The sequence below is a fragment of the Pseudomonas sp. RG1 genome (genome assembly GCF_025910115.1).
GTDB classification, from domain to species: Bacteria; Pseudomonadota; Gammaproteobacteria; order Pseudomonadales; family Pseudomonadaceae; genus Aquipseudomonas; species Aquipseudomonas atacamensis.
This window is the reverse complement of sequence record NZ_JAPCIK010000050.1, coordinates 1-93,808: the sequence shown is the minus strand read 5'-3', so window position 1 is coordinate 93,808 and position 93,808 is coordinate 1. Positions and strand designations below refer to the sequence as shown.

The following is a 93,808-nucleotide window of genomic DNA, read 5'->3' as shown; positions in this document are numbered from 1 at the left end:
CAGCAATGCATGGTCAGGAAGGTTTCTTCTCGATCCGCAACGCCTTGGCCTTGGCTTCCACCACCAGATACATCACCACCGTAATCAACAGCGGCAGCAGAAAATAGATCGCCCGATACGCCAGCAATCCCGCGACCAGACTGCCGCGCGATGCCTCGTGCTGTAGCAGGGCCACAAACACAGCTTCCAGCACACCCAGCCCCGCCGGAATGTGCGTGATGACCCCGGCAATCGCGCTGATCAACAGCACGCCGAGCACCAGCGGATAATCCAGTTTGCTTGGCAGCAGAGTGAAGATCACCGCCGCCATCAGCGACCAGTTCAACGCGCCCAAAAGCAACTGCAGCACCGCCATGCGCAGCGACGGCAAATTGATTTCCACGCCGCGTATCGACCACTCGCGGCGCTTGGAAAACTGACACGCCGCCAGATAGCCGGCACTGACCAGCAGCAATAACACCCCGACCAGTTGCAAGGCCGAACTGCTGAGTTTCCACCCCGGCGGCATACTCACCAGACCGCTGCTGAACACTACGCCAGCGATGGTCATGTAGCCGAACCAGTTGGTCGCCAGGCTCAGGCCAAGAATCTTGGCGATGTTGCCTTTGCTTACGCCCAGCCGCGAATACAGGCGATAGCGCATGGCGATGCCGCCGACCCAGGCGCTGAGATTGAGGTTGAAGGCGTAGCTGATGATGCCCACCGGCAGGATCTGCTTCCAGGTCAGATCCTGACGAATGTAAGTGCGGCCAATCAGGTCGAAACTGGCGTACACCAGAAAGCTCAGCAACGTCAGGCTGGCGGCGATGATCAGCGTGCGCACCTTGAAATCGGCGAGGGTCTCCAGCACCTCGGCCCATTCGATGCGGGTGGCGAACATCGTCAGCAGGACGATCAGCGCGAGGAAAAACAGGATGGTCAGCGGACGTTTCCAGCGGCTCCATTTCGACGGCGCCGCTTGTGCCGAATGGGTATCAGAATGGACTTCGGAATGACTCATGGACGCGCACCTCGGAAAGGCTTCAGACGCGGTTTATGCGCCGGCAGCCAACCGGCCATGGCCGGGAAGTGCCGCAGGAAGTGGAACACCAGAAAGCCCACGGTCATGTGCCAGATGCGCCCACGCGGCAACAGCTTGGCGTCCATGGCTTTGCAGTGGTTCTGGCTGAGGTCTTCGAGGCGCTCGTACAGGTGCTGATTGAACGCGCGGTCGCGGATCAGCACGTTGGCTTCCAGATTCAGCGACAGGCTCAGCGGGTCGAGATTGCTCGAGCCGACGGTGCTCCAGTCTTCGTCGACCAGCGCGACCTTGCCGTGCAGCGGGCGCTGGCAGTATTCGTGAATCTGCACGCCGGCGCGCAGCAGATAATCGTAGGTCATGCGCGCTGCCAGTTTGGCTACGAGCATGTCCGGCTGGCCTTGCAGAATCAGCCGCACATCGACGCCGCGGCGGGCGGCGTTGCGGATTTCACGCAGCAACCGGTAACCGGGGAAGAAGTAGGCGTTGGCGATGATTACCCGGCGCTTGGCCTTGCGCAGCACCTGCAAATACACGTCTTCGATATCGGTGTTGTGTTGATCGTTATCGCGGAACACCAGGCGCACCTGGCCGTCGTGGTCGGTGAAGGCCATTTCCTCCAGACGCTGGCGCCGGCGCTGCCACCAGAACCGCGCGCGTCCGGGACGACCGCTTTGCAACAGGGCGAAGTGATGGATATCGGCGACCACCGGGCCCTGGATCTCCACCGAGTAATCCTGCTTGGCTTCAGGGCCGAAATCGGCCAGGTGATCGCCGGAAAAATTGATCCCGCCAATGAACGCGATCAAACCATCGACCACCACGATCTTGCGGTGCAAGCGGCGGAACCAGTTGGTGCGAATGCCGAGGTGCTTGGGCGCCGGATCGAAGATTTGCAAGTGCACGCCGGCATCGCTCAAGGCCGACAGATAGCCGGTGCTCAGCTCGCCACAGCCGAAGCCGTCGAGGCTGACCGTGGTGCGCACGCCACGCTGGGCGGCTTCGATGAGGATTTGCTGCAACTCGGCACCGACCTTGTCTTCGAAAACGATGAAGGTCTCCAGCAGGATTTCGCTCTTGGCTGCGCGCATCGCTTCGAACACGCGGGGGAAATATTCCTCGCCGTTCTCCAGCAGCTCTACGCGGTTGTTGCTGTGCCATTGATACTCGACGTCAACGTGGCCGGGCTCGCGCACGGGCGGGTTCAGCGGGACCGGGTCGACGGCAGATTTTTCCAGTGGCGCACTGTTCATAGTTCAATCTCCACCGATAACGGTGCGTGGTCGGAAAGGTGTGACCAGGGCCGGTTGGTCAATACTTTTGGCCGGCTGGCCTTGAGGTTGCGTACGTAGATGCGGTCGAGTCGTAGCGCTGGCAACCGCGCGGGAAAACTGCGCGCGGGCTTGCCGTACTGCTCGGCGAACACTTCGCGCAGGCCACAGGGCTTGAGCTGCGCATCGGCACGCTGGCGCCAGTCGTTGAAATCGCCAGCGACGATCACTGGGGCATCGGCGGGCAATTCGGCGAGACGTTGCATCAGCAGATCCAGTTGCGCATTGCGGTGGCTCTCGCGCAGGCCCAGATGCACGCAGATCGCGTGCACTTCGGTGCCGTCGCCAGGCAGGCGCAGCACGCAATGCAACAGGCCGCGGTTCTCATGGCCGCTGATCGACACGTCGAGGTTGTCGTGGCGGATGATCTGGAATTTCGACAACAGCGCATTGCCGTGATCGCCCGCCGGGTACACGGCGTTGCGCCCGTAGGCGAACTGCGGCCAGAGGCTGTCGGCGAGAAACTCGTATTGCGGCATCGTCGGCCAGTTGTCGTAGCGTTTCGGATGCTGCTCGTGCGTGCCGTGGACTTCCTGCAGAAACACCACGTCGGCGGCGACACTGCGCACCGCTTCACGCAGCTCCGGCAGAATGAAACGCCGGTTCAGCGCGGTGAAGCCCTTGTGGGTGTTGACCGTCAGTACGGTGAAGGTGCGCACCGAGGGCGCAACCACGGAGCCTTCGTCGGTGAAACCGACCGGTTCGGGAATACTCATGACAGAACTCCTTCTGCGGCAACTTGCCCGGGAGTCGTGGCGAGGTCTTTATCGAGGTCGAAGTGCTGCAAGAGGTTGCGTGCGTCGTAGGGCGCGCGGACTTTGATGTCGTTGTCAAAGTAGCAGAATACTTCGCGGGATTTGCGGGCGCGGGGTTTCAGGCGTGGCGCTATCAGGTGGGCGTCCTCTGGCTGTTTACCGTGATGCCAGGCGTCGATGCGCTCGGCCCAGCGCTTGAGCGCTTGTTCGGAATAGCCGCTGGCGTAGAGCTCTTCGGCGCCATGCAAACGCAGGTAGACAAAGTCGCTGGTGAGGTCTTCGCGGTACGGCCATTTGCCGGCGGTGTCGGCGACCACCAGAGCCACGTTATGGCGCTTGAGCAGGCGTACGAACTCCGGGTCGATGAAACTTTCATGGCGGATTTCCACGGCATGGCGCAGTGGCTTCTTGCGCCAGGCTTTGACGCTGGCGTGGCCGGGCAGATGCGAATCGTGCTGGCGGGCGAGGGCGGCTGCGGCTTGGGTGTCGTGGGGCAGCTGCGCGAGAAACTGGTCGAAACGCTCGGCGTCGAATTTGAAGTTTGGCGGAAACTGCCAGAGGATCGGCCCGAGTTTTTCCTTCAGCTCCAGCACGCCCGAGGCAAAGAAATTCGCCAGCGGTTTTTCGATTTCGCGCAAGCGGCGCACGTGGGTGATGAAGCGCGGCGCCTTGACGCTGAACACGAAGTCATCAGGGGTTTCGGCGTACCACTGGGCGTAACGTTCAGGGCGTTGCAGGGCGTAGAACGATCCATTGATTTCGATGCTGTTGACCGCGCGGGAGGCGAACTGCAATTCGCGCTTCTGCGCCAGTCCCTTCGGGTAGAAATCCCCGCGCCACGGGGCGTAGCGCCAGCCTGAAATACCGATGTGAATCGTCGCCATCCCATCCTCCCGTAGAAAGTCCTCGTGTTGCCGATGTTCTGTGATGACTGCGGCGGGGGCGGGAAAGTTTCGGTGGTGTTACGGACGGTCGCGGGTGAAGCGAAGATCAAGAGCTTACCCCCTCACCCCAACCCTCTCCCCCAAGGGGGCGAGGGGGAAGGGAGCAGATCTTCATGCCTCCTGAAATCGCGTACGACTGTGAAGGGAGCAGATCTGCATGGTGTTCAGGACTTGAGTTCGACTCAAGACGTGCAGGTGGTGATTTTGGTCAGGCAACTCGGTCGGCTCCCTCTCCTGGGGGAGAGGGCTGGGGTGAGGGGGCTCTTGAACTTGCCGCGCAATTACCGATCAGTTCCTTACCAGGGTCAGCCACGGGAGATCGAAGCTTTGCGCAATTTCAGGATCGCCATTCTGCTGGGAGCGCTGCTGTGCTTCGGCGTCAACGCATCGCAAGCCGCCGCGCTACCGGGCGTTCCGGCTGCCGCCGATACGGCGGAAAAACCTGCCGAACCGGAACCGCTGGTGCAGGGCGGTCTGCTTGGGGCGATCAGTACGAGCATCGACGATGTGCAGGAAAAACTCGACCTCAACGAACACCTGGTCGATGCCTGGCGGCTGCGCGCCGACCGCGCGGCGGATGAGGTCGATCGGCTGGTCAAGCAACCGTCAAACCGCTCGGGCTGGAGCGTGGCCGGGGATTTCCTCACGTTGTCGGGAGTCTGGCTGGGCAGTTTCGCCCTGCTCACCGTGCTCGGCAGTCTGTTGGCCAAGCGTCTGCGTGAGGGCCGCTGGTTGCGCACCCGCCAGCGCAGTCAGGATCTGCTCGGCTACGTGCTGCCTTACACCGTGCCGGCGCTGATCTGCCTGCCGCTGACACTGTATGTCAGCCATTTTCTGCAAGCTTCGGTGGGCCGCGCGCTGGCGCTGTGTCTGGCCTATGCCACCAGCAGCGGCATTTTTTCCACGTCGATGTTGTTGTGCGTGGTGGTGATGTTCAACGTCGGCCACAAGCGCGCCGCCGCGCGAATCATCCGTGAATACTGCCCGCGCCCGCTGTTCCTGATCGGCTTTCTCGCCGCCCTCAGCGATGCCCTGACCAGCCCGCAGATCGCCCGACAATTGGGCGGCAATATCACCAGCAGCATCGCCGTGTTCACCGGGCTGATCGCCTCGGTCATCTTCGGTTTGCTGGTGATTCGCCTGCGCCGGCCCGTGGCGCATCTGATCCGCAATCGCCCGCTCACTCAGCGTTTGAAACAACCGTCGCTGCAGGAGTCGCTGCGGATATTTTCCGGGCTGTGGTACTGGCCGATCGTGCTGATGGTGCTGGTCTCGGCAGTCAGCCTGATCGGCATCGGCGAGGACAATCAGAAAGCCCTGCGCTGCGCCTTGTTCACTACCGTGCTGCTGATCGCCACGGTGTTTCTCAGCACGGTGTTGCAGCACCTGTTCAAATCACGCAAGGCCGAGGCGATCCAGCGCAGCAGTGCCTACAAGGAACGTTTTCTCAGCCTGTTGCATGCGTTGCTGCGGATCGTCATGGCGATTGTGTTCATCGATATTCTCGGGCGGATCTGGGGCGTGTCGCTGCTCGATTTCGCCCAGAGCAGCACGGTCGGCCGGGCGATCAGCAATGCCTTGAGCAGCATCGGTCTGATCTTCCTGGTGACGTGGCTGCTGTGGGTGGTGCTCGACACGGCGATTCAGGAAGCGCTGAAACCGCCGCTGAGCAAACGCGCGGCACGCCAGCCGAGCACGCGGGTAAAAACCATCCTGCCGCTGCTGCGCAACGCGATCAAAATCATCCTCGTGGTGATCTGCGCGATTACCACCATGGCCAACCTCGGCATCAACGTCGCGCCGCTACTGGCCGGTGCGGGCGTGGTCGGTCTGGCGATCGGTTTCGGTTCGCAGCAATTGGTGCAGGACGTCATCACCGGGCTGTTCATCATCATCGAAGACACCCTGTCGATCGGCGACTGGGTGGTGCTTGATTCCGGCCACGCCGGCACCGTGGAAGGTTTGACCATCCGCACCCTGCGCCTGCGTGATGGCAAAGGCTTTGTGCACTCGGTGCCGTTCGGCCAGATCAAGGCTGTGACCAACCAATCGCGCCAGTTCGCCTTCGCATTTTTCTCGGTGCAGTTCACTTACGACACCGATGTCGACAGAGCCATCGAGCTGATCCGCGAGGCCGGCGATTCGATCCGCGAAGATCCGTTCCTCAAGTACAACCTGCAAGGGCCGCTGGATGTGTTTGGCGTGGACAAAATGGATCTCAACGGCGTGGTGTTGACGGCGCAATTCCGCACGGTGTCCGGTGGGCAATATGCGGTGAGCCGCGCGTTCAACCAGCGCTTGAAGAAGCTTGTGGATAACACACCGAATGTGCATTTTGCGCAGACTTATCCACAGCAGGTTCTGTTGCCGAAGCGGCAGGAGGAGGGGGCGGTGGTTGCGGGTGAGGTGCCGCAGGAGTCGCGGACCTGAAGCATAATTTTGGGGTGGAGGGCCGGCCATTCGCGAGCAGGCTCGCTCCCACAGGGGAAACGGGATTGAACTGTGGGAGCGAGCCTGCTCGCGAAGACGCCGGTGCGAACACTCTCAATGCCGGATCAGCTTGGCATGCAGTTGTCCCATGGCTATCGGATCCAGCTCTACCCAAACCTGCTGCTTGCCGGCAATCACCGCCGCCACCGCCACCCCATCGCGATACACCAGCCGATTGCTCACCAGCGCCGGCACTTTCACCCCGGGCAACAACGTCCCGGCCAGATTCAGCGGATCAACCCCACACACCGCCACCAGGCTGCCGTCCTGCGGGCGTCGGCGTACTTCGCGCAGCAAGGGAATGGCTTCGGGCAAGGCAAACTGCTCGCCAGCCAGACCACTGACAAACCGCCCGCCACGAATCTCGCCCCGCGCCTCCAGACGATGAAAGGTGCGCAGCAATTCCCGCCAGCTCGGCAACCAGTCCGCTTCGCGTTCCAGCAGACGCCAGAACACCACGCCGTAGCGGCGCAGCAGGGTCATGGCGACGTGTTCGAGTGTCTCGGCGGCATCGGCTGACGAACCCCGGCGCAGTAATGCCCAGCGCCCGGCATCGTCCATGCCGCCGATAAACGCCCCGCGTCCGCGTCGACTGCTGCGCTGCTGGCGCTTGCTTGCAGGAGTGATTAGCGCACGCAAGCCGGCGAAGCTGTCGGCGTTCACCAAACCTGCGGCGACCAGTTCCTGCAGGGCGATTTCCAGTTCGCTGCGCAGCAGGCGCGCTTCATGAATCAACTCATCGAAAAACAGCGCGCCATGCTGACTCAGCGCCTCAAAGACTTTCTGTGTTTTCGGCGATAACTCGCTCACTGGCGTTCGTTCCGCCAATGCACTCCACAAACCCACCTGGCTACGCGGCAGCAGCACAATCGGTGTACTGCGCAATGCCGAGCCGCTGACCTTCTGCCGCGCATTGATGCGCGTCCACACCAGTTTGCCGTTGCGGCACAGTTCGTCCAGCCAGCTCGGCGAATAGTCCTTGAGGCGCGCCGGCAGGATGTCGCTGTCCCACGCCGAAGCTGCCGCCGGGTAGCCTTCGAACTGGCCGACAATCGCCGGCAGCACCGCACTGCCCTGACCTTGGGTGGCCGGCGTCAGATGCTGCCAGTCGAACAGAAAACGCATGAAGTCCTGCAATGCCACCGGTTCGATTTCCCGGCGCAGGCGCTTGACTGTGTAGCGATGGATGCGCGCCAGCAGATGGCGTTCGCACCATTCTTCAATCCCGCTGTTCGGCGTGAACTGGCCGCGCAACACATAGCCTTCGCGTTCCAGTTGCGCGAGGGCCTGATTGACTTGCGCAACTGGCAGGGCGAGCGGCTCGGCAATGGCGGGCAACGGGATTGGCCCAAAGGCGCCGAGGCGGGCGCGGATCACTTCGACCAGCGCCTCATCGAATGCCCACGTATCGTCGAATCCGGGCAGCGCGACTGCTGCGCTTGCCAACGTCGCCTGTGGATAAAGTGCTTGTAGGCAACTCAAGCGTTCGCGGGCCAGCCATAACTGATGCTCGGCATCGATCTGCAACAGGCAGGCGCGGCCGCTGGCCATCAGCGTTTGCAGCCAGTCCGGCCAACCCGCGTTGGCGCGGGCTTCGGCGTCGCTGATGCAGGCGAGGCTCATCAGCGCTTCGTGCATTTCGTCCATGGAATTGGGCGACGGCCAGGCTTCTTCGCGCACTGCGGTGATCGCATCGGCGTCCAGCGCGCCGAGATCATCGGTCGACTGCGGATCGCTCCAGCGTCGATTGATCACCGCTTGCGTGCGGCGTTCCTCCAGCGGCGCGTCGTCGAGAAACGTGTACGGCCGGGCGCTGAGGATTTCTGCCGCCAGTGGTGACGGAGCAGGCAGATCACGGGCGATCAGGCGCACCTCGCCACGCTCCATGCGCCGCAGCAGGGTCAGCCAGCCTTCGCTGTCCATCGCTTCGTGCAGGCAATCGTCGAGGGTCTGTTCCACCAGCGGATGTTCGGGGACTTCGCGCTCGCCGGCGAGGTTTTCCAGGCAGGCGATCTGGTCGGGGAAGACGCTGGCGATGAGGTCTTCGCTCTTCATCCGTTGCAGTTGCGGAGCGACTTTGCGCCCGCCGGTGAAGCGCGGCAACGCCAGCGCCACCCCGGCATTCCAGCGCCAGCGCACGCCGAACAACGGAGCATCAAGCACGGCTTGAATGAGCGTGTGTTCAGCGCTGTTGCTGTGCAGGTAACGCCAGACTTCGTCGAGCTCGAAGCTGTGACTGGTGGACAGCGACAGCACGATCGCGTCTTCGCTGGCGGCGGCCTGCAATTCGAAGTTGAAGGTGCGACAGAAACGCTTGCGCAGGGCCAGGCCCCAGGCGCGGTTGATGCGGCTGCCGAACGGCGTGTGAATGATCAGTTGGGTGCCGCCGGACTCGTCGAAAAACCGCTCCATCAACAGCGTGTCCTGCGAGGGCAGGGCGCCGAGGGTTTGCCGTGCGCGCGCCAGATATTCGACCAGTTGCTCGGCGCTGGCGAGGTTGAGGCCGAGTGTGGTGGTCAGCCAGTCGAGCGCCGGTTGCAGATTGCCGGGGCTGGCGCTGAGCAGCTCATCCAGCTGCGCTTGCAGGCGCGCGACTGCCGCCGACAGTTCATCACTGCGCCCCGGCGCTTCGCCGAGCCAGAACGGAATGGTCGGCGGCATGCCCTGCGCATCCTCGACCCGCACTTTGCCGCTTTCTACCCGCAGGATGCGATACGAGGTATTGCCGAGCTGGAACACGTCGCCGGCGATACTTTCCACGGCGAAATCTTCGTTGACGCTGCCGATGTTCAAGCCCTGGGGTTCCAGCAGCACGCTGTAGTCGGCGTTGTCCGGGATGGTGCCGCCACTGGTCACGGCGGTCAGTTGCGCGCCACGCCGGCCACGCAAGGTGCGACTGACGGCATCGCGGTGCAGGTAGGCGCTGCGGATGCCTTGGCGGCCGTTGTAACCCTCGGCGAGCATGCTCAGCAGGGCCTGATAGTGTTTTTCATCGAGGTCGCGATACGGCCAGGCTCGGCGGAACATCGCCAGCAACGCGTCCTCCGACCATTCCTGGCTACTGACCTCGGCAATGATCTGCTGCGCCAGCACGTCCAGCGGCTTTTCCGGAATCTGCAGCGTATCGAGCTCGCCCCGGCGCACGCAGTCGAGCAGGGCGGCGCACTCGATCAGGTCGTCGCGGGTGGTGGCGAACAAACGCCCCTTGGGCGTGCCGCCGACCTGATGTCCGGAACGGCCAACCCTTTGCAGAAACGCAGCAATCGAACGCGGCGAACTGATCTGGCAGACCAGGTCGACTTCACCGATATCGATGCCCAGTTCAAGTGATGCCGTGGCGATCAGCACCTGCAGCTCGCCGCGCTTGAGCCGTTGTTCGGCGTCGAGGCGAAACTCCTTGGCCAGGCTGCCATGGTGCGCCGCCACGGCCTGCTTGCCGAGGCGTTCGCTCAGATGCCGGCTGAGGCGCTCGGCAAGGCGTCGGGTGTTGACGAAAATCAGCGTGGTGCGGTGCTCGCGGGCGAGTTTGGCGAGGCGCTCGTACACCAGTTCCCAGACATCGTTGGCCATTACTGCCGACAGCGGCACCGGCGGCACTTCGATGCCGAGGTCTCGTGGACGGGCGTGGCCTATGTCGACGATTTCGCAGGGGCGATCGTGACCGACCAGGAATTGCGCCACGGCTTCTACCGGCTTCTGCGTGGCGGACAGGCCGATGCGGGTCAGCGGTTCGGCGCAGAGTGCTTGCAAACGCTCGAGGCTCAAGGACAGATGACTGCCGCGCTTGCCGGCGGCCATGGCGTGGATTTCGTCAATGATCACCGTGCGCGTGGTGCCGAGCATCCTGCGCCCGGATTCTGAGCCGAGCAGCACGTACAGCGATTCCGGGGTGGTGACCAGAATGTGCGGCGCGGTCTTGCGCATGGCGGCGCGGTCTTTCTGCGGCGTGTCGCCAGTGCGTACGGCGGTGGTGATGGTCAGCTCCGGCAGGCCCATTTCGCGCAATTGCGCGGTAATGCCAGCGAGCGGATTCTGCAGGTTGATCTGAATGTCGTTGGACAGTGCCTTCAACGGCGAGACATAGACCACCAGGGTTTCGGCGGGCAAACCGTCAGGATGCTCAAGACCTCGGTGCACAAGCTCATCGAGCACAGCGAGGAACGCGGTCAGAGTCTTGCCCGAGCCGGTGGGCGCGGCGATCAGCGTCGACCGGCGCTGGCGGATCAACGGCCACGCACGGGCCTGAGCGGCGGTGACCGCCGGGAAAGTCTTGTTGAACCAGGCGCTGACGGCGGGGTGAAAGCCGGCCAGCGCACTGGTGGCGGGGAGGGGCAGATTCATGACTGAAGTTATGCGGGCGGGGGCGGGAAGATGCAAGTACCGTTCGGACGCCTTCGCGAGCAGGCTCGCTCCCACCTTGGAACCCGGTCCCCTGTGGGAGCGAGCCTGCTCGCGATAGCGCCAGTGAGGGCGATACAAATCCCCGCATCTACACTTTACGGATGACGGTTGCGCACTAAACCCGCAAAATGCAACGATTCCGGCAATTATCGACGACGGTTCCACGAGAACCGTCGCCAAAGCCATCGTTCCAATCAGACTGGGCCTGCTGACTCTATGCGAATGCGCCTTATGTTACTGGGCGGCGGAAATGCCCTTGGGCAGGCGCTGATTCGCCTCGGTGCGGAAGAAGACATCGGTTTCCTCGCCCCCCGCCCGCCCGAAAACGGCTGGGATGCCGCGAGCCTCACCCAACTGCTCGACGACACCCGTCCCGATGCGTTGATCAACCTCGCCTACTATTTCGACTGGTTCCAGGCCGAGAGCGTCAGCGAAAGCCGCATGAGCGGTCAGGAACGCGCCATCGAGCGGCTGGCCGAACTGTGCCAGCACCACAACATTGTCCTCGTGCAGCCGTCGAGCTATCGCGTGTTCGACGGCTCGCGGGCCACGGCCTACAGCGAAAAAGACGAACCGGTGCCGCTGGGCCTGCGCGGTCAGGCCTTATGGCGCATCGAGCAAAGCGTGCGCGCGACCTGCCCGCAACATGTGCTGCTGCGTTTCGGTTGGCTGCTCGACGACAGTCCGGACGGCACCCTCGGGCGCTTCCTCGCCCGTGCGGAACAACCCGAAGAGTTGCTGCTGGCCGATGATCGTCGCGGTAATCCGACTCCGGTCGATGACGCCGCGCGAGTGATCATCTCCGTGCTCAAGCAACTCGACTGCGCCGCGCCGCTGTGGGGCACTTACCATTACGCCGGCCACGAAGCGACCACACCGCTGGCGCTGGGCCAGGCGATTCTCACCGAAGCACGCAGCCTGCATCCGCTGGCGATCGAAGCACCGACCGCGCAGGCCCACGCCGCGCGCCCGGACGCCGCCGAAGAACCGCAACACGCGGTGCTGGCTTGCAAGAAAATTCTCCACACTTTCGGGATCAAGCCGCGCGCCTGGCGTGCCGCGCTCCCGGGTCTACTGGACAGGTTCTATCGACATGGCTGAAGGAACGGTTCTAATCACTGGCGGCGCCGGATTCATCGGCTCGCACCTGACCGATGCCTTGCTCGCCAAGGGCTATGCGGTACGCGTGCTTGACGATCTGTCGACCGGCAAGCGCAGCAACCTGCCGCTGGACAATCCCAAGGTTGAACTGGTGGTCGGCGATGTCGCTGATGCCGCTTTGGTCGCCCGCACCATGCAAGGCTGCAACGCTGTCGCGCATCTCGCGGCCGTGGCCTCGGTGCAGGCCTCGGTGGACGATCCGGTGAAAACCCACCAGAGCAATTTCATTGGCACCCTGAATGTCTGCGAAGCCATGCGCCTGGCCGGGGTCAAACGTGTGGTGTACGCCTCCAGCGCGGCGGTGTACGGCAACAATGGCGAGGGCGAGTCGATTGATGAAGACACGCCAAAAGCGCCGCTGACACCCTATGCCTCGGACAAACTGGCCGGTGAGCAGTACTTCGATTTCTACCGTCGCCAGCATGGCCTGGAACCGGCAATTTTTCGCTTCTTCAACATCTTCGGCCCACGCCAGGATCCGTCCTCGCCGTATTCCGGGGTGATCAGCATTTTCAGCGAGCGCGCCTCGAAGGGTTTGCCGATCACCGTGTTTGGCGATGGCGAGCAGACTCGCGATTTCCTCTATGTCGGTGATCTGGTCGATTTGCTGGTGCAGGCGCTGGAAAAGCCTGATGTACAGGAAGGCGCGGTCAATGTTGGCTGGAATCAGGCGATGAGCCTGAAGCAGATGCTCGAAGCATTGAAATCAGTGGTCGGTGAACTGCCGCCCGTGAGTTACGGGCCGGCGCGTTCGGGTGATATCCGCCATTCGCGAGCCGATAACCGACGCTTGCTGCAGCGCTTCGAAATGCCGCCGCAGACGCCGATGAGTGTGGGCTTGGCGCGCTTGCTCGGGCGCTCCTGAGAAGCCCCTCACCCTAGCCCTCTCCCAGGGGAGAGGGAACTGACTGAGGTGTTTGTGAGAAGTACGCCGACTTGCGATACCCAGTCGAACTCAGGTTTTGAACAACACACAAATCGGCTCCCTCTCCCCCGGGAGAGGGCTGGGGTGAGGGGCCCGGGCCTCCAACGCCCCACATGACTCAGCACCAAATGAAAAAGGCGCCTTTCAACAGGCGCCTTTTTCACGGCCGGAATATCGCTACTCCTGTGGCGAGGGAACATTGTCCCCCGATCGACTGCGTACGGTCTTCGTCAGGTCTGTGCCTGCCCGCCACCAAGCCTCATTCACCACCACGTGAACGTTCAGTAAAAAATCGGCTTAGAACTTATAGCCCAGACCGACCATGTAGATGAACGGATCGACATCCACATTCACCCGTGCGCGGGTGCCGGGGGCGACGGCGTTGTTCTCGACGGTCGCGCGGGTGTCGATATCGATGTAGCGCACCTGGGCGTTGAGCATGATGTTGTCGGTGATCATGTAGTCGGCGCCGACCTGCCAGGCCAGGCCCCAGGAGTTTTTCGCCTTGAAGTTGCTGAAACCGTTGGCGCTGGCTTCGCTGCCGACGTGTTCGTCGTAGATCCAGGTGTAGTTGATGCCACCACCCACATACGGCTGGAAGGCCGATTTCGAATCCAGCGGGTAGTAGACGACGCTGAGGGTCGGCGGCAGGTGTTTCAGGGTGCCGAGCTTGCCGTTGGCGGCGGGCAGGGCGGTGCCCTTGAGCTTGACGTCATGCTCGAACGGCGTGGCTGCCAGCAGTTCGATACCGATGTTGTTGGTGAGCATGTAGGCGAAGTTCAGGCCCAGTTGGGTGTCGCTGCTCATGGTCGCCTTGCCGCCCAGATTGGTGCCGCTCAGCGGACCCTGATCGACCTTGACGCTGGAGCTGTCGGCCTTCGGGTTGACGGTGATCGCACCGGCGCGCACAAGGATGTCACCGGCTTCGTGGGCGTGGGCGAGCGGGGCTGCGAGCGCGAGGGCAAACAGCGAGGCGCTGAGCAAGGACTTGTTCATGGGGGCTCCGAAAAGGACATAAAAATTCGATGTCCTAGGGTACGAAGCCGTCTGATACGGTGTTTTGACTCAGCTCAATGAAACAGTGAAGGGGCTGGGTTTCTGTGAAACCTTTGAAGGCCTATTCGCGAGCAGGCTCGCTCCCACCTTGGAATGTGATCACCTGTGGGAGCGAGCCTGCTCGCGAAGACGATAGACCAGCCAATACAAAACTACCGGGAATTACTCCGGCAGTTCATACGCATAAATCTTCTCCGCCTCCATCTGATACCCGGCATCGGCCAGCTCACTGCTCGAGGCTTTCACCTGCAACGGTCCTTCAACCCAGTACGGCTGATACAGCTCATCAAGCTTCACGCCCAGTTCGCTTTTCACATGGACGATCTGGTTCGACGGCGGTGGCGGTACGTGGATGCAGGCGCCGAAATACGGCACCAGCAAAAAGTCGGTAGTGCGCCCCTCTTCACTGACTTCCAGCGGCACGATGTAACCGGGCAGGCGAATGTTCTGTCCGTCGAGGCTCTTCACTACCGGCGCATTCGGCATGTCTTGCTTGGCCGCCGGCGCGGACTCGGCGGAGAGTGCGTCGCCCATCTTCGACAGGTCGTGCAGCGGGGTCATGTTGGGTACTTCCGGCGCGGCGTCCGGCGGGATCATTTCCGACCAGGTCAGGTCTTTCGGCGCCGCCGCCCACACGGGCAGGGCGACCAGCATCAGCAGCGCAAGCAGGGCGCGGGGCATGGTGAACATCCTCATAAACGGATCGACAGGCCATCGGCCAGGGATTGGCGATACGCGCGCCAGGCCGGCACGCTGCCCATCAGCAGCGCGGCCGCCAGAATGCCACCGAGCAGCGTCCATTCATACTCGCTCGGCCATGCCAGCGGCAGGTACAAACCGTAATTGGCCTGCACGTACCCTTGCGCAGCGGCGATGCCGATGTACAGCAGCGCCAGCCCGGCAATCACCCCGGTCAGCGCCAGGGCGAAAGCTTCCAGCACCAGCAGACTTGCGATGTGCCACGGCCGCGCGCCCACCGAACGCAGAATCGCCATCTCGCGGCGACGTTCGTTGAGGCTGGTGAGAATCGCCGTGAGCATGCCGATCAGCCCTGTCAGCACAACGAACAGCGAGACCACGAACAAGGCTTTCTCGGCCGTACTCATCAGGCTCCACAATTCCTGCAAGGCCACGCCCGGCAGGATCGCCAGCATCGGTTCGCCACGGTACTCGTTGATCTCGCGCTGCAAGGCAAAGGTGGAAATCTTGCTGTTGAGGCCGAGCATGAACGCGGTGATCGCTTGCGGGGTCAGGTCCATGTTGCGCGCCTGATCAGCGCTGATCCGCCCGTTGCCGCGCGCCGGCACACCGTTGTGCCAGTCGATGTGGATCGCCTCCATGCCGCCGAGGCTGATGTGCAACGTGCGGTCCACCGGGGTGCCGGTACGCTGGAGGATGCCGACCACGGTGAAGGGTTTGTCGTCGTGCTTGACCAGGCTGATCGCCGCCACGCCGTGGGCCAGTACCAGTTTGTCGCCGAGCTTGTAGTGCAGCGCTTCGGCGACTTCGGCACCGAGCACCACTTCGAAAGGATCGGTGGCAAACGCGCGACCGTCGGCCAATGCCAAGTGTTGCTGGCGCCCGTACTGGTAGTGCTGGAAATAGGCTTCGGTGGTGCCCATCACGCGATAGCCGCGATGGGAATCGCCCAGGGACATGGGGATTGCCCACTTCACTTTCGGGTTGTTGGCGAAGTGTTCAAAGCTGTCCCAGCGAATATTGTTGGTAGCGTTGCCGATGCGGAACACCGAATACAGCAGCAGGTTTACCGACCCCGAACGAGCACCGACGATCAGGTCAGTGCCGCTGATGGTGCTGGCGAAACTGGCCTTGGCTTCGGTGCGCACGCGCTCGACGGCGAGCAGCAGGCACACCGACAGGGCGATGGCGAAGGCGGTGAGCAATGCGGTGAAGCGGCGGTTGGCCAGGCTGGCCATGGCCAGACGAAACAGATACATCTCAGACCTCGGCGGACGTGGCGGCGCGATTGAGTTCGGCCAGAGACAGATGACGGTCGAACAGCGGCGCCAGGCTCTGGTCATGGCTGACGAACAACAGACTTGATCCGGCCTCGCGGCACTCGGCAAACAGCAGGCGAATGAAGTTCTCGCGGGCGTCGTAATCCAGTGCCGAGGTCGGTTCGTCGGCGATCACCAGTTCCGGTTGGCCGATCAATGCGCGGGCGGCAGCGACCCGTTGTTGCTGGCCGATCGACAAGGAGTCGGCGCGGCGGCTGAGGATGCTTTCGTCTTTCAGACCCAAGTGCGCGAGCAGGGTGGCGGCGGCCTGATCGACGCTGCCGTGGCGCTGTTTCGCCCGTTGCGCACGCAGTTTCGAGAAGTGACACGGCAACTCAACGTTCTCGCGCACCGAGAGAAACGGCAGCAGGTTGAATTGCTGGAAAATGTAACCGGTGTGATCGACGCGAAACGTATCGCGCTTGCCGGCAGAGAGCTCGGTCAGCTCCTGGCCGAGCAGGCGAATGCTGCCGCGACCGGGCTTCTGCACTCCGCCGAGCAGGCCGAGCAGAGTGGTCTTGCCGCTGCCGCTGGGGCCTTTGAGGAACAGGGTTTCGCCGGCTTCCAGACGAAACGCCGGGATCTCCAGCAGCGGCGGGTGACCGGGCCAGTTGAAGCCAAGGTCGGAAAGTTCGATGAGTGCTTGGGTCATGGCACCGATTTTCATGAAGTGAACACATAACCCTGTGGGAGCGAGCCTGCTCGCGAAAGCGCTGGGTCAGACACCCACATGTCAACTGACACGCCGCCTTCGCGAGCAGGCTCGCTCCCACAGGGGATTTCGGTGGATCCTAGAATTTCAGCGCAGCCGACTTGGCCGTCACTTCGGTACCTTGCTGGCCGGTCGCGCTGATCAGTTGTACCTGAATCTTCTGCGTCGCCGGGAAGGTCTTGAAGATGTTCGTCAGGTTCAGCGTGCTCAGCGCGCCCGGTGTGGCGCAGCTGAATTGGTAATGCGCATGGATTTCGCTGTGGTCGTGGTGATGCTCGTGACCGTCCTTGTCCGCTTCATCTTCGTCGTGATCATCGGCGTCCGGCTTGTCGCCGAACAGCGGGCTTTCCAATTCCTGGCTGACCACCTTGCAACCGGCCGCAGCGGGCAGACTGAACAGGGCCAATGGTTTTTCCAGCTGCGCCCGAGCGGCAGCGACTTTGGCCTTGTCGGCATCCGACGTGGCGGCGTGTTCAAAACCGACCAGATTCATCGCCGGGCTTTCCAGCTCCAGCTCCAGGGTCTGACCGTCGAGCGCGGCGTTCAGCCGACCCACGCCATGTTCGTGAGCGCCGAGGCTGCCGTGCTCATGATCGTGATCGTGCTCATCAACCGCATGGGCAGCGGCCAGCGGCAACAGGGCAAACGGCAAAGCGAGCAGCAAACGACGCATGGCGAACTCCGAGAAAAATGAAAACTTTGTTATGTAATCTTATAACGAAAGTGCGCAGAGTGTGCCCGTGCGCTTGAGATTGCGCAAGACATGGCTAAGCACCGCCCGGGATGAGTTCGCGGGCGGTGCTGGGATTGGATGTCATGCTTGCAGAATCAGAAGCCTGCGCCGGGATAGTCGAACCAATAGTGTCCCGAAAGAACATCGTTGATCAGATTTGCGTCGAGCACGCTCGGCGCATCGCGACTGAAACGCTGTCGCCAAGCCGGAAGCCACCAGTAGTTGATGGCTGTTCCGCGCGGAAATACCACCAGAGTCAGCACCTCCTTATCCATTTTGCCCTGCGTGTAGAGTTGATGACTGCGATCCATCAGGGCCATGTACTGGTCGATTGGCAGTCTGAACATAAGTGCCATGGTGAAGATTTTTTCACTCTGACTGAACGCCGGACTCTGCAGTACCCGCAATGCTTCGCAAGTGTGTGAATTCGGTTGACTCGCTATGCTCTGGCCTTCGGGGGTTGAAAGTATGTCGAAACGATCATCCATGTCTCGCCAGTCGGTCCGGTTATTGCGCTCAAAGTAATCACGAATAACAAGGGTCAGTGGACCTGCAGTTTCCCCGTCAGCGGGACAAGCCGAAAGATCGGCAGGCAACCAGATGCGCCATGCCACGATGAGCAAAAACGGAATTATGAGGAGGAGCGAATAAGGGCGTTTCATTGTGGCGTGCTGTGTTTATAGCGTCGGAAAATAGTGAAGTCATGGTCGCTGGGATTTGCATTACCGGTCGCATGGCGAAAACCTGCGTCGTTAACTTCAACTTTTTCCCACCCTGCAGAAATGCATACGCCCTTCGTTAGAACGAAGCCGACATGGCCGCTGGCGTCGGAATAATTCATTGCGTAAGCGCCGACGTCCCCGGGCAACGGCGTGCGCTCGACTTTCCAGCTATTGAGCAATCGTTGTCCATTCGCCCATTCACCCGCAAGCGGAGGACTAACCTTGGAGAAATATGGCAGGTATTTCGATTTGCCATGTTCAATCAACGCCACGTTGACCCCAATTGCGGTCAGCACGTCGTAGACGAACAGATTGCATTTATTTGTGTTTGGTGGAAATTCCACGCTCTGCCTGAGAGTAGGGTGTGGCAGCGACTTTTTGCTTTTATTCCCTGCCCACTGTGTTGATCCCCGGTGTGACAGCGCCTCCATCAGTATCCTGCGCGGCATGTCCTGAATGACGACTTTCACCGTTCGGGTTTCATTTGTACGTTTCACACCATATTCGACTTCGTAGAACGCGTCGTTCGAGACAGCGCCGCTGGTCGTTAGCGGGACTTTTACCCACGGTGATATCGCTACGATCGAAAGAGACTTCCCTGGATTCAACGTAGCAGTGTGCATACCTTTTTTTGTACCGGAGTTCCCCACAATCTGAACCGTCACTTCGTGGGTGTCTCGGGTATTGATCGACGGTAGTTCCTTGCCCGCGAGCGTTATAGCGATCTGGCCGTTTTTGGATATCAATGAATAAATGCGAGGCCTGTCATCGTTTTGAACGATGTTGTCATCTACGACCTGACCGTCGATAAGCAGCTGAAATTTTACGCCTGGCGGTGGCTGCATCAGAAAGTCTTTAAAGATGAGTTTGATTTCCGATTTCATGACAAATCCTGTGTCAGGGGCTCTTCATAGGCATAGAAAGTCCATTCGGAATCTTCCCCTACCAACAGGGTGTCGTAATCCGAAGCGTTTTTTACCGGGTGTTCGCAGCCTTCGCCTGTGAGGTTGCAAGTGCTGTCTTGTAAAACGGCAACCTTCGCCTTGTCCTTGATTTTGTAAGCCCAACCTGGCTTTTCCGTGTCATCAAGGCGTTCGATGATGACCTGCAAGTAGCGATAAGAGGTCAGGGCAGCAATCGGTGGCCCCATGTCAATTGGAGCGGGCCGGCCAATTCCTGCGAAACCACTGTGTTGCTGAGTGAGCAGCTTATTGGTCATAGGCGGACAACCGCAGGCGACGTAGTCACCCTCTAGCGCAGCTGGTCCGGCAGGTAAAATCAGCGTTCTTTCACCCACTGCTACGATGGGGCCTTTGCCAGGCCCACAGACCGGACAACTGGCGAGTTGTCCAATGGAAGCGATTATTCTTCCTTCGATATTGAGGTTCTCATTTCCTTCAAGTATCACGCCACCTGTAGAGGTCGGGCCTCCTTTAGAGGCCAGTTTTCGTCCTGAAGACATTGGGAATCCTTCCCGCAAAAAGAGATTAATTTAGCCGATTAACCGGGAATTACCAGATGTGTTTGGCGCCCTTTACTTGGCGTTGCACAAGTCCCGTGGGAGCATGCAGGTCAGAAAAATGCAGGAGCGAACTTGATGTTGCGGATACGCGGAACGGTCGGCGAGGTGCCGGTGGATTTGACGGTGGAGCTGGATGACAGCGATTGGGCGAGGCTCGGTTCGGCGCTAAGCGGGCAGGCGCCGATTGCGCAGTCTGAGGCAGTGGCGTCGGCCCCGGCGGCGAAGCCGGTGAATCAGGATGATGCGCTGTGGCAGGTGGCCAAAGACGTGTTGCGCAACGCCGGGCAACTTAGCGGGCCGGATCTGCTCGATCAGTTGGAGGCGCTCACCGGCAGTGCGGCAGCGGGCAAGCGTTTGCTCGTGCGTTTGCGCCACAGTGCCGATGTGAAAGTGGCGAGCGGCGGGGATACGCCGCTCTATAGCTGGATCGGGTGAGGCCTTAATACAGCGCCGCAAACACTTTGCGACGGTAAGCCGTCACCAACGGATGATCATTGCCCAGCAGCTCGAACACCTGCAGCAAGGTCTTGTGCGGCAAGCCTTCGCCGTAGCTGCGGTTGCGGATGAACAATTTGAGCAAGGCGTCCAGCGCCGCTTCGTATTGCTGGCGCGCCAGTTGCTGGATCGCCAGTTGGTACACCGCTTCATCGTCCTGTGGATTTTGCGCCAGGCGGCTTTTCAGGTCGGCGGCGTCCGGCAGGTCGCGGGCGAGGCCGAGGAACTGGATCTGCGCCTTGGCCCCGGCGAGTGCGGCTTTGTGCTCATCGCTCTTGACCGCGTCGAGCACGGTTTGCGCTTCGCCCAGCTCACCGCGCTCGGTCAGGCAGCGTGCGTAAAGGATCAGCGCTTTGGCGTTGGTATTGTCTTCATTGAGAATGGTCACCAGCACCGCTTCCGCCTCGGCGAAGTGGCCTTCGTCGAACATCGCCTGAGCCTGTTCGAACGGGTCGGCAGCGGCCGGTGGCGGCATCTGCACATGCGGTTCCAGCAGCGCGCGCACGGCGGATTCCGGTTGTGCCCCGGCAAAGCCGTCGACCGGCTGACCGTCCTTGAACAGCACCACGGTCGGCAGGCTGCGAATGCCAAAGCGGGCGACGATGTCCTGCTCGATGTCGCAGTTGACCTTGGCCAGCAGCAACTCGCCCTGATAGCTCTCGGCAATGCCCTGCAGCATCGGCATCAACGCCTTGCACGGCGCACACCATTCGGCCCAGAAATCCACCAGCACCGGTTTGTTGAAGGAGGCTTCGATCACCGACTGGTCGAAATCGGCAGTCGTGGCGTCGAAGATGTACGGCGTTTGCTGACTCATGGGGGATCTCGTCAAAGCGTGGATGGGCTCACTATAAAGCTTCGCGAGGGGCTGCTGAAAGCTGTAACACTGATCGTTCCCATGCTCCGCGTGGGAATGCCTCCGGTGACGCTCTGCGTTACGCCGTACGAAGGGACGCGGAGCGTCCCGGGCTGCATTCCCACGCAGAGCGTGGGAACGATCATGCGCGGGTGGCGTGGTAAAGGCTCACATGCCGAAACTCTTCCGGCTCGGCCAGATCCGGCAAGGTCATCGCCTCGAGCATTTCAATTCGCTCATACAACGGATGACGAAAATCCCGCACCCGTGAATCCGCCACCAGCGCTTCGCGTCCGCGAGTGAGAAACGCGTCGAGCAGCGGCAGGTTGGCCCGGTCATACAACACGTCCGCCACCAGAATCAGATCGAAGCGATCGGCCTCGGCAAAGAAATCCGTCGAGTAGCTCATCTGCACATCGTTGAGCTCGGCGTTCGCCTTGCACGCGGCGATCGCCAACGGATCGAGATCGCAGGCCACCACTTCCAGCGCCCCGGCCTTGACCGCTGCGATGCCGGCGATCCCGGAACCGGCGCCGAAATCCAGCACGCGCTTGCCGCGCACCCAGTCGGGAAACTGTGCCAGATAACGCGCCACGGCCAAGCCGCTGGCCCAGCAAAAGCTCCAATAGGGCGGTTCATGCAGGATGCGCTGGGTTTCTTCCTGGCTGAATTCGCGGGCCATGTTGTCGCCATCGATCAGCCACAGCTGCAAATCGGTGCCCGGCAACGCACAGGCTTTCAGTCTGGCGTCGCCGAGCAATTCCCCCAAGGCCTGTTGCAGGTCGAGCGGTGCTGTCATGGCGCTTTGACGAATTGCAGCTGGCCCAAAGCCTGAGTGGTCGGTTGAGTGATGGTCTGCGACGGCAGGTGCAGAATCAGTTGCCCGGACTGGCTGGCGCGACCGCGCAGCTCAACCCGTGCGCCGGCCGGAAATGCCTCGGGGTTGAAGCGCAGATGAAACGGCAGGATCTGGTTGTTGCCGATCAGGCTGGAACTGGCGAGCAATTGTTGCGGGCGGTCCTTTTCATCAATCACCAGCAGCGCCAATTCGACTTCGGCGCCGGTTGGCACGCCTTGCAGGGTGCCGCTCAATTCGCGCTGATGGGCTGGCAGCGGGCCGAGTTCGGCGGCCTCTTTGGCTTTTTTCTGCGCCTGTTGCGGCGCGGGGCCCGGCGTCGGCGGTTGCGGCTTGGGTGCGTCGCTGCCACAGGCCACCAGCAGGCTGAAAAGACTGAGCAGAACAAGCGGACGTAACGGCATTGGAGGCTCCGGCAGAATGAATTCCATGGATCAGACGATCATGCCGTTCTGTATACCGCAAAGCCTATGGCTTGTCTTGCCACGGGGATGCGCTACCATGGCCCTCCCATTTTTTGTTGCCAGCCACCATGCACTGTCCCTTCTGCGGTGCCAACGACACCAAGGTCATCGACTCGCGTCTGGTCGCCGAGGGCGAACAGGTGCGCCGCCGGCGTGAATGCCTGGCCTGCGGCGAACGTTTCACGACGTTCGAGACGGCCGAACTGGTGTTGCCGCGCCTGATCAAAACCGACGGCAGCCGCCAACCGTTCGACGAAGAAAAACTCCGCGCCGGCATGCAACGCGCGCTGGAGAAACGTCCGGTCAGCGTCGAGCGCCTCGAATCCTCTCTGGTCCATATCAAGCACAAGCTGCGCGCCACCGGCGAACGCGAGGTCAAATCCCTCGTGGTCGGCGAGCTGGTGATGGCCGAGCTGCAAAAGCTTGATGAAGTCGCCTATATCCGTTTTGCCTCGGTGTACAAGCGCTTCCAGGACCTCAATGAATTCCGCGAAGAGATCGACCGCCTCGCCCGCGAACCGGTGAAAGAATGACCACCGCCGCCGAGCAGGCGATCCTCGACGCGCATTTCATGGCCCGCGCGCTGGAACTGGCGCGCAAAGGCCACTACACCACCCATCCCAATCCGCGAGTCGGTTGCGTGGTGGTGCGTGACGGCCAGATTGTCGGCGAAGGCTGGCATGAGCGCGCCGGCGAACCCCATGCCGAAGTCCACGCCCTGCGCGCCGCTGGCGAGCAGGCCCGGGGCGCAACGGCTTATGTGACCCTCGAACCTTGCAGCCACCACGGGCGCACGCCGCCGTGTGCCGATGCCTTGGTGACCGCTGGCGTTGCCCGGGTCGTGGCGGCGATGCGTGATCCCAATCCGCAAGTCGCCGGGCGCGGTTTGCAGCGCCTGGCCGAGGCCGGTATCGCCACTGAAAGTGGTGTGCTGGAGGGCGAAGCACGCAAGCTCAATCAAGGTTTTCTGAAACGCATGGAGCATGGCTTGCCATTCGTGCGGGTCAAGCTGGCCATGAGCCTCGACGGTCGCACAGCGATGGAAAGCGGCGAGAGCCAATGGATCACCGGCCCGGCGGCGCGTTCAGCGGTACAGCGTTTGCGCGCTGAGGCGGCAGTAGTGCTGACCGGCGCCGACACGGTGCTGGCCGATGGCGCACGCTTGACCGTGCGCGCGGACGAACTCGGTCTGGACAGTGAGCAAACCGCGCTGGCCATGAGTCGCCCGCCATTGCGCGTGTTGATCGACGGCCGCCTGCGGGTGCCGCTGGATGCGCCGTTCTTCAAGGCCGGGCCGGCGCTGGTCGCCACCTGTGTCGCGGTCGAGGAGCAATATGCCAATGGCCCGGAATGCCTGATCGTGCCGGGTGACGACGGCCAGGTCGATCTGCATCAATTGCTCATCGAACTGGCCAGCCGTGGCACCAACGAGGTGCTGGTCGAGGCCGGGCCGCGTCTGGCCGGCGCCTTTGCGCAACTGGGGCTGGTCGACGAATTCGTAATCTTCATTGCCGGCAAATTCCTCGGCTCCACGGCGCGTCCGCTGCTCGACTGGCCGCTGGCGCAGATGAAAGATGCGCCGGAACTGAAAATCACTGAAATCCGAGCGGTGGGCGATGACTGGCGGGTCACTTCGATCCCTGTCCCTTCAGCCCGCGTATAATTCCCGGCCATTGCGTTAGCGCTGGCCTCGTTCTCAAGGAGAACCCCATGTTCACCGGCATCATCGAATCCATCGGCAGTATCCGCGCACTGACCCCAAAGGGCGGTGATGTGCGGGTGCACGTCGCAACCGGCAAGCTCGATCTGAGTGACGTCAAACTCGGCGACAGCATCGCGGTCAACGGCGTTTGCCTGACCGCCGTCGAGTTGCCGGGCGACGGCTTTGCCGCCGACGTCAGCCGCGAAACCCTCGATTGCACCGCCATGAATGACCTGAAAAGCGGCAGCCCGGTCAATCTGGAAAAAGCCCTGACCCCGACCACTCGCCTCGGCGGGCATCTGGTCAGCGGTCATGTCGATGGTGTTGGCGAAGTGGTATCGCGTAGCGACAATGCCCGCGCCGTGGAATTTCGCATCCGCGCGCCGAAGGAACTGGCCAAGTACATCGCCCACAAAGGCTCGATCACCGTCGACGGCACCAGCCTGACCGTGAACGAAGTCGATGGCGCCGAATTCATGCTGACGATCATTCCGCACACCCTCAGCGAAACCATCATGGCTTCATACAAGCCGGGCCGCCGGGTGAATCTGGAAGTCGACCTGCTGGCGCGTTATCTGGAGCGTCTGCTGCTGGGCGACAAGGCCGCCGAGAAGACCGCCGGCAGCACCATCACCGAAAGCTTTCTGGCCCAAAACGGCTACCTCAAATAATTCAAAAGAAGGGGGTGCCTTGTGGCGCTCAATAGCATCGAAGAACTGGTTGAAGACATCCGCCAAGGCAAGATGGTCATCCTCATGGATGACGAAGACCGCGAGAACGAAGGCGACCTGATCATGGCCGCCGAATGCTGCCAGGCCGAACACATCAACTTCATGGCCAAGCACGCCCGTGGCCTGATCTGCATGCCGATGAGCCGCGAGCGCTGCGAACTGTTGAAGCTGCCCCTGATGGCGCCGCGCAACGGTTCCGGTTTCGGCACCAAGTTCACCGTTTCGATCGAAGCTGCCGAAGGCGTGACCACCGGCATCTCCTCCGCTGACCGTGCGCGCACCGTGCAAGCGGCTGCCGCCAAAGACGCCAAGGCTGAAGATATCGTCAGCCCGGGCCACATTTTCCCGCTGATGGCCCAGGCCGGCGGCACCCTCGCTCGCGCCGGCCACACCGAAGCCGCTTGCGACCTGGCGCGCATGGCCGGTTTCGAGCCGAGCGGAGTGATCTGCGAAGTGATGAACGACGACGGCACCATGTCCCGTCGCGCTGAACTCGAAGCATTCGCCGCCGAACACAACATCAAGATCGGCACCATCGCCGACCTGATCCACTACCGGATGATCCACGAACGTACCGTTCAGCGGATTGCCGAGCAGCCGCTGGACAGCGAACTGGGCCAATTCAACCTGGTGACCTATCGTGATTCGGTGGAAGGCGACGTGCACATGGCCCTGACGCTGGGCACTGTCTGCGCTGAAGAACCGACGCTGGTTCGCGTGCACAACATGGACCCGCTGCGCGATCTGCTGATGGTCAAGCAACCGGGCCGCTGGAGCCTGCGCGCCGCCATGGCTGCGGTCGCCGAGGCTGGCAGCGGTGTGGTGCTGCTGCTCGGTCACCCGCTCGATGGCGACGTGCTGCTGGCGCATATCCGTGAAACCGGTGAGCAGGCAGCGCCGAAAAAACCGACCACCTACAGCATTGTCGGTGCCGGTTCGCAGATCCTGCGTGACCTCGGCGTGCGCAAAATGCGCTTGATGTCGGCACCAATGAAATTCAATGCGATATCCGGTTTCGATCTGGAAGTTGTAGAATACGTGCCCTCCGAATAATGACCGGCTGTTTCCGGACTCCGATTCGCGGCAAATAATCACTGAGGGACGCGTAGCAGACGCGTCCCGGCTCTTTAAGAGAACTGACGAATGACCCTGAAGACCATCGAAGGTACCTTCATCGCCCCCAAAGGCCGCTACGCTCTGGTAGTGGGCCGCTTCAACAGCTTCGTGGTTGAAAGCTTGGTCAGCGGTGCCGTTGATGCCCTGGTTCGCCACGGCGTGAGCGAAAGCGACATCACCATCATCCGCGCACCGGGCGCCTTCGAAATCCCGCTGGTTGCGCAGAAAGTTGCCCAGAAAGGCGAGTTCGCAGCCATCATCGCCCTTGGCGCGGTCATTCGTGGCGGTACTCCGCACTTCGAATACGTGGCTGGCGAGTGCACCAAAGGCCTGGCCCAGGTCTCCATGGAATTCGGCGTACCGGTCGCCTTCGGCGTGCTGACCGTCGACTCCATCGAGCAAGCCATCGAACGTTCCGGCACCAAGGCCGGTAACAAAGGTGCCGAAGCTGCCCTGTCCGCTCTGGAAATGGTCAGCCTGCTGGCGCAGTTGGAGGCCAAGTGATTAGCGACGAAAGCGATCGTTTCAACCCACGCGATCCGAAACCTGCGGATGCCGGCAAGCCGTCGAAGAGCGCCAAGCGTCGCGAAGCCCGTCAGCTCGCGACCCAGGCGCTGTACCAGTGGCACATGGCTCGGCAATCGCTGAACGAGATCGAAGCGCAGTTTCGCGTTGATAACGATTTCACCGATGTCGACGGTGCCTACTTCCGTGAAATCCTTCACGGGGTTCCGCAGTTCAAGACCGAAATCGACACTGCCTTGACGCCTTGCCTGGATCTGGCGATCGAAGAGCTCGACCCGGTTGAACTGGCGGTTCTGCGCCTGTCGACCTGGGAACTGCTCAAGCGCGTCGACGTGCCATACCGCGTTGTGATCAACGAAGGTATCGAGCTGGCCAAGGTGTTCGGTTCGACCGACGGCCACAAGTTCGTCAACGGCGTGCTCGACAAGCTGGCCCCGCGCCTGCGTGAAGCTGAAGTGAAGGCGTTCAAGCGCTGATCGGCGCTTGAATACTTTTTCTCGGCCATGGGCGAGTTTGAGCTGATCCGCAATTTCTTCGCCGCCGCGCCTTGTGCGCAGGGCGGCGAAGGCGTTGCTCTGGGGATCGGCGACGACTGCGCCTTGCTGGCGGTTCCCGCTGGGGAACAGTTGGCGGTTTCTACCGATACGCTGGTGGCCGGTGTGCATTTCGCCGACCCCTGCGATCCGTTTCTGCTCGGTCAGCGCTCGCTGGCCGTCGCGGTCAGTGACCTGGCCGCCATGGGCGCCGCGCCCGTTGCCTTTACCCTTGCCCTGACCTTGCCGACGGTGACTGCCGATTGGCTGCAAGCCTATGCCCGGGGTTTGAACCGCATGGCGCAAAGCTGCGGCGTCGCGCTGGTCGGCGGCGATACCACGCGCGGACCGTTGAGCCTGACGGTCACCGTGTTCGGCCGCGTACCCGCTGGCCAGGCCTTGACCCGCAGCGGTGCGCAGGCCGGTGATCTGCTCTGCGTCGGCGGCGAACTGGGCAATGCCGCCGGCGCCTTGCCGCTGGTATTGGCCCAACGTGATGCCGAAGCGCATATCGCCCAGCCGCTGCTCGAGCATTACTGGTCGCCGCAGCCGCAACTGGCCCTCGGTCAGGCGCTGCGCGGCAAGGCTACGGCGGCGCTGGACATCTCCGATGGCCTGCTCGCCGATTGCGGGCATATCGCGCTGGCGTCGAAGGTGCGACTTGAGATTGAACGCGAGCGTGTACCGTTGTCGGATGCTTTAGTCGCGTTTCTCGGTCAGCGCGGTGCCGAGCGCGCGGCATTGAGCGGTGGTGATGATTACGTACTGGCCTTCACCTTGCCGTCCGCCGAGTTGCCGGCACTGTTGGCCGACGGCTGGCCGATCCATGTGATCGGGCGAGTGCTGCCGGGCCAGGGCGTGCTGCTGCTGGACCGCGACGGGCACGACATCACTCCGCAGATTCGCGGCTACCAACATTTTCAGGAGACACCGTGACAGATCACCCGAAACAGGTCCCTGCCGAATTCGTGCCTCCCTCGGTCTGGCGCAATCCGTGGCATTTCCTCGCGTTCGGCTTCGGCTCCGGCACCTTGCCAAAAGCGCCGGGCACGTGGGGCTCGCTGGTGGCGCTGCCGTTCATTCCGCTGTGGCAGATGCTGCCCGACTGGGGTTACTGGCTGATGCTCGGCATCACCATGCTGTTCGGCTTCTGGCTGTGCGGCAAAGTCGCTGACGATTTGCGCGTGCACGACCACGAAGGCATCGTCTGGGACGAAATGGTCGGCATGTGGATCACCCTGTGGCTGGTGCCGGAAGGCTGGTACTGGTTGCTCGCGGGTTTTCTGGTGTTCCGCTTCTTCGATATTCTCAAGCCGTGGCCGATCCGCTGGATCGACAAGCATGTGCATGGCGGCGTCGGCATCATGCTCGACGACGTGCTGGCCGGTGTGTTCGCCTGGCTGGCGATGCAAGGGCTGGTCTGGGTATTCGCCTGATTCGACTCACGTGAGGAAACACGCAATGCTGCGACGCGGGTTGGCGCTGCTGCTTCTGGCTCTGCTGGGCACGTTCGCCCATGCGCAGGCCGCCGCGCCTGTGCCTGGGGTGATCCATCTGGCCAGCGAAGACTGGGAGGATTACACCGCCGCCGATGGTCACGGTCTGGCCTGGGACGTGTTGCGCAAAGTGTTCGAGCCGGCCGGGGTCAAGCTGGATATCCGCACGGTGCCGTACACCCGTTCGATCGGGCTGGTGCAGTTGAAGGAAGTCGACGCGCTGGTCGGCTCCTACCGCGACGAAGCCGAGCACGTGCTGTACCCGCAATCGAAGTTCGATTCTGATCACATCTACGCGCTGGGCCTGGCGAGCAGCCCGCCGCCGACCCAGGCGACCTTGGGCAAATATCGTCTGGCCTGGGTGCGCGGCTATCGCTACGAGAACTACTTGCCGAACATCCAGCGTTTCAACCAGATCGAACGACGTACCGGCATTCTGCTGATGCTCAAGCAGGGCCGGGCGGATTACTACATCGATGCGCTGACCGAGATTGAAGCGGTCGTGCGCGATGCCGCGGATCCAGCGCAGTATCGCTATTCGCATCTGGCTGAGTTGCCGCTATTTCTCGGTTTCGCCGATACCCCACAGGCTCGCGCGTTGAAGGCGCTGTATGACCGGCGCATGGCGGAGCTGGTCAAGAGCGGAGAGTTGAAGCCGGTCTTCGAGAAGTGGCAGCAGCCGTATCCGTTTGATCCAAAATGATCACAGTGTCCTGTGGGAGCGCATGGCAGCTGTCATCAAACTTTTTGATGGTTATGCCCGATAATTCAGCCTAAGCGTCCACAGGAACCTGCTGTTACAATGCCCGCCTGCGAATTTTCAGTCTTCTAGATCAGGAGCACATCGGTGCCTGTCGTCTTCGTCGCCGCTTCCAAGCTGCCAACGCCTTTTGCGCAATTCACCATGCACGGCTTTCTCGATGAGAGCACCGGGCGTGAGCACGTCGTGCTGAGCCTCGGTGAAATTGCCGATGGCGCCCCGGTACTCGGTCGCCTGCATTCCGAATGCCTGACCGGCGATGCCTTGTTCAGCCAGCGTTGCGACTGCGGCTCGCAATTAGAGGCAGCTTTGCAGGCGATTGCGCGCGAAGGCCGTGGCGTGCTGCTGTATCTGCGTCAGGAAGGGCGCGGCATCGGTCTGCTGAACAAGATCCGTGCCTACGAGTTGCAGGACGGCGGCGCTGACACCGTGGAAGCCAACGAGCGTCTGGGCTTTGCTGCCGATCAGCGCGACTACGCCATGTGCCTGCCGATGCTCGAACACCTGGGCGTGAAATCCCTGCGCTTGATGACCAACAACCCGCGCAAGGTCAAGGCGCTGACGGACATGGGCATCGTCGTCGCCGAGCGCGTGCCGCTGCACACCGGGCACAATCCGCACAACAAACTCTACCTGGCGACCAAGGCCAGCAAGCTCGACCACATGATGGGCAACGAGCATCAGGGCGAGGTCGACCGCGCGTGACCCGCGGCCAGGTGCGGCGGCGGTTGGCGGTGGCCTGGTGGCAATACCTGGCGCTGGCCCTGTTGCCGCTGTTCGTGCTCAACGCGCTGTTCGGTGAAGGGCAGGGCCTGTTGCCAGTGCTGGCAATGCCTTTGTTCATCGCCGGCGTCGCCTCGATGTTTGTCAGCCTCAAGTATTTCGCCCGCTACAAACACGCGTTGATCGCCACGCAAAAAGCCCTCGATACCGCCGATGAACCCGCCGCCTGGATTGCCCTTGCGGCGCGTCGGCGTGCGGCGTTGCTGGTGGCGTCTTTGCCGGCCTGGATCGGCGCACTGGCGGTATTCGTCGGCCTCGAAGCCGTGCCGTTGATGTTGCTGGCGCTGTCCACCGCCGTGCTGTTCTATCTCTATCGTATTCCGCGTCAACTCGGCTGATGCATCGCCTGTGGCTGGCGGTTCTGCTGCTCGCCCTGAGCAGCCCGGCGCTGGCCGCACTGCGTGTGGTCAGCCTCGCCCCCTCGCTGTCTGAAATCGTCGTTGAACTGGATTCCGCTGACCTGCTGGTCGGCGTACTGGATGCGGGCGAGCGGCCGGCGGTGATAGCGGATGTTCCATCAGTGGGCCGCTACGGCCAGCTCGACATGGAGCGCTTGCTCAGCCTGAAACCGGATTTGCTGCTGCTCTGGCCCGGCAGCGTCGGCGCGGGGCAGCGTGATCAGCTCAAGCGCCTGAACATTCCAACCTTCGTCGCCGAGCCGCATACGTTGATGCAACTCGCGGCGCAGATCGAAGCCATTGCCGAACAGCTCGGGCGTCCTGAACGCGGGGCGCAACGAGCGGCCGAATTGCGTAAACAACTGGATGACCTTCGTCAGCGTTATCGTCGTGATGTGCCGCTGCGGGTGTTTTATCAAGTATGGGACAAGCCGCTTTACACCGTGGGGGGCGGGCAGATCATCAGCGATGCGCTTGAGGTGTGCGGCGCGCGCAATGTCTTCGCCGAGCTGAATCTGCCGGCACCGCAGGTGAGTATCGAGGCGGTATTGCAGCGTGATCCGGAAGTGATTGTCGCCGGTGATCAGGCGCAACTTGGCGCGTGGAAGGCCTGGCCGCAGGTGGCAGCAGTCAGGCAGGGGAGACTGTTATTGGTCACTGACAAAGGTCTGGAAAGGCCCAGTGGTCAGATGATCAGTGCGACCGCCAAACTCTGCCAATTGATCGCGCCGGATCGGTAGACCGCATCGCCTGTATTCGCGAGCAGGCTCGCTCCCACACTGGATTTGCGTTGAAAACAAACTGTGTGGCCGCACTCAGTCTACTGTGGGAGCGAGCCTGCTCGCGAAGAGGCCTGCCAACCAACACAAATCTCAGTTCAGAGTTCAGGAGTCCAGGTGACCCCAAATATCCACGCCCGACCTTCCTCGCGATAGCCATACTGCGCGCCGTCATAGCTGTAGTTCGCCCGGCTGTAGCCCTTGTCCAGCAAGTTATCCACCTTCAGATCCAGCTTGATCTCACGGTTCAGCGCCCAACTGCTGCGCAGCCCGAGCGTGCCGTAGCCACCCAGCGACTGGGTGTTGTTCAAGTCGTCGTAACTGCCGCTGACCAATTGCCAACTGGCGCCGAGTCCCAAGCGATCAAACTGCCGATCCACATCCCAACTGGCCGTGCGCCGCGCCCGTCGCGCCAGCGTATGCCCGGTATCGCGATCTCGCGGATCAATGATTGCCACGCCAAGATTGCTCTGCCAGCCAAACAGCTCCTGCTTCAACGCTGCTTCAAAACCGTTGATGCGCGCTGACGCAACGTTCTGCGGGCGGGAGTTGCTGCCGAAGATGATCGCGTCTTCCAGGTCGGTACGGTAAATCGAGGCTTCCAGCCGCGCACTGTCGCTCAACTGGCTGCGCCATTGCAGTTCGTAGCTTTTCGAAGTTTCCGGTTTCAGGTCGGGATTGCTGAAATCCGGGTAGTACAGGTCGTTGAAGGTCGGCGCGCGGAACCCTTCGCTGTAGCTCAGCAGCACGTCGTTGTCCGGGTTCAGCGGTAGGGTGAAAGTGCCGCTCCAGGTGTTCTGGCTGCCGAACTGCTGGTTGTCGTCGTGGCGCAGGCCGATCTCGGTAGAGAAGCTGTCGGCCTGGTAGCGATGCTGGATGAACGCGGCGCGATTCCAGCGGCTGTCCTCGTCAAACGCAGTGCTGCTGTTGACCCGGTCTTCGTACCAGTCACCACCGAGGATAAGGCTGTTGCGCGCGTCCAGCGTCAGGTCGTTCTGCCAGTTCACCGAGTCGCGATAGGTGTTGAACACCGTTCGCTCGTCGCTGAGCTTGTCGAAGGTCTTTTCGCGGTTTTCGCTGTGGCCGAATTCAATGCGGGTTTTCCAGGTTTCGTTGACCCGCGCATCGACATAACTGCTGAGGCTGCTGACATTGAAATCACTGTATGGCTGCTGTTGCACCGACTCGAAAGTGTCCATGTCGAAGCGGCCGAACGGGTTGTCGAATTCGCTCCTGCCACGGTTATCCAGCAGATTGGCGCCGACTTCGACGTCATCGGTCAGCGCGTGGCTGAGGCTCAGGCTCAGGGATTTGTTGCGATAGGCGTCATGGTCGCTGTCGCTTGGATACGACTCGTGGGTACGGTCGAGCCCGGCCGTTTCGTCGAGGCTGGCGCCGAGGTTGAAGCGGGTTTTCTCGTCGCCGCCGGACAAGCCGAGGCTGCGTTCCCATGTCTGCTGACTGCCAAAGCCCAGATGCAGGCGTGGTTGCAAGCCTTGCTCGGTGCCGCGCCGGGTGAAGATCTGGATCACCCCGCCAATCGCGTCGCTGCCGTAGATCACCGAACGCGAACCGCGCAGCACTTCAACGCGCTCGATCTGCTCGATGTTCAGATGCTGCAGGTTGCTGTCGCCGGAAGTCGAGTTGCCGATGCGCTGGCCATCGACCAGCACCAGGCTCTGCGCCGATTGCGTGCCGCGAATGTAGATCCCCGGCAGACTTCCGCGCCCGCCGGTCTGCGCCACTTGCACGCCGGGCACGCGCCGCAGCAGATCGGGCACGTCGCTTGGTTGCAGGCGATCGATGTCTTCGCGGGTGAACACGGTGTTGGCGGCGCTGCTGTTGTTGCGCGCCTCGACCTGACGATTGGCGCTGATCAGCGTGTCCGGCAGCTTCAGCGCCTGATCGCGTTCGAATGTATCGCCAAGGGCGCTGGCGGTTGGCAGCAGGAGGAAGGGCAGGGCGAGGCGCGAGAGGTTCATGGACAGTCCAACGGGAGTTTCAGGTGTACACAAATCAAATGTGGGAGCGAGCCTGCTCGCGAAGGCGGTGTATCAGTCAGTTCGTCTTTGACTGACAGTCCGCTTTCGCGAGCAGGCTCGCTCCCACAAGGGTATTGCGTTTATTGGGCGAGCAATGCCAGGCGCTGGCGAATCGACGCTTCGATCCCGGCCTCATCCAGCCCGCACTCGGCAAGCATCTGCGCCGGTTTCGCATGCTCGACGTAAATGTCCGGCAAGCCCAGATGCAGCATCGACTTGAGGATGTTCTCGCGGGCGAGGAATTCGCTGACCGCGCCACCGGCGCCGCCCATGATTGCGTTCTCTTCGATGGTCACCAGCAACTCGTGCCTAGCGGCGATCTCGCGTACCAGCGCTTCATCCAGCGGTTTGACGAAACGCATGTCGACCACGGTGGCATCGAGTTTCTCGGCGACTTTCAAGGCTTCGCTCAGTTGCACGCCGAACACCAGCATGGCGACCTTGCTGCCCTGACGACGGACGATGCCCTTGCCGATTTCGATCGGTTCGAGATCTTTTTCGATGATTGCATTCGGCCCGCTGCCGCGTGGGTAACGCACCGCCGCCGGGCCGTTGTAGAGGTGGCCGGTGGTGAGCATCTTGCGCAGTTCGTTTTCATCGCTCGGGGTCATGATGACCATGCCCGGGATGCAGCGCAGGTACGACAGGTCGTAGCTGCCAGCGTGGGTCGGGCCGTCTTCGCCGACCAGGCCGGCACGGTCGATGGCGAACAGCACGTCGAGGTTCTGCACCGCGACATCGTGTACCAGTTGGTCGTAACCGCGTTGCAGGAATGTCGAATAGATCGCCACCACCGGTTTCGCGCCTTCGCAGGCCATGCCGGCAGCGAAAGTGACCGCATGCTGCTCGGCAATCGCCACGTCGAAATAACGCTCGGGGAAGCGCTCGCTGAACGCCACCAGATCCGAGCCTTCCTTCATTGCCGGGGTAATTCCGACCAGACGAGCGTCAGCCGCAGCCATGTCACACAGCCACTCGCCAAACACCGCCGAATACTTCGGCCCGCTGGCGGCTTTCGGCGCAGCAGCGGGGGCGTCCAGTGGTTCGAGTTTGGTGATGGCGTGGTAACCGATCGGGTCGACTTCCGCCGGGGCGAAGCCTTTGCCTTTCTTTGTGACGATGTGCAGGAACTGCGGGCCTTTGAGATCGCGCATGTTGCGCAGCGTGGCGATCAAGGTGGGCAGATCGTGGCCGTCGATCGGGCCGATGTAGTTCCAGCCCAGCTCTTCGAACAGGGTGCCGGGGACCAGCATGCCCTTGGCATATTCTTCGGTGCGACGGGCGATTTCCCAGGCGCCGGGCAGGCGCGAAAGGACTTTCTTGCTGCCCTCGCGCATGCTCGCGTAGGTGCGGCTGGACAGGATCTTCGCCAGATAATTCGACAACCCGCCGACGTTGCGCGAGATCGACATATCGTTGTCGTTGAGGATCACCAGCATGTTGGCGTTGACTTCCGGCGCATGGTTCAGCGCCTCGAAAGCCATGCCGGCCGTCAGCGCACCGTCGCCGATCACGGCGATGGCCTTGCGATCGCTGTCCTGCAGACGGGCGGCAATGGCCATGCCCAGCGCAGCGCTGATCGAGGTGCTGGAGTGGCCGACGCCGAAGGTGTCGTACTCGCTCTCGGAGCGGCGCGGGAACGCGGCAATGCCGTCCTTCTGACGCAGGCTGGCCATGCGCTCGCGGCGACCGGTGAGGATCTTGTGCGGATACGCCTGATGCCCGACGTCCCACAGCAGACGGTCGTCCGGGGTGTCGAAGACGTAATGCAGCGCGATGGTCAGCTCGATCACGCCCAGGCCGGCACCGAAATGCCCACCGGTCTGGCCGACCGTGTAGAGCAATTCCAGGCGCAACTCATCGGCCAGGGTTTCCAGCTCGGCTTCACCTAACCGGCGCAGGCCGTCCGGCGTGTTCGCGCGGTCTAGCAGGGGCGTGGTCGGGCGCTTGCGGGGAATCTCATGAAACGTCGTGGGCATCAGGCGAATCGTTATAGGTATAAAAGATGCGGCAGTTTACCTGATGCATCGCCCCCTGCCCACGCGTTGGTCTTTTTTGGCCGATACGCCGTCAGTTGCGTCGCTCGACGATATACCGCGCCAGCTCGCGCAACGGCTCGGCGGCCGCGTCAAACGGTCGCAGCGCCTGCAGAGCCTGATCGCGCAGTTCCAGAGCGTAGGCCTTGGCGGCGTCGAGGCCGAGCAGCGCCGGGTAGGTTGGCTTGTCGCGGGCAATGTCGGCGCCCTGCCGTTTGCCGAGGGTCGCGGTATCGCTTTCCACGTCGAGGATGTCGTCCTGCACCTGAAAGGCCAGGCCGATGGCCTGTGCATAAGTCTGCAACGCCTGAAGCTGATCAGGCTGGGCGCGGCCGCTGGCCAGGGCACCAAGCTTGACGCTGACCTCAATCAGCGCGCCGGTCTTGTGCCGGTGCATCTGCTCGAGGGCCGTTTGATCGAGCTTGAGACCGACCGAACCGAGATCGATGGCTTGGCCGCCGACCATGCCCGCCGGACCGGCTGCATGGGCCAGCGCCGTGACCATCTGCAGACGGATGTCGCTGCTGCAATCGCTCAGGCGCGGATCGAGCAGGGCGCTGAAGGCCAGGCTCTGCAAGCCGTCACCGGCGAGGATCGCGCAGGCTTCGTCGAATTTCTTGTGGGTCGTCGGCTGGCCGCGACGCAGATCGTCATCGTCCATCGCCGGCAAATCGTCGTGCACCAGCGAGTAGGCGTGGATCAACTCGACCGCACACGCCGCGCCGCTGGCCTGTTCAGCCTTTGCGCCGAGGGCTTCGCACGCCGCGTAAGCCAGCAACGGGCGCACGCGCTTGCCGCCGTTCATCACGCTGTAGCGCATCGCTTCGTAGAGCCGCGCCAGTTCCGGCAGCGGCGCGTTGAACAGCGTTTCCAGCGCCGCGTTGACCCGGGCCTGACTGCTCGCCGAATACGCCGCGATCATTCTGGCTCATCCGCGTCGAAGGGTTCCTCGGCGAGCTCGCCATCGCGCTCCAGCAGCACCTGCACTTTCTGCTCGGCCTGGGCCAGCGCTGCCTGGCAGTCACGGGTCAGACCGATGCCCTGCTCGAAAGCGGTCAGCGAGTCTTCCAGCGACAATTCACCGTTCTCCAGACGCTCGACCAGTGTTTGCAGGTCGGCGAGGGATTGTTCGAAATCCAGTGCAGCTTTTTTGCGGGCCATGGCGGCAAATTCCGGTAGACGTTAAACCGGCGCGACACTAGCAGATAGGGGGGGTATGGGCAAATGAGCGGGCCGTCGCCAAGCCTCTCCATAACGGTCGGCGATTCAATCCGGATAGTTGATTTTGTAACGCGTACTGCGTCCGCCGCCCGGCAGGCGTTGCAGGCAGCCCTTGTCCAGCAACTCCGCCAGATGCCGCGTCGCGGTGGCTTTGGAAACTTTCGCAACCGCTTGATATTGCCCTGCGCTGAGGCCCTGTTCGAAACCGCGCTCACCGCCATCGAGCAAGCGATTGAGCACTTTGATCTGCTCCGCTGAAAGGTCGGATTCGCGGTGCGCCTGCCAGAAGCGAGTCTTGCCCAACACCGAATCTATCCGGGTGATGGCTTGCTGCAGGCTGCGCAGCAGTGTCTGCAAAAACCAGGTCAGCCATTCGGTGATATCGAGCGTGGCCTTTTGGCTCGACTCCAGAATCCGGTAATAACCGGCGCGATGCTCGAGAATGCTTGCGGACATCGCGTAGAAGCGGATCGCCTGCGCTTCGCCTTGAGCCAGCGCCAGATCGGTGATGGTGCGGGTCAGACGACCGTTGCCATCGTCGAAAGGGTGCAGAGTGACAAACCAGAAATGCGCGATGCCAGCGCGTAACAGCGGATCCAGCGAAACCTGATCGCGGCTGGCTTCGAACCAGCTCAAGAAACGCTCAATTTGCTGTTCCAGCCCTAGGCGCGGTGGCGCCTCAGAGTGAACCGTTGGTCGGTCGAGTCGTCCGGACACCACCTGCATCGGTTCGTCGCCGCGCAAGGTACCGACGAGTATTGGCCGCGCGCTGAACATCGCTTCCTCGGCGGGGAAAAGCCAGGTGTGCCATTCCAGCAATCGGGCCAGGGTCAGCGGCTCGTCGAAGCCATGGGTGGCATCGAGCATCAATTGCGCCAAGCCCTCGCTACGCTGGCTGACGCTATCGCGATCAACCCATTCCAGACCCAGGCGCCGGGCCAGAGAAGAGCGCACGGAGCCGACATTCAGTTGCTCACCTTCGATGGCGGAGGAGGTGACGATGTTCTGAAGCAACGCATCAAGCTCGCTCTGTGCGCTCATCGAATCGCCCACTGAGCCGGCCATTCCCAAGAGTCGGCCCTGCGTCTGCACGCACTCGCGCAGCAGCGGGGCGAGGCGCTCGGCTTGCCAGTTGAAGTCGGGCCAATCGGGTTGTTGCCAGATCCAGTGCGCGGTCATTGATCACCTGTCATAGAAGCGTGAGCCGAATAAAAACGCTATTCGGCTCATTTGGTGAGCCGAATATGCCGGCTATTCGGCTCATCGTCTACCCGGATGGCGCGATTCCTACAGCAATCACACATGTATCCGATTGTTAAAAAACTGCCGAATCGCTACTCTTCGCCGCTTCTACGGCCCCGACAGTTGCGGGGCATTCAGACGAAACGCAGTTCACCGCTGTGAAGTACCGAGGATCGGGTGCAAGGTTTCGTTCAAGGCATGGCAGGAGGCGTCACATGCGTTCATTTCTTTTGCTGCTGATCGGCCTCGCCTGCGCGCCTGCGCTGTGGGCCGCGCCGACTGCGCAGTTGTCCGAGCCGGTCGGCGGCTGGCGTTATCACGGCCTGCTCGATCGTTCGGAAAATCCGCAGGTCGCCTACCCGACACCGCCGATCGATCGCGGCATTCAGCGCAATCGCACGATGATCCAGGGCCAGCTCAAAGCCCTCGGCCACATGCGTCCGCCGCACAGCCTCGCCGTCAACGGCAATCCATTGAATCTGTACACCGATGATCAGGGACGTTTTGCCCGGCCCTACGCATTTGGCGCCGGTTCCAACAGCGTCGAAGTGATCAGCGCCGAGGGCCAGTCGCTCAAGCGCGTGCAATTTTATGAAGCAAATAATCTGCGCACGCCGGCGAAGATTCGTCTTGTCTTGGGATGGGACGACCCGAAAGCCGAGCTGGATCTGCATATTGTCACCCCCGACGGTCAGCATGCCTTTTGGGCACGGCCGGCGCTGAGCAATGGCGGCGGCCTCGACCCGGATGGTGTCGACGGCCCCGGCCCGGAAATGTTCACCATGACCGCGCCGCTGCACGGCACGTATCTGGTCTACGTCAACTATTGGGGCAACTACGGCGATGGTGGCTATAACTTCGAGGAAACCAGTAATCAGAACGAGGTGATCACCTCGCAGATCACCCTGGTGCTCAACGAAAACACCGTCGACGAAAAACGCGAAACCTTCATCGTGCCCCTGCGGGCGATCGGTGATTTGTTGCTGGTCAAGACTTTCAACTATTAAGCATCCCGCCACGGATGAACTCGGATGTTGTGAACATGAGCGATAACACTGTGACTCCAGCTGCCGCGACACCGGCGGCCAAACCTTCGCGGCGCTGGCCGCTGGTATTGCTCGGCCTGTGCCTGGTGGCCGGTGTGGCGGGCGGTTTCGGCTGGCTGCTGCTCAAGCCCAAAGCGCCGCCGGCGACACTTGCCAGTGACAAGCTCGGCCTCGGCCGTCCGGATGCCTTGCTCGAAACCCGTTCACTGAGCCAGTTGCCCAAGGACCTGCTGACGGTGCCGTTTCTCAAGGCCACGCTCACCGAGGATTTCGTCTTCTATTACGAAACTCACGCCGACCGCCTCGGCCTGATCGGCAGCCTGCGGCGGATCATCTACGAGCATGACCTCAAATTGCAGGACAGCCTGATCGAGCAGCTTTTTGATCAACCGGCCGATGTCGCGCTGTGGCGTGGCGCCGATGGTCGTTTGAAGGATTTTCTCTTGGTGATGGATCGCGGCGGCTTGGCCAAGCTGCTCGAGCCGTTGGCGAAAGTGGCGCTGGATGACACTCAGCTCAGCATCTTCGGCACCCTCAAAGTCGGCGGCGATGACGTGCCGCTGTATCAACTCAGCTACAACGCCAGCAAATCACTGCTGTTCGCGTCGCGCGGCGACAAACTGGTGGTGTTGTCCAATCCAGCCAAGTACTACGACCCCGAGAGCGGCGTCTCGGAAGAGTCGGGCCGCGTTTCCGCGCAAGCGCTGGCGGCGTTGCTCAACGGTGAAAAACTCTTCCCCGAAGCGTTCGGCTTGCCAGCGAAAAGTCCGGAAACCAAGCAGCGTCTGTCGGTCAATTCCAGCGTGCTCGCCATGGGCTATCAGCGCTTCATCCCGAATTTCGCCGGCCTGCGTTTCGACATGGACGACAAGGGCTGGCACAGCTATCTGGCCATGGATGAACTGGAAAACCAGCCGGACTTCGATTTCAAACCGGTCTGGCAGGCGATGCCGTTGGGGGCGAGCGCTTGCGTGACCCTGCCGGTGGCGGCCGAGCCGCAGAAACCGATATTGATCAAACTCGGTGCCGATGAAGCTGTTGCGCAAACGCTGACCGAACACGTCGCTGGCGCGGCCGGCTTGTGCTGGTACGCCGATTCGCGGTTGTACACACCGCTGCTGGTCGCCAGCCTCAAAGACGAGGACAGCAGCAAGCTTGACGGTGATCTGGGCAAACTGTTCGGCTCGATGGTCGGCGCGTTCGAAGCCAATGTCGCCGAAAGCGTATTCCCGGTGATCGACAAGCAGGAAAGCCAGAGCCACGTCTGGCAGCGTCAGGTCAGTTCCAGTTTCGGTCCGTACGCGGCGAAGACCGCTGAAAACCCGGAGGCGATTTCCGGCAAGGCGTTCATGAAAGTCAGCCTCGCCCGTCACGGCTCGACGCTGCTGTTCTCCCTCGACGACAAACTCGTCGACAAAGCCCTCGGCACCCTCGACAAGCGCTTCCCGCCGATGGCCGACGTTTTGCCAAAAGATGTACTGATGCCGATCTACTTCGGCCCGGATGCGATGGCGCAACTGATGCAGCGCGAAACCCTCGACAGCCTGCCGCAGGACATGGAACCGGTGTTTTATAACGCTGCGCAAACCTACCTGATGCCGAAACTGCGCACCCTTGGCGGCTACGGCAAATATGCCCTGACCCTGCCTGAAGGCAGCGAGCCTGACGGCCACTGGCAATGGCTGCCGCTGGAATGGAAAGCGCTGTGAGCGCACTGATCCGCAGCCTCGGCTTGCTCGCGTTGTTGCTGAGCGCAGGCGCCCGAGCAGTTGAAGCGCCAGCGCTCGATCCGGCGCAATCCCAGGTATTCCGCGCCTGGTTTGTGCGTATTGCTCAAGAGCAATTGAGCCAAGGCCCGAGCCCGCGCTGGTATCAGCAGGACTGCGCCGGGCTGGTGCGCTTTGCCGCCAACGAAGCGCTGAAAGTCCATGACGACAAATGGCTGCGCAGCAATGGTCTGTCCAATCGCTATCTGCCGCCGGAACTGGCGCTGAGCGACGCGCAACGCAAGCTCGCGCAACAGTGGCAGCAGGGCGGCGGCAAGGTCGGGCCGTACGTCAACGCGATAAAACTGATTCAGTTCAACAGCCATCTGGTCGGCCGCGATGTGTCGCAGGCGCGGCCCGGTGACCTGATGTTTTTCGATCAGGGCGACGACCAGCACCTGATGATCTGGATGGGCCGCTACATCGCCTATCACACCGGCACCACCACCCCCACTGACAACGGCATGCGTTCGGCAAGCCTGCAGCAACTCATGACATGGAAGGACACCCGATGGATACCCGACGCAGCCAACCCCAACTTCATCGGCGTCTATCGACTGAACTTTCTCTCCCAATGACCGGTGCCCGCATGTTGCGTATCTGTTCGCGAATTTCTTTGCTGTTGGCGTTGTTGCTGCCGTTTTCCTGCGTCAACGCCGAAGACTCGGTGGAGCCGAGCAATTACACGCCGGTGGCCGGTGAGAGTTTTTTCTTGCTCGCCGATAGCAGTTTTGCCAGCGACGAGCCGGCGATGGTCCGCCTCGAAGCCCCGGGTCGTGACTACCGGCGCTTTCGCATGGAACCGTACGGCGGCGCCGACATTCGCGTGTATCGCATCGACAAGCCGCTGGATTTCCTCAAGCGCCAGAAGAACCTGCATCGCGTCGTCAGCGACGGCCAGTTCAAGGGCGAAGGTCTGTCCAACACCCTCGCCTATCTGTGGGACAACTGGTATCGCAAATCCCGGCGGGTGATGCAGCGTGCGTTCTCCTACGAGTCGCGCAAGCAGGTCACCGAAGAAGTGCCGGAGCTGAAAATGGGCGAGGCCATGGCCGCGCCGACGCCATACGACGCGCAGCCGCAATTCGCGCTGATCCCGGGTTTGCCGGTGGTCAGCCAGTTCCGTTATCCGCTGTGGCAGGCCAAGCCTATCCAGCCGCCGGCCGGGGTCAATCTAGCCGGCTCGTCCAGCGACTTCGTCAGCGTCGCGCCGGGCAACGTCTACATCCCGCTGGGTAACCTGAAGCCGGGGCTGTATCTGGTTGAAGCGCTGATCGGCAAGTACCGCGCGACCACCATGGTTTTCGTCTCCAACACCGTCGCGGTGAGCAAAATTGCCGGTGATGAACTGCTGGTCTGGGCCGCGCGCAAGCACGAAGGCAGCTCGGTGCCGAAGGTCAATGTGCTGTGGACCGATGGCCTCGGCGTGATGAGCAGCGGCGCTACCGATGCCGACGGTTTGCTGCGCCTGAAACACGTCAGTCCGGAGCGCTCGTTCGTCATCGGCGAGGACGAAGAGGGCGGCGTGTTCGTCTCGGAAAACTTCTACTACGACAGCGAAATCTACGACACCAAACTTTACGCCTTCACCGACCGGCCGCTGTATCGTCCGGGCGATTGGGTGTCGTTGAAAATCGTCGGTCGCGAGTTCAAGAATGCCCGTGATTCGGTGCTGCCGGGCGCGGCGGATGTCAGTGTCAGCGTGCTTGATGCCACGGGGACCGAACTGCAAACCCTCGATCTGAAACTGGATTCCAAGGCCGGTACCCAGGGCCGTTTCCAGTTGCCGGATAACGCCGTGGCCGGTGGTTACGAGATCCGTTTCAACTACAAGGATCAGGCCTACAGCAGTGCTTTCCGCGTTGCCGAATACATCAAGCCGCACTTCGAGATCTCGCTGAATCTGGCCAAGCAGGATTACCGCACCGGTGAGCCGGTGAAAGGCAGCCTGGTGCTGCTCTACCCCGACGGCAAACCGGTGGCCAATGCCAAATTGAGCCTGAGCCTGCGTGCCCAGCAACTGTCCATGGTCGACAACGAGCTGCAATACCTCGGGCAATTTCCGGTGGAACTGACCAGCACCGAACTGACTACCGACAGTAAAGGCAACGCGACACTGGATCTGCCAGCGGCGGAAAAACCGAGCCGCTACATGCTCACCGTGTTCGCCAGCGACGGCGCGGCGTATCGGGTCAAGACCACCAAGGAAATCCTCATCGACCGTGGCGCGGCGAGCTTCCGCTTGAGCGCGCCGCAGCGGTTCAGCGCGGTCGGCGACAAGGTTGTCTTCAGCTTCGCGAATGAGGGTGGCACCGAACAGAGCAAAGCCGTAACGCCGAGCAGCTACGCCTGGGTGCGCCTGGAAGATCAGAGCACCGGCGAAGGCAAACTCGCCGCAACGGACAAAGGCTTCAGCCTCGCCTTCGAACGTCCGGGCACCTACAACCTGACGCTGAAGGATCAACACGGTCGCGTCCTCGGCGCCACCGGCCATTCGGTCACCGGCGACGGTGTGAAAGCGGTGCCGGGTACCGTGGAAATCGTCCTCGACAAGCCCGAGTACAAGGCGGGCGAAGAAGCGCTGGCGCTGATCACCTTCCCTGAGCCGGTCAGCGATGCATTGCTGTCGCTGGAGCGCGACAAGGTCGAGGCCACTGCGCTGCTGGCCAAGGGCGCTGACTGGTTGACGCTGGAAAAACTCAGCGACACTCAGTACCGCGCGCGCATTGCGGTGAAAGACAACTTCGCGCCGAACCTGACCTTCTCCGTGCTCTACACCAAGGGCGGTCAGTACAGCTTCCAGAACGCCGGGATCAAAGTGGTCGCGCCGCAAATCGACGTGGCAATCAGCACCGACAAAGCGGTGTATCTGCCGGGCGATACGGTCACGGTCGACCTGACCACTCAGTTCGCCGGCAAAGCGGTTCCGGCGCATCTGACGGTCAGCGTGGTCGACGAAATGGTCTACGCGCTGCAACCGGAAGTCGCGCCGACCATCGACCAGTTCTTCTATCACCCACGGCGCAACAACGTGCGCACCAGTGCCAGCCTGTCGTTCATCAGCTACGACGTGGCCTTGCCGGGCAGCCCCGGCGCACCGGGCAAGGCCAATCGCAGCGAGCGCGGCGTGAAAGTGCTTGAGCGTCCGCGCCGTGAAGACGTCGACACCGCTGCATGGCAGCCGGAGTTGTTGACTGGCGCCGACGGCAAAACCCGCTTCACCTTCAAGATGCCGGACTCGCTGACCCGCTGGCGCATCACCGCGCGGGCGATTGCCGATGACGGTCAGGTCGGGCAGAAGAAGCAGTTTGTCCGTTCGGAAAAACCGCTGTACCTGAAGTGGAGCGGGCCGAGCAGATTCCGCAAGGGCGATCAGCCGCAACTGGGCGTGTTTGCGTTCAGTCAGGCGGAGAAACCGGTCAAGGCGGAACTGGTGACTCACTATGCCGGTACCGAACAACGTCTGCCGGTGACTTTGAACAGCGGCATCAATTACCTGCCACTGCCGGCGTTCGCTTTGGCCTCTGGCGAGTGGACGGCGGAGCTGGTGCAGGATGGCAAAGTCGCCGATGCCCTGGCTGTGCGCTTGAGTGCCACCGGTGAAGGCTGGCAGGTCACCCAGACCCAAAGCCTCGACGTGGTCAGCGGCGATACGCCGTTGAGTTTGCCGGCGGATGCCACGGATATCCGCCTGCGTCTGGATGACAGTCCGCAAGCGCTGTTCCGTTCCGCCCTCGATGATCTGCTGAGCTACCCGTGCGGCGGCGTCGAGCAGACGGCCAGTCGCTTGCTGCCGCTAAGCATCGCCTATCCATCGCTGGCTTCGAACCCGCAGATTCGCGATCGCTTGCGCCTGATCATGCAGAACAGTCGTCTGCGCCTGGTGCAAATGGCCGGGCCGTCGGCGAGCTTTACTTGGTGGGGCTACGACGGCGAGCCCGATGCCTTTCTCACCGCCTATGCCTATTTCGCCGACTGGAATGCCAGCCGCGTACTCGACCTGACCCTGCCGCCGGAGCACTGGCAGCGGGTGCTGGAGGTTTATGCCAAGCAAGCGCCGAATACGCCATTGCTGCAACGGGCGCTGATTCTGTCGTTCGCCAAACAGATGCAGCTGCCAGTGAACACGCTGCTCAGCGGTTTGATCGACGATCTGGCCAAGGCCGGTGAAGGCGCTGCCGAAACCTTGCTCGACGACGGCCAGGACAGTCTGGTGATGAACGACCCGGATTCGGCACTTGGTCTGGCGACGGCACGGGTACTCACTGCATCGTTGGCCTCGCAGGTGAAAGTTGCTTTGCCGGAGGCATTCAATCGTCAACTGGGCGCAGCGCAACAACGTCTGGCGGTCAGCTCGCAGCCCTTCGTCGAAGCACTGAACCTGTCGCTGCAACCGTTTGATCAGGCCCGTGCGACGGCGTTGTTGCAACGCCTGTTGCCGCAGCAATCGACGCTGGAACGTGCACTGGCGCTGACCTGGCTGCAACGCAGCATCGCTCAGGCTTCGCCGACCATCGCGCTGATGCCGGGTGAGGGCTGGAAGAAAAACTACGGCGCCAGCGGCGAGATGTACTGGACATGGCAAGGTGCGACGCCGCTGCCGAGCGTGCTGAGCGTGTCCGGCACGCAAGAGCGGCCGCTGCGTGCGGCGCTGAGCTTCCAGACTCAACAGCCGCAGGGCGATCCGATGGCCGTGACCATCACCCGGCGCCTGTCGCGGCTGGTGCCGGGCGACGAAGCGTTCACCTTCAAACTCGAGCCGGTCGGCACTAAACCGTTGTCCAGCGACAGCCTGTACCTGGACGAGGTGATCCTCACCAGCAAGGCAGCGAAACCGCTGCGCTACGGCATGCTTGAAGTGCCGCTGCCACCGGGCGCGGATGTCGAGCGCACGACGTGGGGCATCAAGTTGCAGGGCAAGGACGGCACCGAACCGACCGCGCTGGAGAAGGCGCGTTTCGAACCGGGTCAGTTGGCTTACGCGGTGCCGGTCGATGCATTGAGCGGTGAGTTGCGCCTGCGTCATCTGGTGCGCTTCTCGCAGAAGGGCCAGTTCAACCTGCCACCGGTACGCTTCAAGCAGGTGTATGCGCCGCAGCTTCAGGCCCAGGAGGCGAAAGCCGCCCTCGGTCAGGTCACGGTCAACTGACATGCGCCGGCCGCTGTTGTGGCTGCTGATGTGCGTGATGCCTGCGCTGGCGACAGCGCAGGACGAGCCGTTGCGCGTGGCCTATCAGGGCGAGTTGTTGTCGTTGAGTCAGACACAACTGATCAAGCGCGAACCGTTGCCAGCGTCGCTGGATGCGCCGCTGGGCAGTCTGTGGAAGTTGTTCGTCTACGCGTGGCTGGTGGATACCGGTGCACGGGAACCGGCTTATGAATGTCGCGGGCAGTCCAAAGAAGAAGTTTATTGCTGCTCTGCGGGCGGCAAGATCGAGCGGGATCAGGCACTGGTGAAGTCCTGCGGTCTGTATTTCGAACCGGCGCGGTTGGGCATTGCAGCTACGGATTGGCGAGCGTATTGGCAGGCGCGGCAAGCGCCGACGTGGTTGCTGGATTTGCCAGCCGTGCAACCGGCAACAAGGGTTTCGGTTGCCGAGTTATTGAGCGTTCTGGCGTTGCTGCCAGCGCAGGAACAGATGCGCCGCGTGCTGCTCGATGTCGTGCTGAACGCGGCGGACGGCAATGTTGTCGGCGAGTTGGGCGGACGCCTGCGGGTGAAGACCTGGAGCTGGCTCGGCGACCAGGATGCACAATCGCGGCAAGGTGGATTCGCCGGCTGGAGCGCCGACGGCGCACCGATCTGGGCGGGTGGGCGCGGTACCAGTCAAATGGTTCTGCGTCACTACGGTCAGGCGCTGGCCAGCGTGTTGCCGACGGCGTGGCCAGCGGACACGGGGCGTTGCGTGGAAGTCAGGCTGTTTTCGAAATATCCGGTTTCCAAGGTTTTGTCAGGTGACCGTGTCGCCACGTCCGGGCCATTGCGCGGCGACTACCGCGTCGAATTCGCCAACGGCAATGCGCTGGACATCCACAGCGATGGCGAGCTTTTTCTGCTCAACGACAAACTCGTCGCAAGACTTGATCGCGAAGAATATGTCGCTCGCGTTCTCGAACGCGAAGCCAAACCGCAACCCGCCGAAGCCGCCAAGGCGCTGGCCGTAGCGATCCGCACTTATCTGCTGCAAAACGCCACACGCAACGGCGATTGTCTGAGCATCGACGACAGCAGCAATCGCCAGCGCGTCGCCCCGCGTCCAGCCTCGGCCGAGTCACGCAACATCGCGGCGTGGACGGCGGACCTGGTACTGGCCGGCAGCACCGTCACCTATCACTCCGACCAGCCCGGCCCGGACAAACTCGCCTGGCAGCAAGCCGTCGAGCAAGCGAACGCTGGGCAGCGCTACGACGCGATTCTGCTGCACGCCTATCCACGCGCCAGCCTCAGCCGTTGGGACAACCCGGTCGCCTCCTGCGAAGCATTGCCCGCCGCGCAAGACTGGCTGCAGAAGCAGCGGCGCGGCTGGCGTCCGAGGCTTGAAAGCGAAACCGGCTACAACGAAGTCAGCACTTTCGCCGTATGCAAACTCGCCTTCGGCCGGCCCTTCGTCGACCGTGAGCGTCAGCGCATTTATGTGCGCGGCGTGCTGACCCTGCAGGATCGCCTCGACCTGACCCACGAATATCTGCACCTGGCCTTCGAAGCACACCCCAACGGCCAGGATGAAACCTACATCGAAGGGCTCGCCCGTCACCTTTTGCTGGAATAGACCATGACACTCCGTTATCCACAGGTCTTGCTGCTGCTCTGTGCCCTCAACGTACTGCCGCAAGCGTTCGCCGCCGATGGCGTCAAACTCGACACCCCAGTCGGCGGCTGGCGCAGCGGCGCACCGCAAGGCGAGGGCGAGAGCTTTCGCCAGACCGTCAACTACCCGGCCTCGTCGGTCAACACACCGCTTGGCCAGGCCAATACCGCCAGAATCAGCGGCCAGATCAAAGCCGTGCCGAAGAACAACGAACCCGGCCGCCTGATCGTCAACGGCGTCAGCATGCCGCTGAAAATCGACCCCGCCGGCGGCTTCGATCGCCCGTTCTCCTTCCCCAACGGCAGCAACAGCGTCGAAGTGCGCAGCGCCGACGGCCAGCAACGCCACCGCACGCAATTCCTCAACGCCCGCGGCGGCGCCACCCCGGCCAAACTGCGCGTCCTGCTGGCCTGGGACAGCGACGGCACCGACCTCGACCTGCACCTCGTCACCCCCGACGGCGCCCACATCTGGTACGGCAACCGCAGCGCCGCCAACGGCGCCGCCCTCGACGTCGACGTCACCACCGGCTACGGCCCGGAAATCGCCGCCATGCCCGCGCCGATCAAGGGGCAGTATCTGGTGTATGTGAATTATTACGGCGGCGGGTATCGCGGAGATGACGAAGGTGGGGATGAAGCGGTTCAGGCGCTGACCACGGCGCAGGTGACGGTGATTACTGAAGAAGGCACGCCGAGCGAGAAGATGGAGACGTTTGTAGTGCCGATGCGGACGGCGGGGGAACTGACGTTGGTGAAGTCGTTCAGTTATCCGTGAATCCGGCTAATCAGGAAAAACGCCGCAAAGCGCGTTGCCCTGATAACCATGCACAATCGGGCCCAGCATCATGAACGGCCCGCAGGCGTAGAACGGCGACGGCACCGTTTGTTTTGAATAGAGCAAAACAATTTCATTGCCGGACTCGTCACTGCCAAAGGACTGCTCGGAATACGACGTACACACGGGCAATTTCAGCGGAACAGGAATGATCAACGCCCAAACCGTGATGCCACACCATTCACGGGTAGGCGCTGATTGCGCGGTTCGGGTAATCGCTGGCGTGAGCGAACGAGCACTTAGAGCTTTGTACTCGTCAGTTCTGAGTGTGGTTTTCTCAGGCAAAGCCACGATGGCACCGACGCAGCCTGAGAGATAAAAACTCATCGCAGCGATCAGGATGACCGGTCCAAGCAGTGTGAAACGAGGGGCGAATCGCACGTTTTAACTTCCTTGTGAAGCGTTTCGGAACAGTGGTGCCCAGCTTGTTCGATTCCTTCCAAGCGAGAGGCGTAGCCTTTTTGCAGGCATTAAAAAGCCGGCTTGTGGCCGGCTTCTCGGGGACTGGCTTGGTTTATTTTTGGTAAACCGCGCCAGCCTTCAAAACGTACATCCGGATCTGCGTCCGGCTGTGGGACTTGGTCAGACGTTGGTCTGCCGCGTCGGGCGTCATCCGAGCCGCTGGACGGGTCGATGCGCGAATGTGGGGCGCAGGATACTGAGTTTTGCTTTGGATTCCCAGCCTCAAGTGCGGTTTAGAGCGACTGAAGCGGTACAAACTCGGGATTTGTACCGGTTGTCAGGGCCTCTTCGCGGGCGAGCCCGCTCCCACAGGTTCTGGCAAACAGTCATAGAAACGGCACCACCGGCCGGCGCTTGCCCAGTGTCGACCACCAGAACACCCAGCCAAGAATGTGAATCCGCTGCTCTTCGATCTGGGCCGGCCGGAAGACCTCGTCGGGGTATTCGGCGCTGTTGTGGCTGCGCATGCGCAGGCCGTTGCCGGGCATGCGGTGCAGGTATTTGATGCGCAGCATGCCGTCGTGCTCTACGGCGTAGATTTCGCCGTCGACGACCTGGGTCAGACCGCGGTCTATGGCGACGATGGAGCCGTCTTCGATGCGATCGGCCATGCTGTTGCCGATCATGTGCGCGCAGATGGCGTTGGCGTGCTGGATGTCGAGTTGATCGAGGTGGGCGCGGGGCAGGCGCAGGGACTGGTCGGGGTCGAGGATGACGTGGGTTTTGCCATCGCCGTTGGCGATCGGGGTTTCCTTGAAAAATGCCAGGTCGATGTCGCTGGGGTTGATGACGGTGTAGACGCCGCAGATGGACTGGGCATCGAACGTGTCGCCGTTGCTGGCGGGTGGGTGCAGGCGCGCGACCTCCTTGACGCCTTCCCCGGTTTTCAGCCATTCACTATTGACCGACAACAGGCGTGAGACTTCTTCCATGCGATACGCCGGGACGCCCCGGGTGTACCAGTTATGAACGTTTTGGGCTTCCGTGCCCCAGAACCTTGCGAAATCCGTGGTGCTGATGTTCGCTGCTTCCAGGAGTGCCTTGAATCGTGGACCGCTAGTGTTCTTTCTCATAAACACGGAGTCTACGGCCGGACTAGAGCGGTTTGAATAAACCGGGCGTTCAAAAAAAGCCTGTATTTTGCGACGGGATGTAAGACGTACTTGTGGGAAATTAAACAGATTAAAACTGCATGTAGGAATTTAAACGGTTTGTTTAGTCGGGCTTTTTCAAGAGCCCCTCACCCAACCCTCTCCCGGAGGGAGAGGGGGCCAACCAAGGTGTATTTCGAGTTACATCGACCAGAACAACCGAGTCGATTATGCAGACGCCAATAACAAAAAACCCCGGAAATCCGGGGTTTTTTTCAAGCGTCACGCAAGGCGCAATGGCTTAGCCCTTGTAGGCGGCAACCGACTTGGTGATCGCTTCGCGGGCGGCGTCTGCGCCGGCCCAGCCTTCGATCTTGACCCACTTGCCCTTCTCGAGATCCTTGTAGTTCGCGAAGAAGTGCTCGATCTGCTGGATCAGCAGGGGTGGCAGGTCGGTGTATTCCTTCACGTCGACGTACAGCTGCGACAGCTTGTCGTGTGGCACGGCGATGACTTTGGCATCGCCGCCGCCGTCGTCGGTCATGTTCAGGATGCCGACTGGGCGCGCGCGGATCACCGAGCCTGGCGCTACCGGGTAAGGGGTCACGACCAGTACGTCGAGGGGATCACCGTCGTCAGCCAGGGTGTTCGGGATGTAACCGTAGTTGGCCGGGTAGAACATTGGGGTGGCCATGAAACGGTCAACGAACAGGCAATCGCTGTCTTTGTCGATTTCGTATTTGATCGGCGCGTGGTTGGCCGGGATCTCGATCGCGACGTAGATGTCGTTCGGCAGGTCTTTGCCAGCCGGAATCTTGCTGTAGCTCATTGGGCGTTGCCCCCGTAGTTGACCAAAAACACTTGGCCGGATTGACCAAAAAGTGGCGGCGATTATAGGCACATTCCTACGCCGACGCCACGTACCAGAAGTCGTGCAGAGCTTAGTCGTGCGCCTGATAGACCGGGTCTGTGGCCTGAAGTTGCCGCAGTCTGCCCAACGGATCCTGCCGGTAGAAAAGCTGCAGTTGCAAGTAGACCTGTGGATAAGCCTCGTGGAGCAGATCCGGGGCGCTGAAGAAGTATTCGCTGGTGACTGCGAAGAACTCCGCCGGGTTCTCGGCGGCGTAGGGATCAATGGCGGTTTCGGCGTCGGGATCGTGGTCGAGCTGGCGGTTGAGGTCGTCGTAGGCGGCCTGCATCACTTCGGCCCAGTCGCTGACGCGCATGTCGGTGTGCAGTGGCGGCAGGCCGTTGGCGTCGCCGTTGAGCATATCGAGCTTGTGCGCCAGTTCGTGGATCACCAGGTTGTAGCCTTCCCAGCCACCGCTGGCCTGTACGCCGGGCCAGGCGAGAATCACCGGCCCCTGCTGCCAGGCCTCACCGCTGTGTTCGCCGTCCCACTCATGCTCGACGCCGCTGGCATCGCGATGACGTTGCGGGCTGAGGAAGTCATCCGGGTACAGCACGATCTCGTGGAAACCCTGATACCAGTTCAGATCACCGAGATGCAGCAACGGCAACTGCGCTTGGGCGGCGAGCAGCAGGCGTTGTTCCTGATGCAGTTCGACGCCGGGCAGGGCGGTCAGGTGTTTGTCGTCGAGAAACAGCACACACGCTTCACGCAACCACTGGTCTTCAGCAGCGCTGATGCCATCGAGGAAGGAGAGTTGATGGCGCACCCGTTGCCACAGGTCGTCGGCAATCGGGTGCCTGGCCAGGAGGCGCCGGCGTCGCCAGGCGCTCAGTGACCACATCGGATCAGTGCGATTGCACTTTGGTGCCGCCGAACCGGCTGCGCACCACGCCGATGATCATCGGCACCAGCGACAGCAGGATGATTGCCACCACCAGCAGAGAGAGGTTTTTCTTGATGAACGGCACGTTGCCGAAGAAGTAACCCAAGGTGACCAGACCGCCAACCCAGAGGATGGTGCCGAGCACGCTGAAGCCGAAGAAACGCGGGTACGGCATCCGCGCCACGCCCGCGACGAACGGCGCGAAGGTGCGGATGATCGGCAGGAAACGCGCCATGGTCACGGTCTTGCCGCCGTGCTTGTCGTAGAAGTCGTGGGTTTTTTGCAGGTAGTCGCGACGGAAGATTTTCGAGTTCGGGTTGCTGAACAGCTTCTCCCCGGCCGTGCGTCCGATCACGTAGTTGGTACTGTCGCCCATGATCGCCGCCAGCATCAGCAGGCCACCGAGCAGCACCGGATCCATGCCGCCGCCGGCCGCCACTGCGCCTGCGATGAACAGCAGCGAGTCACCCGGCAGGAACGGCATCACCACCAGACCGGTTTCACAGAAGATCACCAGAAACAGGATGGCGTAGATCCATGGCCCATAGTTGTTCACCAGCAAATCGAGATACACATCGAGATGCAGGATAAGGTCGAGCGGGTTGAAATCCATGGGGGCACCTGTATGACGGCCCGACTCGGCAGGCCTGTGCGGATGACTTCGTGTAAGCCTACAGCGGGGTGTAGTTTTTCTTACAAGCCGGAAAGATCGGGATTATACGGTCTGAGCGATGAAAAGCGCGTCGGTTTTGTAGCGGGGAGTGTCGCGAAGTGAGCAATTGTCAGGGAAGGGGTGGCCGTGGCGAGGGAGCGAACTCCCTCATCACCGAAGCCGTTGGAGTCAGAGCTCGTCGCTGATTGGCAGTACGTAGTTCTTGAACTCGGTGTCTTCCTTGAAGCCGATTGATTCGTAGGTTTTCTGCGCCACTTCGTTGTTTGCGCTGGTCGATACGCGCATGCGCACGGCCTGGGTTTCCTTGGCCATTTTCTTCGCAGTGCGGATCAGGTTGTCGGCGACCAGTTGCCGGCGCGCATCTTCGGCAACGTAGATATCGTTGAGAATCCACACGCGTTTGAGCGACAGCGACGAAAAGCTCGGATAGAGCTGGCAGAAGCCCATGAGTTTCTTGTCGTCATCGTCGGCCAGGGCCAGATAGATCACCGACTCTTTGCGGCGCAGGCGCTTCTCGAGGAACGCGCGGGAGGAATCCGGGTAAGGCAGGGAGCCGTAGAACTCGCGATATTTGACGAACAAAGGAGTCAGCAAATCCAGATGTTCGAGGGTCGCTTGAATAATCCGCATGATAGGTCTCGTCTTCAAGTGGCTGTCTTCAACTGCTCTGACGGCGATGGGAAACCCGGGCGGCCGTGCGTCGATCCTGCCTGAAAGCAGCGCAGAAAGGCAATGCGGAAACGGTTCAGGCTGGCGGTGGATCGAGCAGGAAGTTGCCTTTCATGTCGACAGCGTCGTCCGCCTCCAATGTGTGCAACTGAGCTTCATCCTTCAGGTTGACCCCCGACAGCTGGCGCCGACACGCCTCGCGCATCAGATACAGCAAGCGATGCGCCGCCATGCCGTAGCTCAAACCTTCAAGCCGAACATTGGAAATGCAGTTGCGATAGGCGTCGGTCAGGCCGACCTTTGGCGCGTAGGTGAAATACAGCCCGAGGCTGTCCGGCGAACTCAAACCCGGGCGCTCGCCGATCAGCATCACCACCATTTTCGCCCCGAGCAGCTGGCCGATCTCGTCACCGATGGCGACGCGGCCCTGTTCCACCAGCACCACCGGCGCCACGGACCAGCCGTCGCCGCTCATCTGTTCTTCCAGGCGCGTCAGGAACGGTAGGGTGTGGCGGTGCACCGCCAGCGCCGACAGGCCATCCGCGACGACAAGCACCAGATCGACGCCGCCCGGGTGTTGGCTGGCGTCGTCGCGCAAGGTCTGCGCCGCTTCATCGCTGAGCTTGCGCCCCAGGTCCGGGCGTTGCAGATAGGTGTGTCGGTCCGGCGCGGCGCTTTGCAGCGCCAGGGTTTCCCGCCCGCGCTCGCTCAGTTGTGCGCTGATTTCGCTGTGATCGAAGGCCAGGTGCACAGCATCGCGGGCCTGGGCGTGGGCAAACTGAAAATCCAGCTGCGCCCGCGTCGGCAGACTGGTGCCGGTGCGGCCCAAGGCAATGCGTGCCGGGGTCAGGCGGCGCAGTTCCAGCCACGGGTTTTGCGGATCGACCGGAGGTTTTTCCATAAGACTCATCCCAAGTGCGCCAAGGCCTGGCGGAAGGCCGGCGGCAGGTTGTTGCCGAAGCGAACCTTGCCGTCCGCCTGGGTGAAGATGCCCATGTTGGCCAGCCATTGCTCGAACTCTGGCGCCGGTTTCAGGCCCAGGGTCTGGCGGGCGTACAAAGCGTCGTGAAACGAAGTGGTCTGGTAATTGAGCATGATGTCGTCGGAGCCGGGGATGCCCATGATGAAGTTGATCCCGGCGACGCCGAGCAACGTCAGCAGGGTGTCCATGTCGTCCTGATCGGCTTCGGCGTGGTTGGTGTAGCAGATGTCGCAGCCCATCGGCACGCCGAGCAACTTGCCGCAGAAGTGGTCTTCGAGGCCGGCGCGGATGATCTGCTTGCCGTTGTAGAGGTATTCCGGGCCGATAAATCCTACGACGGTGTTCACCAGGAACGGCTTGAAATGTCGCGCCACGGCGTAGGCCCTTGTCTCGCAAGTCTGTTGATCGATGCCGTGGTGGGCGTTGGCCGACAGCGCGCTGCCCTGACCGGTTTCGAAATACATCAGGTTCTGCCCGAGGGTGCCGCGCTTGAGGCTGAGCCCGGCGTCGTAGCCTTCCTGCAATACATTGAGGTTGATACCGAAACTGGCGTTGGCCGCCTCAGTGCCGGCAATCGACTGGAACACCAGATCCAGCGGCACGCCACGGTTGATCGCCTCGATCGAAGTGGTGACGTGGGTCAGCACGCAGGCCTGGGTCGGGATGTCGTAGCGCTGGATGATCGCGTCGAGCATTTCCAGCATTGCGCAGATCGAAGCGATGCTGTCGGTGGCCGGGTTGACCCCGATCATTGCGTCACCGTTGCCGTAGAGCAGGCCGTCGAGAATGCTCGCGGCGATGCCGGACGGCTCGTCGGTCGGGTGGTTAGGTTGCAGGCGGGTCGACAGGCGCCCGGGTAAACCGAGGGTGCCGCGAAATTGGGTGACCACGCGGATTTTCTGCGCGACCAGCACCAGATCCTGCACGCGCATGATTTTCGACACGGCGGCGACCATTTCCGGGGTCAGGCCGGGAGCGAGGGCGCGCAGGCTGGTTTCGTCCGCCGCATCACTGAGCAGCCAGTCGCGAAAGCCGCCAACGGTGAGGTGGCTGACCACGGCGAAGGCTTGCTTGTCGTGGGTGTCGATGATCAGCCGAGTGACTTCATCGGCTTCGTAGGGAATCAGCGCTTCTTGCAGGAATTGGGTGAGCGGGATGTCCGCCAGGGCCATTTGCGCGGCCACCCGTTCGCCGTCGTTGAGCGCGGCGATCTCGGCGAGAAAATCCCCCGAGCGGGCGGGGCTGGCCTTGGCCATGACGTCTTTGAGGCTGTCGAAGCGGTAAGTCTGCGCGCCGACCGTGTGAGCAAAACTGGCCATTCAGCGTTCTCCGTGACGGCGCAGAATGCCTCTGCGCCGTGGTTTTCGACAATCAGTGCAAGGCTTGTTCAGCTTTTTGAATCGCCGCGAATTCTTCTTCCGGCGTGCCCGCTACCAAGTGATGCCGACTGTAGAAAGCAAAGTAAGCAATTAACACTCCATAGATGATCGCCGCGCCGATCACCACCCGTGGATCGACGAGGAAGCCCGCCACCACGGCGATGCACGCCAATACCAGCGCCACACCCGAGGTGAAAATGCCACCCGGCGTGCGGTACGGCCGGTCCATTTTGGGGCGACGGATGCGCAGGGTGATGTGCGCGGCCATCATCAGCACATAGGAAATGGTAGCGCCGAACACCGCGACCAGAATCAGCAGGTCGCCCTGGCCGGTCAGCGACAGACCAAAGCCGATGATGCCGGGAATCACCAGGGCCAGCACCGGCGCCTTGCTTTTGTTGGTCTGCGACAGTTTGCGCGGCAGGTAACCGGCCCGCGACAGCGCGAAGATCTGCCGCGAGTAGGCGTAGATGATCGAGAAGAAACTGGCGATCAGTCCCGCCAAGCCGACGAGATTGACGAAGCTGCCCATCCACGTCGAGCCACCGTAGGCCTTGCTCAGTGCTTCGACCAGCGGGTTACCCGACGTCAGCAGCGAATTCGCACCGGCGCCGCCGGGACCGACGATCAGAATCAGCAGGGCAAACATCAGCAGCACCAGCATCGCCCCGATCAGGCCACGCGGCAGGTCGCGCTTGGGGTTTTTGGTTTCTTCGGCGGCCAATGGCACGCCTTCAACGGCAAGGAAAAACCAGATCGCATAGGGAATTGCCGCCCATACGCCGACATAGCCGAACGGCAGAAACGCACTGGCGCCGACCGCAGTGGTCACCGGGATGTCGAGCAGGTTGGCGACGTCGAAGTGCGGCACCATCACCACCAGAAACACCCCCAGCGCCAGCGCGGCGACGGCGGTGATGATGAACATCAGCTTGAGCGCTTCGCCGACCCCGAAAATATGGATGGCGATGAAGATGATGTAGAACGCCAGATAAATCATCCAGCTGCCAATACCGAACAGCGACTCGCAATACGCACCGATGAACACCGCGATGGCAGCGGGGGCGATGGCGTACTCGATGAGGATCGCGGTGCCGGTGAGAAACCCGCCCCACGGTCCGAAAGCACTGCGGGCGAATCCGTAGCCGCCGCCAGCGGTGGGAATCATCGAGGACAATTCGGCCAGGGAAAAGCACATGCACAGGTACATGGTCGCCATCAGCAGCGTGGCCAGAAACATACCGCCCCAGCCACCCTGGGCGAGGCCGAAATTCCAGCCGGCGTAGTCGCCGGAAATCACATAAGCGACGCCGAGGCCCACCAGCAGCACCCAGCCGGCGGCGCCTTTTTTCAGTTCGCGTTGTTGGAAATAATCGGTGCCGACTTTTTCGAAGTCGACGGAGGAGCCGGTCGCCGGAGCGCCGGCCGGGGATTCGCTTGGCATAGGGTTCACCATTTTTATTGTTTTATTGGCCCGGCTACAGCCAGGCCATTGGGTTGAATGGCACAACGCTTTCGCGAGCAGGCTCGCTCCCACAGGGGGTTGCGTACGACCATGAATCACCTGTGGGAGCGAGCCTGCTCGCGAAGACACTCCAGAGGGCGAAGCAGGAAACACCTGCCTCACCCCGTCTGGATCAGAAGAATCCCAACGGATTGATGTCGTAGCTCACCAGCAGGTTCTTGGTCTGCTGGTAATGGTCGAGCATCATTTTGTGGGTTTCACGCCCGACGCCGGACTTCTTGTAACCGCCGAACGCGGCATGCGCCGGATAGAGGTGGTAGCAGTTGGTCCATACGCGACCGGCCTTGATCGCCCGGCCCATGCGGTAGGCGCGGTTGATGTCGCGGGTCCACAGGCCGGCGCCGAGACCGAACTCGGTGTCGTTGGCAATCGCCAGGGCTTCGGCTTCGTCCTTGAAAGTGGTGATGCTCACCACCGGGCCGAAGATTTCTTCCTGGAACACGCGCATCTTGTTGGTGCCCTTGAGCAGGGTCGGCTGGATGTAATAACCGGTGGCCAGGCTGCCCTCGAGTTTTTCCACCTTGCCGCCGGTGAGCAGTTCCGCGCCTTCGCCCTTGGCGATTTCCAGGTACGAGAGGATCTTGTCGAATTGCTGCTCCGACGCCTGAGCGCCGACCATGGTATCGGTGTCCAGCGGGTCGCCACGTTTGATCTGGCTGACTTTCTTCATCACGGCCTGCATGAATTCGTCGTAGATCGACTCCTGTACCAGTGCGCGGGAAGGGCAGGTGCACACTTCGCCCTGGTTGAAGAACGCCAGTACCAGGCCTTCGGCGGCTTTTTCGATGAAGCTCGGCTCGGCCTGCATGATGTCTTCGAAGAAGATGTTCGGCGACTTGCCGCCCAGTTCCACGGTGGATGGGATGATGTTTTCCGCCGCGCATTTCATGATGTGCGAGCCGACCGGGGTCGAGCCGGTGAAGGCAATTTTGGCGATGCGCTTGCTGGTCGCCAGCGCTTCGCCGGCTTCTTTGCCGAAGCCTTGCACGACGTTGAGCACGCCCGGCGGCAGCAGGTCGCCGATCAGTTCCATCAGCACGCAGATGCCCAGCGGGGTTTGCTCGGCAGGTTTGAGTACCACGCAGTTACCGGCGGCCAGCGCTGGCGCGAGTTTCCACGCGGCCATCAGCAGCGGGAAGTTCCACGGAATGATCTGGCCGACCACGCCCAGCGGTTCATGAATGTGGTAGGCCACGGTGTTGCCGTCGATTTCCGCAGCGCTGCCTTCCTGAGCGCGCAGGCAACCGGCGAAATAACGGAAATGGTCAGCGGCCAGGGGGATGTCGGCGTTGAGGGTTTCGCGGATGGCTTTGCCGTTGTCCCAGGTTTCGGTGATCGCCAGCAGTTCGAGGTTTTCTTCGATGCGGTCGGCGATTTTCAGCAGGATCAGCGAGCGCGCCTGCACCGAAGTGGCACCCCACGCATCGGCGGCGGCGTGGGCAGCGTCCAGCGCCTTGTCGATGTCTTCGGCGGTGGAGCGGGGGAATTCGGCAATTGGCTGGCCATTGACTGGCGAGGTATTGGTGAAGTACTGACCTTTGACCGGCGCGACGAACTCGCCGCCGATGTAGTTGCCGTACTTGCTCTTGAACGAGACTTTGGCGCCGTCAGTACCGGGGTGGGCGTAACGCATGATGATGTTCTCCTTGGCTTTGTACTTATTAGAGAAACGCGCAAGTGCGCTTGCTATAAGCGTAGAGCAAGGCTCGGGCCACTGCCGTGCAGGTCAGGCAAATCAAGGGCTTGGCCAGTTTGTCTCGGACGAATGGAGTGGCGCTGTGACGGTTTCGGTACAGCACGGGTGACAGTTTGTACCGCTTGCGGCACAGCCCGTGACCGGGCGGTCTTGCCAGCATTGCATTGCCGGAGCCGCTGGAGGATGCTGGGCGTCACCTCATGCTTTGGGCCATCGCGCCCCGGGGAGAACAATAAGAAATGCACGACAACCATTTGAGTCGCCATGCCCGCCAGGTTCTCACCGTCACCCAGGGCAAACCGCGCCTGCACGGCCCCGGCGCCGATCCATCGATCGCCCGTTCGTGGCTGCGTTGCCTTGAGGACTATCACCTCGATCCTTCTGTGACCATGGCGCCGACCGTGCTTGAGCATGGCCGGGTGCTGGAAAGTCGCGAACGTCTGCAACAAGTGCTGCAAATTGCCGGCACCGAGATGAGCAGCCTGCATCAGCAACTCTCCGGCGCCGGCCATGCGGTGCTGCTGACTGACGCGCGCGGTGTGATCCTCAATTGCGTCACCGCGCCGGCCGAACGGAAGATTTTCGAGCGCGCCGGGCTCTGGCTCGGCGCTGACTGGAGCGAAGCCTGCGAAGGCACCAACGGCATCGGTACCTGCCTGGTCGAGCGTCAGGCGCTGACCATTCACCAGGACGAACACTTCCGCGGCCGCCACACCGGGCTGACCTGTTCGGCGAGCCCGGTGTTCGATCCCCATGGTGAGTTGCTGGCGGTGCTCGATGTGTCTTCGGCGCGGCCGGACGTCTCGCGGCAGAGCCAGTTCCACACCATGGCGCTGGTCAACCTGTCGGCGAAGATGATCGAGAGCTGCTACTTCCTGCGCTGTTTCGACAATCAGTGGTTGCTGCGTTTCCATCTGCAGGCCGAGTCCGTCGGCCTGTTCAGCGAAGGGCTGCTGGCGTTTGACGGCGAAGGGCGGATCAGCGCAGTCAACCAGAGTGCGCTGAACCTGCTCGGGCATATTCGCGGTGGTTTGCTCGGTAAACCGGTGGAAGCGTTTTTCGATTGTTCGCTGGATGACCTGCTTGGTCGCGCGAGTGCCAACGCCAGCGCCAGTTGGCCGCTGCGCACCCGTGATGGCCGGCATCTGTTCGCGGTGTTGCGCGGCGAATCGCGCAAGCCGACAGCCATTGTTCCAGCGCCAATCACTGCTCCAGCGCCACGCCTGTCCGGCATCTGCCTCGGCGATGAAGCGTTGCAGGCGGAATTTCGCAAAGCCCTGCGCGTGTTCGAGCGCGACGTGCCGCTGTTGATCAACGGCGAAACCGGCTCGGGCAAGGAGGCGTTCGCCAAGGCTGTGCACCAGGCCAGCCAGCGCTGCGGCAATGCCTTCGTCGCACTCAATTGCGCGGCCATTCCGGAAAGCCTGATCGAGAGCGAACTGTTCGGCTATCGCGGCGGCAGCTTCACCGGCGCGCGCAAGGACGGCATGCGCGGCAAGCTGCAACAGGCCGATGGCGGCACCTTGTTCCTCGACGAAATCGGCGACATGCCACTGGCGTTGCAGACGCGCTTGCTGCGTGTGCTGGAAGATCGGCAAGTGGTGCCGATTGGCGGCGAGCCGCAAGCGGTAGACGTGCGCATCATCAGTGCGACGCACCGCAATTTGCTCGAACGAGTCGAGGACGGCAGTTTCCGTGAAGACCTGTATTACCGCTTGAACGGGCTGGAAGTGGCGTTGCCGGCGTTGCGCGAGCGAAGTGATAAATCGCAGTTGCTGGATTTTCTCCTGGCGGAGGAGGCGGGAGGCGAAACGATTCTGATCGACGAAGCGGCGCGGCAAGCGTTGTTGGCATTCAACTGGCCGGGCAATGTGCGGCAGTTGCGCAATGTCCTGCGCACGCTGGCGGCGTTGTGTGATGGCGGGCGGGTCGGCGTTGAGGATTTGCCGGTGATGATTCGGCAGGCGCGGCCGGCGGTGGTGGCGGCGCAGATTGTCGCGCAGCCATTGGACGACGCCGAGCGTGTCGCATTGCTCAATGCGCTTGAGCAGACGCGCTGGCATATGACCCATACCGCTGAACAGTTGGGCGTCAGCCGCAATACGCTGTACAGAAAGCTTCGCAAGCACGGCATCGCCCGCTCTGCCTGACCGACCTGATCGTTCCCACGCTCCGCGTGGTAACGCCTCCCCGGACGCTCCGCGTCCGCTTTGGGACGCAGAGCGTCCCGTGCTGCATTCCCACGCAGAGCGTGGGAACGATCAGGTCGAACAGGCCCGCCCCTCAGCTAAAGAGTGCCATTTCCCCCTCCCTACGCTAACCTGCGGCCATGTTTTACGAGGTCGACTATGCACATTCATATTCTGGGTATCTGCGGGACTTTCATGGGCTCGATGGCGGTGTTGGCCAAAGAGCTGGGCCATCACGTCACCGGCTCCGACGCCAACGTCTATCCGCCGATGAGCACGCAGCTCGAGGCCCAGGGCATTCAGCTGACGCAGGGTTATGACCCGGCACAGCTCGATCCGGCGCCGGATCTAGTGGTGATCGGTAATGCCATGTCCCGTGGCAACCCGGCGGTGGAATATGTGCTGAACAAAGGCCTGCCGTACGTCTCCGGCCCGCAGTGGCTGGCCGATCACGTGCTGCAAGGGCGCTGGGTGCTGGCCGTGGCCGGTACGCACGGCAAGACCACCACAAGCAGCATGCTCGCCTGGGTGCTGGAGCATGCCGGCATGAGCCCGGGTTTCCTCATCGGCGGCGTGCCGCAGAATTTCTCGGTGTCGGCGCGTCTGGGCGGCACGCCGTTTTTTGTGATCGAGGCTGACGAATACGACAGCGCCTTCTTCGACAAGCGCTCGAAATTCGTCCACTACCGTCCACGCACAGCCATCCTTAACAACCTTGAATTCGATCACGCCGACATCTTCCCCGATCTGCCAGCGATCGAACGTCAGTTCCACCACTTGGTGCGCACCATTCCGAGCGAAGGTCTGGTCATCCACCCGACCACCGAGCCAGCGTTGCAGCGCGTGATCGAGATGGGTTGCTGGACCCCGGTGCAAACCACCGGCGCCGGCGGTCAGTGGCAGGTCAAGCTGCTCAGCGAGGACGGCTCGGCGTTCGAAGTGATGTTCGAAGGCGTGTCCCAGGGCACCGTCGAGTGGGAATTGACCGGTCAACACAACGTCGCCAACGCCTTGGCTGCTCTGGCCGCAGCGCGTCACGTTGGCGTGGTGCCGTCGATGGGCATCGCCGGGTTGAGCGCGTTCAAGAACGTCAAACGACGCATGGAGAAAGTCGCCGAGGTGCGCGGCATCACCATTTACGACGACTTCGCTCACCACCCGACCGCCATCGCCACCACGCTTGATGGCCTGCGCAAACGCATCGGCGACGCGCCACTGATTGCGATCATCGAGCCGCGCTCCAATTCGATGAAGCTCGGCGCCCACCGTGACGGTCTGCCGGACAGCGTGGTCGATGCCGATCAGGTGATCTGGTACGCCCCGGCCAACCTCGGCTGGGACCTCGGCGCCACCGCAGCGTTATGCACCGTGCCGTCGATCGTCAGCGATTCCCTGGAAGGCATCATCGAACGCGTGAAGAGCCAGGCGCAGCCCGGTACTCACGTGGTGATCATGAGTAACGGCGGCTTCGGCGGCCTGCACGGCAAGCTCGCCGAGGCACTGCAATGAACAGTTTTTCCCAGGCCGGCGGCCCGGAACGCATCACCCTGGCGATGACCGGCGCCTCGGGCGCGCAGTACGGTTTGCGCCTGCTCGATTGCCTGGTGCGCGAGGATCGCGAAGTGCACTTCCTGATCTCCAAGGCCGCGCAACTGGTAATGGCCACCGAGACCGACGTGTCGCTGCCGAACAAACCGCAGATGATGCAGGCCTTTCTGACCGAATATACCGGCGCCGCTGCCGGGCAGATTCGCGTGTATGGCAAGGAAGACTGGATGTCGCCGGTGGCTTCGGGTTCCGGCGCGCCGGCAGCCATGGTGGTGGTGCCGTGCTCGACCGGCACGCTGTCGGCAATTGCCACCGGCGCCTGCAACAACCTGATCGAACGCGCGGCGGACGTCACCCTGAAAGAGCGCCGTCAGTTGATTCTGGTGCCGCGTGAGGCGCCGTACTCGAGCATTCATCTGGAGCACATGCTCAAGCTGTCGAATCTGGGCGTGACGATTCTGCCGGCCTCGCCGGGCTTCTATCACCAGCCGCAGACCATCGATGACCTGATCGACTTCGTTGTGGCGCGGATTCTCAACTTGCTCGGCATCCCGCAGGACATGCTGCCGCGTTGGGGCGAGCATCACCTGAGCAGCGATGAATAAGCTGCTGGTGCTCGTGCTGACGCTGCAATTGGCTGGATGCGCTACCGTGCGCACGCTGGATGCGGCCAAACCCGGCGCACCGGTGGTGTACGCCGGGACGCGCCTGGATTTGTATGCGTTGAATGGCGGCTGCTGCGCGATGGACCGGTTCGGTGCCGAGGCGCCGAGCTATCCGGGAGTGGACCTGCCGGCCAGTGCGCTGCTCGATACGCTGTTGTTGCCGTTGTCGTTGCTCACCGTGATTGGCGTGGGCTTTCAAGCGACTGGTGGATTGTAGCGACTGATCGTTCCCACGCTCTGCGTGGTAACGCATCCTGTGACGCTCCGCGTCACGCTTTTTAGGACGCAGAGCGTCCATGGCTGCATTCCCACGCAGAGCGTGGGAACGATCATCATGGGCGGATGGATTATTTGCCGAGCTTGCGCAGTTCATCCGACTCGATCACCCGCACCCCATCCTGTTCTTCCAGCGCCAGGCGCCACATCGCTCGCGCCAACTGGCACGCTTCGATGCCGTGGTATTTGCCCGGAATCAGCTTCGACAACGGCCCGGCCAGTTGCTCGACCAGACGCGGTTCGGTGCGTTCGCCAAGCAACAGCGAAGGTCGGCAAATGGTCAGCTGCGGCCAGTTCTGCGCGCGCAGCGCCTGTTCCATTTCACCCTTGACCCGGTTGTAGAACACCGAGGAATTCGGATCGGCGCCAATCGCACTGATCACGATCAGGTGCCGCGCGCCCATCTCCCGCGCGCGCTTGGCAAACGCCACGACCATGTCCAGATCCACTGCGCGAAAGGCTTCTTCGGAGCCGGCCTGTTTGATCGTGGTACCGAGGCAGCAGTAGGCGATATCGACCCGGCCACTGAGCTGCGGCAGAAACGCCTGCGGGTCACCGACCGGGTTTTCCAGATGCGGATGCTCGGCCAGCGGCCGGCGTGAAGGGGCGAGGACACGGGTAATCGTTGGCTCGTTGAGCAAACGGTCGAGCAGATGTTCACCGGTCAGTCCGGTGGCTCCGGCAAGCAATACGTGCTGAGGCGTCAAGTACATAGTGTCTCTCCCTTGATACTGTTCAGCTTAGTTGCCTTTTTTCGCTGCGTCGTTCAATGCGCTGCTGTGCAAAGCTTTGCGTGCTTGCTGTTTTCGTAGCAGTTGCCAGTGCGACAGCACGGTTTTCGGCGCCCAGATCTGCGGCTCCGAGGCTTCGAAGCCGTCGGCCAGCTCACGTTCGGCGACGGTGGCCTTGGCCAGTTTGAATGCCTGCTCAAGGTCGTCGGTCTGGTTCAGTGCCTGGGCAAACAGCGCATCGCCGAAATAAGTGAAGTTGGCTTCTTCCGAGCAACCGAACGACACCCGATCGGCGCGCGAGGCAGTCATGATCAGCGTGCGTTCGTCTTTCAGCGCCGGGATGAAGCCGCCGGAATAGCACGAAGAAATCACGATGACCTTGTCGCGATGCTTCAGCGGCGCGAGCACGGCGGCGAGCTCATCGGCGGGCAGGTCGGCCAGTTCCATGCGCGGCTGATCGAGCACCAGTTCATGCTCGGCGGTGCCATGGCTGGTCAGATAAATGAACAGCAGATCTTCCGGCCCGCTGCGTTCGGCGAGGGTTTGCGCGGCGCGGCGCAGGTTTTCCCGGGTGGCCATCGGCCGGTCGCCGAGATGATCGCGATGATTGACCAGACGAATCTGGCCGAAAGCGCCGAAGCGCGTGTTGAGCATGTTGGCGACGTAGTCGGATTCACGCAGGAACACGCTTTGCTTGCCGTCGCCGCCGAGGGTCAGTGTGTACAACTCGACTGCCGGAGTCGAAGCGGGGATCGCCGCCAGTGCCTCGTCGAGCAGACGACCCTGGGCGAGCAAACCGAGTTCGAGAGTGTCGGGCAGCAACTTGCCGTCGGCGTCGCGCACGCGTTGGCCGTTGATCCAGGTGCCGCTGAGCACGCTGCCATCGGTCAGCACCAGCGTGCCGCGTCCTGAATAGCTGTCGTTGTCGAAGCCGCCGATGTAGAAGCTGCCATCGGCCAGGTTCAAACGGCCCTGGCCGGTAAAACGCCAGTCATTGAACACACCGATGTAATGGCTGCCATCCGCGCCGATCAATTCGCCCTTGCCGGTCAGCGCGCCTTCCTTGAACTGGCCGAGCCAGACGTCGCCGTCGGCGTTCTCGTAGCGGCCCTTGCCGTGCAGTTGATTGTTCTTGAAACCGCCGACGTAGATATCGCCGTCGGCGCTGTTGTAGGTGCCGTTGCCTTCCAGTTGGCCGTTGACGAAATGCCCGCTGAACGAATTGCCGCTGGCATCGCCGCGCTGGCCTTCGCCGTTGGGTTTGCCGTGGGCGAACTGGCCTTGATAGGAGCTGCCGTCGTCCATTTCCAGACGGCCGAGGCCGGAATACTGGTCAGCCTTGAACTCGCCGCGATAGGTCATGCCGTTTTCTTTCAGCGTGCCTTCGCCATCGCGCCGGCCCTGCTTGAAGCCACCGGTGTAACTGCTGGCATTGGTGCTCAGGCTGCCCTGACCATCAAACAGCCCTTGCTGGAACTGGCCGCGATAGACCTCGCCGTTGCTGCCATGCCATTCGCCCTGCCCGTGCCACTGACCCTTGTCGAACTCTCCGGCGTACCAACTGCCGTTGGGATAGTCGACGCGGCCCTGACCTTGCAGCAAGCCGTCGACCAGTTCACCGCGATAGCGACCGCCATCGGGCAGGCGCGCATCCGGCGGCAACAGCGATTCGCCGTCGCCGCAAGCGGTGAGCATCAGGGTCAGGGCAAGGGGTGCAAGTCGAGCGATTGAGCGCATAGCGGGATCCGGGCAATTAGGCGACCGAGTATGCCGCAGCTATGCGTCGCATATATACAGACGTGACGCGAAACAGCGTGCGCTGCTTCGCATCCGGGATGATCAGACGAAGCAGAGTGACAGCGGCTCGGCGATGTAGGCCGGTTTGTCCGAGCCTTCTATCTCCAGTGTCGCGGTAGCCTTGAGCAACCACTGGCCGGGTTTTTTCTCGGTGACTTCGACCATGTCGACCTTCAGTCGGACTTTCGAGTTGACCTTGACCGGCTGGATGAAACGCACGCTGTCCAGGCCATAGTTGACGACCATCTTCACGCCTTCGGGCAGCACGAGGATGTCTTCCATCAGTTTCGGCATCAGCGACAGCGACAGGAAACCATGGGCAATCGTGCTGCCAAACGGCGTTTGCGCAGCCTTGACCGGATCGACGTGAATGAACTGAAAATCACCGGTGGCTTCGGCGAACAGGTTGATGCGCTCCTGATCGATGGTGAGCCATTCGGAACGTCCAAGTTCCTTGCCGACATAATCTTTGAGCTCTGCAACGGGAACATAGGGCATTGAGACTCTCCTTGGGTTCATCGGTTTTATAGTTTTTCAGGGGGCGGATTTGACCGGCCTGCGAACCACTGTAGATCATCATGGCGATTTGCTCAGGTCAACCGACCATGCTTTTGGCGAATGCCGGTCCATAGCGCTGGCATGCTTATAATGCCGAGCCCCTGCTGGCTGAAAATGTAAGACGGAGATGTCGGATGTTGTTACGTGGCCTGACCCTGCTGGTGCTGTTCCAATTGCTTGGCACCGCGCTCAATCACTTGCTGTTGCCGATATTGCCGGGGCCGATCATCGGGCTGCTGCTGTTGCTGGTGTTCCTGATCATTCGCGGTGAAGTCGGCGAGCCGTTGAATCAGGCAGCGGGCAGTCTGCTGCGTTATCTGCCGTTGCTGCTGGTGCCACCGGCGGTGGGCGTGATGGTGTATGCCACGGCGATTGCTGCGGATTTCTGGGCGATTGTCGGCGCGCTGGTGGTCTCGCTGATCCTGTCGATGGCCTTTGCCGGCGTGCTCATGCAGCGGCTGGTCAAACGTCACGCGCCGCCGGCGGAGGAGTCCTGATGCTGTTTGACTGGCAAGGCGCGTGGGCGTCGGTGATTCATCATCCGCTGTTCGGCATCGGCATCACCCTCGGCGCCTATCAACTGGTGCTGGCGGCGTTCGAGAAAACCCGCTGGATCTTTCTGCAACCGGTGCTGGTCTCCATGTTGTTGGTGATCGGTGTGCTGGTCGGCTGCGGCCTGACCTACGCGGAGTACCGCAAGAGCACCGAGATCCTCAGCATTCTGCTGGGGCCGGCCACGGTGGCGCTGGCGGTGCCGCTGTATTTGAATCTGCGGCGCATTCGCCAATTGTTCTGGCCGATTTTTACTACGCTGGTGATAGGCGGGGTGGTCGCAACGGGCATGGGCGTGGCGCTGGGCTGGTGGTTCGGTGCCGATCACATGATCCTGATGACCATGGCGCCGAAATCGGTGACCTCGCCGATCGCCATGCTGGTCGCCGAGCAGATCGGCGGCGTGGCGGCGCTGGCCGCGGTGTTCGTGCTGATCACCGGGGTGATTGGCGCGATCTTCGGCCCGGCGCTGCTGACCCGCCTCGGCGTGCACAGCCCCGAAGCGCGCGGCATGGCGCTGGGCATGACCGCGCATGCGGTCGGCACGGCGGTGGCGATGCAGGAAAACGATGAGTGCGGCGCGTTCGCCGCGCTGGCAATGAGTCTGATGGGCGTGGCCACGGCGGTGTTCCTGCCGTTGGCGGTGTCGATGGTGGTGTAAGGATATGTCAATGAGTCTGCCGCTTTTCCCGCTGAACACGGTGCTGTTCCCCGGCTGCAACCTCGATCTGCAGATCTTCGAGGCGCGCTACCTCGACATGATCGGCCGCTGCATGAAGCAGGGCGTCGGTTTCGGTGTGGTGTGCATCCTTGAGGGCAGCGAAGTCGGTGTGGCACCAGAAGGTTTCGCAATGGTCGGTTGCGAGGCGCGGATCACCGATTTCGAGCAACAGGACAACGGCTTGCTCGGCATTCGCGTGCAAGGCGGACGGCGCTTCACTGTGCTGCGCACCGAAGTGCAGCGCGATCAACTGATTCTGGCCGACGTCGAGTGGCTCGATGACGAGCCCGAGCAACCGTTGCAGGACGAGGACGCCGACCTGGTCGCGCTGCTCAAGGCGCTGGCCGAACACCCGATGGTCGAGGCGTTGAACATGGGCACCGAAGCCGCCGGGCAACAGGCGCTGGCCAATCAGCTTGCCTATCTGTTGCCTTTTGCCGAAGAGGACAAGATCGATCTGCTGCAACTCGACGACCCACAGCAACGGCTGGATGCGATCCAGGCATTACTCGATGAACTGCAGGGCGAACTGTTCGCCTAGTTTCACTTTGAATCAACTCAAGCTGCCTGCCAGTATTGTTTCGCTTTTGTCTTTGTCTTAATTTCAAGTTGCTCGCAGGATGCGAACAACTTGAAAACAACAAGGATAAATCATGACTTTATATGAAGATGAACGGGCATTCTGGGACGATATTGCTGGCAAGTATATCTTGAAGCATGCCGGTACTGATCATAACGTTGGCCACGTCATTGAGGCGGCAGCGATTTATGCGGATCGCATGGTAATGGCCCGGCGGAAACGAAAAACCGAAAACATTCCGGATGGCGATGTTCTGCGGATGTCGGCAACAGCCACAGTCGCTATCTGATCCTTTTCCTTTTTCAACTTTTCTGTCGCTGTCTTGAACATGACAGCAGAGTGTTTACCAATGGGTAGTTCTATGTCTTTGGCAAAAGTAAACAATGAAAGCTTCAGTGCCAATCTTTATCTGGACGGTCTTCCGGTAGTTCTTAATCAGCAACGCCTGCAACAGACCCTGCGCCACAAGCGCATAACTCAAGGCGAAAAACTCGATGCTGAAGTGGGGTTGGCCGACTCGCGGACATCCGCCCTTGTCACCCTGGCTGACAATGAGGACGATGCTCCGTTGCTGTTGAAGTTTGTTCCTGAAGGTAACTGTTACGCAATTCAAGTGATACATCCGGGCGTGTTTGACGGTGCGCGATTATTCATCGAAGACAAGACACATAATTTGCTGGTCAGCACCAGCGCTCCGGCACAACTCTATTCAATCAGTACCTACGGCGTGGCCAAGGCTTCTTTAAGCAATATCGCATCCGGCCCGGCTTATATCGAATTGAACAGCGAGCCGAAAGATAAGCCGCTGTATCGTCAGGTAAGCGATGGCATGAGCAAATTCCTCGACGCGAACCCCAACGGGACAGGGCATAACGCCTTCAATCCAAAACCCGCAAGGTTTGTGATCAGCGTGCTCAAATAGCGCAACGCCGCAATTGAAGGACAGACGCCATTCGTTATCGAATGGCGTCTGGATTTCACGGCCGATGATGTTCAGCAACGGGCCAGACTATATCGTTGGAGCATGTTTTCCTGCCCTTGGGCAACCTCACTATGGGGCCCTTGGAGGCAGCTACGCGATCGATCAACTGATCGTATGAATTGTTGTGATTGCCCCCAGCCCAAGTGTGCTCCTCGATATCCGCGGCATCGCCTCCGGCCTTCCTGTAAATATCCTCGACTCTTGCCGCCCGACTCAGGTCCGAGCGCACCAGCCATATCCGCTCGGCACTGATGCCTCGCGTGGGCATGGAAATACGTCCTTCGTGGCTGTCGCCATCAAAATCCCTGTTGTTCAGGTAAAGGTTTTCCACCCTTGGGACCACTTCGATGCCGCGGGTGTCGATGACATACAGGAAACCATGTGTCTGTTTGCGTCGCAGCAACGGGTAATCGCGCGAATTATCCATTTCAAATGAGGTGTCTGACTCTTCACCCGAACTGTGTCGATTTCCGCTGGATGAGTCACTGTCGGAAAAATGTCCCGGATAGCGATTGGCCTGGCTGTTGTAGTGCCGAGGGTTGGAGTAGTAATCAAAACCCAGGTATTGAATGCCGTTGCCCAATGAAAACGTCGAGCTGAAGGCATGCCGGGTTGTCGAGTCGGAAGGGTTGCCCCGCAACTTCACCAAACGTTTGTCCCGCGCCAGTTCGAAGGGGGTGCGCAAATCGGCGCGGAACATTGCCGGGATATCCGTACGGTAAAGATAATCATGCTTGTTGCGCATGTAGCCGGCATGTTCCAGATAGCTTTGCAGAAAGTCTGCTTCGTAACGCTGTTGGACAGGCGGCAAGTCACCCTCGATGCTTTCACCTTCTTGCCGCAGTCTGAGACTGATGGGGCCAAGCTCTTCGGCAATCTGTTCGAAGCGTTTGGCATCCTGCACATTTCGGGTCAGGCTTTTGTGCTGTTCGGCCCATGCGGGAAAGCCGTTTTCCATGTCCGGACGCAAGCGTTTTTGTTGGGCGGTGCTGAGATTGTAGGTGCGCAAAAGCTCGGCGCACTCACTGCGAGTCTTTTGCGGGTGGGACCATTTCATGGAATCCAGAAGGAATTTGTAGTGACTTTTGATATCTCTGCGTCTTGCCCAGCCCGGCGGGCCCCCGATGGCCTCGGCCTCGGTACGAAAGGCAAGAATTTCTGCGCCGCGCAGGCTGTACACATCCCATAGTTCGCCATCGGTCCAGTGCGCCAGCTTCAGCGGCAAGGCGGCATCCGCGCGTGCTTCGTTCGGGTCTGCCTTGATCAGGCGGCCGTATTTGCCCTTGAATGCGAAGCCGACATTCAGCCGAGTATTCACTTGCCCTTCATAGGGATTTTCCGCCCATTCGTGTACCGCGTAATAACCTCGTTCGTTCGGCACCGGCTCGGAACGCGGCTTGGCCAACTCATACAGGGTGTAGCGGTCGGGCGGGTACTCTTCGATGGGCTTGTTCAAACTCCACAAATCAGTGTCCGCGACTCGATAAACAGGCGGTCCCGATGGCGTCCGTTCACTGGGCAATCTGGCGCGCCAGGCTTTGATCAGATCGTGGTACGCCACCATCACCGTCTGCCCTGCGGCCGATCCGTCGTCGTTGGCGATGTCTGCGAACTTGCGCCCCTTGTATTCTTTCAGGCCGTCTGCATCCGGGCGTAGAGTCCCGTCGATGTCTTGCAGGTAAGGCTCCAGCGGCGACATGGCAGACCGCTGAGTAGGCCTCAGCGCATCAAGGATCCGGCTCACCGTTATCACGGGTTCCGGGCTGGCGTGACTGCCGTGAGGACCGCGGGCGAGAATGTCCGGCGATGTGAGCGAGCCGTCCGGCCTGACGCGGCCAGGCAAGCGTGCATCAAGATCGATGGGAAGATCCAGGCTGATCGGGCGGGAGGTCGAGGTGCCCGGCGTTTCCGGTGTCGGTAATGGGCGAAGTGTCCCGGGTTTCTGGCGCATAAAGGTCATTCCATGTAGTGAACCCGGCCAGTCATTGGCCGAGGTGATCAAGTGCCGGAATGGAGCTCAGGTCCATCCCGGCACGTTGTTGAAACCGGCAGCGCGCGGTCAGTTGATGTTGACGGGAATGAACAGGTCTTCGCGTTTGACGCGTGTCTGCCGATCAGTCAGCAGGCTCCAGTGGCTGTTTACCGAGTTGTAAACCAGCGTGCCCACTGTGTCGGGCTGGTAGCCGATGTGAGTCACGTAGACCCGCGCTGCCAACTCGTTGCGCTGCCGGTGTTGCTCGATATCGGCCAACAGCGCATCGACGCTGGCGTAGCCTTGGGCATTGATCACGTACAGCTGCAAGATCTCGAACAGCAGCGAGACTTGATAGAGATTGCCGGCGGTGGTTGCCACGCTGACCGATTCCACCGGTGTGTCATCGCCGATATCCGGCAATTGGACAGTCACGCTGGCGATGCGCAAGCGGTTGTCCTGCAATTGGATTTCGTCGCGAGTGACGGTTTCGTCCATTGTCCTGGTGTACAGATTCCAGCTTGAGGCGTTGGCCGTTTTTGCCGCAGCCCCAGGTGTGGCCAGGCGCACGATGCAGTTGCTGGCCAGGTAGATGTCGTACGTCGCGCTATGACCCTCAAGCAGATAAATGCCGGTATGCGCCCGGGATTCGATGACGATTTTGCTGGGTCGATCGGTCAGCAGCGGCTTCTCACTGATGGCGGGCCGGGTGAACGGGTATTTGCCGTTGCGCCGTTTCAGCCAGCTTCGAGTGCTGACCTGTCGTGCGCCGGGGTTGTTGGCGTCCTCTTCGTAGTCCAGGTGCGGCAGTTGCAGGCGATAGGACACTCCGTCCCGCATGACCACAACGATGTCTTGCGCCAATTGCGGCGTGGTCACTTTGAGGCTGTTGCGCCCGCTATACCCGGTGGCGGCAGCGATCGGTTGAATCACGCCCTTGAATGCCAGCACTTTTGCCGGCAACCGCAGCGACAGGCAGAAGTCTTTGTAGGTCAGGTGAGTATTGCCCGAAACACCTTTGCGCACCTGGACGGCATAGCTGAGCTCGACGTCGATGATTTCGTCGTCGCCGTAGTCCAGAAAAACGCTGCGCGGCCTGGTGGCGCTGCGTGCGATGACGAACTCGACCTCGCGCTGCGTACGGGTAACAAAATGCCGGCCCAGGCTCTGATTGTCGATCGTCACCGTTCCGCCATTGACGATCGCCGAGGCAGGTGCGGGCGGACCAATGACGGTCACGGCGACATCGATGTCCTGACTCAGCGCTGGACCTGGTTCCTGAGGGAGCTGAGCCAGCAGTTCGTAGCCATCCTGGGTGCGGAACAGCCATCGATCGTTATGCAACCGACGCTGGCCGTCGACCATTCGATAGACGTTTTCCAGGGTCAGCACGTGGTCTGGGTCGTCGCCGTCCTTGCCGCGCAAGGAATTGATCACCAGCGAGGTGCCGATGATCTGCCAGCGCTGAATCACCGCGTGCGGCCAGCCCAATTCGATCACGCTCGAATGCGCGCTGTCCTCGGTAATTGTCGTGCGTGCGTTGGTGTGAGCGATGTAATAGCGATCGACGCCGCTACCGCCGTCCACGTGACATTCAAGGCCATAGATGGCAATCGTGTCGTTGCCGGCACCGGCGCTGACGCGATCATGGCCATGGGCGGAGATCTGGTTGGCCTCGGTATTGCCGATGACGTGGCTGCTGCCTTTGCGCAGCGTCGAAACGTTCTCGAACGATGTCAGGTGCGCGACTTCAATGCCTGGGCCTTCCGGGTCCAGACCACGCAGCGTGACCTTGCCGCTCGGCAGGTCAATCCGATGGCCGATGTGTCGTGTATCAGTGGCCGGCCGCTGGCCTTCGAACGCAAAGGTATCGCTACCGTCGCCGCCATCCAGCACATTGATGTGCGGCGGTTTGGTCAGCCGATCCAGTTCTTCGTCAGCGACCTGTTGATAGAACGCATCGTTTTTGTCGCCACCGCTGAGCGCCTTGTGTCCCTGGCGGTAGGTAAACAGGTTGGGCTGCGCCTTGACGCCAGTGACACGGTCATTGCCATCGCCCAGGCGCCAGAACACGCCTTTGCCTTCGCCTGCACTGCCGTTGACAACGCCCTTGAGGTTGTCGGGTAATCCATGGCTTGCGTCGATGACATCGTCGCCGCCGACGATCACCGCCTGGCTGTCGAGTCTGAACGGCAGCTGCCCGACGCTTTCGTCCCACTGGTAACGCCATAGTTCGACAGGGCGCAATTCGGCGCGAAACGCGCCATTGACCACTTGGGCGATGGAGTCGCTGTAAGCGCCGGCAAGCATGTCTTTGGCCGACAGTTCGAGCTGTTTTTCGTAGTCACTGGAAAGCCTGGACAGCTTGAAGCGATCCATCACTTCGGCGTCCAGTTCCTTGCCGGTAAAAGCGAACCATCCCGAGCGCAGACGCTCGAGTGTTGTCAGTTCGATGTAATCATCGATCTGGTCGACGACCCTGGCGGCTTGATAGATCAGTGAACCGGAGATGAGCAGTGCGGCAGCCGCGAGGCCGAGCGGGCCGGCAACACTGCCGAAACCGGCCAGCGCGGCGACGCCCAGCACCAGGCTGATGCCAGCGCCCGCTACACTCAGGGCAGCGCTGAAATAATGGTCCTGAGCTTCTTTGCCCGATGACGCGGCGGCGGCGTTGAACGATTTGATCGCGTCGACAATGTCGAACGGCAAGGTGATCGCGCTGGCGAACATTCCCGCGCCACGGCTCATGTATTTGCCGATCGAGGTCAGCGCAAAACCCCTCAGTACATTGCTGCCCTGAGTCAGCATCGCCTGGCCTGTTCTGGCCAGACCCCGCTCGATGATCAGCGAGCCGAGTTCTGCGGCGATGGATCCGCCGTAGTAGAGCATTTCCAGTGCCTCGCCTTTTTTGATCGCATCGGTCAGGGCCATGTAGCCGCTGTAGATGCCGAAGGCTTGCATGCCGACTCCTGCGCCGCTCATCAAATAGCTTTTGGTCTTGTTGATCCAGCCGGGCGCGTGTTCAAACGCGTCCGCCCGGTGGATCTCCAGCTTTTGCGCAGCCTTGCCCAATTTGTTGAGACGATCCATGGCGCTGCCCGAAACCAGCGGCGTATCACTGACGAACAATGGGCCGGCATCGACCGAGCGCTTGCAGGCAATCTCATAGAACAGCAGTGCCGCCATGTCATTGTCGGGAAAGTCCACAGCTTGCAAGCGGGACTGTACCTTTGCGGACTCGAAATGGAGTCCGTCCAGAAAAGCCTGATCCACGCGCTTCATGTTGGCATTCGCCGGACTGACAGGTTGACCGTCGACGGTCGCCCCCAGCGCTTGCAACTCGACCCGACTGATCACGACCTCGCCGATACGCAGTGGGCCCAGGTGTTTGTCGATTGCCTTCAGAGTCTGGCGAAGGGATGGGGGGCTGTCAGGCACCTCGCCTGGCACGTCCGCTCGATCGGGCATGGGTGTGGACGGCGTATGGGCATTGGCCGAGGCGTCTATGGGGGTAACTTGAAGCGCGCGCACGTGGGCGACATGAGCCGCGGGAACGATGAGTTTCGACACGTATTAATCCTTTAATGGTGTGCATGAGGAGCCGGTTTCCCTGGCGGCTTTACTTGAGCATCTGAAGTTCGGGCCAGGCGATGTCATGGGCAAACTCGTCCTTGTTGCCTGAGAGCCTGAGTATCGGCAGGCCCGCCGCCTCCACCTGGTCGATCAACTGGTCGTATTCGAACCGGTTGGAGTGCCCGGCATGGGTGGCCGCTTCGATGCGATCAGCGTTTGCCCCAGCCTGCTCTTTGATGTCTTCGACCCTGGCGCCCTTGGTCAGGTCTGTGTTCAGTAACCAGACACGCTCGGCTGAAACTCCGCTGCGCGTGACCGAGATCAGCCCTTCGAAATCGTCGGAGGGGAACCAGGTCGGCGGGGTGTCACGCGCAGCGGAATTGAACATCATGTTTTCTTCGTGGGGGACGACCTCCAGATCGCGCGTGTCGAGCGCGTAGAGAAACATTTCCGTCTGCCGTGTGCGCGTGGACCGGTAGCCGCGATCGTGATCCCATGCCACAGGGCTGTCAGGATCCGACCAGTCTGACGAGGAGTCACTCGGTGTATCACTGGCGTCGCTTGCGCCGCTTTCCGAACCGCTGTCGCCCGTGTCGCGTCCCGGGTATTTATGGGTCTGGCTGTTGAAACGCAGGTATTCGGGATCGGGGGCGCGGGCATATCCCTGTCCTGCCTGGAGACTGAACGTCGCGCTGATCGGCTTGTGTGTGGTCGCGCCGGGTTCGTGGTGATAGCGCGGCAGCATGGTGCCGTCGTTCGCCAGCTCGAACGGCGTGCGCTCGTCACCGCGAAACAGCGCCGGAATGTCCGTGCGGTACAGGCAGTTGTTCTTGTTGCGCAGATAACCGAGCTGTTTCAACAGCGCTTCGCGCACCTCGGGGGTCAGGCTGTTTTCTGCGTCGTACCAATCGTGGCGGGCATTGCGCTTGAGGTTGAGCTGCTCGAGCGCATCGGCGGCAAACTGGTCGAAGCGTTGCGGGTTGCTGACGTCCTCCAGCAAGCGCTTGTGCGCCAATGCCCACGCCGGAAGCGTCAGATGGCTGGCCATTTCCTGCTGCAAACGCGACAGTTGCCTGGGCAGCAGATTGAACGATTGCAGAAAGGCTTCGCGCTCGGCAAAGCCCATCTGCGGGTGCAGCCAGCGCAACGAGTCGCGCAGCAGATCGGTTCGCGGATTTTCCGTGGTTGTGGGGTGTGCCCACTGTGGCGGCGTGCCGGTGGCCTGGGCTTCGACACGAAAGCGCGCGATGTCCTCGCCCTGTAGCCCATATAGCTGCCATATCTCATGATCGGTCCACTGTTTGAGGTGGAGCGGCGACGCTGCGAATCCACCCGCTGGAGGATCAACCGCTATGTAATTGCCATATGAATCCCGGAAGGCGAACAGCATGTTGTCTTTGCGTGAGCCAAATAGCGGATTCATTTCGTAATAGCCCTGAGCATCCGGCGAACGCCAGGATGGGCTGTAACGACTTTGATTGATGGGTATTGTCACGGGGGCGAGGCGCGGTCGCTTTGGCGCGGGTTGTTCGGTCAGGCGCCAGGTGGGGCTGTCTGCGTTTTTGTACAGGCGCGGTCCGGAGGGAACGCGCTCGGTGAGTAACTTGCTGCGCAATGCGCCGGTTTCATCCTCACCCACATGCGTGGTTTGCAGAGCTCCCTGATATTCGACGTCTGCGAACTTTCTGCCAACGATCCAGCGAAATCCATCATTGTCGGCAGGCTGCATTCCACGCACAAAGGTCTCCGATAACCAGTAATCGTTTATTGAAGTGGAATGTTCCGAGCGATAGGCGCTGTGTGCCGGTAACTGAAAGATTTCAACCGCAGGCAACCGCGGATTCGCATCGGCAAGGGCGCTGTCGAAGTTGGTACTGTGCAGCGCAAGATCGGGGATGCCGGCTCTTGGCGATATTTCAATGCTGCTGACATCAAACATGGGCCGATGTGGCGTTGGCACGTTTGCATCAGGTTGATGCGTGGTTGTGACTGACGTCTTGCGGGGTATTTTTGGACTCATGAAAGACTCGATAAAAAATGGATTGTTGTATGACTCGGCAGAACTTCAATGCATGGTTTGAATAGATATGGATAGCCAGCAAATGACCGAGTCGGGCCCATCAATCTAACGGTTTTTCAAAAGCGCGAAACACTGAGCAGGCATGTTTCAACTTGAATGTGTAACGCTAGTTTTGCGTCGATCGAGAATGCGGAAATGTCGGTTTTATAACCAGGAAAGTTAACCGGGAGGGAGGAATTTTGCGTAGGTTGCAAGCGCCGCTCTTGTCGGAATGTTCCGAAAGAGCGGCGTATAAGAAATGTCGCTTGTAAATTGCCTGTTTTAGTAGGCGTAACGCAACAATGTATGTGGCAAGTGGCGCATAACGAAGAATCCGAACAGCGCGACCATGGACGGCAGGATCAGCCACCAGATCTTGAAAGGCATGGCGTTGAGCGGCGCCTGCCGCTGGTTTGACCACAGCATCGCGGCGCAGACGCAACTGGCAAGCATTGCACCGGCCAATATGTCGGTTGGCCAGTGCGCGCCGAGATAGACCCGCGACAAAGCAATGGAGAATGCCGGGATGCAGGCAATCAGCAGCCAGGTCAGGCGCATGCGTGGCGGCTGCCCGCGTCCGGCCAGGACACCCAGCGTCAGGAACAGGGCGAATGCGCCAGAAGCATGGCCGCTGGGCATGCTGTAGGTGGTCAGTGGATCGCTGAGCACTTCCGGGCGTACCCGGGCGAAAAAATACTTGGTGCCGGTGTTGGCCATGGCGGTGATCAGCATGGTGGCGCCCGCGAACACTGCCTGGCGCCACTGCTTGCACAGCAACAGCAATATGACGAGCAGGGCGCTGAACAGCAGCATGTTGCGGAATTCGCCGATCAGGGTCAGCGTCACGGCGATTTCGTCCAGCGCTGGCTGGCGATGTTCCTGCACCAGAGTCATCACACCGTTGTCGAGCGCGGTGAGGTATGGATAGCCGATAAACAGCCCGATCAGGATCAACAGGCTCATGCCGCCGATCCAGATCGTCGCCCGACGATGACGACGCACGCTGCTGTTGACGCTCAGGCCGACCATCACCGCGATGCTGGCCGCGACAATTCCGGCTTCGAGCCAGAAACCTTCAGGCAATGGCAGGCGGAACGCCGCGCCCGTGGCCCAGCCCGGCAACAGATAAGCCAGGCTCCAGCCAGCAGCGGCCAGCAGGCTGACGGCGAAGAAACGCGGGAACGGCATGTCGCACATCCCGGCGACCATCGGCAGCATCGGCCGCAGCGGGCCGATGAAACGCCCGACCAGCAGGCTGGCGATGCCATAGCGCTGGAAGTACGACTCGGCGCCGGCCATCCATTCCGGGTGATGGCGTAGCCCGGGGAGGCGGCGGATGTTCTGGTGGAAATGGCGGCCGAGGAAGTAGGAAATCAGGTCGCCAAGAATGCCGCCAAGAAAGCCCAGCAGCAGCGTTTCGCTCAATGACAGCGCGCCGCTGCCGGCCAGCACCGCCACGGCAAACAGCAACACCGTGCCCGGCACGATCAGCCCGGCGATCGCCAGACATTCCACGCACGCCACGATGAACACCGCTGCGGCCAGCCACTGCGGATTGGCGCCGAGCCATCCGGTGATGCTATCGAGCCATGGGCCCATACAGAAAAACTCCATTCATTCTTTAAGTAATTGTTACGCGGTGGACTGCTGACCTGTGGGAGCGAGCCTGCTCGCGAATGCGCTGTGTCAGACGATAGAAGCGTTGGCTGGCACGACCCCTTCGCGAGCAGGCTCGCTCCCACAGGGGGAGACATCATTCATTGACGGATTCGGCGTCGGTTACGGGAAGTAAAATATAATCCCGGCCTTCGACCTGACCCCGTCGCAGCGGGTTCCGCGTGCACCATTGCGCATACGCAGCGTCAACGAAGCGATACATCAGGTGTTCGTCACGGCCCAGCGGGATGCCCAGCCGGGTGGTTTGAATAATCTGCGAGGGTGCCGGCCCCGTATCTTCGACCAGCAGCAATTCATGATCGAAACGCTTGGCGTCCCACATCGGTACTTTCAAACCCAATGCCTTGCACAACAACGTCTGCCCGGCGCAGAGCTTCTGCGTCGGCCGCGGTCGCCCCTGAGCATCGGGATTGTTCAGCAGCATCTGCGCCAGGCTCGCCGGGCCGCTGACTTCGTCGACCCACGGATAGGCGGATTTGATCAGCACGGCATTGCCCGGACCTTGCGCACTGAAGTTCAGCGAATCACCGCCGCGGGCGTAATACATATAGATGTGGCCGCCATTCAGAAACAAAGCCTTACGCTTTTCTGTGTAACCGAGCGAGGCATGACTGCCTTTTTCCGCGAAGTAATAGGCTTCGGTCTCGATGATTCGCGCACTCAGCCACAGGTCACCGACGCGATGGCGGATGACTTTGCCGAGCAGCGCCTGCGCCAGAACCTGGGCGTCGCGGTCGAAAAAACTGTCCGGCAGGCCCACGGGCAGGTGCGCGGACTCGGGGCAAAGGGGCACGTTGGTCATGATGGGCAAGGTTTATCCAGGCTCAAGAGGTCGTGATGATAACAACGCTGAGCTTAATTACGTCTGAACGACGGGCAAACGCAGCTCATTTCGACCATCCGCCCGTCACCGCTGTTAGTCCCGGGACGCGACAGCTATAATCTGCCGCTTTCCTCTTTGCCAAGACCCCAGCAGACCATGACTGAGTCCGTTCTTGACTACATGACCCGATTGGGTCGCGCCGCCCGCGCTGCCTCCCGGGTCATCGGTCGCGCCAGCACCGCGCAGAAAAACCGCGCCTTGCAGGCTGCCGCCAATGCTCTGGATGCTGCACGCGCCGAGCTGGCCGCAGCCAATGAGCTGGATCTGGCTGCCGGTCGCGCCAGCGGTCTGGAGCCGGCGCTGCTGGAACGTCTGGAACTGACCCCGGCACGCATCGACGGCATGATCGTCGGCTTGCGTCAGGTCGCTGCACTGGCGGATCCGGTCGGCGCGATCCGCGACATGAGCTTCCGTCCGTCGGGCATTCAGGTCGGCAAGATGCGCGTGCCGCTGGGCGTGATCGGGATCATCTACGAATCCCGTCCGAACGTGACCATCGATGCCGCCAGCCTGTGCCTGAAGTCCGGCAACGCGACCATCCTGCGCGGCGGCTCCGAGGCGATTCATTCCAATCGCGCGATTGCCGCGTGCATTCAGCGCGGTCTGGCCGAAGCCGAACTGCCCGCCGCCGTGGTGCAAGTGGTCGAAACCACTGACCGTGCCGCCGTCGGCGCGATGATCAGCATGCCGGAATACGTCGACGTCATCGTGCCCCGTGGCGGTCGTGGCCTGATCGAACGCATCAGCCGCGATGCCCGCGTGCCGGTGATCAAGCATCTGGACGGCATCTGCCACGTTTACGTCAGCGAACACGCCGATCTGGCCAAAGCCCAGCGCATCGCTTTCAACGCCAAGACCTATCGTTATGGCATCTGCGGCGCGATGGAAACCCTGCTGGTCGATCAGGCTGTTGCCAGGGATTTCCTGCCGTCGATGGCTGCGCAGTTCCGCGAAAAAGGCGTTGAATTGCGCGGTTGCGAGCGCACCCGGGCGATCATCGAAGCGGTCGCGGCCAGCGAAGACGACTGGCACACCGAGTACCTGGCGCCGATTCTGTCGATCCGCGTGGTCGGCGGTCTGGAGCAGGCGATCGAACACATCAACCATTACGGCTCCCATCACACCGACTCGATCGTCAGCGAAAACCTCGCCGACACCCGCCGGTTCGTGGCGGAAGTCGACTCGGCCTCGGTGATGATCAACACGCCGACCTGCTTTGCCGATGGATTTGAATACGGATTGGGTGCCGAGATCGGCATTTCTACTGATAAGCTGCACGCCCGCGGCCCGGTCGGGCTCGAGGGGCTGACCTGCGAGAAGTACATCGTGGTCGGTGATGGCCAGTTGCGCGGCCAGGCGACGGTCTGACTTGACCGACCTCGACCTGACAGCGCCGCACACCGGCAGCGAGTCGCGCCCGCAACGCATTGGCGTGCTGGGCGGTACGTTCGACCCGGTGCACATCGGCCATTTGCGTGGCGCACTGGAAGTTGTCGAAGCGCTGGCGCTGGACGAGTTGCGCCTGATGCCGAACGCGCGCCCGCCACATCGCGGGACGCCGCAGGTGTCGGCGCAGGATCGGCTGGCGATGGTCGAGTGCGCGGTGGCCGGATTGCCGCCGCTGGTGGTGGACGCCCGCGAATTGCAGCGGGACAAACCGTCCTGGACCATCGATACCCTGGAGTCGCTGCGCGCAGAGATGCCCGCCGAGACCCAGGTTTTTCTGCTTTTGGGCTGGGACGCATTTTGCGGCCTGCCCACTTGGCACCGCTGGGAAGAGTTGCTCCAGCATTGCCACATCCTGGTGCTACAGCGCCCGGACGCCGACAGCGAACCGCCGGATGCCTTGCGCAACCTGCTGGCAGCGCGTTCGGTGAGCGACCCGCTGGCCCTGAAAGGGCCGAGCGGACAGATTGCATTCGTCTGGCAGACACCGCTCGCGGTTTCCGCCACCCAGATCCGTCAACTGCTGGCCAGCGGTAAGTCGGTACGTTTCCTGGTGCCCGACGCGGTCCTGGCCTACATCGATGCGCACGGTCTGTACCGTGCGTCGAACTGAACAAGGCGCGCTTCACCGATACGGATCACCGTATCCCCAAGCCGCCGAATACATGAGCAAAACGAGTTACATATGACTGATAAAGATCTACCGAAAGTAAAGCGCAAAGGCACGTTCAAGAGCGCACCACTGCCGGAAGCCGTCAACACCAACGAGCCGCTCAAGGGCGACGAACTGGTCAAGATTGCCGTCGCTGCGCTGGAAGACGTCAAGGCCCAGGACATCCAGATCATTGATGTGCGCGACAAGCAGAGCATCACTGACTACATGATCATCGCCACCGGTACCTCCAATCGCCAGATCAACGCGATGCTGGACAAGGTCCGCGAGGAAGTGAAGAAGCAGGGCGCCAAGCCGCTGGGCGAAGAAGGCAAGGGCGACAGCGACTGGGTTCTGCTCGACCTCGATCTGGTGATCGTGCACATGATGACTGCCTCGGCGCGTCAGTTCTACGACCTGGAGCGCCTGTGGGCCGGTGCCGAGCAAAGCCGTGCGGCCGATGCCAAGCACCACAGCCCGGAAAACACCCACGAGCATTTCACCAAGCTCAACAAAGACCAGTTCTAAGGGATCGCTGTGCGACTGCGCCTGATCGCCGTCGGTTCACGCATGCCCAAGTGGGTGGAAGAAGGCTGGCATGAATATGCCAAGCGTCTTCCGTCCGAGCTGGCGCTGGAACTGGTGGAAATTCCGCTCAATACCCGTGGCAAGAATGCCGACGTGGCCCGTTTCATCCGCCAGGAAGGCGAAGCCATGCTGGCCAAGGTCGGGCACAACGAGCGGATCGTCACGCTGGAGGTTCACGGCAAGCCGTGGAGCACCGAGCAACTGGCGGTCGAACTCGATCGCTGGCGCCTGGATTCGCGCACGGTCAACTTCATGGTCGGCGGCCCGGAAGGGCTGGCACCGGAAGTCTGTGCCCGCGCTGACCAGCGCTGGTCGTTGTCGCCGCTGACCTTGCCGCACCCGCTGGTGCGGATCCTGATCGGCGAACAGTTGTACCGTGCCTGGACCGTGTTGTCCGGCCACCCTTACCACAAGTAAGCCTGCCCTCATGTCTCAGCCGATCCGCATCAAGGACCACGAAAAGGACGCCCGTCTGGTGCGCAGCCGTGTCGTGTTCGGTGCGATCGTGATTGTGGCGCTGATCTGTGTGTTGATCGCGCGTCTGTATTACCTGCAGGTGATCCAGTACGAGTACCACTCGACCCTGTCGGAAAACAACCGCGTCCACGTGCAGCCGATTCCGCCGACGCGCGGGCTGATTTTCGACCGCAACGGCGTGGTCGTGGCCGACAACCGGCCGAGCTTCAGCCTGAGCATGACCCGCGAGCGCTCCGGCGATTGGCAACAGGTGCTCGACGTCATCGTCGAGGTGCTGGAGCTGACGCCCGAGGACCGGGTGATCTTCGAGAAACGCATGCGGCAGGGGCGTCGGCCGTTCGAGCCGGTGCCGATCCTGTTCGAGCTGACCGAAGAGCAGATCGCCCGCATCGCGGTGAACCAGTTCCGCCTGCCCGGGGTGGAAGTGGTCGCGCAACTGGTCCGGCATTACCCGCAGGGCGCGCACTTTGCGCACTCGGTGGGCTACATGGGGCGGATCAACGAGAAAGAGCTGAAGTCACTGGATCCGGTCAACTACAGCGGCACCCACCACATCGGCAAGACCGGCATCGAGCGGTTCTACGAGCCGGAATTGCACGGTCAGGTCGGTTACGAGGAAGTCGAGACCAACGCCCGTGGCCGCGTGTTGCGGGTGCTCAAGCGCACCGATCCGATTCCCGGCAAGGACATCGTCCTGAGCCTCGACATCAAGTTGCAGGAAGCCGCCGAGGCCGCGCTGGGCGGGCGACGTGGCGCGGTGGTGGCGCTCGATCCGAAGACTGGTGAAGTGCTGGCGATGGTCAGTCAGCCGAGTTTCGACCCCAACCTGTTCGTCACCGGCATCAGCTTCAAGGCCTACGCCGAGTTGCGTGATTCCATCGACCGGCCGTTGTTCAACCGCGTGCTGCGCGGTCTGTACCCGCCGGGCTCGACGATCAAACCGGCGGTAGCGATTGCCGGTCTTGACGCCGGCGTGGTCACGGCTTCGAGCCGGGTGTTCGACCCGGGCTATTACATGCTGCCCAACTACGACCACAAGTATCGCAACTGGAACCGTACCGGTGACGGCTTCGTCGACCTCGACACGGCGATCATGCGGTCCAACGACACCTACTTCTATGACCTGGCGCACAAGCTCGGCATCGATCGGCTGTCGACCTATATGAACAAGTTCGGCATCGGCCAGAAGGTCTCGCTGGACATGTTCGAAGAATCCCCCGGCCTGATGCCGTCGCGCGAATGGAAACGGGCGACGCGCAAACAGGCGTGGTTCCCCGGCGAAACCCTGATTCTCGGGATCGGCCAGGGCTACATGCAGTCGACGCCACTGCAACTGGCCCAGGCCACGGCGCTGGTGGCCAACAAAGGCATCTGGAACCGTCCGCACCTGGCCAAGTCCCTCGACGGGGTGAAGCCGGTGGATGAAAACCCGATGCCGAACATCGTCCTGCGCGACCCGTCCGACTGGAACAAGGTCAACCACGGCATGCAGCAGGTGATGCACGGTGCCCGTGGCACCGCGCGCAAAGCGGCGATCGGCGCGCAATACCGCATCGCCGGCAAGTCCGGTACCGCGCAGGTGGTGGCGATCAAGCAGGGCGAGAAATACGACCGCTCCAAGGTCCAGGAACGCCACCGCGACCACGCCCTGTTCGTCGGCTTCGCCCCGGCCGATGATCCGAAAATCGTCGTGTCGGTGATGGTCGAGAACGGAGAGTCCGGTTCCGGCGTTGCCGCGCCAGTGGTGCGCCAGGTCATGGACGCCTGGTTGCTCGACCAGGACGGCCACCTGAAAGCCGAGTACGCCAGCCCTATCACTGCGGAGGCCCCGGCCCGTGATGAATAATTTCGATCGCATGCTCTCCAGCGAGGATGTGATGCGTCGCCGCGCGACGTTGCTGCAAAGATTGCATATCGATGGCCCGCTGTTGATCCTGTTGCTGATCCTCGCCGCCGGCAGCCTGTTCGTGCTGTATTCGGCCAGCGGCAAGAGCTGGGATCTGCTCGGCAAGCAGGCCACGTCGTTCGGCATCGGCCTGGTGGCAATGATCGTCATCGCCCAGTTCGAGCCGCGTTTCATGGCGCGTTGGGTGCCGCTCGGTTACGTGATCGGCGTGGTCTTGCTGATCGTCGTCGACATCATGGGTCACAACGCCATGGGCGCCACGCGCTGGATCAACATCCCCGGGGTGATCCGCTTCCAGCCCTCGGAATTCATGAAGATCCTGATGCCGGCAACCATCGCCTGGTACCTGTCCAAACGCACGCTGCCGCCGCAGCTCAAGCACGTCGGCATCAGCCTGATGCTGATCGGCGTGCCGTTCATTCTGATCGTGCGCCAGCCGGATCTCGGTACCTCGCTGCTGATTCTCGCCGGTGGCGCCTTCGTGCTGTTCATGGGCGGCCTGCGCTGGCGCTGGATTCTCAGCGTGCTGGCGGCGGCGGTGCCGGTATCGGTGGCGATGTGGTTCTTCGTCATGCACGACTATCAGAAGCAGCGGGTCCTGACTTTCCTCGACCCGGAAAGCGATCCGCTCGGTACCGGCTGGAACATCATCCAGTCCAAAGCCGCGATCGGTTCCGGTGGCGTATTCGGCAAAGGCTGGCTGCTCGGCACCCAGTCGCACCTGGACTTTCTGCCGGAAAGCCACACCGACTTCATCATCGCCGTGCTTGGTGAAGAGTTCGGTCTGGTGGGGATTTGCGCGCTGCTGCTGATCTATCTGTTGTTGATCGGTCGCGGGCTGGTGATCACCGCTCAGGCGCAAACGCTGTTCGGCAAATTGCTCGCTGGCGCGTTGACCATGACTTTTTTTGTTTACGTTTTCGTCAACATCGGTATGGTCAGTGGCCTGTTGCCGGTCGTGGGGGTGCCGTTGCCGTTCATTAGCTACGGAGGAACTTCGCTGGTGACGCTGCTGTCAGCGTTTGGGGTTTTGATGTCGATCCATACCCATCGCAAGTGGATCGCACAGGTTTGAATAAGGTGAAGAGTGCAATGCAAGTAATGCGTGGCTGGGCGACTCGATGCGCGCCGCTGGTTGGCCTGATGGGCCTGCTGGGGAGCGTGCAGGAAGCGCTGGCCGGCGACTATGAAGGCTCGCCGCAGGTGGCCGAATTCGTCGGCGAAATGACCCGCGACTACGGTTTCGCCGGTGAACAACTGATGGGTGTGTTCCGCGAGGCGCAACGCAAGCAGTCGATTCTCGACGCCATCTCCAAACCCGCCGAACGGGTCAAGCAGTGGAATGAATATCGCCCGATGTTCATCACTGACGCGCGCATCGCCCGGGGTGTCGATTTCTGGCGTCAGCACGAGGCGACCCTGGCCCGTGCCGAGCAGGAATACGGCGTGCCGGCACAAGTGATCGTGTCGATCATCGGCGTCGAGACCTTTTTCGGACGTAATACCGGTAATTTCCGCGTGATCGATGCTTTATCGACCCTCGGCTTCGACTATCCTCCCCGTGCCGAATTTTTCCGCAAGGAACTGCGTGAGTTCCTCCTGCTGGCCCGTGAAGAGCAGGTCGACCCGCTGACCCTGAAAGGCTCGTACGCCGGGGCCATGGGCCTGCCGCAGTTCATGCCGAGCAGCTTTCGCGCCTACGCGGTGGACTTCGACGGTGATGGCCACATCAATATCTGGAACAACCCGGACGATGCGATTGGCAGCGTCGCCAGCTACTTCAAGCGTCACGGCTGGGTCGCCGGCGAGCCGGTGGTCAGCCGCGCCGATGTGCGCGGCGAGCAGGCCGATGAAGGCCTGACCACCGGTATCGAACCGGTGAAGACGGTCGCAGAGTTGCGGGCGCTGGGCTGGTCAAGTCATGATGCGCTGCGCGATGATATGCCGGTTACCGCATTTCGCCTCGAAGGCGACAACGGCCCTGAATACTGGATGGGCCTGCAGAATTTCTACGCGATCACGCGTTATAACCGCAGCGTGATGTACGCCATGGCCGTACATCAACTGTCTGAACAGCTGGTACAAGCACGGGGCGTCAAGTAATGCAGGCATTGCCTAACAATAAACCCCTGAAGCTGGTGGCTTTCGCTGCGTTGGCAGTCCTGGTCGCCAGTTGCACGACCAGCCGTACACCGACGCAGAAAACCCCGTCCACCGCTGTCCGCGCCCAACCGGGCCTGGACATCAACCGCGCGCACAAAGACGGCGCGCCGTGGTGGGATGTCGATGTTTCGCGCATCCCGGATGCGACACCGACCCTGCACACCGGCCCGTACAAGGCCAACCCGTACACCGTGCTGGGCAAGACCTATTTTCCGTTGCAGGAATCCAAGACCTACGTGGCTTCGGGCACAGCGTCCTGGTACGGCACCAAGTTCCATGGCCAGAACACCGCCAACGGCGAAGTGTATGACCTGTACGGCATGAGTGCCGCGCACAAGACCTTGCCGCTGCCAAGTTACGTTCGGGTGACCAACCTGGACAACAACAAGACCGTGATCCTGCGCGTCAACGACCGTGGGCCGTTCTACTCCGATCGCATCATCGACTTGTCCTACGCAGCGGCGAAGAAGCTCGGCTATGCCGAAACCGGCACCGCGCGGGTCAAGGTCGAAGGCATCGATCCGCAGCAGTGGTGGGCGGCCAAGGGCCGTCCGGCGCCGCTGATGCTCAATGAGCCGCAAGTGGCGCAGAATAGCGCGCCAGTGATTACGGCGTCGGCCGGCACCGTCGAGCAATGGACGCCGCCGCCGCAGCAACACGCCGCGGCCGTGGTGCCAGTGCAGATCGATGCAAAAAAAAACGCTTCTGCACCAGCGTCTGGCCAGTATCTGCAGGTGGGCGCGTTCGCCAACCCGGACGCTGCCGAACTGCTGAGGTCGAAGCTCAGCGGGATGGTGAGCGCGCCGGTGTTCATCAGCTCGATCGTGCGCAATCAGCAGACCCTGCACCGGGTACGCCTGGGGCCGATCGGCTCGCCGGGTGAGATCGCCCAGGTGCAGAACAGTGTGCGGCTGGCCAATCTGGGTTCGCCCAGCGTGGTCACCGAGTAACACGTAGACCTTGATTGACGGTTCACTTGCGGTATTCGGGGGGTGAACCAGGTTGTTGGCTCGTCGAAGAACAAAAGCCCGGCAAGGGTGACTGGAGTGAGCAACTGAACACGCGATGGCCCGTTAGAAGGCTGTCTGAATAAGTTTTGCCTTCGGGCAAGTTTCCATTAGCGATTTCGAGAGACGGATGAACATCACCACCTTTGCCAAACGCCTGTGTCTGCTAGTCCCGCTGCTCCTCTCGCCAGCCGCCTTCGCGGCCGAGATGATGCCGTCGCCACCGCAACTGGCCGCCAAGGCCTATGTTCTGATGGATGCCAGCAGCGGCAACGTGCTGGTCGAAAACAACGGCGACCAGCGTCTGCCACCGGCCAGCCTGACCAAGCTGATGACCGCGTACATCGCGACCCTGGAAATCCGTCGCGGCCAGATCGGTGAAAACGATCCGGTGACCGTCAGCGAAAACGCCTGGCGCACCGGCGGTTCGCGGATGTTCATCAAGGTCGGTTCGCAGGTCACTGTCAGCGACCTGCTGCACGGCATCATCATCCAGTCCGGTAACGACGCCAGCGTCGCCCTGGCCGAGCACATCGCCGGCAGCGAAGACGCCTTCGCCGATCTGATGAACAAGACCGTCACCGAACTGGGCATGACCAATACCCACTTCATGAACCCGACCGGTCTGCCAAACCCTGAGCACTACTCGTCGGCGCACGACATGGCGATTCTGGCCCGTGCGATCATCCACGAAGACCCGGCTCACTATGCGATCTACTCGCAGAAAGAGTTCTTCTGGAACGGCATCAAACAGCCTAACCGCAACCTGCTGCTGTGGCGCGACAAGACCGTTGACGGTCTGAAAACCGGCCACACCGACGAAGCCGGCTACTGCATGGTGTCTTCGGCTGTACGTGATGGCCAGCGCCTTATCGCCGTGGTGTTCGGCACCAACAGCGAAGTGGCCCGCGCCGCTGAAACCCAGAAGCTGCTGACCTACGGTTTCCGCTTCTTCGAAACCCAGACCTTCTACCAGAAGGGCACTGAACTGGCGCAGGCGCCGGTATGGAAAGGCACCACCAGCCAGGTCAAGGCCGGCCTGGCGCAAGACCTGACCATGACTCTGCCAAAAGGCCAGCTGAAGAAGCTCGCTGCCAGCATGACCATGAACCCGCAACTGGTTGCGCCAATCGCCAAGGGCGACGTGATCGGTAAAGTCGAAGTCAAACTGGAAGACAAGGTAGTGCACAGCGCCGACCTGATCGCTCTGGACGGCGTCGAGGAGGGTGGTATCTTCCGCCGCATGTGGGATAGCATCCGTCTATTCTTCTACGGCTTGTTCAACTGATTTTGTGTTGACCTGCATGGCCCCGCCCCGATCCGGTGCGGGGCCATGTGCGTTACCACGGCTTGCACTCTAGAGGCCGTTACGCCATGACCGATACCGAAGTAAAGGCGCCAAAGATCGAATTTCCCCAGACCGATTATCCGATCAAGGTGATCAGTGATACGGGTGTTGGCAACAAGGACAAGATCATCGCGATCGTCCTGAAACACGCGACCATCAATGATGAGCGCATCGACGAGCGTCAAAGCAGCAACGGCAAATACACCACCATCCAGTTGCACATCGTCGCCACCGACCAGGATCAGCTGTACAACATCAACAGCGAACTGCGGGCTTCCGGCATCGTGCACATGGTGTTGTGATGCACGGCACGCTGGGCTTTCGCGAGCTGGGCCAGATGGCTTACGAGCCGGTCTGGCATGCCATGCAGCGCTTTACCAACGAACGCGGCAATGCTGCCGCCGACGAAATCTGGCTCGTCGAACACCCGCCGGTGTTCACCCAGGGCCAGGCCGGCAAGGCTGAACACCTGTTGCTGCCGGGAGATATTCCGGTGGTGCAGGTCGATCGTGGCGGCCAAGTGACTTATCATGGCCCCGGGCAACTGGTGGCTTATCTGTTACTGGATGTACGCAAGCTGGGTTTCGGCGTGCGTGATCTGGTCAGCCGCATGGAAGCCTGCCTGATCGAACTGCTGGCCAGCTACGGCGTCACCGCCGCCGCCAAGCCAGATGCTCCCGGCGTATACGTCGATGGAGCGAAAATCGCTTCTCTGGGTTTGCGCATTCGCCACGGTTGTTCCTTTCATGGCCTGGCCCTGAACGTGGATATGAACCTGGAACCGTTTCGACGGATTAATCCCTGCGGTTACGCCGGGCTGGCCATGACCCAGCTGAGCGATCACGCAGGATCGATTGAATTTGCCGAGGTAAGTGCCCGGCTGCGCGCGCAGCTCGTCAAACACCTCGACTATGCTGAGCAGACGACCCTCACGGGCGGAATCGACTGATATGACTACTGATGCAGTGCAAACCATGATCCCGACGCTCGACGTGACCGAGCGCCCGGCCCCGCGTCCCAAGGTTGAAGCCGGCGTCAAGCTGCGCGGCGCCGAGAAGGTTGCACGCATCCCGGTCAAGATCATTCCGACCACCGAACTGCCGAAGAAACCCGACTGGATCCGCGTGCGCATCCCGGTTTCGCCGGAAGTCGATCGCATCAAGAGCCTGCTGCGCAAGCACAAGCTGCACAGTGTCTGCGAAGAAGCGTCCTGCCCGAACCTCGGCGAATGCTTCTCCGGCGGCACCGCAACCTTCATGATCATGGGCGACATCTGCACTCGTCGCTGCCCGTTCTGCGACGTTGGCCACGGTCGTCCGAAGCCACTGGACGTCAACGAGCCGGAAAGCCTGGCCATCGCCATCGCCGACCTCAAGCTCAAATACGTGGTGATCACGTCGGTTGACCGTGACGACCTGCGTGACGGCGGTGCACAACACTTTGCCGATTGCATCCGCGAAATCCGCAAACTGTCGCCAAACGTGCAGCTCGAGACCCTGGTCCCGGACTACCGTGGGCGCATGGACATCGCCCTGGAAATCACCGCTGCCGAGCCGCCGGATGTGTTCAACCACAATCTGGAAACCGTGCCGCGCCTGTACAAGGCTGCGCGTCCGGGCTCGGATTACCAGTGGTCGCTGACCCTGCTGCAACGCTTCAAGCAGATGATGCCGCACATTCCGACCAAGTCCGGCCTGATGCTGGGTCTGGGCGAGACCGACGAGGAAGTCATCGAAGTCATGAAGCGCATGCGCGAACACGACATCGACATGCTGACCCTCGGTCAATACCTGCAACCGTCGCGCAGTCACTTGCCGGTGCAGCGTTTCGTGCACCCGGACACCTTCGCCTGGTTCGCCGAAGAAGGTTACAAGATGGGCTTCAAGAACGTCGCTTCGGGCCCGCTGGTACGTTCCTCGTACCACGCCGACGAGCAGGCGAAGCTGGTCAAGGCCGAGCTGCTGGGTTCCTGATTCACTGCTGATGTAAAAATGCCCGCCGAGGACGGTTCCTCGGCGGGCATTTTTTTGCCTGAGACAAGGGGCTTTTGTTTGTCTCTTCAGCTGACTACTGTGTGTGCATGACTTTACCGCTGGAGCCCAAGGATGACCGTTCGACCGAGCCACACCCTGATTGCCCACCGACCCGTACCGGCACTGCCCTCCGAAGGGACGATTGGCGTCATCGCGCCTGCCGGCCCCGGCGCCCTAGACACTGAAAAAGCGCTGCAATGGATGCGCGCGCGCGGCTATGGGCTGAAGGTGTTTCCGGGTGTCTATGAGAAGGACGGCTACCTGGCCGGCAGTGACGACGTACGCCTGCGCGATCTGCACGCGGCGTTCGCTGACCCCGAAGTCGACGCGATCATTTGCCTGCGCGGCGGCTACGGCACCCCGCGTCTGCTGGACCGAATCGATTACGACCTGCTCAGCCGGCATGCCAAGCCGTTTGTCGGCTATAGCGACATCACCGCGCTGCACCTGGCCATCAGTCGCTACGCCGGGTTTGTGACCTTTCACGGCCCGCTGCTCAATGCCGACCTGCTCGGCGACAAGGAGCCGCCGACCGTCACGTCATTCTTCGCCATGCTGCGCGGGCAACTGAAGTCAGGGAGTGTACTGAGCCATCCGGCGGCTTATCCGTTATCAACCGTCGAACCGGGCATCGCTCACGGGCGTTTGCTCGGCGGCAATCTGGCGATGATTGCTGCAACCCTCGGCACGCCCTACGAGATTGATGTCGAAGGCGCAGTTCTGTTCATCGAGGACATCAACGAGCCGCTGTATCGCATTGATCGCCTGCTGACCCAGATGCGTCTGGCCGGCAAGCTGGCCCGACTGCGCGGTGTGCTGGTCGGTGATATCGCCGGGGTGGAGGTCGACGCGCTGAATCGCCTGCTCAAGCAAACCTTTGAGCCGTTGCGGATTCCGGTGCTGTCGGGCTGGCGCAGTGGCCATTGCGACCCGAACCTGACGCTGCCGTTGGGCGCGCTGGTGCGCCTGGATGCAGGGAAGCAGGAGTTGCTGCTGGAGCAGGATGTGGTGATCAAAGTCTAGAAATTGGTCGCGTGATATTCAGTCATCGCGGGCAAGCCCGCTCCCACAGGCTTTGAGTCGAATACACAATTGTGTTTCAACCAGAACCCCTGTGGGAGCGGGCTTGCCCGCGAAGCTTTTATTGAGCGCGCAGGCTCTCAAGCAACTTGTGCGTCGGATAGCCATCCGCCGGCCAGCCCAGCGCCTGCTGGGCACTGCGAATGGCCTTGCGGGTATTGGCGCCGATAATCCCGTCCGCTGTGCCGGCGTCGTAATTACGCGCGCTCAATAGCGTCTGCAGTTCGATGCGCTCGGTGCGGCTCAGCGGCAGATCATCTTTCGGCCAGTCGCCATTGATCAGGCCCGCGCCTTCAAAGCGCTCGGACAACAGGCTCACCGCCAGCGCATACGACGACGAATTGTTGTACTTGAGAATCGCCCGGAAGTTGTCGAGGATCAGGAACGCCGGGCCGCGATAACCGGCCGGCAGCAGCAGGGCGGCGGACAGTTGTTCGGAACCGGCCGGCACCTGCGCGCCATTGGGCAGGTTCACGCCCAGTTGCCGCCATTCGGCGACGCTTTTGCGAATCGCGCCATCGGCCAGGGTGTAGTTGAAGCCGCTCGGCAATTGCACTTCGAAACCCCACGGCTGGCCACGCTGCCAGCCCGAGCTTTGCAGGTAATGGGCGGTCGAGGCCAGCGCATCGGCCGGGCTGCCCCAGATGTCGCGGCGACCGTCACCGTCAAAGTCCACGGCGTGGGTGTTGTAAGTGGTCGGAATGAACTGGGTCTGGCCCATCGCGCCGGCCCAGGAACCGAGCATCTTCTCCGGGGTGATATCGCCCTGTTGCAGAATCTGCAGCGCGGCAATCAATTGCGCGTGAGCAAAGCCCGGACGACGCCCCTCGTAGGCGAGGGTGGCCAGCGAGTTGATCACCGACTTGCTGCCCTGAAACTGACCGAAATTGCTTTCCATGCCCCACACCGACACCAGCGCCTGGCGATCAACGCCATAACGCTGCTCGATGCTTTGCAGAATGTCGGCGTACTGATTGATCAACGCCTGGCCCTTGCGGACGCGCAATGGCGACAGCGCACCATCGAGATATTCCCACACCGGGCGGGAAAACTCCGGCTGACTGCGATCGGCACGGATCACGCTGGCGTCGAAGCTGATGTTGGCAAATGCCTGATCGAACAGCTCGGGGCGAATCCCGGCGGCGAGGGCGTCCTTGCGGAAGCCCGCCTGCCATTCGGCAAAGGTCTGGGTCGGTTGAATATCGAGCGGGTCGGCGGACGGCACTACCGGCGGAATAATCGCTGGGGCTGTGGTGACCGGGGCGGCTTGAAGCGGTTGTGCATCGGCGGCGGTGGGTTTTTCCGCGCAGGCGACAAGCAGAATGAAGCTGGAGGCAGCGATCAATTGGCGCACGGGCCAACGACGGGAAAGACTTGGGGGCATGCACAGTTCCAGGGAAACGAATCAGGTGCAGACCTTAACATGAGCGAGGGGTAGTGCGCTTCAGGCAGCCAGAAAGTAAAAAGCCTCCCGGTTGTCAGACCGGAAGGCTTCGCGGCGGTAGCTGCCTTTGCCCTTGGCTGGTCGTTCCTGGCGGCTGCGGAACAAGGGCTGGGCGACGATGGATTTGGCCTTGTTGGGGCCATGCTTTGCTGGCTTTTTGCTCATGAGGGTTCTCTGGATTGAGTGGGTTTGGCGCGGCAAATAATCTGCCGATGTTGGGCGTCTGTCCAGTGCCTGTTGTGTAGGAATGTTCTAGCGCTTTCGCGAGCAAGCTCGCTCCCACATTTGGAATGCATTTCAATGTGGGAGCGCTGTCTCTTATACACATCTGACGCTGCCGACGATTA

The 93,808-nt window shown here is 61.4% G+C and carries 85 protein-coding genes; 44 read left to right on the top strand and 41 right to left on the bottom strand.

The window, feature by feature from the left end; genetic code table 11:
* Positions 1-13 precede the first annotated feature (13 nt).
* The 4 genes from OK411_RS24980 to OK411_RS24965 are packed head-to-tail and all read right to left on the bottom strand — an operon-like array spanning position 14 to position 3,988.
* Positions 14-1,000 (bottom strand): lysylphosphatidylglycerol synthase domain-containing protein, encoded by a 987-nt coding sequence (locus OK411_RS24980; RefSeq protein WP_264365837.1) that lies wholly within the window; start codon positions 998-1,000, stop codon positions 14-16.
* Positions 997-2,271: a cardiolipin synthase ClsB gene (gene clsB, locus OK411_RS24975; RefSeq protein WP_264365836.1), complete on the bottom strand. Its 1,275-nt coding sequence runs from the start codon at positions 2,269-2,271 to the stop codon at positions 997-999. Before clsB ends, OK411_RS24980 begins: the two co-directional genes overlap by 4 nt.
* Positions 2,268-3,065 carry an endonuclease/exonuclease/phosphatase family protein gene (locus OK411_RS24970; protein ID WP_056790768.1) on the bottom strand — a complete coding sequence of 266 codons (798 nt, stop codon included), beginning with the start codon at positions 3,063-3,065 and terminating at the stop codon, positions 2,268-2,270. The genes clsB and OK411_RS24970 overlap by 4 nt, the downstream gene beginning before the upstream one ends.
* Positions 3,062-3,988 carry a DUF72 domain-containing protein gene (locus OK411_RS24965; protein WP_110603734.1) on the bottom strand — a complete coding sequence of 309 codons (927 nt, stop codon included), beginning with the start codon at positions 3,986-3,988 and terminating at the stop codon, positions 3,062-3,064. Before OK411_RS24965 ends, OK411_RS24970 begins: the two co-directional genes overlap by 4 nt.
* Before the next feature lie 387 nt (positions 3,989-4,375).
* Between OK411_RS24965 and OK411_RS24960 the strand changes: the two genes are divergently transcribed.
* Positions 4,376-6,478, top strand: coding sequence for a mechanosensitive ion channel family protein (locus tag OK411_RS24960; protein WP_243241571.1), 2,103 nt, complete (start codon positions 4,376-4,378; stop codon positions 6,476-6,478).
* Between the two features lie 114 nt (positions 6,479-6,592).
* On the opposite strand, the gene OK411_RS24955 is transcribed toward OK411_RS24960, so the two are convergent.
* Positions 6,593-10,879 carry a DEAD/DEAH box helicase gene (locus OK411_RS24955; protein WP_264365835.1) on the bottom strand — a complete coding sequence of 1,429 codons (4,287 nt, stop codon included), beginning with the start codon at positions 10,877-10,879 and terminating at the stop codon, positions 6,593-6,595.
* 276 nt (positions 10,880-11,155) lie between these two features.
* Here OK411_RS24955 and OK411_RS24950 point away from each other — a divergent pair, with 276 nt between their 5' ends.
* Both OK411_RS24950 and OK411_RS24945 read left to right on the top strand, forming a co-directional pair.
* The gene (locus OK411_RS24950; RefSeq protein WP_038860943.1) at positions 11,156-12,040 is read left to right on the top strand and encodes a sugar nucleotide-binding protein; all 885 of its coding nucleotides are present in this window, start codon (positions 11,156-11,158) and stop codon (positions 12,038-12,040) included.
* On the top strand, positions 12,033-12,965 hold the full coding sequence (locus OK411_RS24945; protein ID WP_264365834.1) for an NAD-dependent epimerase/dehydratase family protein: 933 nt from the start codon (positions 12,033-12,035) through the stop codon (positions 12,963-12,965). The genes OK411_RS24950 and OK411_RS24945 overlap by 8 nt, the downstream gene beginning before the upstream one ends.
* A gap of 357 nt (positions 12,966-13,322) precedes the next feature.
* On the opposite strand, the gene OK411_RS24940 is transcribed toward OK411_RS24945, so the two are convergent.
* The 8 genes from OK411_RS24940 to OK411_RS24905 all read right to left on the bottom strand — a co-directional run bounded on the left by OK411_RS24940 (position 13,323) and on the right by OK411_RS24905 (position 19,728).
* Positions 13,323-14,021 carry an OmpW/AlkL family protein gene (locus tag OK411_RS24940; RefSeq protein WP_016772968.1) on the bottom strand — a complete coding sequence of 233 codons (699 nt, stop codon included), beginning with the start codon at positions 14,019-14,021 and terminating at the stop codon, positions 13,323-13,325.
* Positions 14,022-14,243: 222 nt separating this feature from the next.
* Positions 14,244-14,762 (bottom strand): DUF3299 domain-containing protein, encoded by a 519-nt coding sequence (locus tag OK411_RS24935; protein WP_024014502.1) that lies wholly within the window; start codon positions 14,760-14,762, stop codon positions 14,244-14,246.
* A gap of 11 nt (positions 14,763-14,773) precedes the next feature.
* The gene (locus tag OK411_RS24930) at positions 14,774-16,039 is read right to left on the bottom strand and encodes an ABC transporter permease (protein ID WP_122747507.1); all 1,266 of its coding nucleotides are present in this window, start codon (positions 16,037-16,039) and stop codon (positions 14,774-14,776) included.
* A 1-nt stretch (position 16,040) separates the two neighbouring features.
* Positions 16,041-16,751, bottom strand: a complete 711-nt coding sequence (locus OK411_RS24925; RefSeq protein WP_110603835.1) for an ABC transporter ATP-binding protein — start codon at positions 16,749-16,751, stop codon at positions 16,041-16,043.
* 139 nt (positions 16,752-16,890) lie between these two features.
* Positions 16,891-17,484, bottom strand: coding sequence for a DUF2796 domain-containing protein (locus tag OK411_RS24920; protein WP_056790744.1), 594 nt, complete (start codon positions 17,482-17,484; stop codon positions 16,891-16,893).
* Between the two features lie 155 nt (positions 17,485-17,639).
* The gene (locus OK411_RS24915) at positions 17,640-18,206 is read right to left on the bottom strand and encodes a hypothetical protein (protein ID WP_038860944.1); all 567 of its coding nucleotides are present in this window, start codon (positions 18,204-18,206) and stop codon (positions 17,640-17,642) included.
* Positions 18,203-19,150: a CHAP domain-containing protein gene (locus OK411_RS24910; protein WP_264365833.1), complete on the bottom strand. Its 948-nt coding sequence runs from the start codon at positions 19,148-19,150 to the stop codon at positions 18,203-18,205. The genes OK411_RS24915 and OK411_RS24910 overlap by 4 nt, the downstream gene beginning before the upstream one ends.
* Complete coding sequence (locus OK411_RS24905) at positions 19,147-19,728, bottom strand: PAAR domain-containing protein (protein ID WP_225914395.1); 582 nt, start codon at positions 19,726-19,728, stop codon at positions 19,147-19,149. The genes OK411_RS24910 and OK411_RS24905 overlap by 4 nt, the downstream gene beginning before the upstream one ends.
* A gap of 135 nt (positions 19,729-19,863) precedes the next feature.
* Here OK411_RS24905 and OK411_RS24900 point away from each other — a divergent pair, with 135 nt between their 5' ends.
* Positions 19,864-20,223, top strand: a complete 360-nt coding sequence (locus tag OK411_RS24900; RefSeq protein WP_130902600.1) for a hypothetical protein — start codon at positions 19,864-19,866, stop codon at positions 20,221-20,223.
* 4 nt (positions 20,224-20,227) lie between these two features.
* On the opposite strand, the gene trxA is transcribed toward OK411_RS24900, so the two are convergent.
* From trxA to OK411_RS24885, 3 genes are all read right to left on the bottom strand, one after another.
* Entirely contained in the window at positions 20,228-21,100 is an 873-nt protein-coding gene (gene trxA / locus OK411_RS24895; RefSeq protein ID WP_016772977.1) for a thioredoxin, read from the bottom strand.
* A gap of 181 nt (positions 21,101-21,281) precedes the next feature.
* Positions 21,282-21,938 (bottom strand): class I SAM-dependent methyltransferase, encoded by a 657-nt coding sequence (locus tag OK411_RS24890; RefSeq protein WP_024014494.1) that lies wholly within the window; start codon positions 21,936-21,938, stop codon positions 21,282-21,284.
* A complete protein-coding gene (locus tag OK411_RS24885; RefSeq protein WP_071173724.1) occupies positions 21,935-22,399 on the bottom strand; it encodes a YbaY family lipoprotein in 465 nt (154 codons plus the stop codon). The genes OK411_RS24890 and OK411_RS24885 overlap by 4 nt, the downstream gene beginning before the upstream one ends.
* 128 nt (positions 22,400-22,527) lie before the next feature.
* On the opposite strand from OK411_RS24885, the gene nrdR reads away from it, so the two are divergent.
* The 12 genes from nrdR to OK411_RS24825 all read left to right on the top strand — a co-directional run bounded on the left by nrdR (position 22,528) and on the right by OK411_RS24825 (position 31,243).
* Complete coding sequence (nrdR, locus tag OK411_RS24880) at positions 22,528-22,992, top strand: transcriptional regulator NrdR (protein ID WP_007910946.1); 465 nt, start codon at positions 22,528-22,530, stop codon at positions 22,990-22,992.
* The gene (gene ribD / locus OK411_RS24875) at positions 22,989-24,122 is read left to right on the top strand and encodes a bifunctional diaminohydroxyphosphoribosylaminopyrimidine deaminase/5-amino-6-(5-phosphoribosylamino)uracil reductase RibD (protein ID WP_264365832.1); all 1,134 of its coding nucleotides are present in this window, start codon (positions 22,989-22,991) and stop codon (positions 24,120-24,122) included. Before nrdR ends, ribD begins: the two co-directional genes overlap by 4 nt.
* Positions 24,123-24,169: 47 nt before the next feature.
* Positions 24,170-24,832 carry a riboflavin synthase gene (locus tag OK411_RS24870; protein WP_016772981.1) on the top strand — a complete coding sequence of 221 codons (663 nt, stop codon included), beginning with the start codon at positions 24,170-24,172 and terminating at the stop codon, positions 24,830-24,832.
* Positions 24,833-24,853: 21 nt separating this feature from the next.
* Positions 24,854-25,945, top strand: coding sequence for a bifunctional 3,4-dihydroxy-2-butanone-4-phosphate synthase/GTP cyclohydrolase II (gene ribBA / locus OK411_RS24865; protein WP_264365831.1), 1,092 nt, complete (start codon positions 24,854-24,856; stop codon positions 25,943-25,945).
* 90 nt (positions 25,946-26,035) lie between these two features.
* Positions 26,036-26,512: a 6,7-dimethyl-8-ribityllumazine synthase gene (gene ribE, locus OK411_RS24860; RefSeq protein ID WP_003228649.1), complete on the top strand. Its 477-nt coding sequence runs from the start codon at positions 26,036-26,038 to the stop codon at positions 26,510-26,512.
* Positions 26,509-27,009: a transcription antitermination factor NusB gene (gene nusB, locus OK411_RS24855; RefSeq protein WP_024014489.1), complete on the top strand. Its 501-nt coding sequence runs from the start codon at positions 26,509-26,511 to the stop codon at positions 27,007-27,009. Before ribE ends, nusB begins: the two co-directional genes overlap by 4 nt.
* Positions 27,010-27,036: 27 nt before the next feature.
* The gene (gene thiL / locus OK411_RS24850) at positions 27,037-28,002 is read left to right on the top strand and encodes a thiamine-phosphate kinase (protein WP_110646078.1); all 966 of its coding nucleotides are present in this window, start codon (positions 27,037-27,039) and stop codon (positions 28,000-28,002) included.
* Positions 27,999-28,502 carry a phosphatidylglycerophosphatase A gene (locus OK411_RS24845; protein ID WP_039761886.1) on the top strand — a complete coding sequence of 168 codons (504 nt, stop codon included), beginning with the start codon at positions 27,999-28,001 and terminating at the stop codon, positions 28,500-28,502. The genes thiL and OK411_RS24845 overlap by 4 nt, the downstream gene beginning before the upstream one ends.
* A 25-nt stretch (positions 28,503-28,527) precedes the next feature.
* Positions 28,528-29,265 (top strand): substrate-binding periplasmic protein, encoded by a 738-nt coding sequence (locus OK411_RS24840; protein WP_264365830.1) that lies wholly within the window; start codon positions 28,528-28,530, stop codon positions 29,263-29,265.
* Between the two features lie 144 nt (positions 29,266-29,409).
* Complete coding sequence (gene ribA / locus OK411_RS24835; protein ID WP_024014485.1) at positions 29,410-30,027, top strand: GTP cyclohydrolase II; 618 nt, start codon at positions 29,410-29,412, stop codon at positions 30,025-30,027.
* A complete protein-coding gene (locus OK411_RS24830; protein WP_125918216.1) occupies positions 30,024-30,443 on the top strand; it encodes an MFS transporter in 420 nt (139 codons plus the stop codon). Before ribA ends, OK411_RS24830 begins: the two co-directional genes overlap by 4 nt.
* Positions 30,443-31,243 carry a cobalamin-binding protein gene (locus OK411_RS24825; RefSeq protein WP_264365829.1) on the top strand — a complete coding sequence of 267 codons (801 nt, stop codon included), beginning with the start codon at positions 30,443-30,445 and terminating at the stop codon, positions 31,241-31,243. The genes OK411_RS24830 and OK411_RS24825 overlap by 1 nt, the downstream gene beginning before the upstream one ends.
* 137 nt (positions 31,244-31,380) lie before the next feature.
* On the opposite strand, the gene OK411_RS24820 is transcribed toward OK411_RS24825, so the two are convergent.
* From OK411_RS24820 to OK411_RS24800, 5 genes are all read right to left on the bottom strand, one after another.
* Complete coding sequence (locus tag OK411_RS24820; RefSeq protein ID WP_264365828.1) at positions 31,381-33,264, bottom strand: TonB-dependent receptor domain-containing protein; 1,884 nt, start codon at positions 33,262-33,264, stop codon at positions 31,381-31,383.
* Between the two features lie 140 nt (positions 33,265-33,404).
* On the bottom strand, positions 33,405-35,303 hold the full coding sequence (dxs, locus tag OK411_RS24815; protein ID WP_264365827.1) for a 1-deoxy-D-xylulose-5-phosphate synthase: 1,899 nt from the start codon (positions 35,301-35,303) through the stop codon (positions 33,405-33,407).
* 91 nt (positions 35,304-35,394) lie between these two features.
* The gene (gene ispA / locus OK411_RS24810; protein WP_024014480.1) at positions 35,395-36,282 is read right to left on the bottom strand and encodes a (2E,6E)-farnesyl diphosphate synthase; all 888 of its coding nucleotides are present in this window, start codon (positions 36,280-36,282) and stop codon (positions 35,395-35,397) included.
* Positions 36,279-36,521 carry an exodeoxyribonuclease VII small subunit gene (locus OK411_RS24805; RefSeq protein WP_016772991.1) on the bottom strand — a complete coding sequence of 81 codons (243 nt, stop codon included), beginning with the start codon at positions 36,519-36,521 and terminating at the stop codon, positions 36,279-36,281. Before OK411_RS24805 ends, ispA begins: the two co-directional genes overlap by 4 nt.
* A 105-nt stretch (positions 36,522-36,626) precedes the next feature.
* Positions 36,627-37,760, bottom strand: a complete 1,134-nt coding sequence (locus OK411_RS24800) for a Fic family protein (protein ID WP_264365826.1) — start codon at positions 37,758-37,760, stop codon at positions 36,627-36,629.
* 278 nt (positions 37,761-38,038) lie between these two features.
* Between OK411_RS24800 and OK411_RS24795 the strand changes: the two genes are divergently transcribed.
* Genes OK411_RS24795 through OK411_RS24770 form a run of 6 tightly spaced genes read left to right on the top strand, consistent with a single transcriptional unit; the run spans position 38,039 to position 48,221 of the window.
* Entirely contained in the window at positions 38,039-38,830 is a 792-nt protein-coding gene (locus OK411_RS24795) for a YfaP family protein (RefSeq protein ID WP_024014479.1), read from the top strand.
* A 35-nt stretch (positions 38,831-38,865) separates the two neighbouring features.
* A complete protein-coding gene (locus OK411_RS24790) occupies positions 38,866-40,578 on the top strand; it encodes a DUF2138 domain-containing protein (RefSeq protein ID WP_136494092.1) in 1,713 nt (570 codons plus the stop codon).
* Positions 40,563-41,213: a DUF1175 domain-containing protein gene (locus OK411_RS24785; protein ID WP_071173713.1), complete on the top strand. Its 651-nt coding sequence runs from the start codon at positions 40,563-40,565 to the stop codon at positions 41,211-41,213. Before OK411_RS24790 ends, OK411_RS24785 begins: the two co-directional genes overlap by 16 nt.
* Positions 41,210-45,784 carry an alpha-2-macroglobulin family protein gene (locus OK411_RS24780; protein ID WP_264365825.1) on the top strand — a complete coding sequence of 1,525 codons (4,575 nt, stop codon included), beginning with the start codon at positions 41,210-41,212 and terminating at the stop codon, positions 45,782-45,784. The genes OK411_RS24785 and OK411_RS24780 overlap by 4 nt, the downstream gene beginning before the upstream one ends.
* A 1-nt stretch (position 45,785) precedes the next feature.
* Positions 45,786-47,405, top strand: coding sequence for a DUF2300 domain-containing protein (locus OK411_RS24775; protein WP_264365824.1), 1,620 nt, complete (start codon positions 45,786-45,788; stop codon positions 47,403-47,405).
* A 3-nt stretch (positions 47,406-47,408) separates the two neighbouring features.
* Positions 47,409-48,221: a YfaP family protein gene (locus OK411_RS24770; protein ID WP_110602926.1), complete on the top strand. Its 813-nt coding sequence runs from the start codon at positions 47,409-47,411 to the stop codon at positions 48,219-48,221.
* Positions 48,222-48,227: 6 nt separating this feature from the next.
* Here the strand turns inward: OK411_RS24770 and OK411_RS24765 are convergent, their stop codons facing one another.
* The 10 genes from OK411_RS24765 to OK411_RS24720 all read right to left on the bottom strand — a co-directional run bounded on the left by OK411_RS24765 (position 48,228) and on the right by OK411_RS24720 (position 58,491).
* Positions 48,228-48,662 carry a hypothetical protein gene (locus OK411_RS24765; protein WP_225914394.1) on the bottom strand — a complete coding sequence of 145 codons (435 nt, stop codon included), beginning with the start codon at positions 48,660-48,662 and terminating at the stop codon, positions 48,228-48,230.
* Between the two features lie 407 nt (positions 48,663-49,069).
* The gene (locus tag OK411_RS24760; RefSeq protein WP_073475694.1) at positions 49,070-49,816 is read right to left on the bottom strand and encodes a helix-turn-helix transcriptional regulator; all 747 of its coding nucleotides are present in this window, start codon (positions 49,814-49,816) and stop codon (positions 49,070-49,072) included.
* A gap of 319 nt (positions 49,817-50,135) precedes the next feature.
* Positions 50,136-50,663, bottom strand: coding sequence for an inorganic diphosphatase (ppa, locus tag OK411_RS24755; RefSeq protein ID WP_003205933.1), 528 nt, complete (start codon positions 50,661-50,663; stop codon positions 50,136-50,138).
* Positions 50,664-50,775: 112 nt separating this feature from the next.
* Positions 50,776-51,588 (bottom strand): zinc-dependent peptidase, encoded by an 813-nt coding sequence (locus OK411_RS24750; RefSeq protein WP_016773000.1) that lies wholly within the window; start codon positions 51,586-51,588, stop codon positions 50,776-50,778.
* Between the two features lie 4 nt (positions 51,589-51,592).
* On the bottom strand, positions 51,593-52,243 hold the full coding sequence (locus tag OK411_RS24745) for a DedA family protein (RefSeq protein ID WP_016773001.1): 651 nt from the start codon (positions 52,241-52,243) through the stop codon (positions 51,593-51,595).
* A gap of 228 nt (positions 52,244-52,471) precedes the next feature.
* The gene (locus tag OK411_RS24740) at positions 52,472-52,933 is read right to left on the bottom strand and encodes a GNAT family N-acetyltransferase (protein WP_016773002.1); all 462 of its coding nucleotides are present in this window, start codon (positions 52,931-52,933) and stop codon (positions 52,472-52,474) included.
* Between the two features lie 115 nt (positions 52,934-53,048).
* Positions 53,049-53,873, bottom strand: coding sequence for an ethanolamine ammonia-lyase subunit EutC (gene eutC / locus OK411_RS24735; protein ID WP_264365823.1), 825 nt, complete (start codon positions 53,871-53,873; stop codon positions 53,049-53,051).
* Positions 53,874-53,878: 5 nt separating this feature from the next.
* Complete coding sequence (locus tag OK411_RS24730; protein WP_264365822.1) at positions 53,879-55,273, bottom strand: ethanolamine ammonia-lyase subunit EutB; 1,395 nt, start codon at positions 55,271-55,273, stop codon at positions 53,879-53,881.
* Between the two features lie 52 nt (positions 55,274-55,325).
* Positions 55,326-56,777 (bottom strand): ethanolamine permease, encoded by a 1,452-nt coding sequence (gene eat, locus OK411_RS24725; RefSeq protein WP_264365821.1) that lies wholly within the window; start codon positions 56,775-56,777, stop codon positions 55,326-55,328.
* Between the two features lie 193 nt (positions 56,778-56,970).
* Positions 56,971-58,491, bottom strand: a complete 1,521-nt coding sequence (locus OK411_RS24720) for an aldehyde dehydrogenase family protein (RefSeq protein WP_024014465.1) — start codon at positions 58,489-58,491, stop codon at positions 56,971-56,973.
* A 302-nt stretch (positions 58,492-58,793) separates the two neighbouring features.
* Here OK411_RS24720 and OK411_RS24715 point away from each other — a divergent pair, with 302 nt between their 5' ends.
* The 4 genes from OK411_RS24715 (at position 58,794) to OK411_RS24700 (ending at position 63,173) form a co-directional block, all read left to right on the top strand.
* Positions 58,794-60,704, top strand: a complete 1,911-nt coding sequence (locus OK411_RS24715) for a sigma-54-dependent Fis family transcriptional regulator (protein ID WP_264365820.1) — start codon at positions 58,794-58,796, stop codon at positions 60,702-60,704.
* Between the two features lie 198 nt (positions 60,705-60,902).
* A complete protein-coding gene (mpl, locus tag OK411_RS24710; RefSeq protein WP_016773007.1) occupies positions 60,903-62,252 on the top strand; it encodes a UDP-N-acetylmuramate:L-alanyl-gamma-D-glutamyl-meso-diaminopimelate ligase in 1,350 nt (449 codons plus the stop codon).
* Positions 62,249-62,896, top strand: coding sequence for a flavin prenyltransferase UbiX (ubiX, locus tag OK411_RS24705; RefSeq protein WP_071173708.1), 648 nt, complete (start codon positions 62,249-62,251; stop codon positions 62,894-62,896). The genes mpl and ubiX overlap by 4 nt, the downstream gene beginning before the upstream one ends.
* A complete protein-coding gene (locus OK411_RS24700) occupies positions 62,889-63,173 on the top strand; it encodes a YceK/YidQ family lipoprotein (protein WP_125918232.1) in 285 nt (94 codons plus the stop codon). Before ubiX ends, OK411_RS24700 begins: the two co-directional genes overlap by 8 nt.
* Positions 63,174-63,303: 130 nt before the next feature.
* On the opposite strand, the gene OK411_RS24695 is transcribed toward OK411_RS24700, so the two are convergent.
* The 3 genes from OK411_RS24695 to OK411_RS24685 form a co-directional block, all read right to left on the bottom strand.
* On the bottom strand, positions 63,304-63,945 hold the full coding sequence (locus tag OK411_RS24695) for an oxidoreductase (RefSeq protein WP_016773010.1): 642 nt from the start codon (positions 63,943-63,945) through the stop codon (positions 63,304-63,306).
* Between the two features lie 27 nt (positions 63,946-63,972).
* Positions 63,973-65,700: a C13 family peptidase gene (locus OK411_RS24690; protein ID WP_264365819.1), complete on the bottom strand. Its 1,728-nt coding sequence runs from the start codon at positions 65,698-65,700 to the stop codon at positions 63,973-63,975.
* 102 nt (positions 65,701-65,802) lie between these two features.
* Positions 65,803-66,258 carry a MaoC family dehydratase gene (locus tag OK411_RS24685; RefSeq protein ID WP_016773011.1) on the bottom strand — a complete coding sequence of 152 codons (456 nt, stop codon included), beginning with the start codon at positions 66,256-66,258 and terminating at the stop codon, positions 65,803-65,805.
* A 194-nt stretch (positions 66,259-66,452) separates the two neighbouring features.
* Between OK411_RS24685 and OK411_RS24680 the strand changes: the two genes are divergently transcribed.
* From OK411_RS24680 to OK411_RS24660, 5 genes are all read left to right on the top strand, one after another.
* The gene (locus OK411_RS24680) at positions 66,453-66,815 is read left to right on the top strand and encodes a CidA/LrgA family protein (protein WP_016773012.1); all 363 of its coding nucleotides are present in this window, start codon (positions 66,453-66,455) and stop codon (positions 66,813-66,815) included.
* Entirely contained in the window at positions 66,815-67,531 is a 717-nt protein-coding gene (locus tag OK411_RS24675; RefSeq protein ID WP_016773013.1) for an LrgB family protein, read from the top strand. The genes OK411_RS24680 and OK411_RS24675 overlap by 1 nt, the downstream gene beginning before the upstream one ends.
* 10 nt (positions 67,532-67,541) lie before the next feature.
* Complete coding sequence (locus tag OK411_RS24670; RefSeq protein WP_016773014.1) at positions 67,542-68,132, top strand: LON peptidase substrate-binding domain-containing protein; 591 nt, start codon at positions 67,542-67,544, stop codon at positions 68,130-68,132.
* 112 nt (positions 68,133-68,244) lie between these two features.
* The gene (locus OK411_RS24665; protein ID WP_016773015.1) at positions 68,245-68,460 is read left to right on the top strand and encodes a hypothetical protein; all 216 of its coding nucleotides are present in this window, start codon (positions 68,245-68,247) and stop codon (positions 68,458-68,460) included.
* Between the two features lie 72 nt (positions 68,461-68,532).
* On the top strand, positions 68,533-69,093 hold the full coding sequence (locus OK411_RS24660) for a hypothetical protein (protein WP_264365818.1): 561 nt from the start codon (positions 68,533-68,535) through the stop codon (positions 69,091-69,093).
* A 55-nt stretch (positions 69,094-69,148) separates the two neighbouring features.
* On the opposite strand, the gene OK411_RS24655 is transcribed toward OK411_RS24660, so the two are convergent.
* The 5 genes from OK411_RS24655 to OK411_RS24630 all read right to left on the bottom strand — a co-directional run bounded on the left by OK411_RS24655 (position 69,149) and on the right by OK411_RS24630 (position 79,236).
* Positions 69,149-71,104 carry a hypothetical protein gene (locus OK411_RS24655; protein WP_264365817.1) on the bottom strand — a complete coding sequence of 652 codons (1,956 nt, stop codon included), beginning with the start codon at positions 71,102-71,104 and terminating at the stop codon, positions 69,149-69,151.
* 108 nt (positions 71,105-71,212) lie between these two features.
* Positions 71,213-74,695, bottom strand: a complete 3,483-nt coding sequence (locus OK411_RS24650) for a calcium-binding protein (protein ID WP_264365816.1) — start codon at positions 74,693-74,695, stop codon at positions 71,213-71,215.
* A 49-nt stretch (positions 74,696-74,744) separates the two neighbouring features.
* The gene (locus OK411_RS24645; protein WP_217878878.1) at positions 74,745-76,718 is read right to left on the bottom strand and encodes a hypothetical protein; all 1,974 of its coding nucleotides are present in this window, start codon (positions 76,716-76,718) and stop codon (positions 74,745-74,747) included.
* 321 nt (positions 76,719-77,039) lie between these two features.
* A complete protein-coding gene (locus OK411_RS24640; RefSeq protein ID WP_016773020.1) occupies positions 77,040-78,356 on the bottom strand; it encodes a bifunctional DedA family/phosphatase PAP2 family protein in 1,317 nt (438 codons plus the stop codon).
* Between the two features lie 154 nt (positions 78,357-78,510).
* On the bottom strand, positions 78,511-79,236 hold the full coding sequence (locus tag OK411_RS24630) for a DNA-3-methyladenine glycosylase (RefSeq protein ID WP_264365815.1): 726 nt from the start codon (positions 79,234-79,236) through the stop codon (positions 78,511-78,513).
* 177 nt (positions 79,237-79,413) lie between these two features.
* Here OK411_RS24630 and OK411_RS24625 point away from each other — a divergent pair, with 177 nt between their 5' ends.
* The 13 genes from OK411_RS24625 to OK411_RS24565 all read left to right on the top strand — a co-directional run bounded on the left by OK411_RS24625 (position 79,414) and on the right by OK411_RS24565 (position 91,960).
* Complete coding sequence (locus OK411_RS24625) at positions 79,414-80,685, top strand: glutamate-5-semialdehyde dehydrogenase (protein ID WP_264365814.1); 1,272 nt, start codon at positions 79,414-79,416, stop codon at positions 80,683-80,685.
* Positions 80,654-81,376: a nicotinate-nucleotide adenylyltransferase gene (gene nadD, locus OK411_RS24620; RefSeq protein WP_024014451.1), complete on the top strand. Its 723-nt coding sequence runs from the start codon at positions 80,654-80,656 to the stop codon at positions 81,374-81,376. The genes OK411_RS24625 and nadD overlap by 32 nt, the downstream gene beginning before the upstream one ends.
* A 72-nt stretch (positions 81,377-81,448) precedes the next feature.
* Positions 81,449-81,943 (top strand): ribosome silencing factor, encoded by a 495-nt coding sequence (gene rsfS / locus OK411_RS24615; protein ID WP_016773024.1) that lies wholly within the window; start codon positions 81,449-81,451, stop codon positions 81,941-81,943.
* A gap of 9 nt (positions 81,944-81,952) precedes the next feature.
* Positions 81,953-82,420, top strand: coding sequence for a 23S rRNA (pseudouridine(1915)-N(3))-methyltransferase RlmH (rlmH, locus tag OK411_RS24610; RefSeq protein WP_011063671.1), 468 nt, complete (start codon positions 81,953-81,955; stop codon positions 82,418-82,420).
* A gap of 10 nt (positions 82,421-82,430) precedes the next feature.
* Positions 82,431-84,326 carry a penicillin-binding protein 2 gene (gene mrdA, locus OK411_RS24605; protein ID WP_071173699.1) on the top strand — a complete coding sequence of 632 codons (1,896 nt, stop codon included), beginning with the start codon at positions 82,431-82,433 and terminating at the stop codon, positions 84,324-84,326.
* A 31-nt stretch (positions 84,327-84,357) separates the two neighbouring features.
* Positions 84,358-85,461, top strand: coding sequence for a rod shape-determining protein RodA (gene rodA / locus OK411_RS24600; RefSeq protein ID WP_051600793.1), 1,104 nt, complete (start codon positions 84,358-84,360; stop codon positions 85,459-85,461).
* Between the two features lie 17 nt (positions 85,462-85,478).
* Positions 85,479-86,489, top strand: a complete 1,011-nt coding sequence (gene mltB, locus OK411_RS24595; RefSeq protein ID WP_110602899.1) for a lytic murein transglycosylase B — start codon at positions 85,479-85,481, stop codon at positions 86,487-86,489.
* Positions 86,489-87,499 (top strand): septal ring lytic transglycosylase RlpA family protein, encoded by a 1,011-nt coding sequence (locus OK411_RS24590; protein WP_016773027.1) that lies wholly within the window; start codon positions 86,489-86,491, stop codon positions 87,497-87,499. The genes mltB and OK411_RS24590 overlap by 1 nt, the downstream gene beginning before the upstream one ends.
* A gap of 187 nt (positions 87,500-87,686) precedes the next feature.
* Positions 87,687-88,844, top strand: coding sequence for a D-alanyl-D-alanine carboxypeptidase family protein (locus OK411_RS24585; protein WP_016773028.1), 1,158 nt, complete (start codon positions 87,687-87,689; stop codon positions 88,842-88,844).
* 86 nt (positions 88,845-88,930) lie between these two features.
* Positions 88,931-89,206, top strand: a complete 276-nt coding sequence (locus OK411_RS24580) for a DUF493 domain-containing protein (RefSeq protein ID WP_024014446.1) — start codon at positions 88,931-88,933, stop codon at positions 89,204-89,206.
* Positions 89,206-89,853, top strand: a complete 648-nt coding sequence (lipB, locus tag OK411_RS24575; RefSeq protein ID WP_024014445.1) for a lipoyl(octanoyl) transferase LipB — start codon at positions 89,206-89,208, stop codon at positions 89,851-89,853. The genes OK411_RS24580 and lipB overlap by 1 nt, the downstream gene beginning before the upstream one ends.
* A 25-nt stretch (positions 89,854-89,878) precedes the next feature.
* Positions 89,879-90,877 carry a lipoyl synthase gene (gene lipA, locus OK411_RS24570; RefSeq protein ID WP_160768663.1) on the top strand — a complete coding sequence of 333 codons (999 nt, stop codon included), beginning with the start codon at positions 89,879-89,881 and terminating at the stop codon, positions 90,875-90,877.
* 132 nt (positions 90,878-91,009) lie between these two features.
* Positions 91,010-91,960 carry a S66 peptidase family protein gene (locus OK411_RS24565; RefSeq protein WP_110602897.1) on the top strand — a complete coding sequence of 317 codons (951 nt, stop codon included), beginning with the start codon at positions 91,010-91,012 and terminating at the stop codon, positions 91,958-91,960.
* 118 nt (positions 91,961-92,078) lie between these two features.
* Here the strand turns inward: OK411_RS24565 and OK411_RS24560 are convergent, their stop codons facing one another.
* Together OK411_RS24560 and arfA are read right to left on the bottom strand one after the other, a co-directional pair.
* Positions 92,079-93,401: a lytic murein transglycosylase gene (locus tag OK411_RS24560; RefSeq protein WP_016773034.1), complete on the bottom strand. Its 1,323-nt coding sequence runs from the start codon at positions 93,399-93,401 to the stop codon at positions 92,079-92,081.
* 60 nt (positions 93,402-93,461) lie between these two features.
* On the bottom strand, positions 93,462-93,626 hold the full coding sequence (gene arfA / locus OK411_RS24555; RefSeq protein WP_016773035.1) for an alternative ribosome rescue factor ArfA: 165 nt from the start codon (positions 93,624-93,626) through the stop codon (positions 93,462-93,464).
* Positions 93,627-93,808 lie beyond the last annotated feature (182 nt).

Coding starts and splice junctions, on each gene's coding strand:
- rsfS (WP_016773024.1), top strand. CDS start 81,449: ATGACTGATAAAGATCTACCGAAAGTAAAGCGCAAAGGCACGTTCAAG.
- OK411_RS24645 (WP_217878878.1), bottom strand. CDS start 76,718: ATGAGTCCAAAAATACCCCGCAAGACGTCAGTCACAACCACGCATCAA.
- OK411_RS24890 (WP_024014494.1), bottom strand. CDS start 21,938: ATGACAGCACCGCTCGACCTGCAACAGGCCTTGGGGGAATTGCTCGGC.
- OK411_RS24970 (WP_056790768.1), bottom strand. CDS start 3,065: ATGAGTATTCCCGAACCGGTCGGTTTCACCGACGAAGGCTCCGTGGTT.
- OK411_RS24785 (WP_071173713.1), top strand. CDS start 40,563: ATGGAAAGCGCTGTGAGCGCACTGATCCGCAGCCTCGGCTTGCTCGCG.
- OK411_RS24585 (WP_016773028.1), top strand. CDS start 87,687: ATGAACATCACCACCTTTGCCAAACGCCTGTGTCTGCTAGTCCCGCTG.
- OK411_RS24910 (WP_264365833.1), bottom strand. CDS start 19,150: ATGAAATCGGAAATCAAACTCATCTTTAAAGACTTTCTGATGCAGCCA.
- thiL (WP_110646078.1), top strand. CDS start 27,037: ATGGGCGAGTTTGAGCTGATCCGCAATTTCTTCGCCGCCGCGCCTTGT.
- OK411_RS24660 (WP_264365818.1), top strand. CDS start 68,533: ATGTCTTTGGCAAAAGTAAACAATGAAAGCTTCAGTGCCAATCTTTAT.
- OK411_RS24655 (WP_264365817.1), bottom strand. CDS start 71,104: ATGCGCCAGAAACCCGGGACACTTCGCCCATTACCGACACCGGAAACG.
- OK411_RS24805 (WP_016772991.1), bottom strand. CDS start 36,521: ATGGCCCGCAAAAAAGCTGCACTGGATTTCGAACAATCCCTCGCCGAC.
- OK411_RS24680 (WP_016773012.1), top strand. CDS start 66,453: ATGTTGTTACGTGGCCTGACCCTGCTGGTGCTGTTCCAATTGCTTGGC.
- ribD (WP_264365832.1), top strand. CDS start 22,989: ATGACCACCGCCGCCGAGCAGGCGATCCTCGACGCGCATTTCATGGCC.
- trxA (WP_016772977.1), bottom strand. CDS start 21,100: ATGAGTCAGCAAACGCCGTACATCTTCGACGCCACGACTGCCGATTTC.
- ispA (WP_024014480.1), bottom strand. CDS start 36,282: ATGATCGCGGCGTATTCGGCGAGCAGTCAGGCCCGGGTCAACGCGGCG.
- OK411_RS24825 (WP_264365829.1), top strand. CDS start 30,443: ATGCATCGCCTGTGGCTGGCGGTTCTGCTGCTCGCCCTGAGCAGCCCG.
- OK411_RS24795 (WP_024014479.1), top strand. CDS start 38,039: ATGCGTTCATTTCTTTTGCTGCTGATCGGCCTCGCCTGCGCGCCTGCG.
- OK411_RS24565 (WP_110602897.1), top strand. CDS start 91,010: ATGACCGTTCGACCGAGCCACACCCTGATTGCCCACCGACCCGTACCG.
- OK411_RS24820 (WP_264365828.1), bottom strand. CDS start 33,264: ATGAACCTCTCGCGCCTCGCCCTGCCCTTCCTCCTGCTGCCAACCGCC.
- ubiX (WP_071173708.1), top strand. CDS start 62,249: ATGAACAGTTTTTCCCAGGCCGGCGGCCCGGAACGCATCACCCTGGCG.
- mltB (WP_110602899.1), top strand. CDS start 85,479: ATGCAAGTAATGCGTGGCTGGGCGACTCGATGCGCGCCGCTGGTTGGC.
- OK411_RS24790 (WP_136494092.1), top strand. CDS start 38,866: ATGAGCGATAACACTGTGACTCCAGCTGCCGCGACACCGGCGGCCAAA.
- OK411_RS24695 (WP_016773010.1), bottom strand. CDS start 63,945: ATGTACTTGACGCCTCAGCACGTATTGCTTGCCGGAGCCACCGGACTG.
- OK411_RS24715 (WP_264365820.1), top strand. CDS start 58,794: ATGCACGACAACCATTTGAGTCGCCATGCCCGCCAGGTTCTCACCGTC.
- OK411_RS24885 (WP_071173724.1), bottom strand. CDS start 22,399: ATGCCGTTACGTCCGCTTGTTCTGCTCAGTCTTTTCAGCCTGCTGGTG.
- mpl (WP_016773007.1), top strand. CDS start 60,903: ATGCACATTCATATTCTGGGTATCTGCGGGACTTTCATGGGCTCGATG.
- eutC (WP_264365823.1), bottom strand. CDS start 53,873: ATGGAAAAACCTCCGGTCGATCCGCAAAACCCGTGGCTGGAACTGCGC.
- OK411_RS24915 (WP_038860944.1), bottom strand. CDS start 18,206: ATGAAACGCCCTTATTCGCTCCTCCTCATAATTCCGTTTTTGCTCATC.
- arfA (WP_016773035.1), bottom strand. CDS start 93,626: ATGAGCAAAAAGCCAGCAAAGCATGGCCCCAACAAGGCCAAATCCATC.
- OK411_RS24965 (WP_110603734.1), bottom strand. CDS start 3,988: ATGGCGACGATTCACATCGGTATTTCAGGCTGGCGCTACGCCCCGTGG.
- clsB (WP_264365836.1), bottom strand. CDS start 2,271: ATGAACAGTGCGCCACTGGAAAAATCTGCCGTCGACCCGGTCCCGCTG.
- lipB (WP_024014445.1), top strand. CDS start 89,206: ATGCACGGCACGCTGGGCTTTCGCGAGCTGGGCCAGATGGCTTACGAG.
- OK411_RS24870 (WP_016772981.1), top strand. CDS start 24,170: ATGTTCACCGGCATCATCGAATCCATCGGCAGTATCCGCGCACTGACC.
- nrdR (WP_007910946.1), top strand. CDS start 22,528: ATGCACTGTCCCTTCTGCGGTGCCAACGACACCAAGGTCATCGACTCG.
- OK411_RS24625 (WP_264365814.1), top strand. CDS start 79,414: ATGACTGAGTCCGTTCTTGACTACATGACCCGATTGGGTCGCGCCGCC.
- lipA (WP_160768663.1), top strand. CDS start 89,879: ATGATCCCGACGCTCGACGTGACCGAGCGCCCGGCCCCGCGTCCCAAG.
- OK411_RS24730 (WP_264365822.1), bottom strand. CDS start 55,273: ATGGCCAGTTTTGCTCACACGGTCGGCGCGCAGACTTACCGCTTCGAC.
- nadD (WP_024014451.1), top strand. CDS start 80,654: ATGGCCAGTTGCGCGGCCAGGCGACGGTCTGACTTGACCGACCTCGAC.
- OK411_RS24780 (WP_264365825.1), top strand. CDS start 41,210: ATGACCGGTGCCCGCATGTTGCGTATCTGTTCGCGAATTTCTTTGCTG.
- ribE (WP_003228649.1), top strand. CDS start 26,036: ATGACCCTGAAGACCATCGAAGGTACCTTCATCGCCCCCAAAGGCCGC.
- OK411_RS24720 (WP_024014465.1), bottom strand. CDS start 58,491: ATGCGTTACGCCCACCCCGGTACTGACGGCGCCAAAGTCTCGTTCAAG.
- dxs (WP_264365827.1), bottom strand. CDS start 35,303: ATGCCCACGACGTTTCATGAGATTCCCCGCAAGCGCCCGACCACGCCC.
- OK411_RS24955 (WP_264365835.1), bottom strand. CDS start 10,879: ATGAATCTGCCCCTCCCCGCCACCAGTGCGCTGGCCGGCTTTCACCCC.
- eat (WP_264365821.1), bottom strand. CDS start 56,777: ATGCCAAGCGAATCCCCGGCCGGCGCTCCGGCGACCGGCTCCTCCGTC.
- rodA (WP_051600793.1), top strand. CDS start 84,358: ATGCGTCGCCGCGCGACGTTGCTGCAAAGATTGCATATCGATGGCCCG.
- OK411_RS24640 (WP_016773020.1), bottom strand. CDS start 78,356: ATGGGCCCATGGCTCGATAGCATCACCGGATGGCTCGGCGCCAATCCG.
- OK411_RS24685 (WP_016773011.1), bottom strand. CDS start 66,258: ATGCCCTATGTTCCCGTTGCAGAGCTCAAAGATTATGTCGGCAAGGAA.
- OK411_RS24935 (WP_024014502.1), bottom strand. CDS start 14,762: ATGCCCCGCGCCCTGCTTGCGCTGCTGATGCTGGTCGCCCTGCCCGTG.
- OK411_RS24905 (WP_225914395.1), bottom strand. CDS start 19,728: ATGTCTTCAGGACGAAAACTGGCCTCTAAAGGAGGCCCGACCTCTACA.
- OK411_RS24750 (WP_016773000.1), bottom strand. CDS start 51,588: ATGTGGTCACTGAGCGCCTGGCGACGCCGGCGCCTCCTGGCCAGGCAC.
- OK411_RS24840 (WP_264365830.1), top strand. CDS start 28,528: ATGCTGCGACGCGGGTTGGCGCTGCTGCTTCTGGCTCTGCTGGGCACG.
- OK411_RS24940 (WP_016772968.1), bottom strand. CDS start 14,021: ATGAACAAGTCCTTGCTCAGCGCCTCGCTGTTTGCCCTCGCGCTCGCA.
- OK411_RS24740 (WP_016773002.1), bottom strand. CDS start 52,933: ATGCGGATTATTCAAGCGACCCTCGAACATCTGGATTTGCTGACTCCT.
- OK411_RS24800 (WP_264365826.1), bottom strand. CDS start 37,760: ATGACCGCGCACTGGATCTGGCAACAACCCGATTGGCCCGACTTCAAC.
- OK411_RS24560 (WP_016773034.1), bottom strand. CDS start 93,401: ATGCCCCCAAGTCTTTCCCGTCGTTGGCCCGTGCGCCAATTGATCGCT.
- OK411_RS24900 (WP_130902600.1), top strand. CDS start 19,864: ATGTTGCGGATACGCGGAACGGTCGGCGAGGTGCCGGTGGATTTGACG.
- ppa (WP_003205933.1), bottom strand. CDS start 50,663: ATGAGCTACAGCAAGATTCCGGCTGGCAAAGACCTGCCGAACGACATC.
- OK411_RS24745 (WP_016773001.1), bottom strand. CDS start 52,243: ATGGATTTCAACCCGCTCGACCTTATCCTGCATCTCGATGTGTATCTC.
- OK411_RS24630 (WP_264365815.1), bottom strand. CDS start 79,236: ATGACCAACGTGCCCCTTTGCCCCGAGTCCGCGCACCTGCCCGTGGGC.
- OK411_RS24590 (WP_016773027.1), top strand. CDS start 86,489: ATGCAGGCATTGCCTAACAATAAACCCCTGAAGCTGGTGGCTTTCGCT.
- OK411_RS24690 (WP_264365819.1), bottom strand. CDS start 65,700: ATGCGCTCAATCGCTCGACTTGCACCCCTTGCCCTGACCCTGATGCTC.
- OK411_RS24925 (WP_110603835.1), bottom strand. CDS start 16,751: ATGACCCAAGCACTCATCGAACTTTCCGACCTTGGCTTCAACTGGCCC.
- OK411_RS24770 (WP_110602926.1), top strand. CDS start 47,409: ATGACACTCCGTTATCCACAGGTCTTGCTGCTGCTCTGTGCCCTCAAC.
- OK411_RS24930 (WP_122747507.1), bottom strand. CDS start 16,039: ATGTATCTGTTTCGTCTGGCCATGGCCAGCCTGGCCAACCGCCGCTTC.
- OK411_RS24675 (WP_016773013.1), top strand. CDS start 66,815: ATGCTGTTTGACTGGCAAGGCGCGTGGGCGTCGGTGATTCATCATCCG.
- OK411_RS24920 (WP_056790744.1), bottom strand. CDS start 17,484: ATGCGTCGTTTGCTGCTCGCTTTGCCGTTTGCCCTGTTGCCGCTGGCC.
- OK411_RS24580 (WP_024014446.1), top strand. CDS start 88,931: ATGACCGATACCGAAGTAAAGGCGCCAAAGATCGAATTTCCCCAGACC.
- OK411_RS24775 (WP_264365824.1), top strand. CDS start 45,786: ATGCGCCGGCCGCTGTTGTGGCTGCTGATGTGCGTGATGCCTGCGCTG.
- OK411_RS24700 (WP_125918232.1), top strand. CDS start 62,889: ATGAATAAGCTGCTGGTGCTCGTGCTGACGCTGCAATTGGCTGGATGC.
- mrdA (WP_071173699.1), top strand. CDS start 82,431: ATGTCTCAGCCGATCCGCATCAAGGACCACGAAAAGGACGCCCGTCTG.
- OK411_RS24950 (WP_038860943.1), top strand. CDS start 11,156: ATGCGAATGCGCCTTATGTTACTGGGCGGCGGAAATGCCCTTGGGCAG.
- OK411_RS24670 (WP_016773014.1), top strand. CDS start 67,542: ATGAGTCTGCCGCTTTTCCCGCTGAACACGGTGCTGTTCCCCGGCTGC.
- OK411_RS24980 (WP_264365837.1), bottom strand. CDS start 1,000: ATGAGTCATTCCGAAGTCCATTCTGATACCCATTCGGCACAAGCGGCG.
- OK411_RS24945 (WP_264365834.1), top strand. CDS start 12,033: ATGGCTGAAGGAACGGTTCTAATCACTGGCGGCGCCGGATTCATCGGC.
- OK411_RS24760 (WP_073475694.1), bottom strand. CDS start 49,816: ATGAGAAAGAACACTAGCGGTCCACGATTCAAGGCACTCCTGGAAGCA.
- OK411_RS24665 (WP_016773015.1), top strand. CDS start 68,245: ATGACTTTATATGAAGATGAACGGGCATTCTGGGACGATATTGCTGGC.